Source organism: Gilliamella sp. ESL0250, from assembly GCF_013345045.1.
Lineage (GTDB): Bacteria > Pseudomonadota > Gammaproteobacteria > Enterobacterales > Orbaceae > Gilliamella > Gilliamella apicola_H.
Genome location: NZ_JAAEDV010000005.1, coordinates 1 through 115,343, shown reverse-complemented (window position 1 = coordinate 115,343; position 115,343 = coordinate 1). Strand labels below are relative to the sequence as shown.

The 115,343-nt window shown below is 36.4% G+C and carries 95 protein-coding genes, 1 tRNA gene and 2 pseudogenes (1 of these 98 running past the window's edge); 58 read left to right on the top strand and 40 right to left on the bottom strand.

All coding sequences use genetic code 11. From position 1 onward, the window contains the following. The 6 genes from polA to asnB form a co-directional block, all read left to right on the top strand. Nucleotides 1–1,140 carry the end of a DNA polymerase I gene (gene polA / locus GYY69_RS05870; RefSeq protein ID WP_174796834.1) on the top strand. Its footprint begins 1,644 nt before the window's first position, so the window shows 1,140 of its 2,784 coding nt (coding positions 1,645–2,784); its start codon lies beyond the left edge, outside the window; it ends in the stop codon at nt 1,138–1,140. 289 nt (nt 1,141–1,429) lie between these two features. Further along, complete coding sequence (gene gltX, locus GYY69_RS05865) at nt 1,430–2,860, top strand: glutamate--tRNA ligase (protein WP_174796833.1); 1,431 nt, start codon at nt 1,430–1,432, stop codon at nt 2,858–2,860. 56 nt (nt 2,861–2,916) lie between these two features. Further along, entirely contained in the window at nt 2,917–4,530 is a 1,614-nt protein-coding gene (locus tag GYY69_RS05860; RefSeq protein WP_174796832.1) for an intermembrane phospholipid transport protein YdbH family protein, read from the top strand. An 11-nt stretch (nt 4,531–4,541) separates the two neighbouring features. After that, a complete protein-coding gene (locus GYY69_RS05855) occupies nt 4,542–4,727 on the top strand; it encodes a YnbE family lipoprotein (RefSeq protein WP_174796831.1) in 186 nt (61 codons plus the stop codon). 105 nt (nt 4,728–4,832) lie between these two features. Next, nucleotides 4,833–5,177 (top strand): YdbL family protein, encoded by a 345-nt coding sequence (locus tag GYY69_RS05850; RefSeq protein ID WP_174796830.1) that lies wholly within the window; start codon nt 4,833–4,835, stop codon nt 5,175–5,177. Between the two features lie 201 nt (nt 5,178–5,378). Next, nucleotides 5,379–7,052, top strand: coding sequence for an asparagine synthase B (gene asnB, locus GYY69_RS05845; protein WP_174796829.1), 1,674 nt, complete (start codon nt 5,379–5,381; stop codon nt 7,050–7,052). Between the two features lie 71 nt (nt 7,053–7,123). On the opposite strand, the gene satP is transcribed toward asnB, so the two are convergent. Further along, nucleotides 7,124–7,702 (bottom strand): acetate uptake transporter, encoded by a 579-nt coding sequence (gene satP, locus GYY69_RS05840; protein WP_174796828.1) that lies wholly within the window; start codon nt 7,700–7,702, stop codon nt 7,124–7,126. 231 nt (nt 7,703–7,933) lie between these two features. Between satP and dnaK the strand changes: the two genes are divergently transcribed. The 3 genes from dnaK to GYY69_RS05825 all read left to right on the top strand — a co-directional run bounded on the left by dnaK (nt 7,934) and on the right by GYY69_RS05825 (nt 12,442). Further along, a complete protein-coding gene (gene dnaK, locus GYY69_RS05835) occupies nt 7,934–9,853 on the top strand; it encodes a molecular chaperone DnaK (protein WP_174796827.1) in 1,920 nt (639 codons plus the stop codon). Between the two features lie 126 nt (nt 9,854–9,979). Beyond that, nucleotides 9,980–11,107: a molecular chaperone DnaJ gene (gene dnaJ, locus GYY69_RS05830; RefSeq protein WP_174796826.1), complete on the top strand. Its 1,128-nt coding sequence runs from the start codon at nt 9,980–9,982 to the stop codon at nt 11,105–11,107. Nucleotides 11,108–11,356: 249 nt separating this feature from the next. After that, on the top strand, nt 11,357–12,442 hold the full coding sequence (locus GYY69_RS05825; RefSeq protein WP_174796825.1) for a DUF695 domain-containing protein: 1,086 nt from the start codon (nt 11,357–11,359) through the stop codon (nt 12,440–12,442). 131 nt (nt 12,443–12,573) lie between these two features. Here GYY69_RS05825 and grcA read toward each other — a convergent pair whose 3' ends face one another. After that, nucleotides 12,574–12,957: an autonomous glycyl radical cofactor GrcA gene (grcA, locus tag GYY69_RS05820; RefSeq protein WP_174796824.1), complete on the bottom strand. Its 384-nt coding sequence runs from the start codon at nt 12,955–12,957 to the stop codon at nt 12,574–12,576. Between the two features lie 448 nt (nt 12,958–13,405). Between grcA and ung the strand changes: the two genes are divergently transcribed. Next, nucleotides 13,406–14,098, top strand: coding sequence for a uracil-DNA glycosylase (gene ung / locus GYY69_RS05815; RefSeq protein WP_174796823.1), 693 nt, complete (start codon nt 13,406–13,408; stop codon nt 14,096–14,098). Further along, nucleotides 14,091–15,095, top strand: coding sequence for a gluconate operon transcriptional repressor GntR (gntR, locus tag GYY69_RS05810; protein ID WP_174796822.1), 1,005 nt, complete (start codon nt 14,091–14,093; stop codon nt 15,093–15,095). Before ung ends, gntR begins: the two co-directional genes overlap by 8 nt. A gap of 66 nt (nt 15,096–15,161) precedes the next feature. Here gntR and GYY69_RS05805 read toward each other — a convergent pair. Further along, nucleotides 15,162–15,532 (bottom strand): annotated as a pseudogene (locus GYY69_RS05805) (DUF805 domain-containing protein). Nucleotides 15,533–15,781: 249 nt separating this feature from the next. Between GYY69_RS05805 and upp the strand changes: the two are divergent. Both upp and GYY69_RS05795 read left to right on the top strand, forming a co-directional pair. Beyond that, nucleotides 15,782–16,408: a uracil phosphoribosyltransferase gene (gene upp / locus GYY69_RS05800; RefSeq protein WP_174796821.1), complete on the top strand. Its 627-nt coding sequence runs from the start codon at nt 15,782–15,784 to the stop codon at nt 16,406–16,408. A 126-nt stretch (nt 16,409–16,534) separates the two neighbouring features. Continuing rightward, nucleotides 16,535–17,770, top strand: a complete 1,236-nt coding sequence (locus tag GYY69_RS05795; protein ID WP_174796856.1) for a solute carrier family 23 protein — start codon at nt 16,535–16,537, stop codon at nt 17,768–17,770. A 763-nt stretch (nt 17,771–18,533) separates the two neighbouring features. Here the strand turns inward: GYY69_RS05795 and lysS are convergent. The 12 genes from lysS to recC all read right to left on the bottom strand — a co-directional run bounded on the left by lysS (nt 18,534) and on the right by recC (nt 31,802). Further along, nucleotides 18,534–20,051 carry a lysine--tRNA ligase gene (lysS, locus tag GYY69_RS05790; RefSeq protein WP_174796820.1) on the bottom strand — a complete coding sequence of 506 codons (1,518 nt, stop codon included), beginning with the start codon at nt 20,049–20,051 and terminating at the stop codon, nt 18,534–18,536. 30 nt (nt 20,052–20,081) lie between these two features. Then, nucleotides 20,082–21,180 (bottom strand): peptide chain release factor 2 gene (gene prfB / locus GYY69_RS05785; RefSeq protein WP_141675263.1). Its coding sequence is split into 2 segments (ribosomal slippage): nt 20,082–21,104 and nt 21,106–21,180, totalling 1,098 coding nucleotides; the frame shifts between segments, so codons are not numbered across the junction. Between the two features lie 185 nt (nt 21,181–21,365). Beyond that, nucleotides 21,366–21,992, bottom strand: a complete 627-nt coding sequence (locus GYY69_RS05780; protein WP_091350432.1) for a Fe-Mn family superoxide dismutase — start codon at nt 21,990–21,992, stop codon at nt 21,366–21,368. A 136-nt stretch (nt 21,993–22,128) separates the two neighbouring features. After that, the gene (locus tag GYY69_RS05775) at nt 22,129–22,956 is read right to left on the bottom strand and encodes a VanW family protein (RefSeq protein ID WP_174796819.1); all 828 of its coding nucleotides are present in this window, start codon (nt 22,954–22,956) and stop codon (nt 22,129–22,131) included. A 35-nt stretch (nt 22,957–22,991) separates the two neighbouring features. Beyond that, entirely contained in the window at nt 22,992–23,720 is a 729-nt protein-coding gene (locus GYY69_RS05770) for a type 1 glutamine amidotransferase (RefSeq protein WP_174796818.1), read from the bottom strand. Between the two features lie 213 nt (nt 23,721–23,933). Beyond that, nucleotides 23,934–24,009: transfer RNA gene (locus tag GYY69_RS05765), tRNA-Asn, on the bottom strand. A 96-nt stretch (nt 24,010–24,105) separates the two neighbouring features. Next, complete coding sequence (locus GYY69_RS05760) at nt 24,106–24,681, bottom strand: YiiX/YebB-like N1pC/P60 family cysteine hydrolase (protein WP_174796817.1); 576 nt, start codon at nt 24,679–24,681, stop codon at nt 24,106–24,108. Beyond that, nucleotides 24,665–25,252 carry a biotin transporter BioY gene (locus GYY69_RS05755; protein ID WP_174796816.1) on the bottom strand — a complete coding sequence of 196 codons (588 nt, stop codon included), beginning with the start codon at nt 25,250–25,252 and terminating at the stop codon, nt 24,665–24,667. Before GYY69_RS05755 ends, GYY69_RS05760 begins: the two co-directional genes overlap by 17 nt. Before the next feature lie 153 nt (nt 25,253–25,405). Further along, the gene (locus GYY69_RS05750) at nt 25,406–26,038 is read right to left on the bottom strand and encodes an MBL fold metallo-hydrolase (protein WP_174796815.1); all 633 of its coding nucleotides are present in this window, start codon (nt 26,036–26,038) and stop codon (nt 25,406–25,408) included. Between the two features lie 4 nt (nt 26,039–26,042). Then, on the bottom strand, nt 26,043–27,446 hold the full coding sequence (locus tag GYY69_RS05745; RefSeq protein WP_174796814.1) for a DHA2 family efflux MFS transporter permease subunit: 1,404 nt from the start codon (nt 27,444–27,446) through the stop codon (nt 26,043–26,045). A gap of 345 nt (nt 27,447–27,791) precedes the next feature. Further along, nucleotides 27,792–28,583, bottom strand: a complete 792-nt coding sequence (locus GYY69_RS05740; protein WP_174796813.1) for a TatD family hydrolase — start codon at nt 28,581–28,583, stop codon at nt 27,792–27,794. A gap of 9 nt (nt 28,584–28,592) precedes the next feature. Then, nucleotides 28,593–31,802 (bottom strand): exodeoxyribonuclease V subunit gamma, encoded by a 3,210-nt coding sequence (gene recC / locus GYY69_RS05735; RefSeq protein ID WP_174796812.1) that lies wholly within the window; start codon nt 31,800–31,802, stop codon nt 28,593–28,595. Between the two features lie 273 nt (nt 31,803–32,075). Between recC and GYY69_RS05730 the strand changes: the two genes are divergently transcribed. From GYY69_RS05730 to GYY69_RS05685, 11 genes are all read left to right on the top strand, one after another. Continuing rightward, on the top strand, nt 32,076–32,417 hold the full coding sequence (locus tag GYY69_RS05730) for a hypothetical protein (RefSeq protein ID WP_174796811.1): 342 nt from the start codon (nt 32,076–32,078) through the stop codon (nt 32,415–32,417). 98 nt (nt 32,418–32,515) lie between these two features. Next, entirely contained in the window at nt 32,516–32,863 is a 348-nt protein-coding gene (locus GYY69_RS05725) for a hypothetical protein (RefSeq protein WP_174796810.1), read from the top strand. 98 nt (nt 32,864–32,961) lie between these two features. Next, nucleotides 32,962–33,360: a hypothetical protein gene (locus GYY69_RS05720; protein WP_174796809.1), complete on the top strand. Its 399-nt coding sequence runs from the start codon at nt 32,962–32,964 to the stop codon at nt 33,358–33,360. A gap of 27 nt (nt 33,361–33,387) precedes the next feature. Beyond that, a complete protein-coding gene (locus GYY69_RS05715) occupies nt 33,388–33,927 on the top strand; it encodes a hypothetical protein (protein WP_174796808.1) in 540 nt (179 codons plus the stop codon). Nucleotides 33,928–34,400: 473 nt separating this feature from the next. Next, nucleotides 34,401–37,028 carry a type VI secretion system Vgr family protein gene (locus GYY69_RS05710; protein WP_174796807.1) on the top strand — a complete coding sequence of 876 codons (2,628 nt, stop codon included), beginning with the start codon at nt 34,401–34,403 and terminating at the stop codon, nt 37,026–37,028. A gap of 10 nt (nt 37,029–37,038) precedes the next feature. After that, on the top strand, nt 37,039–38,649 hold the full coding sequence (locus GYY69_RS05705; RefSeq protein WP_174796806.1) for a T6SS phospholipase effector Tle1-like catalytic domain-containing protein: 1,611 nt from the start codon (nt 37,039–37,041) through the stop codon (nt 38,647–38,649). 16 nt (nt 38,650–38,665) lie between these two features. Then, the gene (locus tag GYY69_RS05700; RefSeq protein ID WP_174796805.1) at nt 38,666–39,400 is read left to right on the top strand and encodes a DUF2931 family protein; all 735 of its coding nucleotides are present in this window, start codon (nt 38,666–38,668) and stop codon (nt 39,398–39,400) included. A gap of 27 nt (nt 39,401–39,427) precedes the next feature. Continuing rightward, complete coding sequence (locus GYY69_RS12850; RefSeq protein WP_255458430.1) at nt 39,428–39,553, top strand: hypothetical protein; 126 nt, start codon at nt 39,428–39,430, stop codon at nt 39,551–39,553. 16 nt (nt 39,554–39,569) lie between these two features. Further along, nucleotides 39,570–40,304: a DUF2931 family protein gene (locus tag GYY69_RS05695; RefSeq protein WP_174796804.1), complete on the top strand. Its 735-nt coding sequence runs from the start codon at nt 39,570–39,572 to the stop codon at nt 40,302–40,304. Between the two features lie 138 nt (nt 40,305–40,442). Then, nucleotides 40,443–41,513: a peptidoglycan DD-metalloendopeptidase family protein gene (locus GYY69_RS12950; protein WP_174796803.1), complete on the top strand. Its 1,071-nt coding sequence runs from the start codon at nt 40,443–40,445 to the stop codon at nt 41,511–41,513. Nucleotides 41,514–41,568: 55 nt separating this feature from the next. Next, entirely contained in the window at nt 41,569–42,480 is a 912-nt protein-coding gene (locus tag GYY69_RS05685) for a hypothetical protein (protein WP_174796802.1), read from the top strand. A 284-nt stretch (nt 42,481–42,764) separates the two neighbouring features. Here the strand turns inward: GYY69_RS05685 and GYY69_RS05680 are convergent, their stop codons facing one another. From GYY69_RS05680 to tyrA, 10 genes are all read right to left on the bottom strand, one after another. Next, complete coding sequence (locus GYY69_RS05680; RefSeq protein WP_174796801.1) at nt 42,765–43,190, bottom strand: F0F1 ATP synthase subunit epsilon; 426 nt, start codon at nt 43,188–43,190, stop codon at nt 42,765–42,767. A 39-nt stretch (nt 43,191–43,229) separates the two neighbouring features. Further along, a complete protein-coding gene (gene atpD, locus GYY69_RS05675) occupies nt 43,230–44,612 on the bottom strand; it encodes a F0F1 ATP synthase subunit beta (protein ID WP_174796800.1) in 1,383 nt (460 codons plus the stop codon). A 47-nt stretch (nt 44,613–44,659) separates the two neighbouring features. Then, nucleotides 44,660–45,529, bottom strand: coding sequence for a F0F1 ATP synthase subunit gamma (atpG, locus tag GYY69_RS05670; protein ID WP_065587117.1), 870 nt, complete (start codon nt 45,527–45,529; stop codon nt 44,660–44,662). A gap of 14 nt (nt 45,530–45,543) precedes the next feature. Continuing rightward, entirely contained in the window at nt 45,544–47,085 is a 1,542-nt protein-coding gene (gene atpA, locus GYY69_RS05665) for a F0F1 ATP synthase subunit alpha (protein WP_091350464.1), read from the bottom strand. Between the two features lie 11 nt (nt 47,086–47,096). After that, the gene (gene atpH, locus GYY69_RS05660; protein WP_174796799.1) at nt 47,097–47,630 is read right to left on the bottom strand and encodes a F0F1 ATP synthase subunit delta; all 534 of its coding nucleotides are present in this window, start codon (nt 47,628–47,630) and stop codon (nt 47,097–47,099) included. Nucleotides 47,631–47,643: 13 nt separating this feature from the next. Further along, a complete protein-coding gene (gene atpF, locus GYY69_RS05655) occupies nt 47,644–48,114 on the bottom strand; it encodes a F0F1 ATP synthase subunit B (protein WP_065587114.1) in 471 nt (156 codons plus the stop codon). A 24-nt stretch (nt 48,115–48,138) separates the two neighbouring features. Beyond that, nucleotides 48,139–48,369, bottom strand: coding sequence for a F0F1 ATP synthase subunit C (gene atpE / locus GYY69_RS05650; protein WP_034901511.1), 231 nt, complete (start codon nt 48,367–48,369; stop codon nt 48,139–48,141). 36 nt (nt 48,370–48,405) lie between these two features. Then, nucleotides 48,406–49,188 carry a F0F1 ATP synthase subunit A gene (atpB, locus tag GYY69_RS05645; protein WP_174796798.1) on the bottom strand — a complete coding sequence of 261 codons (783 nt, stop codon included), beginning with the start codon at nt 49,186–49,188 and terminating at the stop codon, nt 48,406–48,408. A gap of 257 nt (nt 49,189–49,445) precedes the next feature. Next, on the bottom strand, nt 49,446–50,777 hold the full coding sequence (gene glmM / locus GYY69_RS05640; RefSeq protein WP_174796797.1) for a phosphoglucosamine mutase: 1,332 nt from the start codon (nt 50,775–50,777) through the stop codon (nt 49,446–49,448). Nucleotides 50,778–50,864: 87 nt separating this feature from the next. Continuing rightward, a complete protein-coding gene (gene tyrA, locus GYY69_RS05635) occupies nt 50,865–51,986 on the bottom strand; it encodes a bifunctional chorismate mutase/prephenate dehydrogenase (RefSeq protein WP_174796796.1) in 1,122 nt (373 codons plus the stop codon). A gap of 116 nt (nt 51,987–52,102) precedes the next feature. On the opposite strand from tyrA, the gene xthA reads away from it, so the two are divergent. The 3 genes from xthA (at nt 52,103) to GYY69_RS05620 (ending at nt 56,079) form a co-directional block, all read left to right on the top strand. Then, nucleotides 52,103–52,909 (top strand): exodeoxyribonuclease III, encoded by an 807-nt coding sequence (gene xthA, locus GYY69_RS05630; RefSeq protein WP_174796795.1) that lies wholly within the window; start codon nt 52,103–52,105, stop codon nt 52,907–52,909. 39 nt (nt 52,910–52,948) lie between these two features. Beyond that, the gene (gene xseA, locus GYY69_RS05625; RefSeq protein ID WP_174796794.1) at nt 52,949–54,283 is read left to right on the top strand and encodes an exodeoxyribonuclease VII large subunit; all 1,335 of its coding nucleotides are present in this window, start codon (nt 52,949–52,951) and stop codon (nt 54,281–54,283) included. Nucleotides 54,284–54,408: 125 nt separating this feature from the next. Continuing rightward, complete coding sequence (locus tag GYY69_RS05620) at nt 54,409–56,079, top strand: molecular chaperone HscC (protein WP_174796793.1); 1,671 nt, start codon at nt 54,409–54,411, stop codon at nt 56,077–56,079. Between the two features lie 58 nt (nt 56,080–56,137). On the opposite strand, the gene GYY69_RS05615 is transcribed toward GYY69_RS05620, so the two are convergent. Further along, on the bottom strand, nt 56,138–58,828 hold the full coding sequence (locus tag GYY69_RS05615) for a J domain-containing protein (protein WP_174796792.1): 2,691 nt from the start codon (nt 58,826–58,828) through the stop codon (nt 56,138–56,140). Further along, the gene (locus tag GYY69_RS05610) at nt 58,825–59,523 is read right to left on the bottom strand and encodes a DUF1266 domain-containing protein (protein WP_174796791.1); all 699 of its coding nucleotides are present in this window, start codon (nt 59,521–59,523) and stop codon (nt 58,825–58,827) included. The genes GYY69_RS05615 and GYY69_RS05610 overlap by 4 nt, the downstream gene beginning before the upstream one ends. A 239-nt stretch (nt 59,524–59,762) precedes the next feature. Here GYY69_RS05610 and dolP point away from each other — a divergent pair, with 239 nt between their 5' ends. Then, nucleotides 59,763–60,341 carry a division/outer membrane stress-associated lipid-binding lipoprotein gene (dolP, locus tag GYY69_RS05605; protein WP_174796790.1) on the top strand — a complete coding sequence of 193 codons (579 nt, stop codon included), beginning with the start codon at nt 59,763–59,765 and terminating at the stop codon, nt 60,339–60,341. Nucleotides 60,342–60,383: 42 nt separating this feature from the next. On the opposite strand, the gene csdE (GYY69_RS05600) is transcribed toward dolP, so the two are convergent. Beyond that, nucleotides 60,384–60,779 carry a cysteine desulfurase sulfur acceptor subunit CsdE gene (csdE, locus tag GYY69_RS05600; protein WP_174796789.1) on the bottom strand — a complete coding sequence of 132 codons (396 nt, stop codon included), beginning with the start codon at nt 60,777–60,779 and terminating at the stop codon, nt 60,384–60,386. A 299-nt stretch (nt 60,780–61,078) separates the two neighbouring features. Between csdE (GYY69_RS05600) and GYY69_RS05595 the strand changes: the two genes are divergently transcribed. Beyond that, nucleotides 61,079–64,789 carry a DEAD/DEAH box helicase gene (locus GYY69_RS05595; protein ID WP_194240608.1) on the top strand — a complete coding sequence of 1,237 codons (3,711 nt, stop codon included), beginning with the start codon at nt 61,079–61,081 and terminating at the stop codon, nt 64,787–64,789. A gap of 269 nt (nt 64,790–65,058) precedes the next feature. On the opposite strand, the gene csdE (GYY69_RS05590) is transcribed toward GYY69_RS05595, so the two are convergent. From csdE (GYY69_RS05590) to ubiU, 4 genes are all read right to left on the bottom strand, one after another. Beyond that, nucleotides 65,059–65,454, bottom strand: coding sequence for a cysteine desulfurase sulfur acceptor subunit CsdE (csdE, locus tag GYY69_RS05590; protein ID WP_174796788.1), 396 nt, complete (start codon nt 65,452–65,454; stop codon nt 65,059–65,061). A gap of 68 nt (nt 65,455–65,522) precedes the next feature. Continuing rightward, nucleotides 65,523–66,746, bottom strand: a complete 1,224-nt coding sequence (csdA, locus tag GYY69_RS05585) for a cysteine desulfurase CsdA (RefSeq protein ID WP_238786527.1) — start codon at nt 66,744–66,746, stop codon at nt 65,523–65,525. After that, entirely contained in the window at nt 66,703–67,581 is an 879-nt protein-coding gene (locus GYY69_RS05580; protein ID WP_174796787.1) for a U32 family peptidase, read from the bottom strand. Before GYY69_RS05580 ends, csdA begins: the two co-directional genes overlap by 44 nt. A gap of 160 nt (nt 67,582–67,741) precedes the next feature. After that, the gene (gene ubiU, locus GYY69_RS05575; protein ID WP_174796786.1) at nt 67,742–68,737 is read right to left on the bottom strand and encodes a ubiquinone anaerobic biosynthesis protein UbiU; all 996 of its coding nucleotides are present in this window, start codon (nt 68,735–68,737) and stop codon (nt 67,742–67,744) included. A 519-nt stretch (nt 68,738–69,256) separates the two neighbouring features. Between ubiU and tssB the strand changes: the two genes are divergently transcribed. The 24 genes from tssB (at nt 69,257) to tssE (ending at nt 101,427) form a co-directional block, all read left to right on the top strand. Then, nucleotides 69,257–69,757: a type VI secretion system contractile sheath small subunit gene (gene tssB, locus GYY69_RS05570; protein ID WP_174796785.1), complete on the top strand. Its 501-nt coding sequence runs from the start codon at nt 69,257–69,259 to the stop codon at nt 69,755–69,757. A 76-nt stretch (nt 69,758–69,833) separates the two neighbouring features. Continuing rightward, nucleotides 69,834–71,366, top strand: coding sequence for a type VI secretion system contractile sheath large subunit (tssC, locus tag GYY69_RS05565; RefSeq protein ID WP_065637773.1), 1,533 nt, complete (start codon nt 69,834–69,836; stop codon nt 71,364–71,366). A gap of 27 nt (nt 71,367–71,393) precedes the next feature. Beyond that, the gene (gene tssK, locus GYY69_RS05560) at nt 71,394–72,746 is read left to right on the top strand and encodes a type VI secretion system baseplate subunit TssK (RefSeq protein WP_174796784.1); all 1,353 of its coding nucleotides are present in this window, start codon (nt 71,394–71,396) and stop codon (nt 72,744–72,746) included. Between the two features lie 10 nt (nt 72,747–72,756). Further along, nucleotides 72,757–73,422, top strand: coding sequence for a type VI secretion system protein TssL, short form (gene tssL / locus GYY69_RS05555; RefSeq protein WP_174796783.1), 666 nt, complete (start codon nt 72,757–72,759; stop codon nt 73,420–73,422). A 10-nt stretch (nt 73,423–73,432) separates the two neighbouring features. After that, entirely contained in the window at nt 73,433–75,193 is a 1,761-nt protein-coding gene (locus GYY69_RS05550) for an OmpA family protein (RefSeq protein WP_174796782.1), read from the top strand. A 36-nt stretch (nt 75,194–75,229) separates the two neighbouring features. After that, nucleotides 75,230–75,718 (top strand): Hcp family type VI secretion system effector, encoded by a 489-nt coding sequence (locus GYY69_RS05545; protein ID WP_065590676.1) that lies wholly within the window; start codon nt 75,230–75,232, stop codon nt 75,716–75,718. Between the two features lie 77 nt (nt 75,719–75,795). Further along, entirely contained in the window at nt 75,796–78,618 is a 2,823-nt protein-coding gene (gene tssH, locus GYY69_RS05540; RefSeq protein ID WP_174796781.1) for a type VI secretion system ATPase TssH, read from the top strand. A gap of 31 nt (nt 78,619–78,649) precedes the next feature. Then, entirely contained in the window at nt 78,650–81,100 is a 2,451-nt protein-coding gene (locus GYY69_RS05535; protein ID WP_174796780.1) for a type VI secretion system Vgr family protein, read from the top strand. Beyond that, nucleotides 81,100–82,011: a hypothetical protein gene (locus GYY69_RS05530; protein ID WP_174796779.1), complete on the top strand. Its 912-nt coding sequence runs from the start codon at nt 81,100–81,102 to the stop codon at nt 82,009–82,011. Before GYY69_RS05535 ends, GYY69_RS05530 begins: the two co-directional genes overlap by 1 nt. A gap of 17 nt (nt 82,012–82,028) precedes the next feature. Continuing rightward, nucleotides 82,029–86,717: a toxin VasX gene (locus GYY69_RS05525; protein ID WP_174796778.1), complete on the top strand. Its 4,689-nt coding sequence runs from the start codon at nt 82,029–82,031 to the stop codon at nt 86,715–86,717. Between the two features lie 22 nt (nt 86,718–86,739). After that, nucleotides 86,740–87,405: a hypothetical protein gene (locus GYY69_RS05520; RefSeq protein ID WP_174796777.1), complete on the top strand. Its 666-nt coding sequence runs from the start codon at nt 86,740–86,742 to the stop codon at nt 87,403–87,405. 34 nt (nt 87,406–87,439) lie between these two features. Then, entirely contained in the window at nt 87,440–88,105 is a 666-nt protein-coding gene (locus GYY69_RS05515) for a hypothetical protein (RefSeq protein WP_174796776.1), read from the top strand. Between the two features lie 46 nt (nt 88,106–88,151). Continuing rightward, entirely contained in the window at nt 88,152–88,820 is a 669-nt protein-coding gene (locus tag GYY69_RS05510) for a hypothetical protein (RefSeq protein WP_174796775.1), read from the top strand. A 46-nt stretch (nt 88,821–88,866) separates the two neighbouring features. Next, nucleotides 88,867–89,532, top strand: coding sequence for a hypothetical protein (locus tag GYY69_RS05505; protein ID WP_174796774.1), 666 nt, complete (start codon nt 88,867–88,869; stop codon nt 89,530–89,532). A 45-nt stretch (nt 89,533–89,577) separates the two neighbouring features. Beyond that, complete coding sequence (locus GYY69_RS05500; RefSeq protein ID WP_174796773.1) at nt 89,578–90,243, top strand: hypothetical protein; 666 nt, start codon at nt 89,578–89,580, stop codon at nt 90,241–90,243. A gap of 46 nt (nt 90,244–90,289) precedes the next feature. Further along, on the top strand, nt 90,290–90,958 hold the full coding sequence (locus tag GYY69_RS05495) for a hypothetical protein (RefSeq protein ID WP_174796772.1): 669 nt from the start codon (nt 90,290–90,292) through the stop codon (nt 90,956–90,958). Between the two features lie 198 nt (nt 90,959–91,156). Further along, nucleotides 91,157–91,429, top strand: coding sequence for a PAAR domain-containing protein (locus GYY69_RS05490; protein ID WP_174796771.1), 273 nt, complete (start codon nt 91,157–91,159; stop codon nt 91,427–91,429). After that, a complete protein-coding gene (locus GYY69_RS05485) occupies nt 91,429–92,664 on the top strand; it encodes a hypothetical protein (protein WP_174796770.1) in 1,236 nt (411 codons plus the stop codon). Before GYY69_RS05490 ends, GYY69_RS05485 begins: the two co-directional genes overlap by 1 nt. Further along, nucleotides 92,651–95,980: an ImcF-related family protein gene (locus tag GYY69_RS05480; protein ID WP_174796769.1), complete on the top strand. Its 3,330-nt coding sequence runs from the start codon at nt 92,651–92,653 to the stop codon at nt 95,978–95,980. The genes GYY69_RS05485 and GYY69_RS05480 overlap by 14 nt, the downstream gene beginning before the upstream one ends. 33 nt (nt 95,981–96,013) lie before the next feature. Next, on the top strand, nt 96,014–97,624 hold the full coding sequence (tssA, locus tag GYY69_RS05475) for a type VI secretion system protein TssA (protein WP_174796768.1): 1,611 nt from the start codon (nt 96,014–96,016) through the stop codon (nt 97,622–97,624). A gap of 58 nt (nt 97,625–97,682) precedes the next feature. Continuing rightward, on the top strand, nt 97,683–99,446 hold the full coding sequence (gene tssF, locus GYY69_RS05470; protein WP_174796767.1) for a type VI secretion system baseplate subunit TssF: 1,764 nt from the start codon (nt 97,683–97,685) through the stop codon (nt 99,444–99,446). After that, a complete protein-coding gene (gene tssG / locus GYY69_RS05465) occupies nt 99,410–100,456 on the top strand; it encodes a type VI secretion system baseplate subunit TssG (protein WP_174796766.1) in 1,047 nt (348 codons plus the stop codon). Before tssF ends, tssG begins: the two co-directional genes overlap by 37 nt. Nucleotides 100,457–100,476: 20 nt before the next feature. Continuing rightward, nucleotides 100,477–100,992, top strand: coding sequence for a type VI secretion system lipoprotein TssJ (tssJ, locus tag GYY69_RS05460; protein WP_174796765.1), 516 nt, complete (start codon nt 100,477–100,479; stop codon nt 100,990–100,992). Beyond that, nucleotides 100,993–101,427 carry a type VI secretion system baseplate subunit TssE gene (gene tssE, locus GYY69_RS05455; protein ID WP_174796764.1) on the top strand — a complete coding sequence of 145 codons (435 nt, stop codon included), beginning with the start codon at nt 100,993–100,995 and terminating at the stop codon, nt 101,425–101,427. A gap of 1,298 nt (nt 101,428–102,725) precedes the next feature. Here tssE and folP read toward each other — a convergent pair. From folP to rlmE, 3 genes and pseudogenes are all read right to left on the bottom strand, one after another. Further along, the gene (gene folP / locus GYY69_RS05450) at nt 102,726–103,562 is read right to left on the bottom strand and encodes a dihydropteroate synthase (RefSeq protein WP_174796763.1); all 837 of its coding nucleotides are present in this window, start codon (nt 103,560–103,562) and stop codon (nt 102,726–102,728) included. A 191-nt stretch (nt 103,563–103,753) separates the two neighbouring features. Further along, a pseudogene (gene ftsH, locus GYY69_RS05445) lies at nt 103,754–105,610 on the bottom strand (ATP-dependent zinc metalloprotease FtsH); the annotation flags it as partial. A 76-nt stretch (nt 105,611–105,686) separates the two neighbouring features. After that, nucleotides 105,687–106,313: a 23S rRNA (uridine(2552)-2'-O)-methyltransferase RlmE gene (gene rlmE, locus GYY69_RS05440; RefSeq protein ID WP_065560115.1), complete on the bottom strand. Its 627-nt coding sequence runs from the start codon at nt 106,311–106,313 to the stop codon at nt 105,687–105,689. A 97-nt stretch (nt 106,314–106,410) separates the two neighbouring features. Here rlmE and yhbY point away from each other — a divergent pair, with 97 nt between their 5' ends. Beyond that, nucleotides 106,411–106,704, top strand: a complete 294-nt coding sequence (gene yhbY / locus GYY69_RS05435) for a ribosome assembly RNA-binding protein YhbY (protein WP_174796761.1) — start codon at nt 106,411–106,413, stop codon at nt 106,702–106,704. Between the two features lie 64 nt (nt 106,705–106,768). Here yhbY and greA read toward each other — a convergent pair whose 3' ends face one another. Further along, a complete protein-coding gene (gene greA / locus GYY69_RS05430; RefSeq protein WP_034910774.1) occupies nt 106,769–107,245 on the bottom strand; it encodes a transcription elongation factor GreA in 477 nt (158 codons plus the stop codon). 304 nt (nt 107,246–107,549) lie between these two features. On the opposite strand from greA, the gene GYY69_RS05425 reads away from it, so the two are divergent. The 3 genes from GYY69_RS05425 to hslO all read left to right on the top strand — a co-directional run bounded on the left by GYY69_RS05425 (nt 107,550) and on the right by hslO (nt 110,466). Then, complete coding sequence (locus tag GYY69_RS05425) at nt 107,550–109,100, top strand: hypothetical protein (RefSeq protein WP_174796760.1); 1,551 nt, start codon at nt 107,550–107,552, stop codon at nt 109,098–109,100. Between the two features lie 102 nt (nt 109,101–109,202). Continuing rightward, nucleotides 109,203–109,601, top strand: coding sequence for a ribosome-associated heat shock protein Hsp15 (hslR, locus tag GYY69_RS05420; RefSeq protein WP_238786526.1), 399 nt, complete (start codon nt 109,203–109,205; stop codon nt 109,599–109,601). 1 nt (nt 109,602) lies between these two features. Next, complete coding sequence (hslO, locus tag GYY69_RS05415; RefSeq protein WP_202984956.1) at nt 109,603–110,466, top strand: Hsp33 family molecular chaperone HslO; 864 nt, start codon at nt 109,603–109,605, stop codon at nt 110,464–110,466. 222 nt (nt 110,467–110,688) lie between these two features. Here hslO and tsaA read toward each other — a convergent pair whose 3' ends face one another. The 4 genes from tsaA to metN all read right to left on the bottom strand — a co-directional run bounded on the left by tsaA (nt 110,689) and on the right by metN (nt 114,251). Further along, a complete protein-coding gene (gene tsaA, locus GYY69_RS05410; protein ID WP_174796853.1) occupies nt 110,689–111,402 on the bottom strand; it encodes a tRNA (N6-threonylcarbamoyladenosine(37)-N6)-methyltransferase TrmO in 714 nt (237 codons plus the stop codon). A gap of 131 nt (nt 111,403–111,533) precedes the next feature. Beyond that, nucleotides 111,534–112,433: a methionine ABC transporter substrate-binding lipoprotein MetQ gene (gene metQ, locus GYY69_RS05405; RefSeq protein WP_174796757.1), complete on the bottom strand. Its 900-nt coding sequence runs from the start codon at nt 112,431–112,433 to the stop codon at nt 111,534–111,536. A gap of 14 nt (nt 112,434–112,447) precedes the next feature. Continuing rightward, nucleotides 112,448–113,128: a methionine ABC transporter permease gene (locus GYY69_RS05400; protein ID WP_366940322.1), complete on the bottom strand. Its 681-nt coding sequence runs from the start codon at nt 113,126–113,128 to the stop codon at nt 112,448–112,450. 91 nt (nt 113,129–113,219) lie between these two features. Then, nucleotides 113,220–114,251, bottom strand: a complete 1,032-nt coding sequence (gene metN, locus GYY69_RS05395; RefSeq protein WP_174796755.1) for a methionine ABC transporter ATP-binding protein MetN — start codon at nt 114,249–114,251, stop codon at nt 113,220–113,222. Between the two features lie 117 nt (nt 114,252–114,368). Here metN and gmhB point away from each other — a divergent pair, with 117 nt between their 5' ends. Continuing rightward, on the top strand, nt 114,369–114,905 hold the full coding sequence (gmhB, locus tag GYY69_RS05390; protein WP_065638580.1) for a D-glycero-beta-D-manno-heptose 1,7-bisphosphate 7-phosphatase: 537 nt from the start codon (nt 114,369–114,371) through the stop codon (nt 114,903–114,905). Nucleotides 114,906–115,343: the final 438 nt, after the last annotated feature.

Sequence of the window (115,343 nt, the reverse complement as noted above, 5' to 3'; positions counted from 1 at the left end):
TTATTAAATAAGCATTCTACTGAATTGAACAACAAATTGAACGAAATTCAAGAAAGATTACAATTGTTGGCAGGTGAAAATTTTAATCCCGCATCACCTAAACAAATTCAAGCTCTTTTATTTGATAAGCATCAATTACCGATACTCAAAAAGACGCCAAAAGGCGAACCGTCAACTAGTGAAGATGTTTTGAGTGAGCTCGCTAATCAATACGAATTGCCGCGCATGATTTTGCTTTATCGTAGTTTAGCTAAGTTAAAAAATACTTATACCGATAAATTACCATTGATGATTAGCCCTATCGATCATCGGATCCACACTAATTATAATCAAATCGGTACAATAACGGGTCGATTGTCGTCAAATGAGCCAAATTTACAACATATTCCAGTGAGAACCGAAGAAGGGCGCCGAATTCGACAGGCATTTGTTGCGCCAAAAGGTTATAAGATTATTTCTGCTGATTATTCGCAAATTGAATTACGTATCATGGCGCATCTATCACAAGATAAAAGCTTACTTAACGCTTTTGCTAACGATAAAGATATTCACCGAGTGACAGCTAGCGAAATTTTAGATAAATCTGAATCTGAAGTCACTTTTGAAGAGCGAAGACGGGCAAAAGCAGTTAATTTTGGATTAATTTACGGTATGAGTGCTTTTGGTTTATCTAAACAAATTAATATTACTCGTAAAGAAGCAAGCTTTTATATCGATCGCTATTTTGAACGTTACCCAGGCGTTCAAACTTATATGGACGAAACCCGCCAGCAAGCAGCAGAACAAGGTTATATTGAAACTTTATCTGGTCGACGTTTGTATCTTCCTAAAATTAAATCAGGAAGTGGTATTGAACGTCGCGGTGCTGAGCGTGCCGCTATTAATGCGCCAATGCAAGGCACGGCGGCCGATATTATCAAAACAGCGATGATTAAGGTAAGTGAATGGATTAAAAGCCTACCTGTAGGTAATATTAGGATGGTGATGCAAGTCCACGATGAACTCGTATTTGAAGTAAAAGAGGAATTGGTTGAACAGTATCGAACTCAAATAAAATCGATTATGGAAAATTGTTATCAGCTATCTATACCATTAAAAGTGGATGTCGGCGTGGGTGATAACTGGGATGAAGCACACTAATGAGGCTAGATCAGCACTAAATAAATCAGCCTTGACTTAAATAAAATGGCTAAGTGTTAATTTTATACTGAAACACATGCTTTTCTGAAACTTTTTTACACAGCATGGCTTAATTTTCTAACATTAATGGTACTATTGCCGAAACCTTTCGGCGTGTTAGAATAGGTAACTAAATCAAATTTATATCAAAATGTTATTCTGTCAGAGCAACAGGCAGAATAAGAAAAGGGAGCGCAAGCCGCAGTCTGGTTAATTAGGCGCTCGTTTTTGTTATTTTTAGGATTATTTCATGAAAATCAAAACCCGTTTTGCACCCAGCCCAACAGGCTATTTACACGTAGGTGGTGCTCGTACTGCACTTTATTCTTGGCTTTATACTCGCCATGCAAAAGGTACATTTGTATTACGTATTGAAGATACCGATCTTGAACGCTCAACACCAGAAGCGATTGAAGCGATTATGGAGGGTATGAATTGGTTAAAATTATCATGGGATGAAGGTCCTTATTATCAAACTAAACGTTTTGGTCGTTACCATCAAGTCATTGATGAAATGTTAGTTAAAGGTACCGCTTATCGTTGTTACTGTTCTAAAGAACGTCTTGAAAAATTGCGTGAAGAACAAATGGCAAAAGGTGAAAAAGCGCGTTACGATGGCCATTGTCGTTGTGATTCGGTACAAAAAGAACATTCTCATGATGAACCTCATGTTGTTCGTTTTGCTAATCCTATTGATGGTACTGTTATCTTTAATGATTTAATTCGTGGACCAATTGAGATTGCCAATAAAGAGCTTGATGATCTTATTATTCGTCGCACTGACGGTTCACCAACTTATAATTTCTGTGTGGTTGTTGATGATTGGGATATGGAAATTACCCATGTTATTCGTGGTGAAGATCATATCAACAACACGCCTCGCCAGATCAACATTCTCAAAGCGTTAGGTGCGCCATTGCCTGAATATGGGCATGTTTCGATGATTTTAGGGGATGATGGACAAAAATTATCTAAGCGTCATGGTGCGGTCAGTGTAATGCAATATCGTGATGACGGTTATTTACCCGAAGCGCTACTTAACTATTTAGTACGCCTTGGTTGGTCACATGGCGATCAAGAGATATTCTCTGTGCCCGAAATGATTAGTTATTTTTCATTAGATGCGGTGAGTAAATCAGCCAGTGCATTTAATACTGAAAAACTACTTTGGTTAAATCACCATTATATTAATCAGTTAGATGCAGATTATGTTGCTCAGCATTTAGTTTGGCATATGAATCAACAAGGCTATGATTTAGCTAATGGTCCCGATCTCATTACAATTATTAAGCTATTTGGCGAACGTTGTAAAACACTAAAAGAAATGGCTGAATCTTGTTCTTATTGTTATCAAGACTTTGCTGAGTTTGATGCTGATGCAGCTAAAAAACATTTACGTCCAGTCGCCAAAGAGCCATTAGAAACAATTAAAGCAAAAATTGAAGCGATTGCTGATTTTGATTGGCAAATTGATAAAATTCACCATGCCATTGAAGCAACGGCAACTGAGCTTGATGTTGGCATGGGAAAAGTTGGCATGCCGCTACGCGTTGCCGTAACAGGCATCGGGCAATCACCATCGGTTGATGCGACTGTTTTTGCAGTTGGTAAAAAGCGCACGCTTACTAGAATTAATAAGGCGCTGGCATATATTACACAGCGAGAACAATCTCAAAATTAATAGACATTTATTGCAGGGGATACCCTGCAATTATTTTTGCCAAATCGAGAACTACTATGGTTCGCTTAAAAAAACGCTATTGGATCTCACTGAGTATCTTATTTTTGATCGTACTATTTTGCTTGTATGGATGGCGTTATTGGCAGTCATTCAAGCAGAAACATGGGATTATGGTCGACTGGCATGGTGCTAGCATTGGTTTTAAAGGTCTTACTTTTGATGAGCTTACTGTAAGTAAGCAATCTCAAATCTTTATAACGGCTAGAAATGTGTTAATTTCGTGGTCACATTTATCAGCAAACAATTTGGATGTTCACTGGCAAATAAATCAATCTGAAACGGTTTTAGATTCTGTCGGCAACGTAGTTGATACTGCTACTGAAAATCTTAATCAATCCGATCTTGATCTCTCTTTGATTCCAACGATTATTTATTGGTCACCTAAGACAATTCATATAGATACATTGCGATTTTATGAACAAGATAAAGAACAATTAGATTTAAAAGTCGATATCAGTAAACAGCAGCAAGCTATACAACTTAATCTATCAACCAATACTCAAGATATCGCACAATTATCAGCAACTTTATTCTTTGATCAAACTGCTTCACAGTTTAATGTACAAAACGGTCTTTTTAAGACATCTTTAAATCAATTTGGTCTAAAAAATAGTCATGTAACATTGCCATTTACTGGCTGGGTATCTGGTAATCAATTGGCGTTAATGACTTCAGATAAAGCTTCAATTAACATAGAAAAGACGAATCTTTCTAACGATTTAATCCTTGACTCTGCCGCAGGAAATTTGAACATTCAACTTGAATCAAAAATTCCATTTGATCGTAATCAACTCTTTGTTACAGCAATGCTAACGATTAATAAACTCAATGGTATTTATAAAAGTAGTGAAATCAAATCGGTGACAGGTGATATCAATATGATTGTTAAAGATAACCGATTTACGATTTCGACGCCAGTGTTAAATGTCCAAGAAGTAAATATGGGTATCGCCTTTAAAAAGGTAAAATTAGTGGGTAGTTATTCCGCTTCATTTAAAGCACCTAGCAAAGGCATAGTGACTTGGAAAAAGCTTCAAGCTGATATTTTTTCTGGTTCAGTTTTTATTGAACCGAGTAAATTGAATTTAGCTAAATTACCCCAACAATTAAATTTAAAGATAAAACAGATACAATTAAAAGATATTCTTGCTAAATATCCAACCGAAGGACTTGCTGGCGACGGTACGATTGATGGTTTTTTACCAATTACATTATTAAAAGCGAAAACTAAGAGTGAAGCAGCATTTGAAGTGGCAATTAAAAATGGGCAGCTAACTACAATTAATCAAGGTTATTTACAGTTTGAAAATTCAGCCTTAAAAAATTATGCGCAAAGTAACCCAAATATGAAAATACTCACTGATATTATTAAAAACTTTCATTATACTAAATTACAAGGTACAGTTGATTACGCTAACGACATTGCGAAATTGAAATTGAATATTCAAGGAAGTAATTTAGATGTTGAAAATGGCAAAGCAGTGAATTTAAATATCAATCTTGAAGAAAATATGGCTAAATTGCTGATGAGCTTACAGTTATCTGATCAAATTAGTGAGCCAGTTCGTAAACGAATTCAAGCCCGTTTAAAAAAGGAAGCTTCAAAATAAGAGGTCATTTTATGATACGAAATGTTATTGCAATAATGATGCTAAGTAGTGCGTTAATCGGATGTTCGCCAACAGTAAAAGTGCAAGCGCCGAGCGAACCCATTAATATCAATTTGAATGTTAAGATAGACCACGAAATTAATATTAAGGTTGATAAGGCGTTAGATAATATCATCAATAAATCTGGATTATATTAAATTAATCGGTTTTATTTTCATCTATCGATTTGAATGTAACTAATAGAAAAATCTGGATCCGCATTTAAATTAATAAAATATGATGTATTTATTAAGGAGTTTGTTATGACTATTTGTAAAAAAGCAACTGTAGCATTATTGTCTGTCGTTTTATCTTTTTCTGCGTTTGCATTAAATTTAGAGCAAGCTATGGATTCATTGAGTCAAGCCAAAGCACAAGGGGTTGTTGGTGAACAGGCTGATGGTTATTTAGGTGTTGTGAAAAATGAAGGTAATGCCACTGAAATTGCGCAACTGATTAATCAAGCTCGTAAAGCACAGTATCAAAAAGTATCCGCTGAAAGCAATGTTCCTTTAAGTGAAGTAGAAAAAAAAGCGGGTAGTAAAGCGCAAGAAAAGACCCCAGCAGGTCAATATATAAAGCAACAAGGTCAATGGCTAAAAAAATAATGATTACTTTTTGCAATGATAGAAAAAGTATAATGACATTGCGCTTTAATTGTGTATTATTAGTGTGTATGCTGTTTATTTAAATATTTATTCATCCTCTTTCTTTTATTTAATAAAAATAAAAAATAGTGTGAAATTTTTATATAGTTAGTTTTTTACTTGTAATAGTATCGCTTATGCGATTTGAAATGGAGAAAATCAATGTGTTCGATTTTAGGTATTCTTGATATTAAATCAGATCCAGAACAACTACGAACAAAAGCATTAGAGCTATCATGTCTACAGCGTCATCGTGGTCCTGATTGGTCTGGTATTTTTGCGTCTGATAAAGCTATCCTTGCTCATGAACGTTTATCAATTGTGGATGTTAATACCGGATCTCAGCCTCTTTATAATAAAGATAAAACCCTAGTTTTAGCGGTGAATGGCGAAATTTATAATCATCAAGAACTCCGAAATCAGTACAAAGATCGTTATGAGTTTCAAACTGGTTCAGATTGTGAAGTGATTCTTGCTTTATATCAAGAAAAGGGTATTGACTGCCTTGATGAATTACAAGGCATGTTTGCTTTTATCCTTTATGATATTAATAAAGGTAGCTATTTTATTGGTCGTGACCATATTGGTATTATTCCAATGTATACCGGTTATGACGAAAATGGTACATTTTATGTTGCCTCTGAAATGAAAGCGCTTGTGCCTGTTTGTAAAACGATTGAAGCTTTTCCTCCGGGGTGCTATCTATCTAGTACTGACGGTGAAATCAAAACCTATTACAAACGTGACTGGATGGATTATGACAACGTTAAAGATAATAAAGCAGACATCAATGAACTTCGTGTTGCATTAGAAGAGTCAGTAAAAAGTCATTTAATGTCTGATGTTCCTTATGGGGTATTATTATCAGGTGGACTTGATTCTTCAGTCATTTCAGCAATCACTAAAAAATTCTCTGCTCGTCGTGTTGAAGATCACGAAAAATCGGCAGCATGGTGGCCACAGTTACACTCATTTGCTGTTGGTCTAAAAGGCGCACCCGATCTTAAAGCTGCACAAGCGGTTGCGGATCATTTAGGTACAGTTCATCACGAAATTAACTTTACCATTCAAGAAGGTATTGATGCGATTCGTGATGTGATTTATTTTATCGAAACCTATGATGTAACAACCATTCGCGCGTCCACTCCAATGTATTTAATGGCGCGTAAAATCAAAGCCATGGGCATTAAAATGGTACTTTCTGGTGAGGGTGCTGATGAAGTGTTTGGTGGTTACCTTTATTTCCACAAAGCACCAAATGCCAAAGAGTTCCATGAAGAAACCGTACGCAAATTAGCTGCGTTACATATGTATGATTGTGCTCGTGCTAATAAGGCGATGGCGGCATGGGGCGTTGAAGCTCGAGTTCCATTCCTTGATAAGAAATTCTTAGATGTTGCTATGCGCATTAATCCAAAAGATAAAATGTGTGGCAGTAATGGCAAAATGGAAAAACACATTGTTCGCGAAGCATTTGAGTCTTATTTACCAGCATCGGTTGTTTGGCGTCAAAAAGAACAATTCTCTGACGGTGTGGGTTATAGCTGGATTGATACATTAAAAGAGATTGCCGAAAGTAAAATTACTGATCAGCAATTAGAAAATGCAAAATTCCGTTTCCCATACAATACGCCGACTTCAAAAGAAGCCTATATGTATCGTGAGATTTTTAATGAACTATTCCCACTGGAAAGTGCAGCACATTGCGTGCCGGGTGGTCCAACAGTTGCTTGCTCAACTGCGAAAGCAATTGAATGGGATGAATCATTTAAAAACCTAAATGATCCATCTGGACGTGCAGCGGTTGGTGTTCATAATGATGCATATAAAAAATAATTAATAATAAAACCTAATAAAAAACGGGGATAATTCCCCGTTTTTTAATTATTGAAATTAAGTAAAATTTATTAATGTGCAGCGCCTTTTGGTGCACCAATCGGTAAAATGGTACGACCATATTGTTCGTTAATTACTTCTGCCATTGCTAAATAAACAGCACTTGCTCCACAAATAATGCCTTCAAAACCGGCAATATGGATAATGTCATGATTACCTGAAATATTACCAATAGCTAATAAAGCAAATAAAACCGTTAAACTGGCAAAAACAAATTGTAATGCGCGGTTACCTTTTAATGTACCAATAAACATGAAGCCAGTAAAAATTCCCCATAAAGCAAGGAAAATACCAACAAAGGTAGCATCAGATGGTGCTGTCGCTGGTGAAGTTGGTAAATACCAAATACCCACTAACACAATCCAAAAGAAACCATAAGAAGTAAATGCTGTTGTACCAAACGTATTGCCTTTTCGAAATTCTAAAATGCCAGCAATGACTTGTGCAAGACCACCATAAAAAATACCCATTGAGACAATAACTGTCATAGCTGGGAAAAATCCAGCATTATGAATATTTAATAAAATTGTTGTCATACCAAATCCCATTAAACCAAGTGGGCCAGGATTTGCAAGTTTTGTTTGTTCCATAAGGATCCTATAAGTTAAGTTTGATGATTAAAAAAGAGCGGCAATGATAAGTGCAGAAAACGCGATAATCAAGATTTCAGGGAAAATTATTTTTTTGCCCCCCTTGATATTAATAATAATGTTCCCATTTATGTGAAAACAAAAACATTTCTTTGTGAAATAAAGGCTTGAAAATTAATATTTAAGACCTATATACAAGAAATAAAATACAGATTTTGAGGAGAAAAGATTATGGGTAAAATTATTGGTATTGATTTAGGTACAACAAATTCATGTGTTGCTGTAATGGACAATGGCCAAGCAAAAGTATTAGAAAATGCAGAAGGCGATCGCACAACCCCTTCCATTATTGCTTATACTCAAGATGGTGAAATCTTAGTTGGTCAACCAGCAAAACGTCAAGCAGTAACCAATCCACAAAATACATTATTTGCAATTAAACGTTTAATTGGTCGTCGTTTTGAAGATGCCGAAGTACAACGCGATGTTAGCATCATGCCATATAAAATTGTAAAAGCCGATAATGGTGATGCATGGGTTGATGTTAAAGGTCAAAAAATTGCGCCACCACAAATTTCTGCTGAAGTGTTAAAGAAAATGAAAAAAACAGCAGAAGATTATCTTGGCGAAGCAGTGACAGAAGCGGTAATTACTGTTCCAGCTTACTTTAACGATGCACAACGTCAAGCAACCAAAGATGCTGGTCGTATTGCAGGACTTGATGTAAAACGTATCATCAACGAACCAACAGCTGCAGCACTTGCTTATGGTTTAGATAAAGATGTAGGTAACCGTACTATTGCTGTTTACGACCTTGGTGGTGGTACATTTGATATTTCTATTATCGAAATCGACGATGTTGATGGCGAAAAAACTTTTGAAGTATTAGCAACAAATGGTGATACTCACTTAGGTGGTGAAGATTTTGACTCACGTTTAATCAACTATTTAGTTGACGAATTTAAACGTGAACAAAACTTCGATTTAAAAAATGATCCGCTTGCAATGCAACGTTTAAAAGAAGCAGCAGAAAAAGCAAAAATTGAATTATCATCAGCGCAACAAACTGATATTAATTTACCGTATATTACTGCTGATGCAAGTGGTCCAAAACATTTAAATATCAAAGTAACACGCGCTAAACTTGAGTCTTTAGTTGAAGATTTAGTTAAACGTTCAATGGATCCTGTAAAAACAGCATTACAAGATGCAGGTCTTTCTGTTTCGGACATTAAAGACGTTATTCTTGTTGGTGGTCAAACTCGTATGCCAATGGTTCAAAAAGCGGTTGCTGACTTCTTTGGTAAAGAGCCACGTAAAGATGTAAACCCTGACGAAGCGGTTGCAGTTGGTGCAGCTGTTCAAGGTGGTGTACTTGGTGGTGATGTTAAAGATGTGTTATTACTTGATGTTACCCCATTGTCTTTAGGTATTGAGACTATGGGTGGCGTTATGACAACTTTAATTGAAAAGAACACAACTATTCCAACTAAACATAGTCAAGTGTTCTCAACTGCTGAAGATAATCAATCAGCTGTAACCATTCATGTGTTACAAGGTGAACGTAAACGTGCGGGTGATAACAAATCATTAGGTCAATTCAATCTAGATGGTATTCAAGCTGCACCTCGCGGTATGCCACAAATTGAAGTTACTTTTGATATTGATGCTGACGGTATTTTACATGTATCTGCGAAAGACAAAAATACTGGACGTGAACAAAAAATTACCATTAAAGCCTCTTCAGGATTAAGTGAAGAAGAGATTCAAAAAATGGTAAATGATGCGGAAGCTAATGCTGATGCAGACCGTAAATTTGAAGAGCTAGCTCAAACTCGTAACCAAGCCGATCATCTTGTTCACACAACACGTAAACAAGTGACTGAAGCTGGTGATCAGTTATCAGCTGATGATAAAAAAGCAATTGAAGATGCAGTAAGTGCTTTAGAAGTTGCCGCTCGTGGCGAAGATAAAGCAGAAATTGAAGCAAAAATTAATGCATTAATGGAAGCTTCTAAAAAATTGCTTGAATTAGCACAACAACAAGCCCAAGCAGCTCAAGGTGCGGGTCAAGCAAATAGTGGAAACACTAATGCGCAAGATGATGTTGTTGATGCAGACTTCAAAGAAGTTGATGATGATAAAAAATAAACATTAACTACAATGTTTTTTAATGAGTTATTTCAACAAGTTTTAAACATATAACAAGTTAAACGGGCGCGAGGTAACTCAAGCCCGTTTAGTTGTTTATACAATCATAAAAAATAAAGGTCAATTATGGCGAAGAAAGATTATTATGAAACATTGGGCGTCAGTAAAAGTGCCAGTGAAAGTGAGATAAAAAAAGCCTATAAACGCCTAGCGATGAAATATCATCCTGATAAAAATCAAGATAACAAAGCCGAAGCCGAAGCAAAGTTCAAAGAGGTGAAAGAAGCTTACGAAATCCTAACTGATCCGCAAAAAAAAGCGGCTTATGATCAATATGGTCATGCTGCTTTTGAACAAGGACAGGGTGGATCGGGTGGATTCGGCGGATTTGGTGGCTTTGGCGGTGGTGCGTTCGACGATATATTCAGTGATTTTTTTGGTGGCGGTCGTGGGCGCAGTCAAACCGCATCTCGTGGCAATGACTTACAATACAATATCACCCTAACATTAGAAGAAGCCGCGGCAGGTGTTAGTAAAGAAATTAAAGTACTAACTTGGGTAAGTTGTGATACTTGCCATGGGCAAGGCGCTGAAAAATCTTCTGATGTGGTCACGTGTAATACCTGTCATGGTGCAGGTGTTGTACAAATGCGACAAGGTTTTTTTGCCGTGCAACAAGAGTGCCCAACTTGTCATGGACGGGGTAAAGTGGTTAAAAATCCATGTAAAAAATGTCATGGTGAAGGTCGCGTTGAAAAAACGAAAACATTGTCTGTTACTATTCCAGCGGGAGTTGATACTGGCAACCGTATCCGATTATCTGGTGAGGGCGAAGCCGGTTTAAATGGTGCACCATCAGGTGATTTATATGTTCAAATGCAAATTAAACCGCATGCTATTTTTGAGCGAGACGGCACCAATCTGCATTGCGAAATTCCAATTAATATTGCATTGGCATCACTCGGTGGCGAAGTTGAAGTACCAACCCTTAATGGCAAGGTCAGCTTAACGATTCCTGCTGAAACACAGACTGGTAAAATGTTCCGACTACGAGGTAAAGGCGTCAAATCATTACGCGGTAGTGCGGTAGGTGATCTTTACTGTCATGTTGTGGTTGAAACGCCAGTTAACCTAACGAGCAAACAAAAAGAGCTGCTTAAAGAATTAGGTGAAAGCTTTAAAGCCGATAAAAACTCTAAACATAGCCCCAAAGAAAAAAGCTTCTTTGACAAAGTGAAAAAGTTTTTTGAATAAAGCTAATCATAGTTGAAATAATAGCGAGATTAGGTTACTAATCTCGCATTTTATTTTTATATTATTGTTTAATTTTAATATTTTTTACTTTCCTATTTCCATAAAATAAAATTTCCTTACAGCAATATTTAAATTAATAACCTTATTAGATAATCGATATTTATTAACTTTAAATGAATATAGTATACATTAGTTAAATTATTAATATTAGTTTTGTATGATTTTAATGACATGAAAGGAATAATATATATGTTTTTTAAAAAGTTTTGGAAAAAATTACCGCCTGATATTAAAGACACACCAAAAGAGAAACAAAGCTCACAAGATCATTTAAGTGTGATAATTCACGATTTTTGGCAACAGGTAAAGAAATCTGAACAATCTCTTAATGAACTTGAACTTATCGATATAATGGAAAATATCAATAAGCTATTAGATGAAAATCAGTTAGATGTCATTGCTGAAATTACTGTAGGGGATGCTAAGAAGCATAAAATTATTTTTACCGCGGATGGAAAAATTGATCGATTCGAGTATGTAATGGAAATTTCCCGACAAGCACCTGATCTTCAGTTTTTCGAAGTAGAAGCATTTCGTCAGCGCATTAATAATGTAGATACCTTTGTTATAAAATCTAAAGAGAGTTCTTTCTCATTAGGTGCAACTGATTTATTAATTCAATATAAAGAAAGTTATCGTAAAATATCTATTGGCATTATGTTCGCTAAGACTGCTCCCGAAGATATGATAAAACAAGCAGAAACGATGGCATTGATTTATCTCGATCATCTATTGGGTGAATATGATTTTGCTATTAGAGTAGAATCTATTGAGTTTTTAAGGACAGATCAGAATGTTGCGACAGTTCCTGCTAACCAATTTGTAACTATTTTTGATCGATTATGGAAAGAAGATTTAAAACACACAGGTGTACTTAATGCTCAAGAGGATCAATGGATTGTATTTGAATTAACGGATCTTAAAATGTTAGTGCATCGTAATGAAGCGGCTAATTCTTTGGTTGGGCATGAAAATTATTGTTATGCACTTAATGTTATTGTTGATATTGATAGTAAAGAGACTCTTTCATCTGTTTATGAATTAGAAGATGCTATTAATCTTGCTTTACGTGCTGATGAGCGAGGTATTCATTGTCAAAATAGTTTTAGTCAAGGTGTAAGAAATATGTTATGGCATGTAGGAAATAAACACTCAGCACTTCAATTAGTGCAACAGATAACAAACCAATATAATACGTTATCAGTTAAAATTGAATGTGAGTTCGATCCTTTCTGGCGACAGTACTTACGTTGGGTTGAATGTCATCAAGCATAAAAAGTATCTACGATCAATAGATGCTTTTTCGCATAATAACTACTGCGTTAGCATATTGTGATATTTAAGTTATAAAAAAAGGATAAACTAATTACTTAGATTATCCTTTATAAAACTTAAACCCGATTTAATTAGATTTTAGTCGTAAATGTACGAGCAATAACGTCGCGTTGTTGTTCTGCTGTTAGTGAGTTAAAACGCACTGCATAACCAGAAACACGAATGGTTAATTGTGGGTATTTTTCTGGATGTTGTACGGCATCTTCCAAAGTTTCACGACGAAGAACGTTCACATTTAAGTGTTGACCGCCTTCAACTTTAATAGTTGGTGCAACATCTAATGGAACTTCACGATATTCGAATTGACCTAGTTCTGCAGTCGGGATCACTTGATCTTCTTTATAAACTGATTTAGCAGCTACACAGCGCGCTTCTTTTGTCGCGTCGTCTAATAACCAGAAAGAGTTAAGAAGTGCTGCATTGTCTGCTTTAGTAATTTGGATACCTGTAATCATTTTAAATCCTCCTAACGGGGCCTTATTGCCCTAAAATAATTAGGGTTAATATAGCACTTTGAATATTTGATTAAAGTCAAAAAAAGCTATCGATTCAATAAGTAATACCTTTGTTTAGTATTTTAGTTATGATTGTATAAACACACTTTATTATATTAATTATTTCTTGATTTATTAACCATGTCTATTGCCTTTTAAAAAATAAAGGAACGCCACTGGATATTTATTTAGTCAAACTGGTTGTGATTTAAAATATTGTCAAAATATGCCATTAGTATTGAGGCATTAAATAATGGGTTGTTATTGTATGCTTAACTGAATATTTAACAATTTTGATTTAGCGCGGTTTAAGCTGATTAGCATTAGGTTTATTATGATTTTTAGGTATAATTATTGTAATCAGCAAATAGTGTTGTTGAGTCATATAAAATTATAGTATAGGTATTGTATGAGCAATCAATTAACATGGCATGACGTTATCGGCGGTGAAAAACAGAAGCCCTATTTTCAACATATAATGCAATTTGTGGCATCTGAGCGCGCTAATGGTAAGATTGTGTATCCACCACAGCATGATGTGTTTAATGCGTTTCGTTTCACGCCATTTGATCAAATCAAAGTCGTGATTTTAGGGCAAGATCCTTATCATGGTCCTAATCAAGCCCACGGACTTTCATTTTCTGTTTTACCGGGAATTAAGCCACCGCCATCGTTAATGAATATTTATAAAGAGCTATCAACGGATATTGATGGATTTACAATTCCTTCTCATGGCTATTTAGCTTCTTGGGCGACCCAAGGCGTATTATTATTAAATAATGTGCTGACGGTTGAAGCAGGGCAGGCGCATTCTCATGCAAAAATAGGTTGGGAAACCTTTACTGACCATGTGATAGCCGCAATTGATAAGTATCTTGAGGGTGTGGTTTTTTTATTGTGGGGATCACCTGCACAAAAAAAAGGTCAGTTTATTAATCGTCAAAAGCACCATGTATTAACATCAGTGCACCCATCGCCGTTATCTGCTCATCGTGGCTTTTTGGGGTGTAAGCATTTTTCAAAAGCGAATGATCTTATTATGCAACAAGGCAAAGCAGCTATAGATTGGCAGCCAAGACTACCGGAAAAAGCGAATGAATAGCCATAAAAAACGTCGAACGGGTTTGCAAGAAATCGCTAATTTAATTGGGATTAGTAAAATGACAGTCAGTCGTTTTTTACGTGATCCTAATTTGGTCTCTAAACCTCTTCAATTGCAAATTTCAGCCGCGATAGATGAGCTTGGCTATATTCCTAATAAAGCCCCCGATATGCTGTCTAATGCCAAAAGTAATGCGATTGGTATTGTGTTTCCTTCTTTTACCAATCAAGTTTTTGCTGATATTTTAAAAGGTATTGAAATGGTGACTGATACTAGGGGATATCAAACTATGATTACCCATACTGGCTATAGTGCAGAAAAAGAAGAATCACGTTTGCGTTCACTACTTTCTTATAATATTGATGGATTAATTTTAACCGAAAGAACACATACTCCAGCAACATTAAAAATGATCGAAATTTCGGGTATACCTGTTGTTGAAATTATGGATAGCGTTTCACCTTGCATTGATATGGCGGTTGGATTTGATAATTTTACGGCGACTAAAAAGATGATTCAGCGAATGATAAATAAAGGGCGTCAAAATATTGTCTATTTTAGCGCAAGGCAAGACCAACGAAGTATTATTCGTCAACAAGGTTATGAAAAGGCAATGGAAGAAGCAGGATTAACCCCACGAACGCTAGCAACTAAAGAAGCGTCGTCTTATGAATTAGGAGCGAGATTTTTACATCAAATTTTAATGGAGTTTCCTCGTGTTGATGGTATTTTTAGTACTAATGATGACCTAGCTTTGGGGGTATTATTTGAATGTCAGCGGATGGGAATTGAAGTGCCAAAACAGATAGCTATTGTTGGATTTCATGGACATCAAATTGGTCAATTTATGAATCCTAAATTAGCGTCTATACAGACCCCCAGAATTGAAATGGGAAAAATTGCCGCAGAACTATTATTAAAACGCATTAATGGCGAGCAGGTCGATCAAAAAGTTATTGATATGCCAGTTGAGTATTTAGACGGCGAAAGTATTTGATAAAATAGAAAGTCGGATTGAGAATCATCTAACCTTACCACATTTAGTGATAAGGTTATGAGTAAATTATAAACCTTTAGGGTTTTCACCGTATTGGTTGCTACCTGGTGTTGAGTCTGTGCATGAGAAGACCAAACAATTGTACCAATCAATGGAACAATAGCAATTAATAGCCACCAACCAGATCTACCCGTATCATGTAAACGTCGTACAGCAACAGCTAAACCAGGAACAAGTAACGCTATCCAAACGATATAACTAATAATATTTAATACTGGCATTAATGAGTTACTAATTGACACAAGGATCATGCAGACAATAGTCAAAGCAAGATTCAAAAGAAAATTGAAAAGAGTAAACATCCAATATTCTTGACGACGCGCTCGCCCATTAAAATTTGCGTAATTTTTTGTAATACAATCGATAAACCAATTCATTTCTTTATATTCCTTTTATTTAAATTATTAGAGTAAATTACTTAGGCTGGCTACTCTAATGAAAAAAAAACGAAAATAAAACTGATTTTTATCATTAAATTGCTTATTTTTTATTTTGTTATCCATATTTATATTGTCGATGGGCTTGTTGATTTCAGGTTTTCATAAAGTGAGATCTATGTTAGAATCGCCCCTCAGTGGTTATTTATACCGACTAACAGATTATAGAAAATAACACTGAGGCCCTCCATGAAAATAGTTGAAGTAAAACACCCTCTTGTACGCCATAAGATTGGTTTAATGCGTGAACACGATATTAGCACCAAAGACTTTCGCGATCTTGCCAGCGAAGTTGGCAGTTTATTAACTTACGAAGCCACTGCGGATCTACCTACCGAAAAAGTAACGATCAATGGTTGGTGTGGGCCTGTTGAAGTTGAGCAAATTAAAGGTAAAAAAATTACTGTCGTGCCTATTTTACGTGCGGGCTTAGGTATGATGGATGGTGTGCTTGAGCATATTCCAAGTGCCCGTATTAGCGTTGTCGGTTTTTATCGTAACGAAGAAACGCTCGAACCTGTTCCTTATTTCCAGAAGCTAACCTCAGATATTGAAGAGCGAATAGCTTTAGTTGTGGATCCAATGCTTGCAACAGGCGGTTCAATGGTCGCGACAATCGATTTGCTTAAAAAAGCAGGTTGTAAAAATATTAAAGTATTAGTTTTGGTTGCCGCACCAGAAGGTATTAAAGTACTTGAACAAGCTCACCCTGACGTTGAACTTTATACCGCATCAATTGATGAGAGGTTGAACGAAAAAGGTTACATATTACCAGGACTTGGGGATGCTGGAGACAAAATCTTCGGCACAAAATAAAATCTCAAATTTTAGACCGGTTAAACCGGTTTTTTTATGCCTGTCAAACAGGCAAGTTATACAACAAATTTAGTTAAGTAAGAGAGGCGCGATGTGAGCAATATCACAACAGACAAAACAGAAAATATAACATCACAGCATAAGCATTCTTGGCAGGATATTTTTACTGGCGCACAAATGTTATTTGTCGCATTTGGAGCATTGGTATTAGTACCGTTGTTAACGGGGTTAAATCCCAATGTAGCGCTTTTTACTGCTGGAGTAGGTACTTTATTATTTCAATTAACCACGAAAGGTAAGGTACCGGTATTTTTAGCTTCATCATTTGCGTTTATTGCCCCTATCTCATTTGGTGTTGCGCAGTGGGGGATCCCCGCTACTTTAGGCGGTTTAGTTGCCGCCGGGTTAGTTTTTATGTTTTTTGCTTTTTTAGTCAAAATGAATGGTAGCCATGTTATTGACCGCATCTTACCGCCGGTTGTGACAGGTCCAATTATTATGGTTATTGGCTTATCGCTTGCGCCGGTTACCGTTGGGATGGCAATGGGTAAAAATAGTGGACTACAAGCTGAAAATTATCAATTGATTCTTATTTCAATGGCTTCACTATTAACAACGTTAGTGGTGGCTATTTGGGCAAAAGGTTTTTTAAAATTATTACCTATTATTTCCGGTATTGTGGTTGGTTATACGCTTTCTTGTATGTTCGGTATTGTCAATTTTCAACCGGTGATTGATGCTCCGTGGTTTAAAATACCTGATTTCACGTTTCCTGAATTTCACTGGCAAGCAATTTTGTATATGCTGCCAATTGTGATTGCACCAACCATTGAACATGTTGGTGATATTATGGCAATTAGTACTGTCACAGGTAAAGATTATACGCGTGATCCTGGCTTACAGCGCACATTACTCGGTGATGGATTGGCAACTTCGACAGCGGGATTTTTTGGTGGACCACCCTGTATTACTTATGCGGAAGTAATTGGTGCGGTAACGTTAACGCGTAATTTTAAAACTCGCGTCATGACATGGGCGGCAATTTGGGCCATTTTAATGTCTTTTATTGGCAAAATTGGTGCATTTTTAGGCTCAATTCCAACTGTAGTCATGGGGGGAATTATGGTGCTATTGTTTGGTTCCATTGCATCAGTGGGTATAAATATTTTAGTTAAACACAAAGTGGATCTTTCTGTGCCTCGAAATATGTGTATTGTCTCATTAGTTTTAGTTTTTGGGATTGGTGGAATGATTTTTGATTTTGGGTCATATGCATTACAAGGTATAAGCTTGTGTGGGATTTTAGCCATTGTGTTAAATCTGATCTTGCCACATCAAGCCAAACCGACTGATAGCCACTAAATTAATTCAACTATCGTTGACTATATTTATAGTCAACGATAGCCATAATATGGCTATGTTAACCTATTATTATAAATTCTCAATTAATCACGAAGCGGTATAGAATCCTGAATATTTTTTACAAAAATATCACTTAAAACGTGCATATCCCATTTTCATTAAAGTCACTATCTCTTTCTGTTTTCTTATGCATTGGTGGGCATGCTATTTTGTGAATTGTTGATTGATACGATGGTTATCACGGGTTATCACTAATCGATGCTACAAATTCTCAATTAATCACGAAGCGGTATAGAATCCTGAATATTTTTTACAAAAATATCACTTAAAACGTGCATATCCCATTTTCATTAAAGTCACTATCTCTTTCTGTTTTCTTATGCATTGGTGGACAAGCTATTTTGTGAATTGTTGATTGATACGATGGTTATCACAGGTTATCACTAATCGATGCTACAAATTCTCAATTAATCACGAAACGGTATAGGATCCTGAATATTTTTTACAAAAATATAACCTAAAAAGTGAATAGATGGGTAAATACCTCATAGTTAGCAAATAACTTGCGTATAAAATTATATTGCCTGTTTTATATTCAATGCATTTTACAAATTTATTTATGATATAAGCTGTTTATCCGTGATAAAGTTGAGTTTTTTATATGGTTATTACAGTTGTTTGTCAAAAAGTTTCAGGAAACTATGTGTTTTAGTATAAAAACACACTTACCAAAAAATAAGTGTGCTTTTAGTAATAAATTATTTTATTTGATTGGACGCATGGTTGGGAACAAAATAACATCACGAATAGTATGGCTATTGGTAAATAGCATCACTGTGCGGTCAATCCCAATGCCCAATCCTGCTGTAGGCGGTAAGCCGTGTTCAAGTGCGGTGATATAATCTTCATCATAGAACATAGCTTCATCATCACCTGCATCTTTTTGTGTGACTTGATCGGCAAAGCGTTGAGCTTGATCTTCCGCATCATTAAGTTCTGAGAATCCATTGCCAATTTCACGACCACCAATAAAGAATTCGAATCGGTCAGTAACAAACGGGTTTTCATCGTTACGGCGAGCAAGCGGTGAAACTTCTGCTGGATATTCAGTAATAAACGTTGGTTGAATTAAATTTGCTTCAGCTACTTCTTCAAAGATTTCAGTAACAACGCGACCAAGTCCCCAGCCTTTTTCGATTTTGATGCCAACAGATTGAGCAATGGCACATGCTTTATCAAAATCATCTAAATCGGCATTATTGGTTTCAGGGCGATAATGGCAAATTGCTTCACGCATGGTCATTTTAATAAATGGTTTACCAAAATCGAAAGTATGCTCGCCATATTGCACAACAGCATCACCTGTTACCGCAATTGCTAAACGGCGGAATAAGGCTTCGGTTAATATAATTAGATCTTTATAATCGGCATAAGCCATGTACATTTCCATCATGGTGAATTCTGGATTGTGTCTTGGCGATACCCCTTCGTTACGGAAGTTACGGTTAATTTCAAAGACACGTTCAAAGCCACCCACCACTAAACGTTTTAAATAAAGCTCTGGCGCGATTCGTAGATACATATCTAAATCAAGCGCATTGTGATGCGTAATAAATGGTTTCGCTGATGCACCACCTGGAATGACTTGCATCATTGGGGTTTCAACTTCCATAAAGTGATTTTCAAGCATAAAGTTACGGATTTCGCTAACCACTTTTGAACGCGCTTTAAACGTCTCTCTTGATTCTTGATTGGTGATAAGATCCAAGTAACGTTGACGATAGCGCATTTCTTGATCGGCAAGTCCATGAAACTTATCAGGTAATGGACGTAGCGCTTTGGTTAGTAAACGAATTTCTTCACAGTGAATAGAAAGCTCGCCTGTTTTCGTTTTAAATAGGTAACCTTTCGCACCGACAATATCACCTAAATCCCATTTTTTAAATTGTTCGTTATAAAAGCCTTCAGGAAGATCATCACGGGTAACATAAAGTTGGATCTGTCCAGCAACATCTTGCAAAGAAACAAACGACGCTTTCCCCATAATACGGCGCATCATCATACGTCCTGCGACCGTTACGGTAATTTTGTTTTCAATGAGTTCTTCGTTAGTTTTATCGCCATATTGTTTGTGGAGATCGTTTGAAATCGCATCACGGCGAAAATCATTAGGAAACGCAACACCTTGTTCGCGAAGATGAGCGAGCTTTTCGCGACGTACTTTTAGTTCGTTGTTTAACTCTTCAATTTGGTTTTGTTGATCTTGCTGCTCTGTTGACATAATTTTACCTTTTATTTATAACCAAGCGGTTTATAAGCCTGCTTTTAAGCTTTCTTCAATAAATTGATCTAAATCGCCATCTAATACGGCCTGCGTATTACGCGTTTCAACGCCAGTGCGTAAATCTTTAATACGTGAATCATCAAGCACGTAAGAGCGAATTTGACTGCCCCAGCCGATATCAGATTTATTTTCTTCCATCTGTTGTTTTTCGGCATTCTTTTTCTGCATCTCAAGCTCATACAGTTTCGCTTTTAGCTGCTTCATGGCTTGATCTTTATTGCTGTGTTGTGAACGGTTATTTTGACACTGTGTCACAATACCGGTTGGAATATGGGTAATACGTACTGCAGACTCGGTTTTATTCACATGCTGCCCACCGGCACCCGATGCACGGTACACATCAATGCGAAGATCGGCTGGGTTAATGTCGATATCAATATCATCATCAATTTCAGGATAAACAAATACTGAAGAAAATGAGGTGTGGCGTCGATTGCCTGAGTCAAATGGGCTTTTGCGAACTAGGCGGTGTACACCAGTTTCTGTGCGTAACCAACCATAAGCATAATCACCCGATACTTTAATCGTTGCTGATTTAATGCCGGCAACATCGCCATCAGAGACTTCCATCACGTCGGTTGCAAAGCCTTTTGATTCAGCCCAACGCAAATACATTCTCAGTAGCATTTCAGCCCAATCTTGTGCTTCAGTGCCTCCTGATCCAGATTGGATATCCAAATAACAATCTGCGCTATCGTAATTGCCTGAAAACATACGCCGAAATTCAAGGCCGGCCAGTTTTTTTTCTAGTTGATCAAGTTCACTGTTTGCTTCATCGAAAGTCTCTTGATCTTCCGCTTCAATAGCCAGTTCAAGTAAGCCTTCAACATCGTCAAGACCTTGCGTTAAAGAATTGATAGTATTGATAATTTCATCTAGTGCAACGCGCTCTTTACCTAACGCTTGTGCTTTTTCGGGATCGGCCCAAACTTCGGATTGCTCTAATTCAGCATTGACTTCTTCGAGCCGTTCTTTTTTTACATCATAGTCAAAGATACCCCCGAATCACAGCCGTGCGTTCGGTAAGTTCTGCTATCTTTGATTTAACAGGATTAATTTCAAACATGATTTAAATTGGTTTGCTCAGTTTTATGATTTTTTACAAGCGTTCATTGTAGCGGATTTGGGCATAATTTAGCAATTGCCAATTGCCATTTTGACCTGAACTTGATGAATAAAGTGCTCAGCGAAAAGCAAAGATAGCGCATAAAGCGCCATCTTTTTAGTTGAAGATATTTAGTGCAAGCTGGGTTATTTTTTTGCTTCAGCGTATAGCTCAGCAACTTTATCCCAGTTAACCACATTCCAAAATGCACCGATGTAATCAACACGACGATTTTGGTATTTCAAATAATAAGCATGTTCCCAAACATCAAGCGTTAGGATAGGTGTACCAGAAACACCAGCAAATTTTTCGCCCATCAATGGTGAATCTTGGTTAGCTGTTGAAACCACTTCAAGTTTACCATTTTGTAATACTAACCAAGCCCAACCAGATCCAAAGCGAGTGGCTGCCGCTGCTGCAAATTTTTCTTTAAATGCATCAACTGAACCAAAATCTTTTTCGATGGCAGCTTTAAGTTCACCTTTTAGCTCGGTACCGACTTTTAATAATTCCCAGAAAAGCGTGTGATTAACATGACCACCTACATTATTTTTAATGCCGGTAAGTTTATCAGCTGGCACTTTATCTAAATTTTTTAATAAATCGCTTGGGCTAAACTCTTTAATTTCAGCAGATAAAGTTTCAATGATAGCATTGGCATTGTTGACATAGGTTTGATGATGTTTATCGTGATGAAGATGCATTGTTTCAGAATCGATATAAGGTTCTAATGCATCATAAGCATAAGGTAAAGGGGGTAAAGTATAAGCCATGAAATTTGCTCCTTTCATATATTAGGTATTATCAACTACTTTATCTTATGAGTATACGGGCTATTATAGTCGCCCTCAAACTATCACTTAGATAGTTAGTGGCTATCTGTGATTAGGCTGATGATTATTTTTCCAATTAGCTTTCATTACTTGCTATAAATGGGGTATACATCATAATTGCGTGGTTTTCGCTGATGAGCTTTTCTTCGACATGGTTATCAATTAAATGTGTTTTGCGTTGCCATATTTTATTATGTCTGGTGTAGCCTCCCCACCACTGTTGTTCAATGCGATGATCGGTTTCTAGGATTTGATAATGATGAGTTAATGGGATATTAGCAAGTAATTCACCATGTAAATATTGATCATCAAGCCAAAGATTAAGCCGGTAGGTGGTATTGGTTTTATTGATTAATTGTAAATCAACATAGTTATAAGACAAGGTTGCGCCACAAGCAAAAGGAATTGTACGATTGATATCAGGGAAAACATCAAAACTATGCCGCCAACGCTCTATAATGGTGAGATCAGAATGTAACACAATCCAATAAATCAAATTACCTAATTGGCATAATCCACCACCAATATCTTTGCCTATCTGTCCATTATGCAATGATAGTCCTTCTAAAAATCCTCGTTTTTTCGATGGGCGTCCTACTTTTTGCCAGATCGAAAAACGTTGATTGGGCTTAATGATTGAACCATTAAGTTTTTCAATGGCTAATCTAAGATTAGTGATCTTATTATATTGTAAATACATATCAACATCTTTTAGTGGTCTTAATAAAACAGACTGATGTTTTTTGTGTGAATAACAACAGGTATTATTATTTATGTCGACAGTACTATAGGTATGACGATGTCGCCACCAACCAAATTTTCGTTTTAAGATAAAATACTCTTTGCCTAATTTCAGCCTTAATTTACTGCGTTTTATCGGTTTATCGACAATGATATCCTTCATAATTTTCCATTTCCTTATCTACAATATATAATCAATTATTTTTCTAAAGATGATTGATAGTGCTGGCTCAACTTATCGAGAAAAGTAAAAAGTTTTTGATTCATTGCCGTGTAATCATGCGAGCGAAGCGTTTCAGGCGTATCAACAAAGCGGTGATTGGCAGCTTGATTAAGCTCTTTTTGCGAATGGGCAATCAGCAACTCAACAACTTCAGGCGTGAACTCCATATGGCATTGAAACCCATAAACGAATTTATTATAAGCAATGATTTGCCGAGGACACCCTGCACTATAAGCTATAATTTTGGCATCTTTGGTTAAACCAGGCATATCATTGTGCCAATGACCGACTTCTAATGTATTGCCAAAATCAGCAAATAAAGGATTTGTTTTACCAATTTGCGTTAATGTAATTGGGAATTTTCCAATCTCTTTTTCTGGGCTTTGGGCATGACTTGTGCCTAACGCCTCGCCAATTAATTGTGCGCCTAGACACACGCCAATAACTATTTTACCTGCATTTATCATTGATAAGATCACAGCTTGTTCTGCTATGGAATCAAAATGGGCACACTCTTGTTTGGTGGTTGACGGCGATTGTGGGCCACCCATAACAATAAGAAAGTCGATATCATCAATGCAATTAGGAAGTGGTTCACCAAGATAAACGCGAGAATAGGTTATGGTGTGATGATGCATCCTAGCCCATTGTTCATAGGCTCCTGGTGCTTCGAAAGCTTCATGAATAATAAAATGTATATGCATTAATAAAGACTCCTTGCCTATAAATATTATCATCAAAAATCATGATTCAATGACATTACATATATCTAAAGATAAATTTATTATTGAATTATTATGAATAAATTTTTCGCAAATACAATATAGACTTTTGATATTAACGGGATAAAAATTTGGAAAAAAGTAAAGAAGCTTGGTAGAGGTAATTTATCTAAGATGGTTTTGGGATTTAGAAGTTGGCTCCTCCAACAGGACTTGAACCTGTGACATACGGATTAACAGTCCGCCGTTCTACCGACTGAACTATGGAGGAACCGAAATGTAGCGCGCATATTATAGATTTTATGGCGCTATGTCAATAGTTAAATACTTTACAATGCTTTTTTGTCTAAAATTGCCTCCTTTATAATCATTCAAGTGTTAGGATTGTCTTGAATAAGTGTTTTTGTCTGAGTAATTGTTGCGGATGCGAACCGAGCTCTTGTTGTGGGATGCTCTGTTTTAGATCGCGATAATAATCAATCCAATAAGGCAAAATTTGATTTGTTGTTATATCCTTAAAATTCATTGGATATAATGCGAAATAATCACTACCTTGTTTAGTTTTAAAGGCATAAGTAATCAGTTCGCTGCAATAAAACCCATCCGTATTTTGATGAAAGCTATGATTGTAAGGTGAACCTAAGCAATTTTTAGCTCGCTTTAATGCATTTTGAATAACAGCCAAATCATGGATTCTACCAATGATATTACGTCTAGCCGCACCAACAAAATCAGGCAAAGATTGTTCAATTACGCCATATTTTTGTGTCGCTTCAATGACGCTATTATTGCCAATATATAAACCGACATGATTGATATTTTTTGTTATCTCATCCATGTTAGCCACTGCGCCAGAACGGTTTATAGCGTCACTAAAATCATTATCTTCGTTAAGGCTTTGGAAGATGATATCGCCACTTTGAATATTATTGAGTTTTAGCACGATAACGCCATAGCGAAAACATTACACAAGTTGCAATAATAAATTTAAGTGCATCAATGCCAACAAATGGAAAATAACCCACTTTTAACGCATCAATCAGCGTAATATGCAAATAACCCATTAAATAGACAACACCAAATACAAATAACAATTGATGTGCACAGGCAAATGCAATTAAGCCTAAAATAAAGCGGCGATCATACCCCTTTTCTGCAGCAAAACCGGCTAAATAGGCACTAAATACATAGCCGTATAAGTAACCAGAAGAAGGTGATGCTAGCGCCATAATCCCACCACTACCATTAGCAAATAGCGGTAATCCCATCGCGCCTAAAAAAAGGTATTGAATTATTGCTAATGCACCTAATTTACGACCTAAAAAAGCACCAATTAGCAATACTGCCAATGATTGTAATGTAAATGGGACAGGATAAGTCGGAATACTAATATTAGCGGCTAATCCTAAAAGTAATGCTGCGCTGGTGGTGGCCAGTAATTTACGTTGCCAAGAAGATAAATTAACCAGTGTCGTGATAAATGTTGGATAATACGAAGTGAGTTGTTGTTTCATTATTTTCTACCTTTGATACATAAATAGTAGAACTATAATAGCGCAACGTATTTTATTGTAAACTATTTTTTATATAAAAAGTTTACAATAAGGTTAAATTGTTGCTATCGCACTCTAAGATAAAGAGCGTGATAGCAAAAAACAAGGTTTTGCTTAAACTAAGTAAGGATTGCTGATTCGTTCATGACCAAAACTTGACATTGGGCCGTGTCCTGGCACAAAAATAAAGTCATCACCAAGAGGTAATAATTTGTTAGTGATTGATGAAATTAAATCGGTATGGTTGCCTCGAGGAAAATCAGTTCGTCCTATACTGCCTTTAAATAATACATCGCCGACAAAAGCCAGTTTATCCAAATGATTAATAAAAACAATATGTCCTGGAGTATGGCCAGGGCAAAAAAGGACATCAAGGGTGATGTTACCTACTTGAATCTGGTCGCCTTCTTTTAGCCAACGATCAGGTAAAAAGCTATCCGTATAAGGAAAACCAAATTGTACGCATTGCTGTGGTAAATTTGTTAGCAAAAATTCATCTTCTTGGCTTGGTCCAATAATCTTGACATTATAATGTTGAGCTAATGTGGTTGCCGCACCAACATGATCCAAATGTCCATGGGTTAATAAAATCTGTTTAATATTTACACCCAGTTTTTCAATGGCTTTTTTCAGTAGTTCTGGTTCACCGCCAGGATCAATCAATGCGCCTTCCATGGTTTGATCACACCAAATAATGCTACAGTTTTCTTGAAAAGCGGTAACGGGGATGATTTGATACTGAAACATATACTTATCTCCTTGTTTCTTGGTGATGGGTGATTAGATTTTGGCCGTCTTCTTTTTTTAGTTGCGCAAAAATAACGCTTGATAGCACTGTAACCACACCGAGTATAACAAATGTTAATTGAAATGCGTGAATAGTACTAGCTGAGTTGCTAATTAATCGCAGTAAAACTGCACCAAATCCTGTACCAAAACTAATAGCAAGTTGTTGATTAACTGCCATTAAACTATTGCCACTACTTGTATTTTCGTTTTCTAAGTTCGCTAAGGTTATGCTATTCATCGCGGTATATTGCATAGAATTGATACCACCGATACAAAATAGCAATAAACTGATTAAGATAAGGGGCGTTGATAAATTTAGTAGAGACATTAAAACAATCATCACGCCCGCTAAAATGGTATTAGCAACGAGCACAAAACGATAGCCTAAACGAGCTAAAATACGTGGAATAACGATTCGAGTACAAATTGAAGCAATAGCCATTGGCATTAGCATCACACCAGCAAAAATAGCCGAGTAGCCAAAACCGACCTGTAACAACAACGGAATTAGAAAAGGTACGCCAGATATACCTAATCGGCAAATTAAATTGCCAATAATGCCTATTTTGAACGTGTGGATCTTAAAAAGTGATAGGGGAAATAATGGTGTTGGTTTCTTTTTGGCATACCCATAATAGATAAGTAAAAAAACGAAGCTGATTGCGGCAAGTAGTAATGAAAAATAATATGTTTGATTTTGGTTTAAAACCTCTACACTTAAAGTGGCACTAATAAAGGCAATCACAATAAATATAAAGCCAAACAGATCAAAAGGCATGCGTTCTCCCTTTAGATTCGGCATATATTTCCAACTAATTATCACACCTAAAATACCAATGGGTAAATTAATAAAAAACACCCAATGCCAACTCACCATATCAACTAAATATCCCCCTAATACCGGTCCCAAAACAGGTCCAATTAAACCAGGAATGGTGGCTGTATTTAAGGCGGCTAAAAAATCACTACGCTTAAAAGATTTAATTAATACTAAACGTGATATCGGTACCATCATTGAGCCACCAATACCTTGAATAACACGAGAGATATCTAAAAAAATTAATGAATTGGATAAAGCGCAAAGCAATGAGCCAAGTGTGAACAGTGAAACAGCCATCACAAAAATATTTCTAGTACCAAATTTATCCGATAAAAAACCACTGACTGGAATAAATAATGCTAGGGTTAAAGCATAACTTATCACTGCCGATTGCATATTTAATGGTGATTCATTAAGATCTTTTGCCATCGTGGGAAGTGCAGTGTTTAATATCGAGGTATCAAGCGATTGCATAAAAAATGCAAATGCTGCAATCCATGGTAATATTCGATAAACAAAGGGCGGTAACTGTAATTCGCTATTCATTTTAATTTAGCCTGAAATTAATTTAAATGCTGGATGAGCGGTTGAATATAAGCTCGGAAAATTAAGCTCTCTTACTACCTATTTTATTAAGAAAGAGAGCAGATGAATGCCATTTTACAATATTATTTATTAATTATTGGCTTTTTTCTCATTTTTTAACAGGTCTATCTTGCCAATAGCCAGCTAGTAATCAACCTAAATTATTGTGTCAAACCGAAAATACTACAGCGGACAGCATTAATAAAAGAGAGGTAATCGATCGAACAAGCAGTTGATGAAATTGTCTGGTCATATAAACCTGCTATGAGTCTAATAAAATAATTCTATAATAATTATAAAGTTATTTTAGTTTCTTTGTGTGATTTTTACTCTATTGATGCTACTAAATAGCGTCAAGGTATTTGCTAAAATCGTGTGCATTATGTGCTCTGCTGATTCATTGCGTAATTGGGTCAAGATGTTAAATACTTCAGCGATATATTCAGGGCGATTTATTTGACCTTGACGGCCACTTAATGGCATATCAGGAGCATCCGTTTCAAGCACAAGGCTCTCTAACGGTAATTGAGCAATCGTATTGCGCGTTTTATTCGCTCGTTCATAACTAATGACGCCACCTACACCAATATAATAACCCAGCTTAACAAATTGCATAGCTTGCTGATAGCTACCTGAAAATCCATGTATTATACCACGGCAAGGTAAGTTGGCGCGGTGTAATTCGTGGTACATAATATCGTGTGCTTTGCGCGAATGAATCAAAACGGGTAAATCAAATTGTTTAGCAAGCGTTAATTGTGATCTAAAAAATGATAGCTGCTGTTGCCAATCAATACTTAAATCATAGCGATCGAGTCCGATCTCTCCAATGGCAATTAATTTTTTAGGTTTCGTTTTAACGATATCGGTTAACAGCTCTAAATCAGCCATGGTATGTTGATAAATAGGATGCAACCCCAAAGCGGCATAGAGTTCATGGTAATTATCAGCAAGTTGCAAAACGGTATCAAAATAGTTAGCGCTAACTGCGGGTATGATTAACCCGATAATATCCGCTTGGCGAATCTTCGCTATTGAATCGGCAAGATAATCGGTAAAAGGCGGAAAATCAAAATGACAATGTGTATCAATAAACATAATGCATCCTTATTCTACCGTCGTTTGATGTAATAAAATAGGCAATAAAAACCGCTGGCAAGCCAATGTAATTTGTTCAATTAATGCGTCCGTTAAGTCAGGGTAAAGGCGAGTATAATAACTGTCGCACTCGGCAGATCGGTTAAAGCCACCTTGCCAAGTATTTAAAAGCTGATTAATAGCTTTATCGCTCGCGACAATCTCGCCCGTTTTTTTATTATAAGCAGCCATTAACCAACTCCATGCGCTTTGCACTGGTAATAATAAAGGCTGATTAATACCGTGCAAATAACCTTCCACTAATGTGGTTAATATCGCAATTGCTTTATCATGGGGTAAGTGTAAAAAACGCCACTCAGTATCTTCTCGGCCATAGGTGCGGCTTTGATTTTCAACTTGATCTGGATTTATGATGCAATAAACTAAATGATCAATCCACAGCGAAATACCATCTCGAATCGACAGTTTTGCAGGACGCCATGCCAATATACCGTCTTCTTGCACATGGGTTAACCAACCTTGTAATTGGGCATGTTGCCCATTGGTCAAAATAGTTAAATTGACCTCTTGCGTTGTCATAACCAATCGTTCTTGATTAATTTTATTCGCTAATGGTTGCAATGATTCGACTTGTTTATCATAAATAATTTCACCAAAGGCACCATCTGGTAATTCACCCGTTAACGCTAAACGTTGATAAAAATCATCGTATTGTTGTGATTCATTGCTGATCAGCTGATTTAAAATCAGCAAGTTCAATTGATAACGTTTTAAACTATCAAGATTAAAATTCTCGGCATCGGGTAAGGTATCATCCAGATAATTGATATAAAAATTAAACCGTTTTTGTAAAAAAAACCGAATAGAGTGTTGGTAAAATCGTTTTAATTCATCGAGATTGATATTATCGACATCAATAACAGGTATTTCACTAATAAATAATTGGCTTTCACCTTGTTGCAATGCCGCAGGTAACCACTCATCGGCATAGCTTTTTGGTTCTTGTAAAAAATTTTGAGGATTAAAGGGTGTGCGTGTATGGTTTACACGTAAAAAATCCAAGCTGTTAGCAGAACTAACCATGTTATTTGCAGGTATTTTATAATATTGGGTAATATACTCCCAAAGTTCATCAACTAGTATAGAGGGATAACGTTCACTGTTATCTTTCATCTCACGACCAATATAACTGATATACAGCTGTTTTTGCGCAGATAAAATTGCCTCTAAAAAAAGGTAACGATCATCGGTGCGACGACTGCGATCGCCTCGTCTTGGATGCTGTGCGATTAAATCAAAGTCAAGTGGAAGCGACGTTCTTGGATAATCCCCGTCATTCATTCCCAATAAACAAACAACTTTAAAGGGAATGGAGCGCATTGGCATCATGGTACAAAAGTTTATCTTACCGACTAAAAAACGATGTGCTAAATGATTTTGTTCTAAGCGTGATTGCATGGCATCATGCAAAATCGTGATAGAAATATTATCCATATAAGTGGCAGACAAACCACTATTAATCAACGCTTGCCACTCTTGTGCTATCATCAATAAAATGGATTCACGTTGTGAATTGCTGACAAAAAAATCATTAATCAATTCAAGACAACATGGTTGCCAATCAATGAGCGGTTTTTCTTCGTTTAAGATAGCAAACCACTTCTTTACCACTTTAATAAATTCAGCTAATTGACCGATTAGTTCGGCATCTAAACCAGTTGCACCATCATAAGGTAATATCTGTTGCCATCCCCCTTGCTCACTATTCATCGTATAGCCAAGTAATAACCGTTCAAGCCCAAATAACCAACTATGTGCACTATCAAGCCCAAAACGAATGCCTGACTCAACAATCCAAGTCCTCAACAAGGTTAGCTGTGATTGATTAATTGCAAATTTTTCAGAAACAGCCGGGATCTCAAGCAAATTAAAGAGTTCTTCTGCTGTAAATCGACTATTTGGAAAATTTAAAATAGCAAAAAAACCTTGAACAATCGGATCGATATTTCGTGCCTTTTGATCTGAAATAGTAAAAGGTAAATAGCGCTTCTCATAAGCATTACCAAAAACAGCTCGAATATAAGGCACATACTTATCAATATCCGAAACCATAACTATGCAATCGCGTAATTCTAGTGTGGGATCTGCGTCAAAAACTGATAGCAGATAATCATACAATACTTCAACTTCACGTTGCTCACTATGGCAAGCATGAAACGAAATTGACTTGTCTGTTGCTGCAATATGCTCATTACCAACATCGTTTTGATACAGATCTAAAATATCTTGCTGAATGGCATTTAATAAACAAGATCGCCCCTGATCGACAAAAGCTTCAATATCTTGTTTATTGTTAAATTCCTGTAACAGGAACAGATTATCACGACCTAGTTTTCCCCACGAGGTTAAAAGGGGATTGGGTATTTTATCGGGGGTATTGAATATATCTGACAACTGCTTTTCAACAACATCTCCCCAATACCATTTACACGGATTGTTAAACATCAAATGGACATCAATATGTTGCCCAAGTGCTGACAGTAACGAAAGATAAATAGGAGGAAGAGAAGTAATACCAAAAATAAAAATACGATTAGGTAACGAATCTAAACGTGAACGATCAAAGTGATTATCTAACAAAATTTCAAGCATTTGTTGATAAATATTAGCGCGATGATAAGGTTGACTGATGGATATTAGCTTTCGCCACAGCTCTGCTTGCCACCTTTCATCAGAATGATGATTTAATTCGCTAACAGTATGATTGGCTTCCCATTTTGCAAGCCAATCAGGGCGATACACTAAATATTGGTCAAATAACCGCGCAATACGCGTTGCAAGCTGATATCGTTTTTTATCTTGTTTATCAATATCCAGATAATGTTTAAGTGCGCTAAACTCAGGTTGTTCAATAACTTGGGGCAACAAATAATACAAACGCCAACTCATTGATTCAATACTATAACTATTTTCAATGGGGGCATCGGGCAATAATTTTTGATAAAGTTGCCAAATAAATTGAGTTGGAAAAAGAAAATCAACATTAGCCACAATACCCAGTTCATCCGCTAACGCAATTTGCAACCATTGTGCCATACCTTGGCTTTGCACCATCACTACATCAGGTGTAAATACATCCTCTAATGGTTGTCTGCGCATCAATTCACTCAATAACGTCTTGAGTAAATCGACCTGATTTGAATGATAAATGGTAAACATAACAACACTAATTATTGATAAGAGAAGATTAAGATTATCGCTGATCGTTACTAATAAATCTAGTTGCTATTCTAGTGTCAACTTTATAGGCAAAAAAACTACAAGTCATGGCATTGCACAACTAGCAGTAGCAAGAATTTTTATGTCTAATTAGTTCGGCCTGCTATTTACAATGTATGATAAGAAGATTCTAATAACAATCTAATTTTTACACATCTAAAAAAATGGTACACTTTGTGGTTAAATCTGCAAGAAATCAATTTAGGTAATAATATGAAAAAACTATCTATACTAATATTATTAATGTTGTGGCCATTAGTATCCTTAGCCAAAGGACCTAATTGTTATACTTGGCCCATGAATATGACCGAGGTTTGGATGAAAAATGAAAAGATAGTGGATATTCAAGACTTGGATGAATCGAAAACCAAAATAACGCAATTGGCTTCAGAGGAAATAAAAAAGGGTTTATATAATCAAATTTATCACTTTGTTTTTTATGATAAAAATGGTAATAGTTACGAAGTTATTACAAAAAGCCAAGCATCATACGAAGAATGTTCAATAAGTGATGTGAATAAATATCTAATATCCAAAAGCCAAGTTCATCAGTAGGTTATCTAATAATAGGTAAGTAACTTCGGTATTTTAGACTGTTTTTAGTCTATGATAAAAGTAATATAAGGTAAAAAAGAATAATTTAAGGTAATTATGTGAAAAAGCTTTCTTTAGTAATATTGTTAATATTATGCCCAATTCTATCCTTTGCTAATGGGCCCGATTGCCATAATCGCGCTTTGAATAAAGCTAAGGAGTGGTTGAAAAGTAGTAATATAGTGGAGATTGAAAACCTGAATAAATCCAAGTTGAGAATAACACTTTTAGCATCTGAACAGAAAAGTAAGGATTTATATACACAAATTTATCATTTTGTTTTTTATGATAATCAAAACAAAGCTTATGAAGTTATCACAAAAAGTGAAGCTTCTAATAAAGACTGTTCGATAGGTGAAGTTGATAGTTATTTAGTATCAAAACGCCAGATTGATTATTTTGATTAATGCGTAAAATGGTCAACGGTTTCAGACATGTTTAACCAAATCATTGCTTTATCAATTAGCTAAATGAATATGGCAAGACAAAAATTAAAGGTTGTAAAATGAAAAAGTTTTTTTTAATTATTGGGCTAATAATGTGGCCTATAATCTCTTTTGCTAAAACACCTGATTGTGCAAATGCTTTCATGAACGAAGCGGCTCGTTGGATGCAATATGATGGAGGAATCGTTGAGATGGCTGATTTAGATCCATCAAAAACAACAGTAACATTATTGGCATCAGAAAAAAAGAAAAATACAAATAATATGATAAAGAAAAAATATGTATATACCCAAATTTATCGCTTCGTTTTTTATGATGATAATGGCAATAGCTATCAAGTTATAACAAAAGGTGATGCTGTAGAAGTTAACGAAAATGATATTACTGAATTTTGTTCAACAGGGGGGAGCGATATTTATTTTGTATCGAAAGATAATTTAAAAGTAGATCGTAAATAGCTGGACTAACACAGGTTATGTTAATAGATGCAATTAAAGAAATCTATTAACTCAATTCCTTGGTCGCGTGGTGTTAACAACATGATAGATAATACAAAATTTTCTAGAGAATGGCTTCATTTAAAAGAATCTGAAACAAATCTATTTTCTTCTAAATATTATTTTAGAAAATCAAAATGTTTTTTTAAGCAATTACTATTAGCACTCAATACATTATCAGAACAAGGAACAGCATTAAGATTTATAAGAGATGATGATTTTAATGACGAAGAATTAGAAATATTAATCCCCATAATTATAGATATATCAATAGATGGCAATATTGATAATATTCCTATAGCTAGAGATATATTGATCAAGCTTAAAGAGAATAAAATCGTAAAAAATAAATTATCTAGTCTGTTAGATAATGACCTTGATTCTTTCGATGACTTTATATTCCGAAGATTAGCTGAATTACTGCAATATTTAAATTTCTCAGACCTAAAAATCAAATTAATGGATAAATGCCAAAAGAGCGAAAATGATAATTTAATTGAAATATATCAAGATTTCATTGAAAAATGATATGTAGCTCCCGAGTTGTTTATACTTCATGATTATAGCATTTCCTTTATTTTTCCAACTTATTTTTAAATTTCTTATATTTGATAACTAGTTATAAATAAAAGAGCTATCTTCTTTATTAAGAATTACTGAATTCCTGTTAAAAATATTCAGGATCCTATACCGTTTCAGCATAAAATCATTTTAAATTTAATGATTTAATAAATTTCATTGATAAAGCCTAACATTGCTTAAATCCCTTATTTAACAAAGGCGTTAAGCCGCTATCACTTACCGTTTTAACTAACTGAAATTATTCATATTAAACAAAGATATTGATTAAAAAAATTAAACTTTACGTTAAAATCGTTTATACTCTGTTTGCATTATCGCTTACGTTGAAAATAGTTAGCATAAAAACAATAATATCGCGATAAACTAATAGCATAATAAAAATAAACGGTATGAATTATTAGGAATAAAGGGGGGGAAACATGTCAAACGAACTTAATCGTCTTCTGGGTCAGCTCGGTGACGGGTTTAGCGATTTAATGGCGGGCTTAGGGGGTGTTAGCCATAATCGCTATACTTTAACGGTTGACGGGCTGGGCGCGCCGATGTCGGTTTTGCATGTTGAGGGTGATGAGTCGTTAAACCAGCCTTGGCGTTATGTAATCTCCTTTACTAGTACTGATAAAACCTTATCGCCTGATTCCTTTCTTAATCAAAAATCGACTTTTTCCTTTAATCCGGTTATCAATAAACCATTAACTTCCGCTATCCGCTCATTAAATGATTTGCCCACGTTGAGTAATAAACGCACCTTGCATGGGGTGATTACCGAATTTAGTCAGTTATCGGTCAATAAAGATGAAGCCCATTATCAGGTGGTGTTATCCTCGTGCTTAGCCAAGCTGAATGTCGGGCAACATAGTGCCATATTTCAAAATCAAAGCGTGGTGAGTGTGGTTGAAGAAGTGCTACGTAGTCATGGTTTGACGGGGATTGATTACCGTTTAGAGCTAAAAGATAGCTACCCTGAGCGGGAGTTTATCACGCAGTGGCAAGAGAGTGACCTTGCCTTTATTCAACGCTTATTGGCCGATGTCGGTATTTGGTTTCGCTTTGAAACGCATGCTGAGCACCATTGTGATGTGATGGTGTTAAGTGATTATGAGCAAGGTTATGCGCAGGTGGCTGATATTGACTATAAACCGCCCAGTGGCATGGCTGATACGGGCGTTGAAAGCGTGTGGGATATCAGCCTACATAGTGAAGTGGTGGTTTCCTCAGTCAAGGTACAAGATTATAACTACCGTGATGCCCTCGCCGATTTACAGGGCGAAATAAACACCCAACCCAAAGACCTTACCACCTATGGCACTGACTACCGTTATGCTGAGCACTATAAAGGCTTAGATAGCAATGGACAGGACAACCCGCAAAATAGTGACGATAATAACGGTGATGATGATAATCGTGATAATGACAATAACACTCACGACAATCAGATTGAAAGTGGTCAGTGGTATGCCCGTATTCGTCATGAGCAAGCGATTAGCCAGAAAATTATCCTCAAAGGCAAGAGTAACCATTATAACCTTGCTCCCGGTCAATGGATTAATATCAATGGCAGTCCGCTGGCAGATATAAATGATGGTGTAATTATTTTAAGTGTACAGGGGCAGGGTAATCGCACTGATGCTTATGAACTCACCTTTACCGCCATTCCTTATCAAGCTTTAAAACCCTATCGCCCCGCGCCCATATGCTGGCCACAAGTCAGTGGCACTTTACCTGCCCGTGTCACCAGTCCTAATCATGACACCTATGGTTATATCGACCCGCAAGGGCGCTATCGGGTTAAATTTAATGTTGACCTGAAACAATGGAAAAGTGGCACGGAAAGCTTATGGGTACGCTTAGCTAAACCGTATGCGGGTAACACCTATGGTTTTCACTTTCCCTTAATTGACGGTACTGAAGTAGCCATTGCCTTTATGCAAGGCAATCCTGATAGGCCATATATCGCCCATGCGATGCATGACAGTGCTCACCCTGACCATGTTACCACCATTAACAAACACCGCAATGTGATTCGCACGCCGGCTAATAACAAACTGCGCATGGATGATAAACGCGGGCAAGAGCATATTAAACTGGCCACCGAATACGGCAAAAGCCAACTTAATTTAGGGCATTTGGTTGATAATAAAAAAGGACAACGCGGTGAAGGCTTTGAACTGCGTACCGACGAATGGGGCGCGATTGCCGCTAATAGAGGCTTATACTTAACCACCCAAACCCAGCCGAAAGCGCAAGGCAAACAGCTCGATATGCAAGCGGCGATTGCCCAACTTGAAAATGCCTTATCCATTGCCAAAGCCCTACAAAATGCCGCCACCCAGTCCGAGGCACACAGCGCCGATACCGACAGCCAAGAACAACTTAAAGCCAACTTAACTCAGCTAACCCAAAGTGGCATTTTAGCCTACGCTCAAGAAGGCATAGCCCTAACCAGCCCTGAAAATATTCAACTGACAACAGCGAGCAGCCTCACCTTAACCAGCGAAAATCAAACCGACATTAACGCTTTAAACAACGTCACCCTTTCATCGGCTGAAGCGATTGGCTTATTTGCGCAAAAATCAGGCATGAAACTATTTGCCAACCAAGGTGATATTGACCTGCAAGCCCAAAATGCCAACCTCAACATGGCTGCCAAGCAAGATATCAAAGTAGATAGTGTGGATGGCAAGGTGACCATTACTGCCAAAGACAACCTCACGCTCATTTGCGGTGGCTCTTATATCAAAATCAGCAGTGAAGGCATTGAACTGGGTACACAGGATAATATCTATTTTAAATGTAATGTCTTCCAGAAGATGGGGCCGAAAGCACTTGATATCTCTACAGTAAATTTACCACAACTTATTACAGAACATGGTATTAAATTTCACTTTGTCGATGATCAAGGCGGGGTATATGCTAATGAACCCTACATTGCCGTGTTACCCGATGGCAAAGAAATACATGGCATAACCGATAAAGAAGGCAAAACCAAAGCTTTCTATACTGATTCTCCAGATTCAATTGATGTGCAATTAACTCGATTAATATAAGGAAATCAATATGAAGAATAAAAAGCAGGGATCATTTACTACAGCTAACACTAACCAAGTTGGAGCTAATGGTGAGGTTGCTGTACATAAACAAGTGATTAAACGTCCTGATGAAGTTATATTGACTATAGGTGTATTTTTTGACGGTACAGCGAATAATTCATTTAACATCTCAATGCGTGAAGAGTATCAACAAGCGCTAGCCCGCGGCGAAACACCTGAAATCACTTTCCCAGTGTTCAATACCAGTTACACCAATGATCATTCGAATGTCTATAAATTATATCAAATGTATCAGTCTGATCTTAAAAAAGATCTTGCGAAATTACCAAAAGATAAAAATGGTGTGGCACATTATCAATTGAGCGTTTATATAGAAGGTGTCGGTAGCCGAATTGGTGAAAGTGATAGTAATATTGGTTTTGCCACAGGCCTTGGTGTAACGGGAATTAAAGGTAAAATAAACCGAGCTATAATCGAAATTAAAAAAGAGTTAAAGACTTTTTTGGGTAAAGCCCCTAAAACACGTATTCAACAAATTAACTATGATGTATTTGGCTTTAGCCGAGGTGCGGCAACCGCCCGCTACTTTACCAACTTTGTTGCTGATAAGTTAAATGATAAAGATAAACAAGGCAATAACAACCCGCTAACCAAAATGTTAAAACAGGCGTTAGAGGGCAAAATCAGTGACCATTGGCAAGGACATGCCAATGGACATGTCCATTTTTTAGGTATTTTCGATACCGTGGCAGGAATTGGTCGACCCGAAAATTTATTTGATGCGGGCGATGCTAACACTTTTGATATCGATATCCATATTCACCCCGATTCGACTGATGCAGGATTACATATTCAGGCCGCGCATGAATATCGGCATAACTTTTCGCTCAATGATGTGCCTAATTATTTTAAAAAAGTAAGCATGCCGGGTGCGCATTCGGATATTGGCGGTGGCTACCCCAATCATGATATTGAAGAAAACCTTTATATTACCAAAGTTTATCAACATGATAATCTCTATTTAGGTCAACCATCCAATATTAAGCAAAAGCTACAAAAAGCGCTCGTAAAAATCCAACAACATCCTGACTTGCACTACCTGTTTTATGGTTTAAGTGAAAATAACTTCTACCAATGGACAACCCCAGTAAAATACGATAACACTAACTACACCAACGCCTATGGCGTAATTCGTGTTAGGCGGCAAATAAAATTTGGTCTTGACCGAGTTGCTTTAAGGATTATGTATAATGAGGCGGTAAAACAAAATTGTAAATTTATCCCTTTTTGGGATATTTACGTTATCCCGAATGAATTACAAAGCGTGGCCAATAAAATCATCAAAGCTGCCGATAGCTATCAAACCTATCAATTGACGGAAGCTGAAAAGCGGTTAGTGCTGAACAACTATACCCATTGCTCGGCTGAATATGAACGCTATTTTTATACTAGACCAGCCGAAAAAGAACTAATCGACAAAAACACTGGTCAAATAGTTAAAATCACTTGGCCGGCAAAAAAAGAAAAAGAGCAGGCAATAACAGGATTACTGCAAGTTCACCAACCACACCTTACCCACCACGGTGATTGGCAACGGTTAATCCACCCCGATCAATAAATAGTAAGGATTTTATATGTTAAAAAAATTTATCACCAGCTTCAGTTTGGTACTGCTAATAAGTGGTTGCCATACACCATTTACACATAACAACGTGGACCTTAATTTGCCGCAAAAACCTTACAGTGAATGGCGTATTGGTGGGAGTTATCCACACTATTTCCAATCGATAGTATTTTCAACCATGATAAAGACCCAATCAAACAAATATAAAATCATTGATATAGTTGCGCGTAATAATCAAAATTATGAAACCCCTGGGCAATGGCAGACAGAATTCGGTTATAGTAATTTACCGGTTTATTCCGATTTGCCAGAAGAATTTTATATTTGTTGGTCATCCTTTGCCGATCAAACTTTTTATCGCACTAAATTAGTGGTGCCATTATGGGCTAGGCAAGAGATGGCAACACCACACCATTTTTATTCCGAAGCCTATGATAAAAATGAGATTGGTTATAACGATACCATTATTATTGGTTTTGCCCCAGGCGGCAGTGTGACCGGTTGGGTTACAGGGCTTGCTCATCCAGATGCAACGGCAATAGAATTTGGTAAAGGAGTCACTGAGCGAATCCCGCAAGGGTCGGATGTTTGCCCCAATCCATACCCAAACGGTAAAATAACCGAAATCACCCCTGAAGCTAAAGCTTGGCTAAAAAAACACGGCATGCCTAAAGAGTGGCAAGAAAAATATAATAATGTCACCATGGGACAATATCTCAAACTAAAAAATTCACCCAATTTTTAAAATTGTAAGTATAAATAATGGGTAATAATGAAGAATCATGGTACAAGTTTAAAAGAAGAAAAAGAGCAGGCAATAACAGGATTACTGCAAGTTCACCAACCACACCTTACCCACCACGGTGATTGGCAACGGTTAATCCACCCCGATCAATAAATAGTAAGGATTTTATATGTTAAAAAAATTTATCACCAGCTTCAGTTTGGTACTACTAATAAGTGGTTGCCATACACCATTTACACATAACAACGTGGATCCTAATTTGCCGCAAAAACCTTACAGTGAATGGCGTATTGGTGGGCGTTATCCACACTATTTTAAAGCCAAAGTATTTTCAACCATGATAAAGACCCAATCAAACAAATATAAAATCATTGATATAGTTGCGCGTAATAATCAAAATTATGAAACCCCTGGGCAATGGCAGACAGAATTCGGTTATAGTAATTTACCGGTTTATTCCGATTTGCCAGAAGAATTTTATATTTGTTGGTCATCCTTTGCCGATCAAACTTTTTATCGCACTAAATTAGTGGTGCCATTATGGGCTAGGCAAGAGATGGCAACACCACACCATTTTTATTCCGAAGCCTATGATAAAAATGAGATTGGTTATAACGATACCATTATTATTGGTTTTGCCCCAGGAGGCAGTGTAACCGGTTGGGTTACAGGGCTTGCTCATCCAGATGCAACGGCAATAGAATTTGGTAAAGGAGTCACTGAGCGAATCCCGCAAGGGTCGGATGTTTGCCCCAATCCATACCCAAACGGTAAAATAACCGAAATCACCCCTGAAGCTAATGCTTGGCTAAAAAAACACGGCATGCCTAAAGAGTGGCAAGAAAAATATAATAATGTCACCATGGGACAATATCTCAAACTAAAAAATTCACCCAATTTTTAAAATTGTAAGTATAAATAACGGGTAATAATGAAGAACCATGGTGCAAGTTTAAATAAAGCATCTTCATCATTTGTTAATTGATATTTAAAGGAAGGATTACGCAGAAGCTGGACGGCGGAGTTGATAGGGCATTTACTGGTGAAATATGAAAGCGAATGGTATGCCGATGAATCGTTAAGAAAATGGAATGAAGTTGATGAGCTGTTTGAAGAAGAAAAACAACAACAAAAAGCGCTTATCGAAGCGGGATTAGATGAGCTTGGCATCACCGAGCCTTACTTCCGTTATTTTGCCTTAGACGTGGTAGACGAAGCGCATAAACATGTCAAATCAAACTGGCAACTTGAAAAAGCGCAGCGCATTAAACCATCACTGTGGTGGAAACAAGTGGCACAGGCACAAGCGCAAACTCAAAATCAAACAACCAGCACAGAACAAAGCAATGCGAATACCAATACCCCTAAACTGTCCAATCTATCCGCAGACGGCAAGGCGTGGTTTATTCATCCGGTGGCGATGATGGATTATTTTAATATTGAAATGGCAAAACTTTGGCATGAGCCTTTAGAAAATCCACAAAGGACGTATTACAATTTTAGTGGTGCGGATAGAGCTCAAAATGGTGCTTTTGGTATCGTTCGAACTCGTTTAGATAAAAATAACCCTAAAAATACAATACCTTGGGCTCATGCTGGTTTAGATGTCTTTGCCGATATAAATACACCTTGTTATGCCTGTTTAGATGGTGAAATAGTGCAATATAAAAATGAGGGGAATAACGGATATGGCAATGTGTTAGTCCTTAAAGTTAACGGTGAGGATTTAAGAAAATCACGAAACGAGACAGACCTAGAGTTTCGTGATAAAAGTGAAATTGAACAAGCCAAGGATTTTAATATTAATGCTGACCATTTTTATTTGCGCTATTGTCATTTAAGTGATAAACGTGCTGACTTAGAAGTGGGTGATAAAGTTAAGTCTGGCGATTTAATTGGCTATACTGGCGATACCGGTAATGCAAAAAAATGCCTTAATCCTCACCTACATTTTGAAATTGCAATGAAGATAACAGGTAACCGCTCTACCGCATATGATACGCAAACCAATAGATTAGGCTTTAAAATTAATCCTGCGTTATTTGTTAATTTACAGCCAATAGATAAAGATGAACAGACAAAAGTAAAAGAGCGAAGGGATAACAAAAAATAATAAGAAAGTACAATGTAAACAAAGTAACAACATCCAAAAAATAAGGAATATCAATATGAAGTATATAAAGTGTATATTGCTGACCCTATTCTTAACCCCCACTATCAGCCATGCCATTTTTCGCATTTATACTGGCAATATTGGGCAAGATAACGCCGAATTTTATTTTGATGATGAATATGCTTTTTATATTGCTGGTAAAGAGCAGCAAATTAAACATTTAAGTTTTATAAGCGAAAGAGAACGTAATGATAAGTTTAATTTTATAATTACTTACGCAAATTCTTCTTTTAAAAACATATTAGATAAAATATATATTGAAAATTTTGATGATGTCACTTTTTATCATGGGACTGAAGCCTATCAAAATCTCACAGGCTACACTCTTAACGGAGACAAAGTAAATTTACACAAAATATTTGAATATAATACCATTGATGAACGAACATGGCGCGAAGTAGAATTTAACAATATCGAATTTTTACAGAATCATAGTTCCAAAGATTTTTATTTTAAAGTGATGGTTTCTAAACTCAAAAAATCGACTGGCAACATAGTCGGTATCAAAATATATCGCAAACATGATGGTAAGCTTATTCAAACCATTACCGGCATCGACGGGTGTGATTTTCTTGGCCATGTTAATATCTCGAATCACGAAAACTCTGATTATAATTTTGATGGTGATAATAATGATTTTAGTCTTATTAAAGACAGATATCATGGGCCCAATACCACCGCAGAATATTATGTTTACAACAAAACACAACAACAATTTGTCAAATTAAATCTCGATGGTAATGATTTTCGTTTTGATCGCGAAGCAAAGACTGCCACTAGCTATAAAACCTGCCCAAGTAAAAAAGAAAATGATCATATATCGCTAACCGATAATTTTCAATACATAGGCAATAATCGTTACAAACGGGTCAAACCGAATGCCTGTATAAATCGGGGGAATATCTGAACGAAGACAATAATCAATTTGAATATAAAAAACAAAGGGCGTGTAAACCTAAAGAAATAAAAGATTGTCGAAATTATATTGATAATAATGATTATGATAGTTATTAATGGCACGGAACTAATTATGTAGCTGAACTCATTCGTGGCGGAAAGGGGCAAGGCTTATATTGCCGAGAAAATTATTGAAAGGAAAGCTGATTCTCGAATTTAGAATGTTAAAATTAAAAAAGGTTGCTTGGCAATGCCAAGTAACCTTGTTGTGTATGATAAAACATCAAAAGCGAACTATTGACCCATGCGGCGAGTCAATTCGATAACACGAATTTTTGCCAATGCTTTTGATAGTTCTGCAGAAGCTTGAGCAAATGACATATCATCGCTTGGGTGATTGATATGTTCTTGTGCTTGTCTTACTGCTTCTTGTGCTCTTGCTTCATCTAGATCTTCGCCACGGATAGCGGTATCCGCTAAGATGGTTACGATGTTAGGTTGAACTTCTAAGATACCACCAGATAGATAGATAAACTCTTCTTCTCCATTCGTTTTCACAATGCCAACCATACCTGGTTTTATGGTTGTGAGTAGGGGAGTATGACCAGGATAAATTCCAAGTTCACCTTCTTTACCTGTGACTCTGATTCGCTGAACATCACCTGAAAACAGGTGAGATTCAGCACTAACAACTTCTAATTGATAGGAAGTTAGTGCCATAATACGATCTCCATTAATACGATCTGTTCTATGAATCTCTTAGAGAGATTTTGCCTTCTCAATCGCTTCATCAATTGAACCGACCATATAGAATGCTTGTTCTGGTATATGGTCATAATCGCCTTTCATGATACCAGTAAATGCACTTATCGTATCTTTCAATGGTACATATTTACCTGGTGAACCAGTGAATACTTCTGCAACAAAGAATGGTTGAGATAAGAAACGCTGAATTTTACGAGCACGAGCAACGATCAATTTATCATCTTCTGATAACTCATCCATACCAAGAATCGCAATGATATCTTTTAATTCTTGATAACGTTGTAAAATTGACTGAACACCACGAGCACAATCATAATGTTCTTGACCCACTACTAAAGGATCTAATTGACGACTGGTAGAATCTAGTGGATCTACGGCCGGATAGATACCTAAAGAAGCAATTTGTCGGCTCAATACAATTGTTGCATCTAAGTGAGCAAAGGTTGTTGCTGGTGATGGGTCAGTCAAGTCATCTGCTGGTACATAAACGGCTTGGATTGAAGTGATCGAACCAGTTTTAGTTGACGTAATACGTTCTTGTAGTAAGCCCATTTCTTCGGCTAATGTTGGTTGATAACCTACCGCCGATGGCATACGACCTAATAATGCAGACACTTCAGTACCGGCTAAGGTATAACGATAAATATTATCGATGAATAATAAAACGTCTTTACCTTCGTCACGGAATTTTTCAGCCATAGTTAAACCCGTTAATGCAACACGTAAACGGTTTCCTGGTGGCTCATTCATCTGACCATAAACTAACGATACTTTATCAAGTACGTTTGATTCTTTCATTTCGTGGTAAAAGTCATTACCTTCACGAGTACGTTCACCCACACCAGTAAATACTGAGTAACCAGAGTGTTCGATAGCGATATTACGGATTAATTCCATCATATTAACGGTTTTACCTACACCCGCACCACCGAATAGACCCACTTTACCACCTTTAGCAAATGGACAAATTAAGTCGATAACTTTAATACCAGTTTCAAGTAACTCTGTTGAGTTTGCAAGTTCTTCATAGGTTGGTGCTGCGCGATGAATCGCCCAACGTTCTTCTTCGCCAATTGGACCTGCTTTATCAACAGGATCGCCAAGCACATTCATAATACGACCCAGTGTTTTAGTCCCCACTGGTACTTCAATGCCGTGACCAGTGTTTCTAACTTTAAGTCCACGCCTTAAGCCATCAGATGATCCCATTGCGATACAACAAACAACGCCACCACCTAATTGTTGCTGAACTTCCAGAACTAATTTTTCAGTGCCAGTTTCCACTTCTAATGCATCATATACCTTTGGTACTGCATCTTCTGGGAATTCGACATCAACCACCGCACCGATGATCTGGACAATCTTTCCAGTAGCCATTTTTAATCCTCTACGTCTTTTTCTTAACTATAAGCCAATATTTAGCACTAACCTGAAACAGCAGCTGCACCGGATACAATATCAATCAATTCATTCGTGATAGCACCTTGACGTGCTTTGTTGTACACAATTTGTAATTCATTAATTAGGTTTGCACCGTTATCTGTTGCCGCTTTCATAGCTACCATTCTTGCTGCTTGTTCACTCGCTAAATTATCAACCACTGCTTGGTAGACTTGTGATTCAATATAGCGACGTAAAATCACATCTAATAGTGATTTAGCATCAGGCTCATAAATATAATCCCATGATGAAGCTTTAAGTTCTTTATCTTCTGATGGTGGTAATGGTAATAATTGCTGGATTGTTGGCTTTTGTGACATAGTATTAATAAATTTGTTAGTAACGATATATAATTTATCAATTTTACCGTTGTCATATGCCTCAAGCATTGTTTTTACCGGACCAATTAAATCGGATAAATTGGGTTCATCCCCCAAGTTAGTCACTTGAGTTAAGATGTTTGCTTTTACCGATGAGAAAAACGAAACACCACGCGAACCTACTAAAGCAACATCAGCTTCAACACCTTTTTCCTGCCATGCTGACATGTCAGCAATGACAGTTTTAAAAAGATTGATATTTAAACCACCACATAAACCACGATCGGTTGAAATAATAAGGTAGCCAACTCGCTTTACATCTCTTTCTTCTAAATAAGGATGTTTGGCGCCTATCTGAGCTAACGCTAAATGTCCAATTACTTCGCGGATCATTTCGGCATAGGGTCGACTAGCGGCCATTCTATCTTGCGTTTTACGCATTTTAGAATTGGCAACCATTTCCATTGCTTTAGTGATCTTTTGCGTACTTTGGATACTGGCAATCTTTGTTCTAATCTCTTTTGCATTAGCCATTTGTTACCTCACCCTTACCAAGTTTGAGTCGATTTAAAGCTTTCAAGTAATGCTTTTAGCTTACTTTCAATCTCATCATTGTAATTACCCGTCTCGTCGATTAATTTGACAAAATCGGCATATTGACTGTGGGCATAAGCAAGTAGTGCTGTTTCAAATGATAATACTTTAGCCAGTTCTACATCTTCAAGATAACCACGCTCAGCAGCGTAAAGTACAATTGATTGTTCAGCAACAGTCATTGGTGAGTATTGCTTTTGTTTTAACAATTCAGTTACTTTTTCACCGTGGCTTAATTGGTTTCTTGTTGCTTCATCTAAGTCAGATGCAAACTGAGAGAACGCGGCTAACTCACGATATTGTGCCAGTGCGGTACGAATACCACCTGATAATTTTTTCATTATCTTGGTTTGCGCAGCACCACCTACACGTGAAACCGAAATACCTGGATTAACCGCAGGGCGGATACCTGAGTTAAATAGGCTGGTTTCTAGGAATATCTGACCATCAGTAATCGAAATTACGTTAGTTGGTACGAATGCTGAAACGTCACCTGCTTGAGTTTCAATAATTGGTAATGCTGTTAATGAACCGGTTTTGCCCTTAACTTCGCCTTTTGTGTACTCTTCAACATAAGCTTCGTTTACGCGCGCTGCACGTTCAAGTAAACGAGAGTGAAGATAAAATACATCACCCGGGTAAGCCTCACGCCCTGGTGGACGACGAAGTAATAACGAAATTTGACGATAAGCAACCGCTTGTTTAGATAAATCATCATAAACAATTAACGCATCTTGACCACGGTCGCGGAAGTATTCGCCCATTGCACAACCCGCATAGGGTGCTAAGTATTGTAACGCAGCTGATTCAGACGCTGATGCCACAACGACAATCGTGTTTTTAAGTGCACCATGCTCTTCAAGTTTACGCACAACATTAGCAATAGTTGATTGTTTTTGACCAATGGCAACATAAATACATTTTACCCCTGAGTCACGTTGATTGATGATTGCATCGACGGCAAGTGCTGTTTTACCTGTTTGACGGTCGCCGATGATTAGCTCACGTTGACCTCGACCAATTGGAATCATTGAGTCGACGGCTTTATAACCGGTTTGTAATGCTTGGTCAACGGATTTACGATCGATAACACCTGGAGCAACAACTTCGACAGGTGAAAAGCCATCATGTTGAAGTGAGCCTTTACCATCAATTGGCTCGCCTAGCGTGTTAATAACGCGACCTAATAAACCTTCACCAACGGGTACTTGTAAAATACGCCCCGTACATTGTACTTTCATACCTTCAGACAAGTCTTCGTATGGTCCCATGACCACCGCACCGACAGAGTCTCTTTCAAGGTTTAATGCCATTGCATATCGGTTGCCAGGTAATGCAATCATTTCACCTTGCATTACATCTGTTAATCCGTGGATTCGAAGAATACCATCACTTACCGATATGATAGTTCCTTCATTGTGAGCATCACTCACAATATTGAACTGAGCTATTCGCTCTTTAATTAGTTCACTTATTTCAGTTGAATTTAGCTGCATTATCAGTCCCCTTAAGACTGTAGAGCGTCATTTAAACGATTTAAACGCCCTCTGATACTACTATCAATAACCATATCGCCCGTACGAATAATAAAACCAGAAATGAGCGATTTATCTATATGACATTTTAGTTTTACTTTTCGTGATAAACGTTTCTCGACAGCGACAGAAATCTTATTAAGTTGTTCATTAGTTAGCTCACTGGCAGAAATAACATCTACATCTGCTTGGGCTTCTTTATCTAAACAATATTGCTCAAACAAGGTTAAGACTTCAGGAAGAAGTGATAATCGCTTGTTTTCAGCCATAATCTTAATAAAGTTAGTGCTAAACTCATCTAACACATCTTGACAGATGTTGATGAGTAAATTAGCCACCGAATCGGTTTTCATGTCAGATGTTAAGACACTTCTTATTTGAGTATCTTTACTCACTTCAGATGTCAACACTAGCATTTTATGCCATGATTCGATGCTGTTTTTTTCTATCGCAAAATCGAAAGCGGCTTTAGCATAAGGGCGAGCAATCGTAATTAAGTCAGCCATTGCTCTATTCTCCTTATAGTTCAGCTACGAGTTTATCAATGATGTCGCTATTTGCGGCTTCATTAACAGAACGTTGAATAATTTTTTCTGCACCAGCAATAGCAAGTGTAGCAACTTGTTGTTTGAGCTCTTCTTTAGCTCGTTTACGTTCGGCTTCTACTTCAGCAAGTCCTTGCGCAACAATTCGTTCTTTTTCACGAGAAGCTTCTTGTTTTGCTTCTTCAAGAATGGCTGCTTTACGTTTGTTGGCTTGCTCAATAATTGCATTAGCCTCAACCTTAGCCTGTTGCATTATGTCAGATGTATTTGCTTTGGCTAGTTCCAAATCTTTTTTTGCTGTTTCTGCTGAAGCAAGTCCTTCGGCTATCTCTTTTTGGCGTTTTTCAATTGCGCTAATAACAGGAGGCCAAACAAACTTCATACAGAACCAAACAAACAATACAAATGTAATTGCTTGGCCGAGGAGAGTTGCGTTCATATTCATGACACGATTCCTCTTAAATTTTTATTAGCCTGCGACAGCAAAAATAACATAAAGTGCAATACCCACACAGATCATTGGGATCGCATCAACTAGGCCCATAACGATAAAGAATTGAGTACGTAACATAGGCATTAATTCTGGTTGACGAGCAGCACCCTCTAAAAATTTGCCACCTAATAAACCAATACCAACTGCACCACCAATTGCAGCTAATCCCATCATGATGCCTGCGGCTACAAATAACATACTATCCATTATATACTCCAGTTTATTATCAAAAAAATATTAAAATTAATGATCTTCCGTTGCCGACGCCATAGCTAAATAGACGATCGTCAACACCATAAAAATAAATGCTTGTAACGTAATTATTAAGATATGAAAAATGGCCCATGGTAACGATAATACCCACTGCGACCACCAAGGTAATAATGCAGCAATTAGGATGAAGATAAGCTCACCTGCGTACATATTTCCGAAAAGTCGAAGTCCTAAAGAAACGGGTTTCGCTAATAGGCTAACTAATTCAAGTACTAAATTGATAGGTGCAAATGCCCAGTGATTAAATGGGTGCAAGGTATATTCTTTGATAAACCCTGAAATTCCTTTGTACTTGATTGAATAAATGATAATAAGCGCAAACACACCTAAAGACATTGACATGGTAATGCTGACATCGGCTGTTGGCACAACTCTTAAATGTGATAGACCTAAATATTGACCTGCATAAGGTAGAAAGTCAACAGGGATAAGATCCATTAAATTCATCAAGAAAACCCAAATAAATACCGTTAATGCTAATGGTGCGATAAGTTTATTTTGGCCGGTAAACATGTCTTTTACCGTATTATTGACAAATTCAAAGATCATTTCTACTGCACATTGCAGTTTACTTGGCACGCCACTGGTTGCTTTTTTTGCTACGCGATGGAATACCCATAAGAAGATTACACCAAGTAGAATTGAAAAGAACAATGAGTCAAGGTTAAAGGTCCAAAAACCTGAACCTACTTGCAAGTTCTCAAGATGGTGCTTGATGTAAGCTTGCGGTGAAGCTGGAGAGGAAACTGACATATAACCCTCTTAACCTATTTCTAAAAAATAAAAATATTGCTCATGTTTTCATTTGAAAGATATAAGCAATCGCTGTAATAATCTGAAGTTGCTATTTTAAACCTAATTGCCTATATTAAGTCAACCTTTGATTAACAAAATTAAGATTTTAGACACTTTTTACTAATTTTGCGTAAATTAACGTAACTTCACGCATTATTTTAAATCGAATTTAGCTCAATTAATGGCTGAATTAATGGGCATTAATGGTGCTGTTTCTAAGCTTTAACTGCGTTTGCGATAGTTTCGGCTAATTTTTGCACTTCGTGTTCATTGCTTCCTTCCACCATAACACGAATTAACGGTTCGGTTCCCGATTTACGAATCAGAACTCGACCATGATGATCTAGTTGTTTTTCTGCTTGTGCAATAGCTGATTTTACCTCAGTGCTATTGAGTGGATCATGTTCACCTGCAAATCGAACATTAATTAATACTTGCGGCAACATTGTCATGCCACTGCACAAATCAGCTAACGACATATCGTTGCGAACCATTGCCGCGAGTACTTGTAAGCCAGCAACAATACCATCACCTGTGGTAGTTTTATCTAATAATAACACGTGTCCCGAATTTTCAGCACCTAAGCGCCAGTTTTTTTCTACTAGTTTTTCAAGTACATAACGATCGCCAACTTTGGCACGAACAAAAGGAATACCAAGCTTTTTAAGCGCTATTTCAAGCCCCATATTGCTCATTAAAGTGCCGACAACGCCGCCTTTTAGTTGGCCTTGTCTTAATGCTTCGCGTGCAATGATATAGATAATTAAATCACCATCAATTTTGCGACCTTTATGATCAACCATGATGATGCGATCGCCATCGCCGTCTAATGCAAAACCTAAATCGGCTTTTTCATCAATAACGCATTTGGCTAATGCTTTTACATCAGTTGCACCACAGTTCTCGTTAATATTAACCCCATCAGGCTCACAGCCAATTTTAATCACTTGTGCACCAAGCTCTCGTAATACTTTCGGAGCGATATGGTAGGTTGCACCATTAGCACAATCGACAACAATTTTTAATCCTGCCAAACTTAAATCATGATCGAATGTACTTTTGCAAAATTCGATATAACGGCCTGCTGCATCGGTGATACGGCTTGCTCGACCGAGTTGTTTAGATTCTACGCAATCGATCTCTTTTTCAAGTTCAGTTTCAATTTCTAATTCGATTGCATCATCAAGTTTTTTGCCTTCGCTTGAAAAGAATTTAATGCCATTATCATAAAAAGGGTTGTGTGAAGCCGAAATAACTACGCCAGCATCAGCTCGAAAAGTACGGGTTAAGTAAGCAATAGCTGGCGTTGGCATGGGGCCTGTAAAAGCAGCTGCAACGCCAGCAGAAGCAAATCCTGCTTCTAGTGCAGATTCAAGCATATAGCCTGAAATACGGGTATCTTTACCGATTAATACTTTTTTCACGCCATCTTTGGCTAGCACACGACCCGCTGCCCAGCCTAATTTGAGCGCAAAATCTGGTGTGATAGGATACACTCCAACTTTACCGCGAATCCCATCGGTACCAAAATATTTTCGATTAGACATTTTATTCCCTCATACTAAATGATTTTTGATAAACGTATATTTTAAGTTGTAAAAAACTTTCAGGAAAGTATACCGCTTAGTATTAAGTTACTCTCGATTATCATTGGCAAATTTTAATAATACTTGGCTTTCTTTGATAAAGCGCTCTGCGTAAGAGCCAAACCAAGTAGTCACTTCGTTAAAATTCTGGATAAATTTTGTTTTGTCGCGTTGTTCAATTAATTTAACCATTTGTCCAAAGCGTTCGTAATAGCGTTTGATTAATTCGATATTATCATCCGATGCCATAATGATATCGGCATATAGCTCGGGATCTTGAGCAAACAAACGCCCAACCATCATCAGTTCAAGGCGATAAATAGGCGAAGAAAGTGCGATTAATTGTTCTAAATCAACTTGTTCACGTTGTAAATTAACACCATACGAAAAAGAAGTAAAATGACGCAGAGCTTGGATGAACGACATGCATTTGTCATGTTCTTTGGCATCCATGGCGCACAAATTAGCTCCCCATATACGCATTTGCTCAATTAACCATTGATATTTTGCGGGATTGCGACCTTCACAATAAACGATGATTTGTTTAGCTAAATTGGGTACATCAGGGCCAAACATAGGGTGCAATCCGACTACAGGGCCTTGATGCTTATCAAGCATTGTTTGGAGTGGTTTGGCTTTTATGGATGTAAAATCTGTTAAAATACAATTTTGGGGTAATGGCGGTAATTGTTTGATGATTTCGCAAGTTTTGTTTATCGGTACGGTGACAATCACTGCCGCAGCATCGGTAACCACTTCGGCAGCTTGATGCATCGTTTTGGAACCTAATGTTTTAACTTGATAGCCAGATAAAGTAAATAATCGAGCAAACAACCGCCCCATTTGCCCATTACCACCAATAATTACTATCGAGCCTTGGCCACTATAGACTTTTTTAAAGCCTTTGTCATTTTCGCTAATATAAGATTCACGCATTAAACGACGTAAAATATCTTCAATCAAAACGGGGGATATGCCTGCTTTTTCAGCCTCTTGTCGTCTTTTTGCTAGCATGTCTGCTTCACGCTTAGGATCATAAATCGGAATACCGTGTTTGCTCTTTACTTCGCCGACTTCGGCAACTAATGCTAATCGCTTGGTAATTAAAGATAAAATGGATTTATCAACTTCATCGATTTTATCGCGCAAGGCAAGTAATTCGGTAGACATATTTGGTGATTCCTTTTATCACAAATGACAACTCTTTCTGTAATAGCTTAACAGTATAACGTATTTTTGGTAGGATGGGGCAACTGCAACATTAAATCTAACATAATAAAATAATCATGAAAGTTATCTCGTTTAATATTAATAGCCTTCGCGCGCGAATTCATCAGTTAGCAGCAATTATTGATACTCACCAACCAGATATAATTGGTTTACAAGAAACTAAAGTTCATAACGATCAGTTTCCCGTTGACGAGTTAGCACAGTTCGGTTATCACTTACATTATCACGGACAAAAAAGCCACTATGGGGTGGCGTTATTAACTAAGCAAAAGCCTCTGTCTGTACAGTGTGGTTTTCCTACTGATAGTGATGATGCGCAATGTCGTTTGATCATGGTTGAATTACCAACTAGTCAAGGCAATTTAACGGTAATTAATGGTTATTTTCCTCAAGGTGAAAGTTTACATCATGAAATTAAATATCCAGCTAAACGTAAGTTTTATCAGGATTTAATAGCCTATATTAACCAGCGGCAATTAAGTAATCAGTTATCTTTAATTATGGGCGATATGAATATTTGCCCAACTGATTTAGATATTGGCATTTCACAAGATAGCCGTAAACGTTGGCTACGCACGGGTAAATGTTCATTTTTACCCGAAGAACGTGAATGGATGAATAGTTTAATGTCGCTTGGTTTTATTGATACTTACCGCAATGCTCATCCAACTGAGCTTGAATATTCTTGGTTTGATTATCGTTCAAAAGGTTTTGATAGCCATACAGGGTTACGAATCGATTTAATATTAGCAAGCCAAAAAATGATGGCGTATTGCAAGCAAACTGGGATTGATTATGATATTCGTGCAATGAAAAAGCCATCTGATCATGCGCCAATTTGGGCTCAATTTGATTTAGTTTAAACTTGTCTAGTTATAATATAGTTGTAAAAGGATAATCGCATGCAAAACAGTTCGATTCTATCGGTTAAAGATCTTAATCAAATGGTTAAGGATCTGCTTTGTAATGCTATTGGTCAGATTTGGTTAATGGGGGAAGTCTCAAACTTTTCACGCCCATCATCAGGACATTGGTATTTTTCGTTAAAGGACGATAGTGCACAAGTTCGTTGTGCCATGTTTCGTAATAGTAATTTTCGTGCCAGTTTTACACCACAAAATGGACAGCAGGTTTTAGTGAGAGCAACTGTTACATTGTACGAGGCGCGCGGGGAATATCAACTGGTTATTGATAAAATTCAACCTGCAGGTGCGGGATTATTGCAGCAAAAATTTGAGCAATTAAAACAAAAACTGTCTGACGAAGGCTTATTTGATCCTATTTATAAACAGCCATTACCTGAAAATATTCGTACCGTTGGGATTATCACTTCGTCAACGGGTGCTGCGCTGCATGATATTTGCCAAATATTAAAACGGCGAGATCCGAGCTTGCATTTGATTATCTACCCAACACAAGTACAAGGCAGTGAAGCGGCAGGGCAAATTGCTAAAATGATTCAAATTGCCAACATTCGTCAAGAATGTGATGTATTAATCGTTGGGCGAGGCGGTGGCTCGCTTGAAGATTTATGGTCATTTAATGAAGAAGTGGTGGCAAGGGCTATTTTTGCAAGTCAATTACCTATTGTCAGTGCGGTTGGGCATGAAATTGATTTTACCATTGCCGATTTTGTGGCTGATGTTAGAGCGGCCACGCCATCTGCTGCAGCCGAATTAGTGAGTCATGATAATTTGGATCAAATAAAACGTATTCAAGCAAAAGAACAACATTTATCCATGGCAATGGATTATTATTTAATACAGTGTCGAGAAAAACTCAATAAATGGCATCATCAATTGCAGACTCAACATCCGCAAACAAAATTAGAAAAACAATTGAATCAACTTTTAACCTATCGTCATTCATTATATGAAAATATTCAGCAATATTTTCTCAAGCAGTCAAATCGCCATAATTTTTTAGATAGGCGATTATTACGCGTATCGCCACAAAATAACATCACCTATTTAGGGCAATTGGTTCGACAAAAACAGCAGCAACTCATTAATTTAGTTGATCAGAAGTTAACAAAGTCACAGCATCAATTTGTGTTACAAACTTCACAACTCAATAGCGTTAGCCCGCTGGCTACACTCGAGCGAGGTTACTCTGTTACCACAAACCAAAACAACACAGTGGTTCGTCGCTTTGAGCAAGTTAAGGTCGGGGAATTTATCATAACAAAATTAAAGAAAGGGAAACTGGTTAGTCAAATTATCGAAATTAACGAATAAACTCGTTATCTTTAAAGAATATTCATAAACTGTTTTTACCGGTTTTTAACATCATTTTTGCAATTCAAGTGATCACTAGTATATAATCTAAACAATAGGAAATTATTATATTATTCAGAGGGGTTATGAGTTACCCGATAGGTATTGATTTAGGTACGACAAATAGTTTAATTTGTGTTTGGCAAGATGGTAAACCACTCCTTATTCCTAATTCAATTGGTGAAGTTGTTACACCATCTGCAGTTAGTGTTGATGAAGACGATTCTATTTTAGTCGGACATGCGGCATTGTCCCGTTTAACCACGCATCCTAATCGTAGCGCAGCCGCTTTTAAACGCTTTTTAGGTTCAAATAAAGTTTTCGAATTAGGTAACAAAAAATTTACGCCAACTGAACTTTCAGCCATGGTTTTAAAATCATTGAAAGCAGATGCAGAGGCTTTTTTAAAGCAAGAAATTCGTGATGTTGTCATTTCTGTTCCTGCTTATTTTAATGATGAACAGCGTAAGCAAACTCGTTTTGCTGCTGAGTTAGCGGGATTAAATGCTGTGCGTTTAATTAATGAGCCAACAGCCGCTGCCATGGCATACGGATTACATGAAGACCAATCAGGTAATACTTTAGTATTTGACTTAGGTGGTGGCACGTTTGATGTGACTGTGCTTGAATATTCGATGCCAATTATTGAAGTGCACGCTTCGGCAGGTGATAACTATTTAGGTGGTGAAGATTTTACCCAAGAGCTTGTTAAAGCTTGCTTAAGTGAATGGAATCTTAAGCAACAAGATATTCCAGCAGATGATTATGCTCGATTGTTAGATTTGGCAGAGCAATTAAAATGCAAATTAAATGGTGAACAGATGCACAATTTGACGTGGTTTTGGCAAGATAAGCAGTGGCAATTTGCACTCAATGAAAGCCGAGCTAAAATGATCTGGTTACCGTTACTTAATCGTTTGCGAGCACCGGTCGAACAAGCATTAAATGATGCACGTTTAAAGCCTAATCAGCTTGAGCATATTGTATTAGTTGGTGGTTCATCACGACTTGGTGTAGTGCGCGAATTGGTTACTAAATTATTTGGAAAATTACCTTATCGTCATATAAACCCAACTACAATTGTCGCTCAAGGTGCCGCTGTTCAAGCTGCTTGCCGATTGCGTAATAAAGATGTAGAAGAAGTCATTCTCACCGACGTGTGTCCTTATACTCTTGGGATTGAAAGTTGTTCAAATAATGTCAGTGGATTATTTTCACCCATTCTTGAACGTAATACTATTGTACCAACTTCGAAAGTAAAAACATTTTATACAACTCATCCTCAACAAAAGATGATTTGTATTTCGGTTTACCAAGGTGAAAATCCACGCGTTGAAAACAATGTTTTAATTGATGAGTTTGAAGTGCCTGTAACGCCAATGGAAAAAACACAAGGAATTGATGTTCGCTTTAGTTATGATTTAAATGGCTTATTAGAAGTTGATGTGGTTTTACTTGAGACAGGCAAACAGCACGGTAAGGTTATCGATCATAGCCCAATAGGTTTAACAGACAAGCAAAAACAAGAAAGTCATGAACGCTTAAAATCACTTAAGATTCATCCACGTGACGAAATGCCAAATCGTACCTTATTGGCTAGATTAGAACGAGCATGGGCCCAATCATTGGGTGATGAACGACTATTAATTGGATCATATATTGAAGCTTTTATGGAAGTATTAAATAGACAAAATTCTGAAGAAATTAACGAAATTCGTTGTGAAATTGAATCCGATCTACAAGATCTTAATCGATAACAGATAAAATTTGAAAAGTTCCCTTTTTTAGTAAATAAAAAAGGGAACTTTATTTAGTTTATTTTTTCTCGGTAATTTCTTCTAGTGGTGGTCCAAAGCGATTGTTTTGTTCAATGCTAGGAAGCCAAAATGGCTTCAAAAAGAAGGGCGCAATCAGTATTGAAGTCAAAAAGTATAAAGGCTGCCCTTTATAGCTGTCATTTAGGCGTCGCTTTATAGCAAAAACCGTGTTAGTTGCGACAATAGAATAACAAATCATAGAAAAAGTTGGACTATTTGGCTCAAAATACTTGCTAAGTACCGACATTAAATTTAACAGTACAAAATTACAAAATAATTGTGCAATAAAACCTTTTAGATTTGCTCGCCCATTCCAACGCCAAAACTGCCACCATTTGTTTATAGGCAATGACTGTGAGTCCAGTTTTTTTTGATTTTCGGTATTTTTTGCTATAAGTAATGCTGCACAAAGCCGCAAGATTAAATCATAGTCACTGTTATTTTTAAACTTGTCTAATATTTCGAGTTCACTTTTATCAAGTATACCGTAATAGTTAGACAAACGCTCAGCAAAGATCATTATTTGATCGGTTTGGATGTGATTGCATTTTATTTTGCCAACAGAAGATGGCGCAACCCAATTCTTTTGTAGATTTTTTGATATTTTTATTAACTTTTTATCATTGCCAATAATGTTGTGCAATACCTGACTTAATTTGGCTTTTTGCTCAGGTTTATTGAATACAATTATGTATAACAACATTAAATAAATTGGATTTCTATTCGCCAGTTTTTGTGCCCATGCGTACTCTAGTTTTTGCCCAATATCGTCAAAATCAATAAGGTGAGGCGCATCAATAAACCATTCAATCGAATTTTGATAATTGTTTAAAACACAATTAATTAGTCTGCCATCATTATTAATCAGATTATATAACTCTGTTTCATTTTTCCAATTTCCATACTTAAATATCTCTATTAACGGTTTAAATGGGTCATCCTCCTCGAGAACAAAGGTATTATTTTCTTGTTGAAGATAATTCGCAGTTTTTATTGGTTCACAAGCAATTGCGACTACTAATAAGTAACGACGATACCATTGCCAATAAGCTTCTTTCTTATTAGCAATAACTGAAGGATCTGGAGATTTTGGTAGTTGATAATAATTATTAAATTTTAAAAACGTAATCCAATCAAACATCTCCATATTTGAATAATGAAAGCTTTGATATAAGTGTGATTGAGCAATATCAGGGATATCTTCGAATCTATCTAACCATAAACGACCATATAAAACTTGCTTGCCATCTTCGTCGGGATCGAATTGGGTTGGAAGTTGAGCATTTTCATTATTATCAAATAACCATGCTTTAAATTCTTGTACTGGCGAAAGTTCTGTAAGCCATGCAAGATGTTGTTGTGCTTGGCGTTGCAAATGTTGCAAAATAAATTGTTCAAATGGATCATCACTTTGCTCATCTAAAATTTCTTGTAATAATCTTTCGTTACCATGGCGCAACATAATGGCATGTCGATATAAACGATATAATCGATTATTACCATCATCACGTAACAATATTGATAAGACTTGTTTATAATTCCAGTTTGTACTCAAAGCCCAATTAACAAAGTCGACGATTTCTTTTGAATATTCATTGATATCTTCTAACCCAGCTAATCGTGCCGTTGTGGTTGCAGTAATTTGCGGAATAGTATGCAAATAATTTTTTGTTTTATCGACCGCGACACAATAACTATTATTCAGTGCCATAACTAATAATGGGAAGTAATTTTTTTCAAAATAAACACACCAACCTGCTATCCAGCTTTCTGCTTTTTGTTGATAATGACCTGAATAATACAATTCTAACCAAGCCTGTAAGGCATTTTGTTTATCTTCAAGCAAAGTATATTGGATGGCAGCAATATATTTCCACTCGATAATAATATTTTCGTCTTGATCGTCTTCGGCAATGCATTTTAAAGCGTAATCCAAAATAGATTGATTTTTTAGGCTCGCAGCACTGTGCCAATGAGCAAATTCGAGCATAAATTTTTTATCATCAGGAAGGTAAATAACTGTATCTTGACATAAAAATGCATAAACATCTTCAGATCTACGTTCCCAAAATAACCATTTGGTATAATATATATAATCGATAGTTGTATTTTGTAGTATTTTATTTGTTGTCGGTAAGCATGTGTAATCAAAGACATCGCCACGATCAATGTGATTTAAATAATTATCATATTTTTCAAATTCATCAGTGAATTGTGTCATCAATTGCTGACGCCAGCGCAAATTATCGGCTAAAATTTTGACACATGATTCGGATATATTTGTTGTTTCGTAACTTAACTCTAATAGCCGCCATTTTACCGAATCAATAACTGTCATGGGATAGTCATAGAATGAGCCGATAAATTTTTGCCATTCATCAATGTTATAGCAACGCTGTGGATCTTCTAATAGGGCTTGATAAGCATCGCAAATTTCATTCGCTTTAATTTGTTCTTCTGTTAATGATGGCGCTTCTTTTTCTTCTGATTTCTGTGCAGTTTCGTCAACGGCTGTTTCGGGCAAATTTGCATAATTCATTGCCGATTCGTAAGCTTCGCGCAATGCTTTAAACCCGTCAGGATCCGTTTCAGGATGATATGAGGGTAATTTTGCACGATAGGCTTGACGAATAACAGTTGTATCTTTTGTTTGATCTATGCCCAGCAATTGCCAAAAATTTGTATTCATGACCAATCATACTCCGTTAGTGATTCAGGCTTTTCTAGTTCGTCAATCTCAATATACCAAGGCAGGCGATTGCAAGGAGAATCCTTGTCGGTAATTAATATTTTCATGGTATTTGTTTGTGATGCTCGGGTTAATTCACAGCGTAATACTTCAAGATCTTCTTTATTGTTGAGTGATTCCCAAAATTGAAAACCAACCGACCAACCCGCAAAGTAGTTATGCCAAGATTCATAAAAATATTGAGAACGAACAGCAATTCTTGAAAAAATCCATAGCGCTTCTTCTTCGGTAATATATTTATTGGTCGTGCCATTGCGTAGCACATATCCCATACGTGCATAATCCCAACTACGAATGCCGCCATAGCCACATACGCAAAAAGTTTGTTCAACAAACTCTAGTAATATTTTTTGATAATCATCTTGTGCTTGGCAATAATCATGCCAGTCTGATTCAGAAAATCGAGAATAGATTGAATAATATTGAGATAATAAAGGTGCATGCCCATCATCAACCATATCAAAGACACAGTTTAGTAATGTCTGGCGAGAATCAATTCTCCAACTTTCACTCATATCCATAAAATCCCGATCGGGATAAAAGAACGGTGAAGTATAACTTGCACCATTATTCTTGCTTAAGGCAACCATTGGCGCAGACAAGCCATATAACCAATCAATAACATCTTGATTCATATTTTTATTCCAATCATCTGATTTATTTTTTATCAAAAGATAGCAGATTTTACACCAAAATAAAAATTGAAATTCAAGGCGGGAATTTATGGTGTGGCTAAGTTATAATGAAATATAAATACCATTATAAGCCTGCATAAATCATAAAATCATTTTGCAAATCAATATCTACAAGGCATAATAATGGTAAATTTATTGGAATTTGATTATTACTAAGTAATAAGTCATAAGGAGTGATAATGAAAAAAATTACCTTAATGATAATGTTAATATTTTGTACATTAACATTACAAGGTTGCGTTGCTGCAGTTATTGGCGTTGGTGCAGGTGCAACAGCAAAAGTTGCTACAGATCCTCGTACCACTGGCACCCAAGTTGATGATACAACGCTCAGTTCACGCATGGGTATAAAAATTAAAGACCATGGACCTTTGTTTATTGGCTCGCGTATCGTTTCGAGTGCTTATGGTGGTAATATCCTTTTAGTTGGACAAGCCAATAGTGAACAAGTTGAACAAGCAGAAAAGCTTGCTTATCAAGTTGAAGGGGTAAAAAAAGTCTATAACCAAATTCGTATTGGGGAACCCGTTGGGGCAGTGACAATTACTAATGATACTTGGATAACTACTCAAGTTAAATCTCGGTTAGTTTTAGATGCCAAAACTAAAGCTCGCAAAATTAAAGTGGTAACCGAAAACAGTGAAGTATTTTTAATTGGAATTGTTACACCAGAAGAAGGCAAAGCAGCAGCTGAAATTGCAAGTAAAGTCAGTGGTGTAAAAAAAGTCATCACACTTTACACTTATACTGAAAATTAACGGAAACTATATAAAAGACAGGGGGCGCATTAGTCCCCTTTTTTATGCAACCGATTTTATGCGCTCAATTAATTTAGCAAGCCCTTGCAAACGTGATTGGCTTAGCTCATCGGAAATTTTTAACTGACTTAATAGGGATTGAAAATCGATAGCTGCAATTTCTTGTGCTGTTTTGTGATTAGCAATGATGATTAAAATGGCTAATAACCCTTTCACAATTCGCCCTTCGCTATCGCCACTAAAAATATAAGTATTATCGGCCTGCTTGTGATAACTAAGCCAAACTCGATTTTCGCAGCCATTGACTTGGTTCTGCTCTGTTTTTTGCTTGTCAGGAAAATCAGGCAATTGCTTGGCTAATATCACTAACTGTCGATAGCGATCTTGCCAAGTACGTTGCTTTGCAAATAACTCGGTTAAATTTTGCTGTGATAGCATAATATTGACCTATTTATGGTTGACTATTTTGTAAAAAACTTTCAGGAATCTATCATTTGATATATAAAACTATTTTTTGGTAGGTTTAATTTAACAGGATACAGTTAGATGGTAAACTAAGTCGTTCAAAAATGGAGCAACGTACAGTATTGATAACAACAATATGAAAAAATTGTATTACCTAAATAAACAATTTATGATGTGGTATGCTGAAAATAAAAGCATATTTAGGTTATATGCCATAAAACGCTAGCTTAGTTGTACCTTTGTTGACGCAAAAATAAGGATTAAATAGTATTATGATACGTCAAAATAACAGACCCTATTTTAGATATAACATTGAACAATTACAAAATCTTGCCGAAGAAAATAATAATAATCTTGAAATCTTAAATCTGATTGTGATGGAATTGGAATGCCGTTCAACCAAGAAGGCTATGATTTTATTAGAAAAAACAAGTAATTATCTTTCAAAAAATAAAAATATTGTATCGTTAAAAGAAAAAGTGAACAATCAGAATTCTGATAGTCAACATTTTAGTGAGAAGATAATAAACAACAAACAAGCAATAGAAAAAGATTCACAATTTCAGCGTTGTGTACAGGTAGAAAAAGTAAACGACAATAAGATTATTTCAAAAGACGTGGATGTAAATCATCATCAACATGCGACTCAAACGGTCGAGCAATCTAGCCACATATCGGAGTGTATGCATAAAGTTCAGACTTACTCTCAATTACCAGAAATAAAAAGAATAAACGAACAAGTGAATAGTCTTAGAATAGATAAAAACAACGATCCATTATCGATTCTCTCAAGTTGGAGTGCGTTAGAAGCTTTGGCGCCTCAAACTTACAAAAAACCAGAAGATTTAGCTAATGGTGATCGTAATAATATTATCAATACAACTCATACGGGTTTGCCGTGGTTACAGCAGCAAAAAAGCAGACCTAATTATAAGATCTATTATCAGGTGTGCTTAGGTTCAATTTCTATGTCAGAAGCAATCAAAGATCTTATTAAAGTATTTGGTCGAGATGAAGAACTAAACCAAAGAACTACAGAACACGCTGTTATCGGTTCATTACTGGTCGATAATAATGGTGTTTTATTAGAAGAAAACGGTATTGCAATTTCTAGTTTTGCTTGGGCTTTACCTTTAACGTTAAATAAACAATTAAATGGACTTAATCAATGGATAAACATTGAACGCACCATTCTGGCGCATCTTCAAAAATTATTACGTAAAACCAATGAGCAAGGTCAACTGATACCATTAAATAAAACAATGATCATTAATGCTTTTTATTGGTTGGTTAATCAGTTTGAACTACCAGATCATCTTGTTCAGCCACCTGAGTATATTATTCGTACGTACCACCATTTCAAAGCGAAAACGCCGCCAGAACTACCACTATTAAATTCATTCTATTTTAATGATCTGCTTAAAATCGCTCAACAAGTAGAAAACAAAACAGTTAATAAAGGAATTAAAGCCTATTTGGGTATAACAGAAATAAAAAATGTGAATGATTTGTTGACTAATCACGTTCTTTTAGAAAAAGTTTTGGCTCCAAAGAATATAAGTTTATCCCGTTGGCCTTCGCCAGGTGGACATCCGTTGGTCACTTTACAACAAGCGGCTGTTAATTTAACAAGAATGGAATTGAGGGATAATGGTGGCATTATTGCTGTAAATGGCCCTCCTGGAACGGGTAAAACGACATTGCTAAGGGACATTGTGGCTTCGGCTGTTGTTGATCGTGCTCTGGCAATGTGTGCTTTTGATGAACCCGAGAAAGCTTTTATACCTGTCGGAGGTAAAATTCCCGCAGGAAAAGGATTTTATCAGCTTTATCAACTAGATACTTGCTTAAAAGGGCATGAAATAGTTGTGGCTTCAAGTAATAATAAAGCAGTCGAAAACATCAGTAAAGAGTTACCAGCAAGTAAAGCTATTGGTTATTCGGTTGATGAATTTAACTATTTTAGTGCAATAAGTAATCATGTTTATAATTTATCGATTGATGATAATAAGCAAACCGACAATTCAAATTTACCATTGAATGAAACTTGGGGCATGATGGCTGCTGTGCTTGGCAATAGCAAAAATCGGACAATTTTTCAAAAAACATTTTGGTGGAATGAAGAGTATGGTTTTCGCATTTATTTAAAAGCTGCTAAAGGTGATGATGTTACAAAAGAGATTACAGATGAGCAAGGCAACGTTATTGCCCGTAAAATACCAGAAATTGTTTCAATAGAGCGACCAGCGACAACACTTCAACAAGCCGTAAGCTTATGGCAAGCAAAAAAAAATGAATTCTTGAAACTTAAATCAGAAATTGAAGCTGCATTAAAGACATTAGAACAACTACGACAAGCTTGTTTAAATAAGCAAAAAATTAGTCAGAAAGTTACTGAACAATATACTGTTCAACAAAATTATCAACAAAAGAAACAAGAACTAGATTTACAATTAGCGCAGCAACAAGCAGAATATCAGTCTTATGAAGCATTGTATGAGAAATCCCAACATATTGAGAACCTAAGTAAGAAAAAAAAGCCGGGATTGTTTGCTCGTTTATTTCGTACTCAGGCTTGGATGCAATGGTTACATAAACATAAAGAATTACAACAATCATCATACTCTAGAAAAAAACTTTTTCTAAATGCGCAAGCTGTTGTAGAACAACTTTTATCTGAAAAACAAAAATTAGAACAAAAACAATCGAATATACAACAATCCCAAATTAAACAACAAAATGAGCTAGCGCGATTGAACCAATATATTGATTCTTATCGCACTAAACTCGGTAATCGTCTTATTGAGGATAAAACTTTTTTTGCTGATCATCAGCTTTATAATCTAAATTCCCCTTGGTTACCAAATGAATTACATAAAAAACGAGAGCGACTGTTCATGCTAGCTATGGATCTTCACAAAGCCTTTATAAATGCTAGTGCTCAAAAAATCCTACATAATTTAAGTATTTTTATGATGCCTGGTGCGCTAAAAGAACAAGACAAAAAACAATTTTTATCTGATTTATGGTCAACGCTGTTTCTTGCCGTGCCTGTTATATCAACAACATTTGCTTCTTTTGAACGTATGATGGGAGATCTAAATCAAGATTCAATTGGCTGGTTATTAATTGATGAAGCAGGACAAGCATTACCCCAAGCTGCCGTGGGTGCTATAGCTCGTGCCAAAAGAACCATTGTTGTTGGTGATCCATTACAAATTCCGCCCGTTACTTCTATTCCATTACGTTTAAACGAAGAGATATGTCGATTTTTTAACGTAAATAAAACACTTTGGAGCGCACCTGATGCTTCTGTTCAAACACTAGCTGATAGAGCTTCTAGTTACCAATCTTCTTTTAGGAATGATACAGGAGGACGTAATGTCGGGATCCCATTATTAGTGCATCGACGCTGTTGTGAGCCAATGTTTAGCATTTCTAATCATATTGCTTATGATGGGCAAATGGTTTATGCAGCAGGGCACCATCAACCAGGCGTGATTGGTAATATATTGGGTTCTTCTTGTTGGTTTGATTTAAATGGTCAAGCGGATACAAAATGGTGTCCTGATGAGGGAAAAATAGTGATTGAGCTTTTAAATAAAATTGCCCATCAAGGCATTACCGAGCCCGATTTATTTATTATTACGCCATTCAAGATAGTGGCTAACGAATTAAGAAACTGTTTAAGAAAAGAAAAAGACCTTTTTGAAAAACTTAATATTAATTTAAATCAATGGATCATTGACCGAATCGGAACTATTCATACAGTTCAAGGGCGGGAAGCAGATAGCGTGATATTAGTGCTTGGAGCTCCAGAAAATAAACATAATGGAGCGCGTCTATGGGCGGCTGGTACACCTAATATTATTAACGTTGCGGCATCAAGAGCTAAACAGAACTTTTATGTTATTGGCTCTTATGCTTCTTGGTCAGGAGTAGGACATTGTCGAATAATGGCGCAGTATTTACCAGTGAAATAATTATCGATAAATAAAAATTTAACTGTTAGTCATCTCCCTATTTATGTTTGATGACATTATATTATAAATTCTCAAATAATGTGGCTTGGTGCGATGGTAATTATCATCGCAATATTTTTAAATTTTCAGGGGTGCGGTATGTCATCTAATTTTTTGGTTAATTCTAAAGCTTAATTTGGATTCAATTTTTTTACTGTTTGATTCCCTTCTGTTACTCTTCAGGGTTATAAATTAACTCACACATCATGTTAAATAAAGATTATCAAAACTTATCTGATTGATTTTATGCGCTCAATTAATTTAGCAAGCCCTTGCAAACGTGATTGGCTTAGCTCATCGGAAATTTTTAACTGACTTAATAGGGATTGAAAATCGATAGCTGCAATTTCTTGTGCTGTTTTGTGATTGGCAATGATGATTAAAATGGCTAATAACCCTTTCACAATTCGCCCTTCGCTATCGCCGCTAAAAATATAAGTATTATCGGCCTGCTTGTGATAACTAAGCCAAACTCGATTTTCGCAGCCATTGATTTGATTTTGCGCTATCTTTAGCTGTTCAGGAAAATCAGGCAATTGCTTGGCTAATATCACTAACTGTCGATAGCGATCTTGCCAAGTACGTTGCTTTGCAAATAATTCGGTTAAGCTTTGCTGTGATAGCATAATATTGACCTATTTACGGTTAACTGTTTGTAAAAAAGTTTCAGGAAACTATACGTTTTAGTATAAAATTACACTAATATTTCAATTGCATTTTGCAACTCTGAAATAAATTTATCCACATCTTGCTGATTATTATATGGCATCAATGAAACACGAACCGCGCCGTGGCACCCTAATTTATTTATCAAAGGCTGGGCACAAAGCTCACCAGTGCGGATCGCAATATTTTGTTCACTTAATAAGATAGCAATATCATTATGATGAATATCATTGATATTAAACGTAATAATCGGGCTACTATCCACACTATAAAATTGAATATCCGCAAATTGGTTTAGTTGTGATTTTGCGTAGTCAGCGAGTTGCTTTGTGTAGTTCTCTGCTTGCTTATTATCCCAACTTTTTAACCATTCAAGTGTTGCGTTAAAGCCAAGAATCCCAGCAATATTGGGCGTGCCTGCTTCAAATTTATAGGGAAGATCTTCTTGAATAAAATCATCAAATGAAGCGCTTTTTAGCATTTTTCCGCCACCATGCCAAACCGACATTTGTTCAAGTAAGGCCTTTTTACTATATAAAACACCAAGACCAGTTGGTCCATACAATTTATGGGCTGAAAAAGCATAAAAATCGATATTTAATTGCTGGGCATTAAGCGCATGATGAACAATGCCTTGAGCACCATCAACAACTAAAACCGCATTATGTTGATGAACAATGTGGCTAATTGTTGCTAAATCAGGGCAAAATCCAGTGACGTTTGACATTTGGGTTATTGCAACGATTTTAGTCTTTACTGATATTAGAGATAATAATTCATCAATATCCGATGACCATTTTATAACTTTAGCCCCCGTTTGTGTTGCAACAATTAGCCAAGGTAATAAATTGCTATGATGCTCTAATTCACTCACAATAATTTCATCATCAGGTTGTAGCAACGGGCGAGCATAGCTTTGTGCGATTAAATTAATTGATTCGGTTGCTCCTCGTGTCCAGATAATTTCAGAGCTGCTATTAGCATGAATTAAATCAGCAACATTTTGCCTTGCCCTATCAATTGTTGTTGTGACTTGCAAAGCATCTTGATACAAACTACGCTTTGCGGTTGCTGTATTTTGTGCATAATACGCAAATGTTGCATCAATCATCACTTGTGGTTTAAGTGCGGTTGCTGCCGAATCAAGATATACGCTTTCACTATTAAGCGCAGGAAAATTCGCCCTAAATTGCTCAGGTACAAAATGCTTATTGGGTAAGTTCAAGTCCGGCAATACCATTCCAGTAACCATTACAATCTCGTTTATGTTCAATTTGTAGTGGGTTTAATCCATCTTCGTTGGCTTTGAACTGCTTGACAATATCAAGTGTTTCAAGACCAAGTGGAGAAATTCTAACAATATCCACTAATCCTTTCATCTCTTTGAGATTATTGCCTAAGTTATAACAATAACCACTTTGAGTCTGAATACCGTTTAGCACAAATACTTTTTGCTGTTCTTGCGAGAACACTTCACGCCCAACGGGATAGTTAATGCAACATGTTTCACATTTATCTTTAGGCTTGTCTTCTGATCTAGCGGTAAAACAACGCGCTGAATAAGCTAAAGGTAAGTAACCGTAGCTAAAGACTTCAACTTCAAAATTTCGCTTAATATTTAAATTTTCAAACTGATTAAGTACATTGGTTAACCAATCACGAGAAAGTTCAACCGGCATACACCAACGCACCATCCCTTGTTTTTGTAATAATTTTAAAGTTAATGCGTTATAACAGTTAATAGCAGGGCCTGCAACAAATGGTAATTTATGCTCTTGCGCAATATTAATAGCAGCTAAATCATTTGCTTCGACTAAAAAATCGCCGTTATTGACTAATTGTCGTAAATCATTTAATTCTGATGGTGCTTCAAGTAACGCTAGGGTTGAAAGTACCACTTGTTTACCCGATTTAGCAATTTCTTTCGCCAGTTCAAGCCAATTGACAACTTTCATTTCACGGCGTTTGGTACACACCGTTTCGCCCATATAAATAACATCTGCTGCACTCTCTTTGGCAGCATGATAAAACGCTTCTGTTGTGGTTTTAGGCCAATAATAAAGTAATGGTCCTAATGCGTATTTCATAGTTTTGCTCACAATATTGTTTATATTAGATGAATTAAATTATTAAACATAATACCTTATCGCCAGTATTTATTTACAATAAAAACAGAAGATATAAAAAGCGAAATATTACATTTAAAATGTATATTTTTTAATTATTTGTTTTAATAAGCAAATTAAGTTATTGCCATTTACGGTGATAAGCGCCTAATGTTGTCTGTGTTCCCTCTGAAACAGAGCCAAGCGTATCCATCCAGCTTTTTTCTGTTTGGAATGATTGCGGATTGGCTTTATAGCGATCGATGGCTTGTCGCCATACTTTGGTCACTTGTTCAACATAAGCAGGGCTACGCTGACGCCCCTCAATTTTAACCGAGGCAATATTAGCAGCAAATAGTTCAGGTAATAACTCAATAGTATTTAAGCTGGTTGGCTCCTCGATTGGATGATAAAGCTTATCGCCAACAAAATAACGCCCTTTGCATAGCGTTGGGTAACCCGCATTTTCGCCTTTTTTATGGCAATCAATTAACACATTATTGAGTCGTGACTCAAGCCCTTTTCCGGTATCTTCCCAGCGAACAAATTTAGCAGGCGAACAAGCTCCAACGGTATTGGGTGATTCACCGGTTAAATAGGATGATAAATAACAGCGCCCTTCCGCCATAATACACAGGCTACCGAAAGCAAATACTTCAAGCGGAACAGGGGAAACTTGTGATAACTGTTTGACTTGATGCATCGAAAGTACACGTGGTAACACAATACGATGTACCTGAAAATTGTTATAGTAAAACTTAATTGATTCTTCATTGGTTGAAGACGCTTGCACAGAAACATGGCGTTCAAGATCAGGGTACTTTTCAGCCGCATAATCAAGCATGGCAAGATCAGCAATAATTAACGCATCGGCGCCAATATTGGCTGCTGTATCAACAGCGTGTTGCCAACGCTGAAAATTTTCAGGATGAGCAAAAGTATTAATGGCAATATGTAACTTTTTACCGCGTTTATGTACATAATCTGAAGCTTCTAACAATCGCTTTTCATTAAAATTTAAACCAGCAAAATGACGGGCATTGGTGTCATCTTTCAAACCAATATAAACAGCATCAGCACCGTTATCAATGGCCACTTTTAGTGACGGTAAAGATCCTGCTGGACAAAGAAGTTCCATAATTATTCCTAACTTAATTTCGGTAATTTATACGCTGTGTATTATGCAATAATTCCGAGTGTAATGCGAATAGAAAGCGATAGTGTTAGCTAAAAAACATCAGATGCTTGGTTTATTGTATAAACAGTAATTCCTACAAATTATATGAATAACAATTACTGCTAAAAATCGCAGTATAAGCCATTACATGTGTTACGCTTGGAACGGCATTTTGGGGAAATATTTTATATCATATCTAATTGCATGTTTTATGATCAGTATAAATAAAACTCTGGTTAAGTACAAAAATAAGATATATGGTAATATTTATAATGTGAATAAAAATAATTCATTATTTATCAATTTTTTACACTATCTTAATGATCAAGATATGTAAGTTTTTATTTATAAAACATTAATAATATTTGGAATTTTATTAATAATTGTAGAAAAATAGCGTAATTTATTATATCATAAAGATTATCTATTTATATTATTTAAGAAATTATCAATTTATTCGTGTTTCATAAGGAATCAAATATGTCAAATAGCTATCAAAACGAAGTACCTCCTGCTCGTGTTAATATTCAACTAGATCTTCATACTGGTGGGGCCCAAAAGAAAGTTGAGTTACCTTTAAAAATTTTATCTATTGGTGATTATGGTCGAGGTAAAGACAAACGCCCACTTTCAGAAAAAGAGAAAGTATCTATTAATAAAAATAATTTTGATGCAGTATTAAAAGAATTTAGACCTTCTGCCAAAATCAGTGTACCAAATACTCTTGCTGATGATGGTAGCGATATTAGTGTAGAACTTGCATTTGAATCAATGAATGATTTTAAACCTGAACAAGTTGCAAGAAACATTCCTCAGCTTCGTTCTTTGCTTGCTATGCGTAATTTATTAAGAGATTTGAAATCTAACTTACTAGACAACGCTACATTTCGTTACGAACTAGAGAAAATTGTTAAAGATGAACAATTATCTGATGAGCTTCGTGCAGAATTAGAATCAATTGTATCTAAAAACACAAAATAAGTGTTTTTTAATAAATTATCTCAGTTACTTTCGAAATAAATTATATCGTTATTGATGAACAATAAGGAAAAAAGCAATGAACGAAAAAACAGAACAAAAAAGTGTTAGCCAAACCGTTTTAGAAGATAATGGTAGTGTTTACCAATCTTTATTTAATAAAATAAATTTAAATCCAATCCAAAAAGCTGGTGAGATCGATAAATACGAAGATAATGATGTATTATTTGAGTCCTCACAAGATGAACGTGTCACCATGGCTGTTGACATTTTACTTAAATTGATTCAAAGCTCATCTCAAAAAGTTGAAAAACTAGACAAACATTTATTGGATTACCATATTAGCCAAATCGACCAAAAACTAAGCCGACAATTAGATGCGATTATGCATAATGAAACTTTCCAAGAAATTGAGGCGACATGGCGTGGTTTAAAATTTTTAGTAGATCGTACTGATTTTCGACGTAACGTAAAAATTGAATTATTAGATGCTTCAAAAGAAGATCTTCGCCAAGATTTTGAAGATGCACCAGAAATCATCCAAACAGGTTTTTATCGTCATACTTATATTCAAGAATATGATACACCGGGTGGAGAACCAATAGGTGTAACTATCTCGAATTATGAATTTGATCGTGGTCCACAAGATATAGCTTTATTACGCAATATTTCAAAAGTTGCGGCTGCAGCTCATATGCCATTTGTTGGTTCTGTCGGTCCAAAATTCTTTGGCAAAGAAACCATGGAAGAAGTTGCTGCAATTAAAGATATTGCAAATTATTTTGATCGAGCTGAATATACAAAATGGAACAGTTTCCGAGAAACGGATGATTCACGTTATGTTGGCTTAACTTTACCAAGAGTATTAGCTCGTTTACCTTATGGTCCTGATACAGTACCTGTCCGTAGTTTTAACTATATTGAAGATGTTAAAGGCATTGAACATAGTCGTTATTTATGGGCTAACGCTTCGTATGCTTTTGCAGCTAACATGGTACAAAGTTTTATTCGTAATGGTTGGTGTGTACAAATTCGAGGTCCACAAGCTGGAGGCCTTGTCGAAGATTTACCTATCCATCTTTACGATTTAGGTACAGGCAACCAAGTTAAGATCCCAACTGAAGTTCTTATCCCAGAAACACGTGAATTTGAATTTGCTAATTTAGGTTTTATACCGCTGTCTTTCTATAAAAATAGAGATTATGCTTGTTTCTTCTCTGCAAATTCGGCACAAAAACCGGCGCTATATGATACAAAAGAAGCAACAGCAAATAGCCGTATTAATGCACGCTTACCATATATCTTCTTATTATCACGTATTGCTCATTATTTAAAAGTAATTCAGCGAGAAAATATTGGAACAACAAAAGATCGTCGAGTTCTTGAACTTGAGTTAAATAAATGGATTAGCAATCTTGTGACTGAAATGACTGATCCTAGTGACGAAGTTCAAGCATCTCATCCATTACGAGAAGCAAAAGTTATTGTTGAAGATATTGAGGATAACCCAGGATTCTTCCGTGTTAAAACATTTTTAATCCCACATTTCCAGGTTGAAGGAATGGATATTAATTTATCGATGGTATCACAAATGCCAAAAGCTAAAGCTTAATATCAAAAAATCTGGGTGGTAGGATTCATGAAAATTTTTCGTCCTTTATGGAATGAAGGTGTCTTTTTGACACCTCAACAATTTCAGCAACAGGCGTTATGGCAACAGTTTTCCTCTCAAAAGTTAGCTGCTATGGCAGTAGCTAACCCATGGGGTGTTGAAAAATTAGTCATAGATACGCAAGCGCTGACAATCGATCGCTTGCAGGCAGAATCTATTAGTATTCGATTTCGTGATGGCGTGCTAATTAATACTGATACGGCCGATAAATTACCGGAAGCTAGAACACTAAATACAGATGTTCCACCTGAGCGTGAAGAAGTCATTGTATTTATTGGGATACCATTGCTACAAGCTAATGGAGGTAACTGTCTACAAGACAATCAACAACTTGAAAGACCGCTTCGCTATCGACAAGAATGGATGGAAGTGGTAGATCTATTTGGACAAAATGCTGAAACAATTGCTGTTGAGCGTTATGCGTTAACTTTTTTATTTGATTTTGAAGATCATAGTGATTATTTAACATGTCCAATTGCATGCCTTAAGCGTGATCTAAATGGTCGTTTTGTACTTGATTTTGAATATCTTCCTCCACTAATTAATTTATTCACTCAAAGTGGAACATTAATAAAAGAGTTAGAATTATTATGTATCCAAATACAAGCTAAACGTCAACGTTTAATGGGCATGAGACATGAACGTAACGAACAAATGGCTGAATTTGCAATAGCTGATGTATCCCTGTTTTGGCTTTTAAATGCACTAAACACATTTGAGCCTCAACTCAAATTTTTACGTGATAATCCAACTATTCACCCAGAAAACCTTTACCAAACCTTAACGGCATTAACAGGTGCATTGTTAACGTTTTCATTAGCAAATGATGTCGATAAAATTCCAGCTTATCAACACACCAACCTTAATGAAGTGTTTCCACCATTATTTGGATTAGTGCGTAATTTGTTAGAAGAAAGCTTACCATCTCGAGTGATTAAAATTGATTTAGTACATAATAAAGATACATTATGGACAGGTCGCTTAAACGATTCTCGTCTTGTTGAAGATGCTGATTTTTATCTCTCTGTACGTTCAAGTATGCCCGGACATCAATTACAGTCTCAGTTTCCAATATTATGTAAAGCCGGTGCACCAGATGATGTAAGGCAAATTATACATTCAGCATTATCGGGTATACCAATAAAAGCGCTTAGCCATGTTCCAGCAGCAATACCTATGCGTTTAGAAAATCAATATTTTGCACTGGATCTATCGCATAGTGCTGCAAAAAATATGTTGCAAACTCGATGTTGTGAGTTTTATGTACCAAGAGCAATGCCAGATATTTCACTAGAACTTTTCGCAGTTTTGCGATCATAAGGTCAAGATTATGAGTATAGAACCACAAACAATAGTCATTGATGAATTATTACGGGATTCAATATTAGTTGTTGTCCAATTAAAAGCGAAAGCGGATATTCCATCAGGACATAAATTATATGAACTTTGTAAACAGCAAGTGACGACCGTTCGTGAGACGTTATATAAGGCACAATATAGTCAAGATGTGATTGATGATATAAGTTATGCCCTATGTGCATTATTAGATGAAACAGTATTACTTTGCCATCGTGATAACCCCGAAAAACAAAATTATGATGAGTGGTTAGGCGCACCATTACAAGTCATTTTTTTTAATACACATAATGCTGGTTATGATTTATTTGAAAAAATTCGCGGACGCTTAAAAGCAGATAAAAAAGATCCATTAGTATTAAGTTGCTTTGACAGAGTGCTTGGGCTTGGCTTTCAAGGGTGCTATCTTGATAAACCTCAAATGGAAAGGGAACACTTGGTTTTAGCCCTACGTGAAGCTGTACGAGAGTACGAGCCAGAACAATCTCATCCTATTATTGAACAAACCAAAACTTATCGTTATTTAGGGCGCAAAACGATGCTGTTATCTTGTACTGCGTTATCCGTTTTGTTGGTTATTGTTCTTTACTTTTTATTAGATTATCGACTTGATACGTTGATTAAAAAAATTGTAGGTTAAAGGGGAATTTATGAGCGATTACCCTAAACGAATTCAAATCATTTATGCTGCTATATTAAGCTTATTGTTACTATTTGTTTTTTTACCAATAGCAGTCGGTTGGAAAATTATTGGTACGGTTTTAGTTTTAGTTATTGCAGGTGGATTGCTATGGCGAATGCAACGCTATCGGCGAATGCTTGCTTTATCAACAACAAATATTGATTTTTTAACTCAAAAGCTTGATTTATTACCGGCAAGGCAACGTTATCGATTACCTATCTTATTGGTAACTGGTAGTGCAGCAAAAGACTTTTTTCCTGAGGATCTATCCATAGCAGAATCGAATATTGTTGTTTCATCCGAAGCGGTATGGATCTATGTTGAAGAGTATTCTCATTTACCTATTGTTTATGATTCATTAATCGCAAAATGGCCAGATATGATAGGGCGGGTAGGCATATTTCTTGCTTTAACGCCTGAACTTGAGGATAAACAAGGATTGTTCATTGCTAAATTGCAGGCATTTCGTCAATCATGGGCAGATACATGTCGCATTGCAAAATATCAACTGCCTGTTTACTTATCGACACATATTGGTCTAAATAATTTAATTTATGATGAACAAAATCCATTACCTGTTTACTGGTTTCAATTAGTCGATCACAAATTATTTCTGCTTGATCGTTATTTATCGCCTCTAAACAATTGGGTTAATGATATTAAAACGCCTTCAAGCGAACGGGAAAGACGATTACGATTAAGACCATTGCTAAACGAAGCACAATCTTGGATTGAACAAGTCGTGTTATCAACGTTAATTGATCCAAAACAGCCTATTGCAAAATGTAATCCAACAGGGATAGCGATTTATCCTATAAATCAATCTATTGTAAATAACAATATTATGCAAAAACAATGGGAAAGTATCACGACTTTACTACTGCCAAATAACCATAAAATTGAAGATAATGTAAGTCCGCCCGATTCCTTAATTAAATTTATGCCAATAGCTTACCCATTTTCGCCTATTGCCACGATGGCCTGTGGATTAATTACGATCACATCCATATTTATTATGGGGTGTTTAGGCGCATCTTTTTGGAACAATATTAAACTTTCCGATCAAATACAAAATGATATTCGGCATTACCATTTAATTTCGATGGACAGTTATGAAGAAAAGCGACAAGCACTTGAGTTACTTAAAGGCGATAGAACAATGTTAAATCAATATTTAGCTCAGGGGGAACCTGTTCGTTTAGGTATGGGGCTTTATCATGGACAGCAATTACTTGAGCCTTTAAATGTCTCTATGAGTGATTATGTTGCTAAACCACCAGAGCCAGAAAAAATTATTATTAAAGAAGAAAAAGTTATCATGAAAGAAGCACCGTCCGTGATTCGTCTAGATAGTTTAGCATTATTTGAAAGTGGCCAATCAAGCTTAAAATCAGATTCAACCAAAATATTAGTCAATGCGTTAGTTGAAATGAAAAAACAAATAAATGCTAACCACGGAACAGGGTGGCTTATTTTAGTTGCAGGGCATACTGACTCCACTGGTGATGAAAATAAAAATATTCAATTATCACTTGAGCGTGCAACAGCAGTACGAGACTGGATTATAAAAGCCAGTGATATCCCTGAAACCTGTTTTGCAATACAAGGGTATGGAGCAAAAAAACCGCTAGTTAGTAACGACACTCTGGAAGGTCGAGCACAAAACCGGCGAGTAGAAATTAGCTTAGTTCCTCAAATGTCAAATTGTATTTTGGCAAATGAAAACTAAGAGTGTTTAATAAAAATCAAAAAAGGAGTAAAAACAATGGCAGTTCCAGCGTATATGTTTTTAAAAGACGATGGTGGTGCAGAAATTAAAGGTTCTGTAACTGTAGTAGGACGTGAAGGAAGTGTTGAAGTGGTTGAATTTGATCACAAAGTCTACATTCCAACCGATGGTAATACAGGTAAATTAACCGGAACTCGCGTTCATAAAGCACTTGAATTTGTTAAAGAAGTTGATGCTTCATCACCTTATCTTTACAAAGCTGTAACTACAGGCCAAAACTTAAAGTCTGTTGAAATCAAATGGTACAAAATTAATGATGCAGGTCAGGAAATTGAATATTTCAATACATTAATGGATAACGTAAAAATTGTTTCTATTAAACCTGAAATGCACAATATTAAAGATCCAACAAAAGAACAATACAATCATTTAGAGCGTATTGAACTACGTTACGAAAAAATCACTTGGACTTATAAAGATGGCAACATCATTCACTCAGATAGCTGGGTTGAAAGTAGAGCCTAATGTGGTTTTTGTTGATTCTGCCATTACGGCAGAATCAACATTTTTTTATAAACAATAACATAACGAAAGGAATAGTAATGATTGCCGATCCTTCTGTTTTATTAAGGCGACTCAATCCGTATTGTGCAAGAGCACTTGAAGCTGCGGCAGAATTATGTCAAACGAGAGCACATCCAGAAATTACACTTGAACATTGGTTATTAAAATTATTAGAACAAGGCGCAGGGGATATTTCATTTATTGCAAGACATTACCAACTAGATATGGACAAAGTCTGGCAAGGATTGTTGAATTATTTAGATATTTTACCACACACAATTAATACAAAACCTAGTTTATCGTCATCGTTGATTGCGGTATTGCAATCAGCATGGTTAAAGGCTTCACTTGAAGATCAAGAAGATGTTATTCGTTCAGTACATATTTTACAAGTGTTACAAGAGATGCCTCATTGCTTAAAAGCACAAGATGCATGGCAATTGCTTAGCTTATCCGTTGTGTCATTACAAAAAATGCGCACTCAATTAAATGAAACATCAGATGAAAGCCCAGTAAATCAATACAGTTATCATTCAAATAATGATATCGATAGCACATCCCAATCAAAAATTGATACTAATCAGGATTCGCAAACAGCTGATACTAAAAATAACCAACAACAAGCTGTACAACAAAAACATTATCAAGCGGCGCTTAGTCGATTTACTGAAGATATTACCGAAAAAGCGAAAACAGGTAAAATTGATCCTGTATTTGGTCGCGATAGTGAAATAAGACAAATGATCGATATTTTATCTCGTCGTCGCAAAAATAACCCAATCTTAGTGGGGGAACCCGGCGTAGGTAAAACGGCATTAGTTGAAGGACTGGCGCTACGTATTGCAGAAGGCAACGTGCCTAAGAACCTTGAAAAAGTTAGCATATTAATGCTTGATCTTGGCTTACTACAAGCTGGTGCTGGCGTAAAAGGTGAATTTGAACAAAGATTAAAAAATGTGATTGAGGCTGTTCAACAATCACCGAACCCAATATTACTTTTTATTGATGAGGCACACACCATTATTGGTGCAGGTAATTCAGCCGGTGGAGCTGATGCAGCAAATTTATTAAAACCGGCGCTAGCTAGGGGTGAATTACGTACAATTGCTGCTACAACATGGTCTGAATACAAACAATATTTTGAAAAAGATGCTGCGTTAGAACGTCGTTTTCAAATTGTTAAAGTTGATGAGCCTGATGACGAGAAAGCCTGTCTTATGCTACGTGGTTTAAAATTACGATACGCAAAACACCATGGTGTACATATACTGGATGAAGCTGTTAAAACAGCGGTTTCGCTTTCTCGACGTTATATCAGTGGTCGTCAACTGCCAGATAAAGCCGTTGATCTGCTTGATACTGCTTCAGCTCGGGTTCGCATGGGGCTAGATACAATTCCTGAATCAATCACGTTGCTTGAAGCCAAAATTGCCTCATTGACAATGGAACAAGAAGCAATAGAAGCTGATGTAGTATTAGGAGAACAGCTATCAACAGATCGTATGGGAGAAATCGATTTACAACTAGGCGAACTACAAGAACAATTAACCAATCAACAAATACAATTTGAAAAAGAGAAAAAACTTGTTGAAACACTAATTGAGTTACGACAAAAATTAACACTAAAACAAGATAAAAAAATTCAAAAGCAACTGATTGCAACACAGCAAAAATTAAGTGAACTACAAAAAAGTTTACCTTTATTGTCACTTGATGTTGATAGCCGAATTGTTTCTTCAATTATTGCCGATTGGACCGGAGTGCCATTAGAAAGTCTATTAAAAGATGAACAAAGCCATTTGCTTATGTTAGAAGATGATTTGCGCTTACGTGTTGTCGGTCAAGATAACGCGCTTTTTGACATCGCTAAACGGATTCGTGCTGCAAAAACGGGGCTAACCTCAGAAGATGCGCCGATGGGAGTATTCTTATTAGTCGGTCCCTCTGGTGTTGGTAAAACCGAAACAGCTTTAGCTTTAGCTGATACGCTTTTCGGTGGCGAACAATCTTTGATCACCATTAATATGTCAGAGTATCAAGAAGCCCATACTGTATCACAACTCAAAGGATCACCACCTGGATATGTGGGTTATGGTCAGGGTGGAATATTGACTGAAGCCGTCCGTAAACGCCCATATAGCGTTGTATTATTGGATGAAGTCGAAAAAGCACATCGCGATGTATTGAATCTATTTTATCAAGTATTCGATCGTGGTTTTATGCGAGATGGTGAAGGGCGTGAAATTGATTTCCGTAATACTTTAATATTAATGACTTCTAACCTAGGCAGCGATGAATTAATGGCATTATTTGATCAAATGCCAAATGCTGATATTGCAACACAGCAAGAATTATTGCGCCCTATTATACGCGAACACTTTCAACCAGCATTATTAGCGCGTTTTCAAACTGTCATTTATAAGCCATTAGATGATGTTGCACTGCGCAAAATTGTTGAAATGAAATTAAATAAAGTTGCATCTCGATTACAAAAACATTACAAAATTGAGTTTAATGTTGGTCAAAAACTTTACGATACCTTAGTTTCAGCTTGCTTATTGCCAGATACAGGTGCTCGTAATATCGATAGTATTTTAAATCAACAAATCTTACCAGTAGTTTCTAACTTGTTACTACAGCAGGTTAATAGCCAAAACAATCAATCACTAACGTTACAACTCGACTTTAGCGAAACAGATGGCATTGTACTTGAATGGGTAACAAAAAATAGTAAAACAGCGCCAACAAAAGCTAAAAAGGCAACAACAGTAAAAAAAACATCTTCAAAAGTATCAAAAACAGAGGAAAAAAACAGTAATAAAAAACAAACAACAAAAGAAACAACTAGTCATACAGAGTAAAAAAATATACACAAATAAATAGGAGAACAACATGTCAAACGAACTTAATCGTCTTCTGGGTCAGCTCGGTGACGGGTTTAGCGATTTAATGGCGGGCTTAGGGGGTGTTAGCCATAATCGCTATACTTTAACGGTTGACGGGCTGGGCGCGGCGATGTCGGTTTTGCATGTTGTGGGTGATGAGTCGTTAAACCAGCCTTGGCGTTATGTTATCTCCTTTACTAGTACTGATAAAACCTTATCGCCTGATGCTTTCCTTAATCAAAAATCGACTTTTTCCTTTAATCCGGTTATCAATAAACCATTAACTTCCGCTATCCGCTCATTAAGTGATTTGCCCACGTTGACGAATAAACGCACCTTACATGGGGTGATTACCGAATTTAGTCAGTTATCGGTCAATAAAGATGAAGCCCATTATCAGGTAGTGTTATCCTCGTGCTTAGCACGGCTGGCTGTGGGGCAACATAATGCCATATTTCAAAATCAAAGTGTGGTCAGTGTGGTTGAAGAAGTGCTGCGCAGTCATGGTTTGACGGGGATTGATTACCGTTTAGAACTAAAAGACAGCTACCCTGAGCGAGAGTTTATCACTCAGTGGCAAGAAAGTGACCTTGCCTTTATTCAGCGCTTATTGGCCGATGTCGGTATTTGGTTTCGCTTTGAAACGCATGCTGAGCACCATTGTGATGTGATGGTGTTAAGTGATTATGAGCAAGGCTATGCGCAGGTGGCTGATATTGACTATAAACCGCCCAGTGGCATGGCTGATACGGGCGTTGAAAGCGTGTGGGATATCAGCCTACATAGTGAAGTGGTGGTCTCTTCAGTCAAGGTACAAGATTATAACTACCGTGATGCCCTCGCCGATTTACAGGGCGAAATAAACACCCAACCCAAAGACCTTACCACCTATGGCACTGACTACCGTTATGCTGAGCACTATAAAGGTTTAGATAGTAACGGACAAGACAACCCGCAAACTCGTGGCGATGATAATAGTGATAATGACAATAACACTCACGACAATCAGATTGAAAGCGGTCAGTGGTATGCCCGTATTCGTCATGAGCAAGCTATTAGCCAGCAAATTATCCTCAAAGGTAAGAGTAACCACTACAACCTTGCCCCCGGTCAATGGATTAACCTCAACGGCAGTCCGCTGGCAAATATCAATGACGGTATCATCATTTTAAGTGTACAGGGGCAGGGTAACCGCACTGATGCCTATGAACTCACCTTTACCGCCATTCCCTATCAAGCTTTAAAACCCTATCGCCCTGCGCCCATACGTTGGCCACAAGTCAGTGGTACTTTACCTGCCCGTGTCACCAGTCCTAATCATGACACCTATGGTTATATCGACCCGCAAGGGCGCTATCGGGTTAAATTTAATGTTGACCTGAAACAATGGAAAAGTGGCACGGAAAGCTTATGGGTACGCTTAGCTAAACCGTATGCGGGTAACACCTATGGTTTTCACTTTCCCTTAATTGACGGTACTGAAGTAGCCATTGCCTTTATGCAAGGCAATCCTGATAGGCCATATATCGCCCATGCGATGCATGACAGTGCTCACCCTGACCATGTTACCACCATTAACAAACACCGCAATGTGATTCGCACGCCGGCTAATAACAAACTGCGCATGGATGATAAACGCGGGCAAGAGCATATTAAACTGGCCACCGAATACGGCAAAAGCCAACTTAATTTAGGGCATTTGGTTGATAATAAAAAAGGACAACGCGGTGAAGGCTTTGAACTGCGCACCGACGAATGGGGGGCGATAAGAGCGGGAAAAGGGCTGTATATTACCAGTGAAGAACAAACCCAAGCAAGTCATATACAGCTACAAATGGACAACGCCGTTAAAGAACTAGCGCAAGCGGCTGAAATGGTTAAACGGCTCAATGAACTTGCCGAGGCCGCCAAAGCTGAGCTGGCTGATTTACAAACTCAAAAACAGCTATTTGAACAAAGCTTAAAAGAACTAAAACAACCGGGAATACTCACTTACGCACCGGCTGGCTTGGCTGATGTCACCCCAAGTTCAATTCAACACACCGCAGGTGAAAACATTATCCAGACAGCACAAAACACGGTTGATGTCAGTGCATTTAAACGCTTTATGGTCACTGCGGGCAACATGATAAGCCTATTTGCCAATAAAATGGGCATAAAGATATTTGCCTCGCAAGGTAATGTTGACATACAGGCACAAAATGATGCAATGCAATTAAGTTCAAAACAGGATATGAAAATTACCAGTACCGACAGTGAAGTCATTATCTCAGCAAATAAAAAGCTCACATTAACGTGCGGTGGGGCGGCTATTGTGATTGAAAATGGCGGGATAAAAATGCTTGCCCCGGGTGATGTTCAGGTTAAATCGGCCAGCTTTCGTATATTAGGACCGGCAAATTACCAAGTACCAGAAGTTGAATTACCGAAAGGTAGCCAATGCTCGGAGACAATATAGTGGATACATTACAACAACAGCTAAATAGTGAAGATAACAAAAAATACTATCGTTATTTATTAATTGATATGCTTGGCGTAACCAGTGAATTAAGCGAACTTTATCCACAACAGTTAAAACAACTTTTACCGCCAAAAGATATTGAGATGGTTAAGCGTCCAGAGTTATTACATGAATTAACGTCTTGCCCTCATTTAGTCTGTATTGGTCACCCTAACCAAGATGTCAATACAGATCTGTTATTTTCCTCAATGGTTCAAGTTGGCGAAGATTTTTTAACCACCAAACCGTATGTTTGCGGTTGGCTTGTAGCACAACAAGCGATTGATGAAATTGCAGAATGGTTACCTAAAATAGGTTTAATATTGGGTGAAATGTGTTCAATGCGGTTTGTCCCCTTTTACGAACCGTTTAGAATGCAACTTTTACAAGATAGCCAGCTGACCGATCCAAATTGGATAAATGTGTTTTTCCCAACTAACTTAACTTACTACTATATTGATATACAACAAAAATTAAGAGTAATCAAACCAAATAAAGATAATGAGTTACTCCCGTCAAGTTTGCCACCTAAAATACGTTTTTTTCAGAAGGAATCTAACAATTTATTTAGGCTATATGTTAATTGGTATGACATCAAAGAAGAAATTAATGAAAACGTTGGCGAAAATGATTTAATAACATTAATAGAGCATTACTATACTGCGAGTTTACTTGGTTTAACAGACATTAAAGACAGAACGATCTATGTATTTTATTCCATGCAGTATGCTGATCTACAACAACATGAAAAAATCAGAGCTATCATTGACGATGTTGCTTTGCAGTCGCCAGGAACATTATCAGAGCGATTCCTAGTCATCAATTCAACATTCCAAGCATTATTGAAAAACAACAAAAATAAAAAATAAAAATAAGGAAAAATGAAATGGATACTAATAACAAAAACAACAAGAACAATAATTCAGACTTCGAAAGCGACAGCATTGAAACAAATCAAGCGCCACCTGAAATTACTCCTGAGCTAATTAATGAAGCCGCAGCAAATATGAAATTGAGCAATGGTAAATGCGGTGCTTGCCAGCGATCGGGTTTTCCACTTTTTTTAGTTCGAAAAAGTATTGTGCCTAAAAATTTTAAAGGTATCGCATGGGATCAAGGCATGTTAGCGCTAGGCGATCGAGAACCTAAAGAAGCGTTAAAGCATTTTAAATATGCCTACCGAACGTTAAGAGAAGGGTACGTCTATATTTTACTACACAAAAATAAATCAGTTAAAGAGTGGGAGGGAACAAATCTCAATTTATTAAAAGTAAAAGCTTTTGAAGTCACTCATTCTGGTGCTTTTCGGTTGAGAGAGCTAAGAGATATCAAAGGATCAAGACCAAAAGAACTACCATCATCTTGCGTTACAGAGGGGCATCAGTTTAAAGCGAAATTTATTACATTAGATAATAAAATTTATGATAAAGCGTGGATAGCCTATAGCCCTTATCGTTGGGATAAAGAAGTCATTGAATATTATCGTGAAAACGAGGAAAAACGAGATGAACGTTTTACCGTTGTTGATTTAACCAAAACTAATCCTACAGAGATGGCTGTTTCAGAAAAGCAAAGAAGTTTTTCGTTTAATGACTTTATCCGTAAAGCCGATGATAATCAGGCACAAACTTCGCATCAACCCAAAGCTAGTGAAACAAATGGTGAGGATACCGAAAGTACTTCCATAAAACGTTATTTGGTTGAAATAGAATGTAGTAATAAAGAGGTGCTTGATTATTTTGATGAAAAACAACAAAAAAACTATCGAGATAAATTAACAAAAAAATCAACATCATTAAACACCCCAATTGACAAAGCGATAGGCAAAGGTGTTTTTTATACTAAAAAAGTCGATTTAAACCAAGTCGTAGACAGTAGCACATCAAATATATTTAATTATTTTAAACATATTTTTTGTACCGCTAGCCATTTTAACTCGTTAAAAAAGGAAGCAGGCGGACTGAATGAAAATTTTAAAAAGACGATAAAAGGCTACCAAGGTGAAGCGCGAGCAAATTCAAATTACCAAACTGATGAAATTGGCGTAATATTGGTTGAAGACACTTTAGGTTTAGCCGAAGAGCTATCGGTACAACGAAGGCAGTTATTAGCACCAGTAATTAACGGGCTTGCAGGCCGAAGCCAAGAGCAAGCGATAGCGATTCAAAAAAGGCTAAGGAAAAATTTGGGTAAAACCACCCAAGATATTATTCGTGAAGAATCAATACAGCTTGGTGATGATATTGACCCAGATATTATTAAATCATTTTATGCAGAAAATATTTTAGATCTTCGGTATAACCAGCAGTATACAGAGGTGTATGAAAATCTTAAAGTATTCGACTTTGCATTACCAACAAAACAATGGTTATTTGAAAAATATCGAAATACAATCCCTGCAATTATGGCCAATTTAGTCGGTAAAAGAACAAAAGCCATTGAAGAGTATTTTACTAAACAACAAAGCAGGGCATCAGGGCACCCCTTTCTTTACTTTAAACCCGAAACCAGTTATGCACGCAACCAATACAATAGTATTGAAAATTATAAAGATATACTAAAAATTGATAACCAAATTGAGGATGCATCAGATTGTATTTTATTTGCCTTTTATCAACCAAATGGTCATTATAATAAAGATTTAAAAAGATATGCCGAACAAGAGGCAAAGTTAGTGCTAAAAACTGAGCTTTATAAAGGGGATAATGGTAAGGGCTTATTGGATAAAATTTTTGTATTAGATGTGGTGGGTGATGCTGGATTTGCGATCGAAAACAAATTAGCAATACGGGGTATACCCGCTTTTAGATGGCCTTATAATCAAGTTGCCCGTTTTTTTTATTTTAGATATATCAGTGAGATCAGCTTAAGTGGATCTCCAGTAGATGGTGTTCCCCCACTAGGTGATTATAAAGTTATTAATATTTCAGCTGCGCAAAAAAAAGACATTTTAGCTATTTATCAAACAGAGAAAAAATTACGCACAATAGAGGGTTATGATGTCGTGGTTGTCAAATATCCCAATGCTAAAGACACAATTGCCGAATGGAAAAGGAATAAAAGCTGGGATGGTAAAGAATCAAAACGTCTTAATAACGAATCAATAGTCAAATATAAAGCGTTAGATAAAACCCTTTACCAAAATTTATCAACCTATGTTGAACAAGTATCAGAAGATTATTTTACATATCTATTATGGTTGTTTGGTGAGCAAAACACCGTCCCTTTCTGGTTAACCGAATGTGATCCCGATACCTCTGACCAGCATATTCTAGTGCTATCAAGTTTGCTGATTATTTTAGATAATGATTCTGTCGGCAACTTTTATTTAGATAAACAAGCCAAGCTGTGGTCAATGCTGATAAAAAATGAAAACAGTATTTATCATTATTTAATCGAGGGCAATAAAGGTGCTTATTCACTGTTTAATGTTGCATCAGGAAATATTCCCGAAGCTGACAAGCAGTTAACGCAAGAGGTCAAAAAGATTTTAGCTAATCGCGGTAAAGGAATAACAAAAGGAAACACCAAAGTCAATAATCCTTTGTCGGGTGCTAAAAAGAATATCAAAAGAATCAAACAAATCTTGAATTTAAAGCTTAACGGTAATGTGACAGTCGGGGCTTATATAAAAGAAGAACTGATCAAATTATCAATGAGTAATATCGCCAAAAGCCTTTCTAATAATAATACCTATGACCTTAAAACCAAAGTGGTCGATACTCACTTGATTAAAGCGATGAATATGTTTTCAACGGCAACTCATAAACAATATAAAGTAAAAGTGCCAGTATCAAATCTACAACATTTTTTAGATAATCTTGGTAGCTCAGCGCAGGTTGTGTACGCCCAAAGTAATAATGGCAATCTAATAACCTCCGATGGCACTCGTATTCGCGGAAACTATTCGTCAACGCAAGAAAGATTTAGACTTAAAAAACGAGACATAACTAAGGCAAAAAATACATTTGTTGAATTAGATATGTTACTGACATTTAGCAATGAAACAGAACGGACAATGTTTGAACAATCAATGACCACTAGTCGAGGTAATGCTAATGTAGATAAATTCAAAGATGCCAACGTGGTTAAATATGAAGAGCTAAACGCGGCTAAATATCAGGCAAAAGAAAAATGGCGAACTGCGGTGTATGATACGTCAGTATCTAATGCGATGAATGTCTTTACGCTTGCTTATCAATATCTACAAATTAGTGGTTTGAAAACTAATTTGAATACATTAACCGATTCAGCGTTTATCGACAAAGTTTCAAGAGCATTATTAAGAACCTATCTTGATATTGCTTTAACCGCTTCTTATGCCATTCTTGATGGTATAAAACTAAAAGCACTGTTTTGCGAGCGTGACAAAACACTTACCGATTTACTTGGTAAAATTGGTAAAGCTGGCAAAGTATTAGGCTATGCGGCTAAATCCATTGCCATAATCGACAGTTTTGGTGATCTATGTCGCTCAATGAATGCCGTAACCCGTGGTGATCCTGGCGCGGTAGGATTTATGATAAACTCAACCATTGGGTTTGTCGCAGCAGGACTTAGCATGGTATTGGGCATTGCCGCCCCGTGGACAATCGTGCTGTTTTTAGCCCCATTTGTGATCAATTTTCTATTTGGTACTTATGACGACGGCAGTAACTGGGACGAAATGGACAAATGGATCAACCGCTCAATTTTTGGTAAATTTGCTCGCAATGACTTATATCCGCCTTATCCCATTAGCGATACGGGTAACTATTTATCCGAACAGGATTTTTACCTTGCTTCGCGCAAAGGATTTTGCCGAACCGCACATTACGAAGTTCAAATTCGTGAACTGATCGATGAAGGTAAAAAAAATAAAGATAAAGATAAAGATAAAGCACCACCCTATAAAGTCAATGGCATAAATGGCATAGTTTGGGGATCAGATGATCAAAGCGAATTGATTGATATCATAAACAAAACCCCAAACGCTCCACTGTACAAGTTACATTTAGTGATGCAGTTACCCGATTTTGTTAAGAATAAAGCAGCATTTGAAGGCGAGATCACCATCCGCCATCGCGGTGAACAATTCGATACTATTTTGCAGGTAAGCCATGGCGGTGAGGAATTAACTGTTCAGCCGATTCAATGTAACACCAAATGTTTTAAACCAGTTAATGAAAATATGGTCAGGAATGAAGAAGTAGAAATTTATAAATATTTGGCAACTGACCCTGATAAACCAAATCAAGCATTAGAAACTTGGTATAAAATGCAACACACCATTGATATTGCGGTGAAAACAGATCCTTATGAAGAAGACAAAGACACCACCCAAACCAATACTAATACCGATACCGATACAACATCGTCTAAGCCTAAAGCACCTGATGTTGGCTTATTTGGAATTAACCAGCTATTAGGTCGAGTAAATGGTCAGTTTGAAGTGATTTGCACAGTTCAATATTGGCCACAAGGCAAAACCGACAGCAACGGTAAGGCGGTTTTTCCTTATCTGCTCTCTTATCAGTATCAAGTTATTAACTGGGTCGAATCGTTGATAAACGATACCACCACCGCAACAAAATAAACTTAATTAACAGGTAACTATAATGAAAAAACACTTGACAATCAACTTACTGCTATTAGGTTCGCTACTGATGTTACCCTTACTCACCAGTTGTGATTTTAATGACTATAAAACCCGTATACAAGAAGAAAATGATTATAATAACCCAACGGGAAATAAAGCGGTTTGCCTCGCTGTGGGGGATCTGTATGCAGATATGTACCCCTATACAATTCATTATCTTGAAGGTGAAATAGATCCTAAAGACCCCTATGACAAAATTAAGCAAAATAAAAGACTTAACTTAAAACTCTCCCTTTATGCCAAAGAGGGATTATATACCGAAGAGCTAGTCGGTCACGATGGCGACAAGCCACTCTACCGCTATAATTTAACTGATGAAGGGCGTAAATATCTTGATAAAAAATGGTGGGGGGGAACAAATTTCTGTTTTGGCAAAGTGGTGGTTGAAAAAATTGATAAGGTTGATGATCAAATGCAAGGGATAAGAATGGTGATTTTTTATTACCATATGGAAAACGTCCCAAACTGGATAAAAAATAAGGATATTTATAGTCTATATAAAGGTTATGGTGGTTTAGAGAAAGCCGTATTGGGGGGGAGCCCTAGAGGCGTACATTATTACAGTTTTGGGCCTGATGGTGAGCTACGTTTGACGGGCGGCCAGAGTGGCGGATATGTTTTATAAACGCAAATCATGGGGTTATTAATAGGCAATAATCATGACAAAAAAACTAACCATCATTGCATTACTCATCAGTAGCGCACTAATTATATTTTTACTAAAAAGTTGTAATAATTACATGTATAAAGACCGCATACAGGAAGAAAATGATCGTATTAACCCTACCGGCAATAGAGCGGTTTGCCTTCGGGTGGGTAAAATTGATCAGGATATGTATCCCTATACCATTCATTATCTTGAAGGGGAAATAGATCCTAACGATCCTTATGACAAAATCGATGCTAACAACGAACTTAACTTAAAACTCTCCCTTTATGCCAAAGAGGGATTATTTACCGAAGAGCTAGTCGGTCACGATGGCGACAAGCCACTCTACCGCTATAATTTAACTGATGAAGGGCGTAAATATCTTGATAAAAAATGGTGGGGGGGAACAAATTTCTGTTTTGGGAAAGTGGTGGTTGAAAAAATAGATAAGGTTGATGATCAAATGCAAGGGATAAGAATGGTGATTTTTTATTACCATATGGAAAACGTCCCAAACTGGATAAAAAATAAGGATATTTATAGCTTGTATCCTGGCTATGGCGGTTTAGAGAAAGCCGTATTGGGGGGGAGTCCTAGGGGCGCACATTATTACGGTATTAAGTCTGATGGAAGCCTAAGTCTTATGAACGGTAAGAGTGGTCACTATGTTTTATAATCATAAATCATGGTGTTATTGTTAACTATTTTAACAGGTAACTATAATGAAAAAACACTTGACAATCAACTCACTGCTATTAGGTTCGCTACTGTTGTTACCTTTACTCACCAGTTGTGATTTTAATGACTATAAAACCCGTATACAAGAAGAAAATGATTATAATAACCCAACGGGAAATAAAGCGGTTTGCCTCGCTGTGGGGGATCTGTATGCAGATATGTACCCCTATACAATTCATTATCTTGAAGGTGAAATAGATCCTAAAGACCCCTATGACAAAATCGATGCTAATAACGAACTTAACTTAAAACTCTCCCTTTATGCCAAAGAGGGATTATTTACCGAAGAGCTGGTTGGTCACGATGGCGACAAGCCACTCTACCGCTATAATTTAACTGATGAAGGGCGTAAATATCTTGATAAAACATGGTGGGGTGGAACAAATTTCTGTTTTGGTCGGATTGTGGTTGATAAAATTGATGGGGTTGATAATCAGTTGCAAGGAATGCGTATGGTTTATTTTTATTACCATATGGAAAACGTCCCAAACTGGATAAAAAATAAGGATATTTATAGCTTGTATCCTGGCTATGGCGGTTTAGAAGCTGCGGTATTAGGCGATAGACCCGCTCCAGGGACTCATTACTACAGCATTCAATATGATGACAGTTTAAAATTAACAGTGGGTGCTAGTGGTCACTATGTTTTATGATAGTAAATCATGGTGTCATTGTTAATTATTTTAACAGGTGACTATAATGAAAAAACACTTGACAATCAACCCACTGCTATTAGGTTTGCTACTGATGTTACCTTTACTCACCAGTTGTGATTTTAATGACTATAAAACCCGTATACAAGAAGAAAATGATCGTGCTAACCCATCGGGAAATAAAGCGGTTTGCCTCGCTGTGGGGGATCTGTATGCAAATATGTACCCCTATACTATTAAATATATGCCAGGGTATCATAAAGATATGCACTATCGCGATCCTATTTATATTAATAATAAATTAAATGAACGATTAGCACTCTATGCCAAAGAGGGATTATTTACCGAAGAGCTAGTCGGTCACGATGGCGACAAGCCACTCTACCGCTATAATTTAACAGATGAAGGGCGTAAATATCTTGATAAAAAATGGTGGGGGGGAACAAATTTCTGTTTTGGAAAAGTGGTGGTTGAAAAAATTGATAAGGTTGATGATCAAATGCAAGGGATAAGAATGGTGTTTTTTTATTACCATATGGAAAACGTCCCAAACTGGATAAAAAATAAGGATATTTATAGCTTGTATCCTGGTTATGGTGGTTTAGAGAAAGCCGTATTGGGGGGGAGTCCTAGGGGCGCACATTATTACGGTATTAAGTCTGATGGAAGCCTAAGTCTTATGAACGGTAAGAGTGGTCACTATGTTTTATAATCATAAATCATGGTGTTATTGTTAACTATTTTAACAGGAACCATAATGAAAAAACACTTGACAATCAACCCACTGCTATTAGGTTTGCTACTGATGTTACCTTTACTCACCAGTTGTGATTTTAATGACTATAAAACCCGTATACAAGAAGAAAATGATCGTGCTAACCCAACGGGGAATAAAGCGGTTTGTCTTCGTGCGGGTAAGATTTATCAAGATATGTACCCCTATACTATTAAATATATGCCAGGGTATCATAAAGATATGCACTATCGCGATCCTATTTATATTAATAATAAATTAAATGAACGACTAGCACTCTATGCCAAAGTGGGATTATTTACCGAAGAGCTAGTCGGTCACGATGGCGACAAGCCACTCTACCGCTATAATTTAACAGATGAAGGGCGTAAATATCTTGATAAAAAATGGTGGGGGGGAACAAATTTCTGTTTTGGAAAAGTGGTGGTTGAAAAAATTGATGAGGTTGATGATCAAATGCAAGGGATAAGAATGGTGTTTTTTTATTACCATATGGAAAACGTCCCAAACTGGATAAAAAATAAGGATATTTATAGCTTGTATCCTGGTTATGGTGGTTTAGAGAAAGCCGTATTGGGGGGGAGTCCTAGGGGCGCACATTATTACAGCATAAAGCCTGATGGAAGCCTAAGTCTTATGAACGGTAAGAGTGGTCACTATGTTTTATAATCATAAATCATGGTGTTATTGTTAACTATTTTAACAGGTAACTATAATGAAAAAACACTTGAAAATCAACTCACTGCTATTAGGTTCGCTACTGTTGTTACCTTTACTCACCAGTTGTGATTTTAATGACTATAAAACCCGTATACAAGAAGAAAATGATTATAATAACCCAACGGGGAATAAAGCGGTTTGCCTCGCTGTGGGGGATCTGTATGCAGATATGTACCCCTATACAATTCATTACCTTGAAGGTGAAATAGATCCTAAAGACCCCTATGACAAAATTAAGCAAAATAAAAGACTTAACTTAAAACTCTCCCTTTATGCCAAAGAGGGATTATTTACCGAAGAGCTAGTCGGTCACGATGGCGACAAGCCACTCTACCGCTATAATTTAACTGATGAAGGGCGTAAATATCTTGATAAAACATGGTGGGGTGGAACAAATTTCTGTTTTGGTCGGATTGTGGTTGATAAAATTGATGGGGTTGATAATCAGTTGCAAGGAATGCGTATGGTTTATTTTTATTACCATATGGAAAACGTCCCAAACTGGATAAAAAATAAGGATATTTATAGCTTGTATCCTGGCTATGGCGGTTTAGAAGCTGCGGTATTAGGCGATAGACCTGCTCCAGGGACTCATTACTACAGCATTCAATATGATGACAGTTTAAAATTAACAGTGGGTACTAGTGGTCACTATGTTTTATGATAGTAAATCATGGTGTTATTGTTAACCATTAGATTTTTTTGTAAACAAAATCAGCAGCGGGTTTATTTGTGATTAACCAATTTATATCATTCGATATTAAATATGGTTTATTTAATTAATTTGTAATAAAAAGATTAATATTTTTATAAATTAGATTGAAATACACTAAACAATATAAAATAATAAGGGAAATGAAAAATGAGTAAATTACGCGGAGTCATTCGGTTAGGGGATTTGACAGATCATGGCGGAAAAGTCATTACTGCTTCATCGACAATGACAATTTTAGGCAAACCTGTTGCTCGAGTGGGGGATTTAGTCAGTTGTCCAATAAAAGGCCATGGAATTAATCCTATTATTGAGGGCGAATCAACTTTTTCCGATCAAGGTAAGCAAGTCGCTTTAGATGGTCATAAAAGCAGTTGTGGTTGTTCTTTAATCTCATCATTATCCGAGGTAGGAAAAAGCTAATGTCTGTCGATTTAACATTACTGCCAGCCCCGTTGTCTGATGCTAAAAAAATGAATTTTTGGTTCTGGGGTGTTTTGCTTATCGTGTTCATTCTGCTTGGTTGTATCATTACAGTTACACTCAGCTTTTTTTATGACATATCAGATATCCTCTTTATTTCAGGCCTGTTTGCTTTCCCTGTTGTTTCTTGGCTATTTATATTTTTATATGGTGTTTATCTCTATGGTAATCGTCTAGCTTATATTGAACAGTGGAATTTATGCATAGAAAAGCGTAAACAAAAATTGATTAATTATGGGCAAAGAGGGTTATACGTTTTAGGCTTTTCACTTATTAGTGAACAAGGTGATGCAGGAAATGCCGCCGCTATTGTTAATAATGATTTTCTTATTACAAGTAAATTACACCCTAATAGTGGCATTATTACTCCCCACACGACTTTATCTGTTATTGATGGTATGCCATCGGAACGCTTTGATGAGCGTTTAAAAGTCATTTTTACCCGTTTTGAAAAAGAATACAAAGCGAAATTTGCAACCGTGTTAACACAATCAAATTTGCATGTTAGGTTATTTATTGATGCAGAAATTTCAAACGATAAAATAAAGGCATTATGGATGGAAACATTGGGAAAAAGAATTTGTCATCCTGCTAGCTTTGAAATTGAAGAGCCCAGCCAATCAGCTACATTTATAGAAACATGGTTAGACAATAGTGCTCATGATGATGAGTTGCTTTTGGTGATTAATACACATCTGTTTTCTGCTCCAATTAAAGATGAAGGTGAGTTTGCTTCAATGCTAGTTCTAGCAGGGGAAAAGGTAAATAGAGCGCCATTTTTTCCTACTGTTAATTCGCCATTAATAAAAGTTCATCGTAGTGAACAAAAAATGGAATTCACGCAAACTATTGAACATGCTTTATTGTGGGGTAGTGCCGATGATAACCAGTATGGCGGGGTTTGGTATAGTGGTATTTTGTCAGATTTTAAAAATGAAATTATGCACCACTTTAATCAGATTCAATTTGAAGCAAAAAATCATTTTAATATCGATACTTCAATTGGTTATGCTGGCTATTGTTCATATTGGTTGGCATTAGTGTTAGCCATTGAAAATGTATCTATAAAAAAAGATAAACAATTGATCATGGTAGGTAAAACACCACTTACCGCTTCGGTTGTGTCATGTTTGCAGGAAAGTAAAAAGAGAAATAGAAAAAATGAAAAAGTTTAAGATTATATGGATAATATTATTATTAATTATTGCATTGATTGTTATAGCTTGCATTTGGCAAAATAATTTTTCATTCCTTATTACAAAGGGTGATAAAATCATTGCTGTTTTGGTAGTAGTATCTATTGCTTTATTATTATCTCATTTACATGACATTGTTTTTTTATTGTTAAGTAAAGTGGTAAATTCCAATTTTAGGATATTTGATAAAACTAATATAGATATTGACCGTGAAATAAAGGAAAATAATGAAGAAACAGATTCATTTACAGAAATAGTAAAATTTATTCAAACACGTTATGGCTTTTTTTGGCGTTATAAAGTTTGTAAATGTTTAGTTTTGGGTCATCACTCTGACGTTGAGCATTTGTTACCTAATTTGTCACAAGATCAATGGCAATTGTCTGATAATACGCTCATGGTGTACGGTGGCGATATTCAAGATGAGCCAAATACACAATGGTTAGAAACCTTAAAAAAATACTTTTCGCGTATTTTACCATTTTTTAGCAAACCGCTTGATGCAGTTATTTGGGTTGCGCCTAAGCATTATCTTGATGATAACCGCCAACAACAATTATTGCTTGAAAAGGCCGTATTAAAGCTACAAGCTCGTAATAAAGTTTTAAAATGGTCTGCACCGCTTTATTTAGTTGCAGGGCAGCTGTGTGAATGGTCACAAACAGGGCGGGTAGAGCAGAGTGTTGGTGTGCTTTTCAGTGAGTTAAAACAAGGGGACATGGAATCGGTTGTTGTGTCTCTTAATCAATTAGCAAAAGAGTGTAGTCAACGAGGCGTAAGGCAACTTAAAGATAATACTTGTTATTCGTTTTTGCTCAAATTAAGTCAGGATTTAGTTAAGCGCGATATCACGAATATTAGACGTTATTTAACATCTCTAATTGCTTTTCCTTATTCTCCTCATGTTCGAGGACTCTTTTTTACTCCTCCTCAATCAAAGTCAAATAATGAAAATATGCCCATTTTTGAGCATTCTTTAGCCATGACTCCGACATGGCAATCAATTCGAGATGATGCTAATTCACAAATGGGGCGACGCATGGGGATCCAATGGGATATTTGGTCTTGTTATGCACTACTTTCACTTATGGGCGTAATGTGTATAGCGCTGTGTACTTCGTATTTTCGAAATGCATCGCTTATTGATGATAGTTTTGAACTTGTTAAGCAAGCTGATGATTCCATTAAACAAGATTATACTTCACGGTTGCAAATACAACAGCAGTTACAACAGCATTTAGAGCAGTTACTTTATCGTCAACAACATGGTGCGCCTTTATTTAATCGGTTTGGCTTAAATCATAATGATGAGGTACTTAAAAGAATGTGGCTTACCTATCGTGCAACAAATTCACGTAATATTGCTACGCCATTTCATAATATCATGACCGATTATTTGAACTTATTAACTGAATTACCACCGGGTGATCCTCGTCGGGAAAAATTAGTCGATTCTGCATATGATGTATTAAAAGCTTATCTAATGATGGGATACCCAGATAAGAGTGATGGGCTTTATTTGAGTCAGTTTGCTACAACTAAATGGCGAGCGCCAGAAGGTGTGAGTGATGGTGATTGGCAACGACTTATGCCTGATTTGGTTCGTTTTTGGGGACAGATGCTTAATTTACATCCTGATTGGGCGCAAAGTAATGATACTCGTTTAGTTAAAGACGTTAGACAAATTTTAATTAATAAAATTGGTGTACAAAATGCTGTTAATACACTTTATCAAGAGATGATTCAACGAGCGAGCCAGCATTATGCAAATCAAAATTTGAATCAGTTACTTGAAGGGTTAGACAGTCAAATGCTGTTTTCAACGGATACCGAGATTCCTGGCGTTTACACCCGCAAAGCTTGGGATAATACTATTAAAGATGAAATTGCTGAGGTGGCAAAATATCGAAAAGAACAAATTGATTGGGTATTGAGTGATGGAGAAAATGATCTAACTGCTTCAATTTCTCCTGATACGTTAAAAAAACAACTAACCGACCGTTATTTTAGTGAATATGGTGCTGCATGGTTAAACTTTTTAAATACAATTCAGTGGCATTCATCTAATAATGTTTCAGATGTTATTGAGCAACTTACATTACTTGCTGATACTCGCCAGTCTCCTTTAATTGCTTTAATCAACGTGGTTAAGTATCAGTCTGAAGTTGCTTATTCAGGTGATGGTTTATCCGATAATTTAATTCGTTCTGCCCAAGAGTTGATTGGAAATAAATCAAAGACAGGGTTGCCGATAAATAACGAGGCTTCTGGACCATTAACAGCAACATTTTTACCTGTTACCAGTTTGCTTAATAATAACAATACGAATGGACTTTCTTTGCAGACCTATTTGTTACGCATTACTCAAGTTCGTTTAAAATTACAAAATATAGCCAATAGTGCCGATCCCCAAGCGATGATGCAAGGATTAGCGAAAAGTGTTTTTAAAGGTACTTCAATTGATTTAACCGAAACGCGAGATTATGGAAACTTAATTGCCGCTAATTTAGGTGAAGAGTGGTCTGGATTTGGTTATAGCTTATTTAAACGACCGTTAGAACAATCATGGCAAGTGGTGTTAGCGCCAGCGGCCAATAGTTTTAATGAGGTTTGGCAAAATTATATTGTTAGTCAATGGGAAAAATCTTTTGCTGGCCGCTATCCTTTTAAGAATAGTGACAACGAAGCATCATTGGCTGAACTAGCCCGTTTTTTACGTGCCGATACAGGAATTATTGATAGTTTTATCACCAGTGAGCTAAGTGGAGTGTTGGAAAAGAAAGGTGGAAGTTGGGTTATAAATTCTGTCAATGCTCAAGGTCTTAATTTTTCACCTAAGTTTCTTGATGCGTTAGAATTATTTAATGAATTATCGGCAGAGCTGCTCACAACAGGGGATGTCGCTTTATCATTTGATATCATGCCCCGTAGTGGTAGCAAAATTACGCGGACAGAATTGGTAGTTAATAAGCAAAAGCTGGAGTATTTTAACCAGTCTCCTACTTGGAAACGCTTTAATTGGCCAGGTGATGGATACTCACCTTATTCACAGCTAAGCTGGAGTAGTGATACGTCAGGATTACGGCTTTATCAATACTATAGTGGTGATTGGGCATGGATCCGTTTACTTGGATCAGCTTCTGTCAAACCGTTGGATTCAAGCCGTTATGAAATTGTTTGGAAAGCACCAGATCAACGTAAGTTAAGATTTATTTTACGTACTCAGTTAGGGGGTGGTCCGTTAACATTATTGAAGTTACGTAATTTTACTTTACCGAAAACGGTATTTGAATAACAATTAATTAAAATAAAATATTGGATTATTATTATGTTTAGCCAATTATTAAGCCGTTTTTTAGGGCAACAAACCCCTAGTCAATCTGTGACAAGGGAGTTAAACCAACGTTGGAATGACTGGTTGCAACCCATTGCACCAGACAAGCCTACAGGCGAGGATTTAACCTATCACGACACATTCCAAGAAATTAAAGAAGAGATCGCAAAATTGTCAGGGGTTGATTACCCACTGATTATTACTGAAAGTGAAACAATATTAAAACAAAATAGTAAAGATATTCGTGTTGCAACTTATTATTGTTTGGCACGCTTATATATCGATGGTGCGGATGGCTTTGCTGATGGTGTTGAGCTGTTAGCTGGGTTACTGGATAAATTTGGTTCATCAATTTATCCTTCACGGCATAATATTCGTAAAAATGCGGTAGAATGGCTTGCTAATGCAAAATTTGTTGATCAACTTACTCAATTACGCCCTATACCTGAACTTTGCTTGACGCGTATTATTGTTGCGTTAAATCAAATTGATCATTGTTGCCAAAAACTTTTTGTTAGTGATGATCCTAATCAACCCATTGATTCCCCCGATTTGTCAGCGTTAGTTCACTTTTTTAATAATGGCATAAGTCAACCTACTAAAACGGCCAATGTTGCGCAAGCCACTTCGGTAGCTCCAGAACCTTCTTCGCAATTAGATTCACCTAAAAATATAACTGGAATGAAGATTGGTTCTCAACGTGATTTGCTCGATCTGGCCCGTAAAATGGCGACTTTTTTGCGTGAAAAGCCTGATGGTTATCTTGCCGCTGGTCGCTTTTTAAGGGTGCTGAGATGGGATACGATTATTGATTTACCTCCTGCTGATCATCGGGGAAAAACACGACTACCGGCCCCAAGAACAGAGCTTAAACAGCATATTAGCCGTTTAATTCTTCAACAACAATGGTCAGAGCTTTTTGAACGTGTCGAAGCTGCTTTTATGGAAAGCGCTAATCATTTTTGGTTAGATTTGCAACGGGCAACGGTAATGTCGTTACAAAAAATGGGACAGCCTTATCAATCATGGGCGGATATTTATTTAACCGATATTGGTTTAATGTTAGAGCGGTTAAATGGTGTTGAACACCTATTTTTTGAAAATGGTATGCCATTTGCTGATGATGAAACATTAGATTGGATTGCAAATAATGCGCGTATTCATCATTTAGATGAAGGTGACAGTATGCAACCCATTGCAGTATCTGCTGATGATGATTGGAATGAAATTGAAAAACAAGCTTTAGAGCTAGCTCATGCCGAAAGTTTAGAAAAAGCGTTTTATTGGCTACAAAACTTGCCATTGTTACGTTCCCCTAAACAACGCTTTTTATTGCAATATACACAGGCAAGAGTTGCAGATCAGCTTGGTAAGCAAGATATTGCATTAAAGCTATTTATTGGTTTAAATAATCAACAAAAATCCTTGACATTATTACAGTGGGAGCAAGAATTGTTGTTTGAGGTTAAGCGATGTTTATTGCGATTAATCAAGCAAAAAACAAAATCTAAAGAAATAATCAAGCCACATTTGTTAGAGTTAGTTGAGTTATTACAACAAGAGCTAATCCAACTAGATCCAGCAAGGGCATTAAGTGTGATGTAATTTTATCAACGATAAAAAATAATCAGACTAAATAATATAAAAAATAAAGAGATAAACAATGGATGATTTAATTTTACGTTATTATGAATCAGAAATGCGTTACTTGCGAGATGCAGGAAAAGAATTTTCGAAAATTCATCCTGATAGAGCAAGTCAACTGAATTTAGATCGCGTTGGTGATCGTGATCCTTATGTGGAGCGATTATTTGAAGGCTTTGCTTTTTTAACTGGGCGGCTACGCCAAAAAATTGATGATGATTTACCGGAACTTACTGAAAGTTTAGTGAGTCTACTTTGGCCACACTATTTGCGGTTAATTCCGTCATTGTCTATTATTGAATTAACGCCAAATTATATGACATTATCTTGCCCTGAAGTGATTCCTAAAGGATTACAAGTACAGACAGAACCACTTGGTCAGGCAGGTACGCAGTGTCCATATCGTACGACACAAGCAGTGACACTACAACCAATACAAATCAGTCAAGCAAAAATAGGTATCAATCATGATGGTCGAAGCATGATTACTCTTCGTCTCCGTTTTGGTGAGTTAGCTGATCTTCAACTACTTGACTTGTCCCGACTACGATTATATTTAAATGCAGATGGACCGATTGCATCAGCGTTATATTATGCGTTAACACAGCAAGTAGCTTCAATATATTTGCGTTATGCAACCCAACCTGAAAAACGCATAAATTTGCAAGGTAAAATAACCCCAGTTGGTTTTGGTGACGATGAGCGTTTGTGGCTAAAACCTGATAATGCTTTTGCTGGGTATCAACTATTATTAGAGTATTTTGCATTTCGTGAAAAATTTATGTTTGTTGATTTACATGGATTAGAGAAACATGCTATTGCGGAACAGTGTGATTACATTGATATCGAACTATTGCTTAATCAAACTTGGCCAAGTGATATGCCTTTTGACCATAGTAATATCCGTTTGCATTGTGTACCAGCCATTAATTTATTCGATATGGAAGCTGATCCTATTGTTGTTAACCAATTAGAAAGTGAATATTTGCTTCGTCCATTATTGCGTCAAAGTGGACATGTTGAGGTTCATTCTGTTGAGCATGTCGAGTCTATCACTCGTAATGGACGTTACCACTATGTCCCTTTTACAAGCTTTAAACATCGGGGTGGTATGTTACGGCATGATGCTCCAGAAAGGTATTATCATACGCGAGTTCGTAAAGGTGCATCGGGGTTACATGATACTTGGTTGATTTTGGGCGGTAAGATTTGGGATAAAGACGATGAGCTTGAGCCTGAAACTTTATCATTACGCATCACTGGTACTAATGGTATGTTACCGCGTAAAGCCTTACGTAATGCTCGAATTCATGAGCTGTGTCATTCGCAAAATTTTATCGCAAAAGTGCGAAATTTATGTTCTCCAACGTTACCTTGTTATCCACCAACAGAAGATCGCTTTTATTGGCGAGTGCTATCGCATTTAGCACCTAATTATCTGTCATTAATGAATGCAGAAGTGTTGCGTGGAACCCTTGCTTTATATGATTGGACAGATAACGAATTAAATCGCCGGCGTTTAGAGGGAATAGTAGAAGTTTCTCATCGAATGATTAAACGTATTGAAAAAGGGATGTTACAACGTGGTATAGAAATTGAGGTGACAATTAATAGTTACCAATTTACAGGTGATGGTGATGTGATGCTTTTTGGTGAGTTGTTACACCAATTTTTTGCATTATATGCCGATGTTAACTTATTTACGCAATTAGCGATTATAGTTTTACCAACAGGAAATAAAATTGTATGGCATCACAGCAAAGCATCGAAAGCAGTTCTTTAATGCAGGCTCTTGAAAAGAACCTGCCAAAAATCAATTTTTATCGTTTTTGTCAGTTAATTGAACAAATTTATGCAGATGGTCCTGTATTGGGTAAACACGAAACCCCAACAGCGGATCCTTTGCGTTTTGCTCCATCTATCGATATGTCTTTTCCTGCAAGTGAATTGAAATATATAGAGAGGGCACCTTATATCAATCGGCCAACTACAGTTAGAACTCGATTTTTAGGGTTGTATGGTGTTGATGCTGCATTACCACTCGGCTTACTTGATAATATTATTCGCCGTGAAGAAAACTATCAAGCCATGACCGACTTTTTAGATATATTTAACCATCGAATAATAACCCAATTTTATCGGATTTGGTTGAAATATCATTATCCGGCAAGCTTTTTAGATGGTGGAAAAGATCCGATATCACTATGTTTACTTGGATTAACGGGATTTGGTATAGAAGGGACAAGTAAACAAATTGGTACGCCACTATCTCGGTTTTTAGCATTATTAGGTTTAATTACACAAAAAACACGTACAGCCGAAGGAATAGTTGGATTAGTACGAGTGTTAGTCAATGATGCAAAAGTTGTTGTAAGTGAGTTTCATCCAGTTTGGCACTCAATTGATAACCCTGCACAGTTGGGGGGAAAACGGCATGAACGAGCTGCTTTAGATGGTGGCGCTATATTAGGATCTCGTTTTAGAGAATGTAATCAAACCGTCCATATTGCTATTACTCCACAATATGAAAGCCAGATCGCAGATTTACTACCTGGTGGGAAATTATATCATGACTTATTGGCTCTATTACGCGCTTACTTGGGATATCAAGTGGATGCCAAAATGACGCTCTATATTCAGCGTCAATTTTTACCTCGTAGTCAATTGGTATCTAAAAATAGTCGATTAGGGCAAACTGCATCGTTCACTAAAAAAGCAGTAGATGGTGAACCTATTCAAGATGAAGTCGCTGTAAATTTAGGCTGCTATTGCGGCATTAGTTATGCAGCATAATATAAAGAAAGGAAATAAATATGAAAATAATTAATATATTCATTACTATCTTATTAACTATGTGTCTAACAGGATGTGGTATTGCGCAAAGTGTCTCAGAAAAAGCGACTGATTTGAGCAACTCTGTTTTTAAATGGGATGTAAGAACTTTACATTTAGATATTACAGCAAGAGTTGAGTTAAATATAGATGATGAAGGGCGATCCTCACCAGTTGTGATTCGAATTTATCAATTAAAAGAAGCTGACGTTTTTAATTCTGTTGCTTATCAAGAGTTAGTTGATCAAGATAGTGATGAACTAAAAGATTCATTGATTGAAAGTAAAGAAATAGTATTAAAACCAGATACCGCGATTTCTATTGATGTTGCATTTGATAAAAAGGCTAAAGCGGTAGGTATTGCTGCGCTTTATAAAGAACCAGACTTAAAAGATAATAGCTGGCGACTAGTGTTAAAACGTGGAGACTTAAACATTACTCAACCACGTCAAATAATCGCAAGTCAATACACAATAAAATTGGTGGAAGAAAAATAAATGAGTGCTTCATTATACGACCAGCTTTATGGTTATTTTGAATCAGGCATAGCCGTTGAAGATGTAAGTGAAAATGAACAGACAATTATCAGCGTAATGGATAATATTGAACGTATTTTAAATAGCCGAGCAGGCGCTGTAAAACACATGCCAGATTATGGATTACCCGATATGTCAACGATCTTTCAAGCTTTACCGTCATCGGCTTATATTTTAATGAGAGCAATTGAGAAAACACTGCTTCTTTATGAACCAAGGCTTGCATCAATTAAGGTTAATATTGCGGAAGAAAGCAGTGATTCAATGGTGCTTGGTTATGAACTTATTTGTCATTTTAAAGAAGGTGGACTAGTTAAGTATGGGACTTATTTTATGCCCGACGGTAAAGCGTGTTTGAAATATACACGAAAAGATCGCAGTTATAGATATAGTTAAGAAACAGTAGTTCATATTTAAGCTGATATAGGCTAATTATGCATCGGTATTTATTTTGGCAAAATGGGGAACAAATGAATAAAATAAGTCTTTCAGTTACTTTTACTTAAACTAAAAAAGAATTTGGTGATAGAATCGAGTTTCACCCGTAAAGGCAATTGCAAAAAATCTAGGTTGGGAAAATGATGATAATAAAATTTTGCTTGGTGATTTAAAAAATCATATATCATTTTTTTAAATCATTTTCTATCATACTAAGCGTAATCTATGTAAGAAAATATCGGGTTATTTACATTGCATGATTAAATTAACCCGCTAAAAACACATAGGGCTTTTAACCAGACATTGCTTAAGCTTTTGTTCTCTCTCTTTTACATCTCTAACTATTTGCTGGTTATGCCACATCGCCATGAAAGTCCCGTTAGCAAGCGGGTATCGTGAATTCCTGATTAATTATGATGCTGATCGAATGTTTTAACGAATAGTGACTGTGAAGCTTCAACTAATCACGAAATGGTATAGAATCCTGAATATTTTTTACAAAAAATACAGCCTAAAAGTAAATGCCTTGTCTTCATTCAAGCCCCTATCGTTTTCGGTTTTCTCAGTTGTTTGAGCTAGGTGGTTTTGTGAATTTCTGATTGATGCGATGCTGATGGCATGTTTTAGCGAATAGTTACTGCGAAGCTTCGACTCATCACGAAACGGTATAGAATCCTGAATATTTTTTACAAAAATACAGTCTAAAATTCATGAAAGTCCCTATCGCTTTCGGTTTTCCCAGTTGTTTGAGCTAGACGGTTTTGTGAATTTTTGATTGATACGATGCTGATCACATGTGTTAACGAATAGTTACTGCGAAGCTTCAACTAATCGCGAAACGGTATAGAATCCTGAATATTTTTTACAAAAATACAGTCTGAAAGTAAATGCCTTGTCTTCATTCAAGTCCCTATCGTTTTCGGTTTTCTCAGTTGTTTGAGCTAGGTGGTTTTGTGAATTTCTGATTGATGCGATGCTGATCGCATGTTTTAACGAATAGTTACTGCGAAGCTTCGACTCATCACGAAACGGTATAGAATCCTGAATATTTTTTACAAGAAATATAACATAAGGAATGAATAGTTATGTAAATAGCCCATAGTAAGCATACAACTTATGTAGAATGAGCGATTTTTATAGAAAAAAACACAACGATTTTTTCACAACACCCAAAGTTTTATATTGTCATTTATTCGGCGTAAGAATATGCCGACAATTCAAACCCAACCGTTTAAATAAACATCTTCTTTATACAATTAACCTTGTTCTGCAAGGGTTGCTTGTACAATTCTTAATGCATCGAAAGTTTCTTTAACATCGTGTACGCGAATAATGTGTGCGCCTTTCATTGCTGCAATCACAGCACACGATACGCTACCTAGCATACGTTCTTGCGGTGGCACATTTAATACTTGTCCTATCATGGATTTTCGAGACATGCCCGCTAATAAAGGTAAGTTAAAATGATGGAACTTTTCGAGTGTTGCCAATAGACGGTAGTTGTGTGCTAGTGTTTTGCCAAATCCAAAACCGGGATCCAATATAATTTTTTCGCGGTTAATACCGGCATTTATGCAACGATCAATGTGTTTGCCAAAAAATTGGTCAACTTCTTGATAAATATCTTGCTGGTAGTGTGGTGCATTTTGCATGGTTTTAGGCGCGCCTTGCATATGCATAATACAAACTGGTAGTCCTGTTTGAGCTGCTGTTTCAAGTGCACCAGGTTCTGTTAAGGCTCGAACATCATTAATTAGGTGTGCTCCAACTTTTGCTGATTCAGCTATGACTTGTGGCTTTGAGGTATCAACTGAAATCCAAACATCAAAATAACGAGCAATTTTTTCAACTAATGGCACAACGCGGTTAAGCTCTTCATCAACCGAAACTTCGGCTGCACCAGGGCGCGTTGATTCACCGCCGACATCAATAAATGTTGCACCAGCTTGAATCATGCTGTCAACGCGACGCATAGCATCATCAAGGTTGTTATAGTTGCCACCGTCAGAAAATGAATCTGGCGTCATATTAACAATGCCCATCACTTGTGGAAATGAAAGATCTATCACTTGATTTTGAAAATGTATTTCCATGATTAAAAACCTTATTTGATTAAAATTAATGATGCAGTCGTTTAAATGATCTTTAAAGTTATTAAGCACAATTAAAGTGAAATGTTCAATGTAATTGTGGTTTTTATTCCTGCAAATGTGTAAGTTATTTTTATTTTACCGATAAAAAACGCGCCGTAGCGCGTTATTTTTATTAAAGCAAATTAACTTTCTGATTGTGGTGATGTGTTACTACCATCATTTGCTGCTTTTTCATCGTTTTCTGTCCAACCATCTGGTGGTGTGACAGGTTGACGATTCATCAGTTCATCAATTTGTTGTTTATTGATTGTTTCATATTTTAACAGTGCATCTTTCATGGCATGAAGAATATCAATATTTTCCGTTAAGATAGTTTTTGCACGTTGATAGTTACGTTGAATAATAGCGTCAACTTCTTCATCAATAATTTGAGCAGTACTATCTGAAATTTTTTTCAATGGTCCATAAGATGATTCTTCGTACTCAAATAATACAGGTGGTAAACGTTCTGAGAATCCCCATTGGGTTACCATTGCTCGAGCAACATTAGATGCATATTGAATATCACTTGATGCACCCGATGTAATTTTATCTTCACCAAAGATTAATCCTTCAGCAATTCGGCCAGCATAAGCGGTAGATATTTTTGATTCTAATTGAGTTCGGCTCTGGCTAATTTGGTCACCTTCAGGTAAAAAGAATGCTACACCTAATGCTCGCCCACGTGGAATGATAGTTACTTTATGAAGTGGATCGTGTTCTGGCACAAGATAACCAACAATCGCATGCCCAGCTTCGTGGTAAGCGGTATTCGTTAATTGTTCTTTCGTCATAGATAATGAACGGCGTTGAGTTCCCATATTGATTTTGTCTTTGGCTTCCTCAAATTCTTCCATGGTAACGACTCGTTTATTACGACGTGCAGCAAATAGCGCAGCTTCGTTAACTAAATTAGCAAGTTCTGCACCAGAGTAATTTGGTGTGCCACGAGCTAATACCGATAAGTTGACATCAGAACCCAACGGAACTTTGCGTACATGAACAGCAAGAATTTGTTCACGGCCTTTCATGTCTGGTAATCCAATTTGCACTTGACGGTCAAAACGACCAGGACGGAGTAATGCCGAATCTAATATATCAACTCGGTTAGTTGCAGCGATGATAATGATGCCACTATTAGCCTCAAATCCATCCATTTCAACCAACATTTGGTTTAATGTTTGTTCACGTTCATCATGACCTCCCATTGAGCCAGCGCCACGCTTGCGACCGACAGCATCAATTTCGTCAATAAAGATTATACAAGGTGCGTGTTTACGGGCTTGTTCAAATAGATCGCGCACTCGCGATGCCCCCACACCCACAAACATCTCAACAAAGTCAGAACCTGAAATGCTAAAAAAAGGCACATTGGCTTCACCCGCAATGGCTCTTGCTAGTAAGGTTTTACCTGTTCCCGGCGGTCCTACCATTAAAATCCCTTTTGGTATGCGCCCACCTAATTTTTGATATTTGCCTGGATCGCGTAAAAAGTCGACAACTTCTGTGACCTCTTGTTTTGCTTCTTCGCTGCCAGCAACATCGGTAAATTTTGTTTTGACTTGGTCTGGCGTTAACATTTTCGCTTTACTTTTACCAACTGACATTGGGCCACCCTTACCACCACCTTGCATTTGGCGCATCATAAATAGCCAAAAACCAATGAGTAAAATGATAGGGAACCAAGAGATGAGAATACTACCTATTAGGCTTGGTTTTTCATCAGGACTACCATAGACGGGTACTTTATTGGCTAACAAATCATCCATTAGTTTTTCATCAAAATAAGGGATATAAGTGACATAATTGCCATTATTTTTGGTTGTGGCAACAATTTCGCGTCCGTTAATATGCACTTCTTGGATTTTACCAGTCGTGATATCGGAATTAAATTGGGTATAATTGACTTGGGGACCACTATTGGATATTGAGCTGAATTGGTTAAATACAGCAATCAATACTACAGCGATAACTCCCCAGATCAGTAAATTCTTTACCATGTCGTTCAAAAGAAAAACCTCTCATAAAAATTAACAGTTACGACCAAATTTAACAAAGTATGGTACTACAAAATTATACAACTGGCTACTTCATACCCATTGCAACAATATAAACTTCTCGAGACCTTGCGCGTGAAGCCTCTGGTTTGCGAATTTTGACGGTTTTAAACATTGATCGCACCTGTTTTAGATATTCTTCAAATCCTTCGCCTTGAAACACTTTTACAATAAAATTGCCATTAGGCGCAAGCACGTCTTTACACATATCTAATGCTAGCTCAACTAAATACATTGCTCTCGGTATGTCAACAGCCGGTTGTCCACTCATATTCGGTGCCATATCTGACATAACAACTTGGACTTTTTCTTCACCAACCCGCTCAAGTAAAGCTTTTAAAACTGCTTCATCGCGAAAATCGCCTTGAAGAAAGTCAACCCCAACAATGGGGTCCATTGGCAATAAATCACAGGCAATAATGCGCCCTTTATTGCCAATAAGCGATGCAACATATTGTGACCAACCACCAGGGGCAGCACCTAAATCAACAACGGTAATGCCAGGTTTAAATAATTTGTCACTTTTTTGTATTTCTTCGAGTTTGAACCATGCTCTAGAGCGTAAGCCTTTTTTTTGTGCTTGTTGTACAAAGCGATCATTAAAATGTTCATTGAGCCAACGTGTTGAGCTCGCTGAGCGTTTTTTATTACTCACAGCGAATAAATCCTTAATGTAAAGAGGTCACTTCATTGATTACAAATATATATAAGGGTAGAATAACAAAATTGCAACTTAATGTGATAAAAATTTAATGAATTTATCGAATAAACAAAAACAGTATTTAAAAAGTGAAGCTCATCATTTAAAACCTATTGTGATGATTGGCGCTAATGGATTTACCGAAGGCGTGCTTGCCGAAATTGAAAATGCCCTAAATTTCCATGAGCTAATTAAGATTAAAGTATCCGCTGAGGATCGCGAAACTAAAAAACTCATTTGTGATGCCATTATTCGTGAAACTAAAGCATTACCTGTGCAACAAGTGGGATCTATTTTCACGATTTTTAGACCAAGCGAAGATAAAAAAATCTCTTTGCCTAAATAAATACAACAACAGGGCTATGTGCCCTGTTTGTTTATCTGCCTTTATTGAAGATATATGTTCAATATTAGATATATTCAACCTTAACAATATCAAATTCTACATCACCGCCCGGCGTTTTAATTTGTACGGTATCACCGTCTTCTTTGCCAATTAACCCCCTAGCAATAGGTGAGTTGACAGAAATAAGATTTTGTCTGTAGTCAGCTTCATCATCACCAACAATGCGATAGGTTGTTTCTTCGTCCGTTTCAATATTTATGACGGTTACTGTTGCGCCAAAAATAATACGTCCAGTATTTTTTACTTTGGTGATATCAATTATTTGTGCTTGCGATAATTTGCCTTCAATTTCTTGAATGCGGCCTTCACAAAAACCTTGCTGCTCTCTTGCTGCATGGTATTCAGCATTTTCTTTTAAATCGCCGTGTGCTCTTGCTTCGGCTATTGCTGCCGTTATTTGTGGTCTTTTGACATTTTTTAGCTCTTCAAGCTCGGCTCGTAATAATTCAGCTCCCTTAACTGTCATTGGGATTTGTTTCATCTAGGTATCTCCCGTTTTTACTTATATTAGATAAAAAACCACTCCTCCTTATCTTAATTAAAAGAAAGGAGAAGTGAATTGTTCTGTTAGTTATTTAAAATAACATTATGGTGAATGTTTATATCTTAACTGTCAAGTTAGCTTAATAACAAATCATTCATACCGAAAATGGGATGCTATTTTTATTAAAATCGGTTATCGTAAGGTAATTATTAGTAGTTCATTATAACAATTAAATTTATTTATGCGACGATTACGGTTTTACATAATCATCTCCCTATCTATTGTCTGGTTTTTGGTATTATTGTCTTATTTTGTTGTGCAAACTTCTTTTGGTGCCAAGATAGTCAGTCAGCAATTATCCAAATTAAGTTCTTTTAAAATTTCAATCGGCGGAGTTCATCACTCATTTTCAAATTCCTATGAATTAGTTTTTGATGATGTTGTTGTCAGCTCTAATAGGCAAGAGCTTGTTAATGTTCCTAAATTAGTCGTAGGATTAGATAAAAGTAATCTTTGGCAATTAACTCATTTTAACTATGTTATCGTCATTAATGGCAATATTAATATTAATGATACGCAATTTAGTCATTATGATTTTTCAACCAATACGTTAAAATTTGTCAATTCAAATGCTAATATTCTGGTTAATAATGGAAAGGAAACACTTTCGTTCACCCAAATCAATGGAGGTATTAAACCCTTTGCTTCTTTAGGCGCGGATAAATACCAATTTGATTTTACGTCGCAAGAGGTTTTAGTAAAGCAAATCCCAATAAAATCACTGCTCATTCAAGGTTTTCATCGAGATGGTGTTACAACCTTAACTAATTTAGGTGGCAATGTTAATGATGGTTTTTTTGTCAGTAAATTAAAAATCCTTACGGACAATAGTTTAAATATCGATCAATTAAAGCTGTACAATATAAACTGGCAATCAGCGGAAGATAATGTACTTAATAAATATTCTCATGTTCTGCCAAAGTTGATGATCAAACAATTATTAATATTTGAAAGCAGCATACAGTTACCTAGCTTTTTAATTGAAAAAGGCAATATTGAAGCGACTAATCTTCGTTATGATAAACAGTGGCACTTTGATCAAAGTGCTGTTATTTTTACTGCTGATCATGTTGTTTGGCATGATGAATTGTTTTCGTCGGTATTAGTGCAATTATCATCCTATGATCAAGAAGTGACAATTCAAAGAGTATTAGCAAAATGGAATAAAGGTAGTATCAATTTTGCTGGAAATTGGAAAGATAATACTTTGCATCTAGAACAATTAACCTTAGCCGATGTTAATTATGAGATTCCTGAAAAGTTAGATCTATTTGTGTTACCTAATATTTTTAGAGATATCAAAATTGATAAGCTTACGATTTTACAAAGTTTGATAATTAGAACACAGAGTGATTTCCCTTTTAGCCTATATAATTTTCAAGTTTCTGGTACCAATGTCACTTTAGCGAAATATCAAAAATTAGGAATCTTCTCAGGAATTGTCTTTTTTAAATCTGAAAAGGGTTCAGTTAACCGAATTGATATCCGTTATCCCGATCTGGTTCTAAAATTTGATTATGAAAACCATCCTTCGTTAATTTTTAGCACTTTAGCTAGTGGGGGAATGATTGAGTCAAGAGCAACAGTTGATTTATCGAAAAGTGAACCATTATCTTTGCAATTTAATGCTTATGGTGTAACAAGTTCACTACTAGAAAATTGGAAATTGGTAAATCAACCACCAAAAGCTATTAATTATTCAGCTAATTTAAATGGTAAATTATTGCCATTTAGTTTTTCAGGTACATTTTCTACAAACGGGAATGATTATATTATCAATTTTGAGCATTGACTTTTATAAAAAGATCCTTATATGGATTGTTATGATGTTTAAGGTACTATATGCGTTTGGGTATAAAATAAACTCAATAATAAGTGTAATATGAGGGGTGTAATGGTTCTTGTAAGATTAGATAAATGGCTTTGGGCTGCAAGATTTTATAAGTCTAGATCATTAGCTCGCGAAATGGTTGAAGGTGGCAAAGTGCACTATAATGGTCAACGCACTAAACCAAGTAAAATTGTTGAAATCGGTGCAATCTTAACACTTCGCCAAGGTTCGGATCAAAAAACAATTCAAATTTTAGCTATTAGTGAACAACGAAGAACAGCCATTGAAGCTCAACAACTTTATCAAGAAACCCTTGAAAGTATTGCTAAACGAGAAGCAGTAGCACAAGCACGTAAGCTTAATGCATTGACAATGCCGCATCCTGATAGAAGACCGGATAAAAAGGAGCGACGTAATTTGATTAAATTTAAATATGATAGGCAACAAGGTGGCAACAATTAATATGGATACTTTAAATCGGTTTTTATTTGATAATCATCCTATTCGTGGTGAAATTACTCGTCTTGAACAGACATATCAGGCAATTTTAGATAATCATACATATCCAATTGCGGTACAAAACTTGCTGGGTGAATTATTGGTTGTAACCAGCCTATTAACGGCAACACTAAAATTTGAAGGGGATATTGCTGTCCAGTTACAAGGTGATGGCGCGTTATCTTTAGCGGTTGTTAATGGCAATGATCAACAGCAGCTACGTGGTGTTGCTCGGGTTAACGGTGATATTGCTGATGATGCTACGCTTAAAGATATGGTTGGCAATGGTTATATTGTTATTACTATTACACCAAAGCATGGTGAACGTTATCAAGGCATCGTTGGACTAGAGAAAGATACACTTATTGGTTGTATCGAAAATTATTTTATGCAATCAGAGCAACTTCCTACACGCTTATTTGTTAAAACTGGAGTACATAACAATAAGCCAATGGCAGCTGGTATTTTATTGCAAGTTTTGCCTGCCAATGAGAATACCGCTGAGTCATTTGAGCATCTTAGCGCATTAACTCAGACAATGACGAGTGATGAGTTATTTCAACTTTCTACTGATGAGATTTTATATCGGTTATATAACCAAGAGGAAGTGCGTCTTTTTGAAACACATGATATTACTTTTAAGTGTGGATGTTCACGTCAACGTTGCGAAGATAGTTTAATGACTTTACCTGATAATGAAATTGATGAAATCCTAAGGGAGGATAATGGTAAGATTGATATTCATTGTGATTATTGTGGTAAACATTATCTATTTGATACAATCGATATTGCTGAAATGAGAAGCAAACGTAACATACATTATCATTAATTTTTCATAGAAAAATACCATTAAGGCTATTAATAACCTTAATGGTAAAGTGGAATATAGGGAATTAAACTCATATTCAATTTAACAGAAGACCAAAAAGATGCCAAGCTATTTTTAACGGTGTTGTATAACAATCTTGTTAAGAAAATGGGTAAACCTATTTTCCATTGCAAATAGTAAGCAATTTTTTCAGTTTAAAATGTTTAGACTAATGAAGATTTTTTACTTACTACCTACATAGATATCTTCAACAAGTGCGTATTGAGTGATGATTCTCCATCTAATATTAAAATGGTAGAGTGTAAGTCCATATGTTTGTTCATTAAGGCTCTTTTGCTTGTAGGCCGGCCTTGGATCTTGAGAAATGACTTGTGTAATTAATTCAGTGAGTTGAGGATAATTTTGTTTTTGTAGCTCTAAAACTAATTGTGCTTTTTGTGAAAATGCTACAGCTAGTTTTTTTTCTGGGATGGATTGTGCGTATCCTGCATGTGCTTCTGAATGGCTATCACAATAAGGGAGATAAGGTTTGATATCAATAATGGGTGTACCATCAACCAAATCAAGGCTGCCTAATTTTAAAATAACCTGTTTATTTTCAACAATGATATCTTTTAATTCTACTGCTGAAAGTCCAAGATGATTAGGTCTAAATGGTGATCTTGTGGCAAATACGCCCATTGTTTTATTACCACCTAAACGAGGGGGGCGAACTGTTAATCCCCATTTTTCAGGAGCGATGTGGTGAAATAGAAATAATAGCCATAAATGTGAAAACTGCTCTAATCCTTTAATACTAATAGGATCATTATAAGGGGCTAATAAATACAGTTCACCTTGCCCAGCACTAACTAAATTCGGTTGTCTTGGAACGGCAAATTTTTCACTATAAGGTGAGCGGATAATGCCGATTGGTTCAATTTGATATGTCATTATACGTTGATGATTTTATTAATGGGTAGCAGGTGGCGAATTTTTTAGTTACTTAATTTATTATCTCTATATTAATTTTCCGCCGATATAAACATCGGCGGAATTGAGATTAATCAATCATTATTGGTAGATTATTACCAACCACGAATTGCACCACCATTAAAGATTTGGTCAGCTTTTTGTGCAACAGCTTCTGTTTGGTATGCTTTAACAAAGTTTTTCACGTTTTCGTTATCTTTATCAGCTTCACGCGAAACGATAATGTTGACATATGGTGATTCTTTATCCTCAACAAAAATCCCATCTTTGCTTGGCGTTAAGTTTGCTTGTCCTGCAAAGGCGTTATTGATGATTGCTAGATCAACTTGTGCATCATCTAATGAACGAGGTAACATTGGTGCTTCAAGTTCTAAAATCTTATAGTTATAAGGATTACTTGTAATATCAAGTACAGTTGGCAGTAAACCTTTAGATTTATCAACTGTAATCATTCCTTCATGTTGTAATAAAAGTAAAGATCGGCCCAAATTTGTAGGATCACTAGGAATTGCAATGGTTGAGTTAGCTGGAATAAAGAAGGTTTCACCTCTCGGTGAAGTGACTTTTACACCACTGCCTGTTTCTTCTGTTTGAGTAATTGGTTTTAGTTTTTTAGAATAACTTGCAATTGGATAAACGAATGAGTTGCCAACAATAGCTAATTTGTAGCCACGTTCTTTCATTTGTTCATCTAAAAAAGGCTTATGTTGAAAAGCATTAACATCAATTAAACCATCGCTTAATGCTTGGTTTGGAATGACATAATCACTAAAAATTACTAGTTCAACATCTAAGTTATAAAGCTCTTTCGCTTGTTGTTTAGCGACTTCTGCTACCTCTTCTTCAGGACCAGAAATCACACCTACTTTAAGAGTGCTCACTTTAACTGGCTCTGCTGATTTGTTATCTGTTGTGGCTGATTGTTTATTATCACAACCTGTTAAAAAAAACGCACTCACCAATGTGGTGATTAATGCTAGCTTTTTAATTGACATAATTTTCTCCAAATTTATTGATGAGACACACGTTTAACAATTTTATTGCCAATAAATTGAATAATAAAGACAATAATAACTAATATAATTAATATAATATTCATCATATCATAGTTATGGCCTTCATACCCATATCGTTTTGCAAGATCGCCTAACCCTCCTGCGCCAACAACTCCAGCCATAGCAATATAACCAGTTAGCGTGATTAACGATATCGTCATACTATTGACGATTACAGGTAATGATTCTGGTAATAACACTTTGTATATAATCTGCAGAGGTGTTGCTCCCATAGAACGAGCAGCCTCAATTAATCCCTTTGGAAGATCGAGTAATGCATTTTCAATCATTTTGGCAATTAAAGGGGCAACCCCTATGCTTAGTGGTATAATAGCCCCTTCTCTACCTAAATAAGTTCCTTTACCTGTTATAAATTCCATTATATTCATTGTAAATGGTTGAATCCATACAATTAATATAATAAAAGGGATCGAACGAAACACATTTGTTACAAAAGAAAGAACACTATGTATTATACTATTTTCAAGTATGTTACCTTTTCGAGTTATATATAACATTATACCTAATGGTAAACCCATTAATATTCCATAAAAACCGGATAAGAAAATCATATAAATGGTATCATCAGTGGCTTCAGCAATTTTGAATAGCACTGGCCCTGTGACCCCTTTAATTGATGAACAAAGAGTAACAAAATCAGACCAAAAACCATATTGTGCTAAATATCGTAATAATGACTCAAAAGGTTTAAATGAAGGAATAAAATCAAACATAGCCAAGCACCTCTACTTTAGTATTATTTTTTTCTAAGAATTGAATTGCAGATGCCATACTTTTTTGTTTCCCTTTCATTTCAGCGAGCATTAAGCCAAATTTAACTCCGCCAGCATAATCCATTTGTGCACTAATAATGTTACTTTCAATCTCGAATTCTTTAGCTATTTGGGATAACAAAGGTAAATCAACTGAAACCCCAGTAAACTCTAAACGTAATAAAGGATTGAGTCCTTCTTTATGTTCAGCTGATAGCCTTATTAAATAATCATCAGGAATATTAAGGTGTAAAGTTGATTGAATAAATTGTTTCGCAATATCTGTTTTAGCATTAGAAAACATTTCACCTACTGATGATTGTTCAACTAGTTTCCCATCACTAATAACGGCAACTTGGTCACAAATCTGTTTTACTACATCCATTTCATGGGTAATTAATAAAATGGTTAGTCCAAATTTTTGGTTGATATCTTTTAATAATGCCAAAATTGAACGAGTAGTTTCAGGGTCAAGCGCACTGGTTGCTTCATCGCACAATAGTACTTTGGGATCGCTTGCTAAAGCTCTGGCAATTGCAACACGTTGTTTTTGGCCACCCGATAAATTAGCTGGGTAAACATTTGCTTTCTCTGTTAATCCAACAAGTTCGATAAGCTCATTTACTTTTTGCTTAATTGCTGCTTTAGGTGTTCTATTCAGTTCAAGAGGAAAAGCGATATTATCAAATACAGTACGTGAGGAAAGTAAATTGAAATGTTGAAAAATCATGCTGATTTTTCGACGTATGTCAATTAATTTTCTATTTGAAAGATTTGTAATATCTTGATTATCGAAAATTATTTTTCCGCTAGTGGGCTTTTCAAGCAGATTAATACAGCGAATCAGTGTGCTTTTCCCCGCTCCAGATTTGCCAATAACACCATAAACCTGCCCTTTAGGAACATGGATATTAATATCTTTTAAAGCATAAACAGGTGTTTTATTATGCTCAAATGTTTTCGAAATATGTTGTAGTTGTATCATAATATATAAAGAAAAAGATGAATAAATGAATATTAAGACGTCTAGACATCTAAGTCAATCAATAATATTCTATGTAAGATTAGAGTAATAGCTAAATAAAAAGGAAAAAGAGTAAACATGAAGCCAGCTATTTTTTTAGATCGGGATGGTACCATTAATATAGACTATAATTATGTACATACAATTGATAAATTCCATTTTATTGATGGCGTTATTGATGCAATGCAAGAACTCAAAAAAATGGGTTTTTTGTTAGTTATCACAACCAACCAATCAGGTATTGCCAGAAATATATTTACTGAAGAGCAATTTCACACGTTAACTGAATGGATGGATTGGTCTTTACAAGATAGAGGAGTTGATTTAGATGGTGTTTATTATTGTCCTCACGATCCGTTAGTTGATACTTGTGAATGTCGGAAGCCAAATCCAGGTATGATTCAAACCGCAGCAAAAGAATTGAACATAGATATTGCTAACTCTTATATGGTAGGTGATCGGGTGTCTGATTTATTATCAGGTAGACAAGCTGGCGTTAAAAGGACAGTTCTAGTAAAAACAGGTGATATGATAACAGAAGAAGCATTAGCTCAAGCTGATTGGTTACTTGATAGTCTAGCGGATTTACCTCAAAAAATAAAATTAGAATCTTAAGTATGGCATCGGTTGTGTAAAGAAAGTATTTTAATACATCAAAATAAAATAGTAATTTTAGCTAAAATGTATCGATTCAGTATTTTTTTAATACGCCTTGGGTAAAAAAGATGCAAATGGAAATAAATTACATCATAACCCCTTGCATGATTTTTTAAAGCCCCTATAATGCGCATCCACTGACACGCAGTCAGCGACAAGCAGGCGGTGAGTGAGTTAAAAATAAGATCGAAAATTTGAAAAAAAGATCTTGACGAATAAAAAAGTGTAGCGTAATATACGCAGCCCTTGAGACAGCAAACTAAATTAACAAAAGTTGATTAGATATTGAAGCTGTCAGCTCTTTAAAAAGAAGAAACAGACAATCTGTGTGGGCACTTGCGAGACAAAGAATGAAAAGTCTACGGACTTAAAAATTAAGTCTTGATAAGTGACACT

What these genes read in the sequence shown, in the direction of transcription:
- GYY69_RS05710 (WP_174796807.1), top strand. Translation starts at nt 34,401, where the DNA reads ATGTCAAACGAACTTAATCGTCTTCTGGGTCAGCTCGGTGACGGGTTT.
- dnaK (WP_174796827.1), top strand. Translation starts at nt 7,934, where the DNA reads ATGGGTAAAATTATTGGTATTGATTTAGGTACAACAAATTCATGTGTT.
- GYY69_RS05620 (WP_174796793.1), top strand. Translation starts at nt 54,409, where the DNA reads ATGAGTTACCCGATAGGTATTGATTTAGGTACGACAAATAGTTTAATT.
- GYY69_RS05705 (WP_174796806.1), top strand. Translation starts at nt 37,039, where the DNA reads ATGAAGAATAAAAAGCAGGGATCATTTACTACAGCTAACACTAACCAA.
- GYY69_RS05595 (WP_194240608.1), top strand. Translation starts at nt 61,079, where the DNA reads ATGATACGTCAAAATAACAGACCCTATTTTAGATATAACATTGAACAA.
- gmhB (WP_065638580.1), top strand. Translation starts at nt 114,369, where the DNA reads ATGAAGCCAGCTATTTTTTTAGATCGGGATGGTACCATTAATATAGAC.
- atpB (WP_174796798.1), bottom strand. Translation starts at nt 49,188, where the DNA reads ATGTCAGTTTCCTCTCCAGCTTCACCGCAAGCTTACATCAAGCACCAT.
- upp (WP_174796821.1), top strand. Translation starts at nt 15,782, where the DNA reads ATGAAAATAGTTGAAGTAAAACACCCTCTTGTACGCCATAAGATTGGT.
- yhbY (WP_174796761.1), top strand. Translation starts at nt 106,411, where the DNA reads ATGAATTTATCGAATAAACAAAAACAGTATTTAAAAAGTGAAGCTCAT.
- GYY69_RS05510 (WP_174796775.1), top strand. Translation starts at nt 88,152, where the DNA reads ATGAAAAAACACTTGACAATCAACTCACTGCTATTAGGTTCGCTACTG.
- xthA (WP_174796795.1), top strand. Translation starts at nt 52,103, where the DNA reads ATGAAAGTTATCTCGTTTAATATTAATAGCCTTCGCGCGCGAATTCAT.
- tssH (WP_174796781.1), top strand. Translation starts at nt 75,796, where the DNA reads ATGATTGCCGATCCTTCTGTTTTATTAAGGCGACTCAATCCGTATTGT.
- GYY69_RS05780 (WP_091350432.1), bottom strand. Translation starts at nt 21,992, where the DNA reads ATGGCTTATACTTTACCCCCTTTACCTTATGCTTATGATGCATTAGAA.
- gntR (WP_174796822.1), top strand. Translation starts at nt 14,091, where the DNA reads ATGAATAGCCATAAAAAACGTCGAACGGGTTTGCAAGAAATCGCTAAT.
- tyrA (WP_174796796.1), bottom strand. Translation starts at nt 51,986, where the DNA reads ATGTCTACCGAATTACTTGCCTTGCGCGATAAAATCGATGAAGTTGAT.
- atpE (WP_034901511.1), bottom strand. Translation starts at nt 48,369, where the DNA reads ATGGATAGTATGTTATTTGTAGCCGCAGGCATCATGATGGGATTAGCT.
- GYY69_RS05490 (WP_174796771.1), top strand. Translation starts at nt 91,157, where the DNA reads ATGAGTAAATTACGCGGAGTCATTCGGTTAGGGGATTTGACAGATCAT.
- GYY69_RS05485 (WP_174796770.1), top strand. Translation starts at nt 91,429, where the DNA reads ATGTCTGTCGATTTAACATTACTGCCAGCCCCGTTGTCTGATGCTAAA.
- tssG (WP_174796766.1), top strand. Translation starts at nt 99,410, where the DNA reads ATGGCATCACAGCAAAGCATCGAAAGCAGTTCTTTAATGCAGGCTCTT.
- gltX (WP_174796833.1), top strand. Translation starts at nt 1,430, where the DNA reads ATGAAAATCAAAACCCGTTTTGCACCCAGCCCAACAGGCTATTTACAC.
- GYY69_RS05750 (WP_174796815.1), bottom strand. Translation starts at nt 26,038, where the DNA reads ATGTTTCAGTATCAAATCATCCCCGTTACCGCTTTTCAAGAAAACTGT.
- atpA (WP_091350464.1), bottom strand. Translation starts at nt 47,085, where the DNA reads ATGCAGCTAAATTCAACTGAAATAAGTGAACTAATTAAAGAGCGAATA.
- GYY69_RS05695 (WP_174796804.1), top strand. Translation starts at nt 39,570, where the DNA reads ATGTTAAAAAAATTTATCACCAGCTTCAGTTTGGTACTACTAATAAGT.
- hslR (WP_238786526.1), top strand. Translation starts at nt 109,203, where the DNA reads ATGGTTCTTGTAAGATTAGATAAATGGCTTTGGGCTGCAAGATTTTAT.
- ung (WP_174796823.1), top strand. Translation starts at nt 13,406, where the DNA reads ATGAGCAATCAATTAACATGGCATGACGTTATCGGCGGTGAAAAACAG.
- atpF (WP_065587114.1), bottom strand. Translation starts at nt 48,114, where the DNA reads ATGAATATGAACGCAACTCTCCTCGGCCAAGCAATTACATTTGTATTG.
- GYY69_RS05730 (WP_174796811.1), top strand. Translation starts at nt 32,076, where the DNA reads ATGAAAAAACTATCTATACTAATATTATTAATGTTGTGGCCATTAGTA.
- GYY69_RS05755 (WP_174796816.1), bottom strand. Translation starts at nt 25,252, where the DNA reads ATGAAACAACAACTCACTTCGTATTATCCAACATTTATCACGACACTG.
- tssE (WP_174796764.1), top strand. Translation starts at nt 100,993, where the DNA reads ATGAGTGCTTCATTATACGACCAGCTTTATGGTTATTTTGAATCAGGC.
- GYY69_RS05770 (WP_174796818.1), bottom strand. Translation starts at nt 23,720, where the DNA reads ATGCATATACATTTTATTATTCATGAAGCTTTCGAAGCACCAGGAGCC.
- GYY69_RS05615 (WP_174796792.1), bottom strand. Translation starts at nt 58,828, where the DNA reads ATGAATACAAATTTTTGGCAATTGCTGGGCATAGATCAAACAAAAGAT.
- ubiU (WP_174796786.1), bottom strand. Translation starts at nt 68,737, where the DNA reads ATGGAACTTCTTTGTCCAGCAGGATCTTTACCGTCACTAAAAGTGGCC.
- GYY69_RS05855 (WP_174796831.1), top strand. Translation starts at nt 4,542, where the DNA reads ATGATACGAAATGTTATTGCAATAATGATGCTAAGTAGTGCGTTAATC.
- GYY69_RS12850 (WP_255458430.1), top strand. Translation starts at nt 39,428, where the DNA reads ATGAAGAATCATGGTACAAGTTTAAAAGAAGAAAAAGAGCAGGCAATA.
- GYY69_RS05685 (WP_174796802.1), top strand. Translation starts at nt 41,569, where the DNA reads ATGAAGTATATAAAGTGTATATTGCTGACCCTATTCTTAACCCCCACT.
- GYY69_RS05545 (WP_065590676.1), top strand. Translation starts at nt 75,230, where the DNA reads ATGGCAGTTCCAGCGTATATGTTTTTAAAAGACGATGGTGGTGCAGAA.
- csdA (WP_238786527.1), bottom strand. Translation starts at nt 66,746, where the DNA reads ATGGTTACTGGAATGGTATTGCCGGACTTGAACTTACCCAATAAGCAT.
- folP (WP_174796763.1), bottom strand. Translation starts at nt 103,562, where the DNA reads ATGGAAATACATTTTCAAAATCAAGTGATAGATCTTTCATTTCCACAA.
- GYY69_RS05520 (WP_174796777.1), top strand. Translation starts at nt 86,740, where the DNA reads ATGAAAAAACACTTGACAATCAACTTACTGCTATTAGGTTCGCTACTG.
- atpD (WP_174796800.1), bottom strand. Translation starts at nt 44,612, where the DNA reads ATGGCTACTGGAAAGATTGTCCAGATCATCGGTGCGGTGGTTGATGTC.
- csdE (WP_174796789.1), bottom strand. Translation starts at nt 60,779, where the DNA reads ATGCTATCACAGCAAAATTTAACCGAGTTATTTGCAAAGCAACGTACT.
- hslO (WP_202984956.1), top strand. Translation starts at nt 109,603, where the DNA reads ATGGATACTTTAAATCGGTTTTTATTTGATAATCATCCTATTCGTGGT.
- atpG (WP_065587117.1), bottom strand. Translation starts at nt 45,529, where the DNA reads ATGGCTAATGCAAAAGAGATTAGAACAAAGATTGCCAGTATCCAAAGT.
- GYY69_RS05525 (WP_174796778.1), top strand. Translation starts at nt 82,029, where the DNA reads ATGGATACTAATAACAAAAACAACAAGAACAATAATTCAGACTTCGAA.
- greA (WP_034910774.1), bottom strand. Translation starts at nt 107,245, where the DNA reads ATGAAACAAATCCCAATGACAGTTAAGGGAGCTGAATTATTACGAGCC.
- GYY69_RS05680 (WP_174796801.1), bottom strand. Translation starts at nt 43,190, where the DNA reads ATGGCACTAACTTCCTATCAATTAGAAGTTGTTAGTGCTGAATCTCAC.
- GYY69_RS05775 (WP_174796819.1), bottom strand. Translation starts at nt 22,956, where the DNA reads ATGAAGGATATCATTGTCGATAAACCGATAAAACGCAGTAAATTAAGG.
- grcA (WP_174796824.1), bottom strand. Translation starts at nt 12,957, where the DNA reads ATGATTACAGGTATCCAAATTACTAAAGCAGACAATGCAGCACTTCTT.
- GYY69_RS05495 (WP_174796772.1), top strand. Translation starts at nt 90,290, where the DNA reads ATGAAAAAACACTTGAAAATCAACTCACTGCTATTAGGTTCGCTACTG.
- GYY69_RS05715 (WP_174796808.1), top strand. Translation starts at nt 33,388, where the DNA reads ATGCAATTAAAGAAATCTATTAACTCAATTCCTTGGTCGCGTGGTGTT.
- tssF (WP_174796767.1), top strand. Translation starts at nt 97,683, where the DNA reads ATGGATGATTTAATTTTACGTTATTATGAATCAGAAATGCGTTACTTG.
- tssB (WP_174796785.1), top strand. Translation starts at nt 69,257, where the DNA reads ATGTCAAATAGCTATCAAAACGAAGTACCTCCTGCTCGTGTTAATATT.
- metN (WP_174796755.1), bottom strand. Translation starts at nt 114,251, where the DNA reads ATGATACAACTACAACATATTTCGAAAACATTTGAGCATAATAAAACA.
- GYY69_RS05745 (WP_174796814.1), bottom strand. Translation starts at nt 27,446, where the DNA reads ATGAATAGCGAATTACAGTTACCGCCCTTTGTTTATCGAATATTACCA.
- tssJ (WP_174796765.1), top strand. Translation starts at nt 100,477, where the DNA reads ATGAAAATAATTAATATATTCATTACTATCTTATTAACTATGTGTCTA.
- tssC (WP_065637773.1), top strand. Translation starts at nt 69,834, where the DNA reads ATGAACGAAAAAACAGAACAAAAAAGTGTTAGCCAAACCGTTTTAGAA.
- GYY69_RS05850 (WP_174796830.1), top strand. Translation starts at nt 4,833, where the DNA reads ATGACTATTTGTAAAAAAGCAACTGTAGCATTATTGTCTGTCGTTTTA.
- dnaJ (WP_174796826.1), top strand. Translation starts at nt 9,980, where the DNA reads ATGGCGAAGAAAGATTATTATGAAACATTGGGCGTCAGTAAAAGTGCC.
- metQ (WP_174796757.1), bottom strand. Translation starts at nt 112,433, where the DNA reads ATGTCAATTAAAAAGCTAGCATTAATCACCACATTGGTGAGTGCGTTT.
- GYY69_RS05700 (WP_174796805.1), top strand. Translation starts at nt 38,666, where the DNA reads ATGTTAAAAAAATTTATCACCAGCTTCAGTTTGGTACTGCTAATAAGT.
- GYY69_RS05580 (WP_174796787.1), bottom strand. Translation starts at nt 67,581, where the DNA reads ATGAAATACGCATTAGGACCATTACTTTATTATTGGCCTAAAACCACA.
- GYY69_RS05515 (WP_174796776.1), top strand. Translation starts at nt 87,440, where the DNA reads ATGACAAAAAAACTAACCATCATTGCATTACTCATCAGTAGCGCACTA.
- tssK (WP_174796784.1), top strand. Translation starts at nt 71,394, where the DNA reads ATGAAAATTTTTCGTCCTTTATGGAATGAAGGTGTCTTTTTGACACCT.
- glmM (WP_174796797.1), bottom strand. Translation starts at nt 50,777, where the DNA reads ATGTCTAATCGAAAATATTTTGGTACCGATGGGATTCGCGGTAAAGTT.
- GYY69_RS05825 (WP_174796825.1), top strand. Translation starts at nt 11,357, where the DNA reads ATGTTTTTTAAAAAGTTTTGGAAAAAATTACCGCCTGATATTAAAGAC.
- GYY69_RS05535 (WP_174796780.1), top strand. Translation starts at nt 78,650, where the DNA reads ATGTCAAACGAACTTAATCGTCTTCTGGGTCAGCTCGGTGACGGGTTT.
- tssL (WP_174796783.1), top strand. Translation starts at nt 72,757, where the DNA reads ATGAGTATAGAACCACAAACAATAGTCATTGATGAATTATTACGGGAT.
- asnB (WP_174796829.1), top strand. Translation starts at nt 5,379, where the DNA reads ATGTGTTCGATTTTAGGTATTCTTGATATTAAATCAGATCCAGAACAA.
- atpH (WP_174796799.1), bottom strand. Translation starts at nt 47,630, where the DNA reads ATGGCTGACTTAATTACGATTGCTCGCCCTTATGCTAAAGCCGCTTTC.
- lysS (WP_174796820.1), bottom strand. Translation starts at nt 20,051, where the DNA reads ATGTCAACAGAGCAGCAAGATCAACAAAACCAAATTGAAGAGTTAAAC.
- tssA (WP_174796768.1), top strand. Translation starts at nt 96,014, where the DNA reads ATGTTTAGCCAATTATTAAGCCGTTTTTTAGGGCAACAAACCCCTAGT.
- GYY69_RS05505 (WP_174796774.1), top strand. Translation starts at nt 88,867, where the DNA reads ATGAAAAAACACTTGACAATCAACCCACTGCTATTAGGTTTGCTACTG.
- GYY69_RS05610 (WP_174796791.1), bottom strand. Translation starts at nt 59,523, where the DNA reads ATGAATCAAGATGTTATTGATTGGTTATATGGCTTGTCTGCGCCAATG.
- GYY69_RS05550 (WP_174796782.1), top strand. Translation starts at nt 73,433, where the DNA reads ATGAGCGATTACCCTAAACGAATTCAAATCATTTATGCTGCTATATTA.
- xseA (WP_174796794.1), top strand. Translation starts at nt 52,949, where the DNA reads ATGCAAAACAGTTCGATTCTATCGGTTAAAGATCTTAATCAAATGGTT.
- GYY69_RS05500 (WP_174796773.1), top strand. Translation starts at nt 89,578, where the DNA reads ATGAAAAAACACTTGACAATCAACCCACTGCTATTAGGTTTGCTACTG.
- satP (WP_174796828.1), bottom strand. Translation starts at nt 7,702, where the DNA reads ATGGAACAAACAAAACTTGCAAATCCTGGCCCACTTGGTTTAATGGGA.
- dolP (WP_174796790.1), top strand. Translation starts at nt 59,763, where the DNA reads ATGAAAAAAATTACCTTAATGATAATGTTAATATTTTGTACATTAACA.
- GYY69_RS05860 (WP_174796832.1), top strand. Translation starts at nt 2,917, where the DNA reads ATGGTTCGCTTAAAAAAACGCTATTGGATCTCACTGAGTATCTTATTT.
- GYY69_RS05740 (WP_174796813.1), bottom strand. Translation starts at nt 28,583, where the DNA reads ATGTTTATTGATACACATTGTCATTTTGATTTTCCGCCTTTTACCGAT.
- GYY69_RS05720 (WP_174796809.1), top strand. Translation starts at nt 32,962, where the DNA reads ATGAAAAAGTTTTTTTTAATTATTGGGCTAATAATGTGGCCTATAATC.
- recC (WP_174796812.1), bottom strand. Translation starts at nt 31,802, where the DNA reads ATGTTTACCATTTATCATTCAAATCAGGTCGATTTACTCAAGACGTTA.
- GYY69_RS05480 (WP_174796769.1), top strand. Translation starts at nt 92,651, where the DNA reads ATGAAAAAGTTTAAGATTATATGGATAATATTATTATTAATTATTGCA.
- csdE (WP_174796788.1), bottom strand. Translation starts at nt 65,454, where the DNA reads ATGCTATCACAGCAAAGCTTAACCGAATTATTTGCAAAGCAACGTACT.